The sequence below is a fragment of the Candidatus Krumholzibacteriia bacterium genome (genome assembly GCA_035649275.1).
Lineage (GTDB): Bacteria > Krumholzibacteriota > Krumholzibacteriia.
Map to the genome: position 1 here is coordinate 1 of DASRJW010000134.1, position 115,343 is coordinate 115,343.

Genomic DNA, 115,343 nt, shown 5'->3' on the forward strand with positions numbered 1-115,343 from the left:
TGCCTCCATCCACATCTATCCGAGTCGGGCTTCGACCACGCTCACCGCCGATGCAGTAGGCACGAGCCGCGTGAGGCGCAGCTTCGCCTTCGCGAGAAGCGTGACGTACTCTTGTTCGGTCCGCTCCTGGCCTCCTGGTCCGACGAGCATCATCATGTCGAGCATTTTCCCCGGATGGAAAGTGTCGCCCGTGGGAAGCACCATCTCGATGATCAAGAGCCGGCTGTCCGAACGCATCGCGCGCCTGCAGCTGCCCAGGATTGTGAGGCACTGCTCCTCTGACCAATCGTGAATGACGTGTGAAAGAAGATACGCATCACCATCGGCGGGAACGCTCTCGAAGAAACTGCCCGCTTCGATCGTGACGCGGCCCGTGAGACCGCGTGCTGCAATGAAGGCGGGGGCATCGCGCACCACATGCGGCAGGTCGTAAAGAATCCCGCGTGAATGGGGAAAACGGCCGAGGATTGTGGTCAACAGATTGCCGGTGGCTCCACCCACGTCCACGATCGTTTTCAACGCGGAAAAATCATAGGCGGCGGCGACTGCGGCGGGTTCCTCTCCATGAACGCCAACCATGGTTTCGCTGAACAACGAAGCCGCCTCGGGATGCTTCGCCAACCAGTCGAAAACGGGCATGCCCAGAAGTTTTTCGAAGCCGCTCTTCCCGGTCCGCACCGAATACAGCAACTGAGCGACACCCTGTACCCACGTCTCGTTCGCGAGGGTCAGGATGGTGGCACGCGCCGAACCCGGTGCACCGGTCCTGAGCGCGTCCCCCAAGGACGTCAAAGCGAAGCGATGGGACCCGTCTTCGGTCATGATGCCGAGGCTCGCGAGCGTCCGCATGAGCCGATAGAGGGAGGGGGCATGAGTTTCCGTGGGTCCTGCGAGGTTGTCGGCGCTCTGCGGGCCTTGGGCCAGATGATCGGCGAGATTCAGTTTGGCGGCTGCATACACCACGTGAGACATCCAGTGCGCCGTACCCATCTGCACCAGTTGCACGTGAGGAGGCAAGGTCTGATTCGTGCTGTCTTGGGTCTCTGCCATGCTCAGGGACTCCTGGTTGAGGTGTATTTCGCTGCGATTCGATACTTCCTCGCAGCGGAACTGCCCGACTGGCGGCGTGAAATCCTTGGGTAGGCTGCACCTTACAGGAGAAGCACTTGCCCGGCAACGTCCTGCGTGGCCGACAGAGAATCGTTACGGGCACGTCGGGGGGGGCTTCCCGGATCCGCCTCTCGGCCGCGTGCTCGAGAGGCGGCGCGTCAGCCGCTGGGGCTCGTGAGGCCAGCATGTTCGTGGGCGATGCGAACAATCTCTTGCGGGGTACGAGCTGCCTCGAAGCGCCGAAGAAGCGTGTCCGGGGATTCTGGAAGATGCTCGCAAAACTCGTTCTCGCCGAGCAGCACTTGAGCGAGAGAGGAGACGACCTCCTGCACGTTTGCTTCGCGTCGCGGCCCCAGTGTGAGTTCAATGGGGACCCAGCGTGTTACGGCGATGCGCTCGAGAAACGAGAGGGGTCGTTTGAGTCGCGCCTCGTCAATGGGCCACAGACCGCCCGTGGCGTCGAAGCAGAAGGCGTCGCGATAGCAGCCCTCACGAAAAGCTTGAAGCCTCGCCGAACAATCGGCGGGAGCGTCACTCTCGAGCCAGAACGCGATGCCTCTTCGGATGACCAGGTACGGAGACGTGGGCTGGTTCGTCATGCCGCGTTCTCCGACTCACTCTTCCCGCAGCTTGGCGAACTCTTTCAGGCCCAGGTGCACCTTGAAGCGCGAGGCGCGGCTGTCCCAGCCGGCCTCGGGATGGGTGTAGTGGAAGGCCCAGGTGCTGCCGCCGTAGCCGCTCCGCCGTTCGTAGCCGATGACCGAGAAGCGATACAACGATTCCAGCGCCTCGTCGGCACCGACGGAGTTCTCCGCCGAACGCCGCCGTTCGTACTCCTCGGTGAACTGCTCGCGCTGGAAGGTGATGGTGCTGATCGATGAGCACGCCTGCAGCGCCTCTTCCCAGCGCGGCCAGTGGGCCACGATCTCGTCGTCCAGTTCCGCCTTGAGATAGGCCGAGTATTGCTCCCGGGCGTTGATCACGTCGGGATTGCTCAGGAGAAGGGGCTCCTCCTGCCGGCGCCGGGCGTGCTGCAGCGAGGAGTTCAGGAACTTGATCACGTCCCTCGGGCGCAAGAAGGTGCGCCCCAGGATGAAGGCCCACTTGGAAGGCGAGCCGCGCGGCGCGTCCGGCGTCGTGATCGACTCCCAGGTGGCCGTAGGGCCGAGCTTGGCGCGCAGGCGAGTCCCCACCAGGTCGAGTAAGGTATCGCCGTTCCATTCCAGACGCAATGCCAGCGTCTCGCTGATCTTGTTCTTGTCGGAAAACGAGAGCTCGTCCCACAGGTCGGTCCGCAAGTAGACGACCGGGCGGATGGGGACTGGGCTGTGGCGGCAAGCCTGCCGCACCGAGCGGGCGGCGAGCACGAGGCCGGCGAGCATGCGTGCCCGCTCCTTGGTCACCGTCGAGATGCCCTGGTCGAGCTCGTCGAAGTGCAGCATCAGAGCGGGCAAGGACAGCTTCTTGGCCAGAGCGATGGTCGCCGAGAGCATGAGGTCCGAGAGGGCGTTGAGCTCCATGCCGAGCTTCAGATCGGCGCTGCCGCGATTCAGGGCGATGGCTCCCAGTTTGCAGCCGAAGACCTGGGGTTCGAAGGACATGCTCGAAAGGCGCAGCTTCGACGGCCGCAGCACGCTGTCGATCTGCGGTGAACCGGGACCGTAGTTGTCGGCGAGGAACTGCCGGATCGCTTGCGCGCTGCTCTCGCTCGATTGGGGTGCGCGCGACAGGGTCAGCCAGGCGAGCTGTACGGCAATCATGTAACGCCAGGAGGAAACGTAGGCTTCTACATCGGAGGCGCCTCGGTCGATGCGCTGGGCGTGCACGTTCCATGGGTACCCGCCCAAGTTGATCGAGCGCGACACGGTGTTGCCGTTCCCCTCCGCGAAGTGACGGACCAACGCGGTCTTGCCCGAGCCCTTGCGACCGAGGACGAGGAGCGCCTCCTGGTTGCGGATGCGGTCCACTGCGTCGGTGGTGAGGAAGTAGTCGAGAACGGCGTCGTCTTCCGCCGCCACGTCGCCGAACGAGCTCAGGTCCCGGAGCGATAGCGTCCGCGTGCCGCGCATGGCCCCTCCCGTGTGGCTGGGAACGGTCCGCCCTGCTGCAAGTTGCATACCGTCCAGAGGGGAGCGGAGGTGGCTGGAGACAGCGAGAGAACGCGCCATTTTGCTACCATGAGCGCACTTCTCGTTCGCGACGGCGTGCCGGCCCCGCGGCCGCTCGCGAGGAGGCGCGCGTGTCCCACGGACAATCGACGACACCGGAGAACAACGAGGCCATGCAGAGGCGTCTGGCGTCGCTGCGCATGGACCCGGAGGCGCGGGCCAGCCGGTCGCAGCGGCGGGCTCTCGTCGTTGCCGGTGGCGCGGCGGCAGCGGCCGCCGTGCTCGTCGCCCTGGCTCTCGGTCTCGGCGTGCGGCTGCCACAATTCGCTCGCCGCGTCCAGACAGCGCGCGTGCAGGCGGTGACCTCGGCCGAGGCCGCCGCCGTCCTCACCGCCGCGGGTTACACCTACGCGCGCCGCAAGGCGAGCGTCGGCGCCAGGATCGTCGGCCGCATCCTGGAATTGAAGGTGGACGAAGGCGACACCGTGGTGGCCGGTGCAGTCATCGCCCGGCTCGACAGCCGCGACCTCGAAGCGGCAGTGCGGGAGAACGAGGCCCGCCTCGCCGAAGTGCAGGCGAATCTGGCGGACGCCAAGCGGGAGAACGAACGGCAGCGCGCGCTCTTCGACCGCGGCGTGGTTCCGGAGGAAACGCGGGACGCTGCCGCGACGCGGCTCGACATGGCGGCGGCGCAGGTCGGCACCGCGGAGGCGGCGCTGGCGTCGGCGCGGGCTCGGCTCGACGATGCCACCATCCGCTCTCCCCTCGACGGCGTCGTCATCGAGAGGAACGCCGAGCTGGGCGAGATGGTGGCGCCCGGAGGTTTCACCACCCAGCAGAGCACCGGGGCCATCGTCCGCATCGCCGATCCCGCTTCTCTCGAGGTGGAGGCCGACATCAACGAGAGCTACATCGCCAGGCTGCGGCTCGAGCAGCCGGCGCTGGTCCAGGTGGATGCCGTGCCCGATCGCGTCTATCACGGCAGCCTGCGCCAGATCGTCCCCACCGGGGACCGGCAGAAGGCAGTCGTCCAAGTGAAGGTGAGCATCGACGATCGCGACCGCCGGCTGGTGCCGGACATGGGATGCAAGGTCACCTTCCTGGAAGAGAGCGCCCCGGCAACAGCCACGCCGGGGGCGCCCACCGTGCTCGTGCCCGGCGCCGCCGTGGGTCGCGACGGCGCGGCCGCCCATGTCTTCGTGCTCCGCGATGGCAAGGTGCAGAAGACGCCCATCGTCCTCGGTGAAGCGCGCGGCGATGCCTGGGTCGTACAATCGGGACTCCGCGGCGGCGAGACCGTCGTCGTGGGCCGGCTCGACGGGCTCGCCGACGGCCAGCGCGTCCGTGCCGATTGAAAGAGAAGAGAGAAAGGAGGCTCGGTGGGACACCTCGTCGAAATCCAGGGAGTGAGCAAGAGCTACCGGCGCGATCGCTTCGAGATCCCGGTGCTGCAGAACCTCGACCTGAGTGTGGCGGCGGGACAGTTCATCGCGCTGCTCGGCCCCTCGGGCTCGGGCAAGAGCACGCTGCTCAACCTGCTCGCCGGCATCGACCGGCCGTCGTCAGGGCGCATCTTGGTGCAAGGGGAAGACATCGCCGGCTTGAGCGAGAGCGCATTGGCGCCGTGGCGGCAGCGCCACGTGGGTTTCGTCTTCCAGTTCTACAACCTGATCCCGGTGTTCACCGCCTACGAGAACGTGGAGCTGCCACTCAAGCTCTTCCGTCTCGACAAGAGCAAGCGGCGCGAGAAGGTGGAGAATGCGCTGGCCCTCGTCGGCCTCGACGAGCGCATGGATCACTATCCACGCCAGCTCTCGGGCGGCCAGGAGCAACGCGTCGCCATCGCGCGCGCTCTGGTCACCGACCCGACGCTCCTGCTCGCCGACGAGCCCACCGGGGATCTCGACGCCCGTAGCGCCGCCGAGGTTCTCGACCTCCTGGGTCTGCTGAATCGCGAGCACAAGAAGACCATCGTCATGGTGACCCACGACATGCGTGCCGCCGAGCGCGCCACGCACCTCTACCATCTCGACAAGGGGACGCTCACGCCCTGGGAGCGCCCGGCACCGGCGGCCTGAAGGGAGGCGGTCTGTGGGCAAGCTCGTCTGGCGGAATCTGCTGCGGAACAAGCGGCGCACGCTGCTCACCATCGGCAGCGTCGGCGTGGCGCTGCTTCTGCTCTCGCTCTTGCTTTCCGTTCTCGCTGCCATGGGGCGCGCCGAAGGCTCCGCCGACAACCGGCTGGTGGTGCGGCACGCCATCTCTCTCACTTTCGACCTGCCCGAAGCCTACTGGCAGCAGCTCAAGATGCTGCAGCACGTGCAGGCGAGCACGACCCTCGACTGGTTCGGCGGCACTTACAAGGACGACCGGCCACAGAACTTCTTCGCCCAGTTCGCCTGCGATCCCGAGACCTTCCGCAGCGTCTGGCCGGAGTATCAGTTCGACGCGCAGCAGTACGAGACTTTCGCCTCGGAGCGCACTGCGTTCGTCGCCGGCGCGGCGCTGGCGGCGAAGCATGGTTGGAAGATCGGGGACCGCATCGTCCTCAAGGGCACGATCTATCCCACCGATCTGGAGCTCGTCCTCCGCGGCACCTACACCGAGCCCAACGCGCCGGCGGCGGAGAAGCAGATCCTCTTCCACCGCAAGTACCTGCAGGAGTCGCTGGGGAACCCGGGCACGGTGGGCACCTTCTGGCTCCGCCTCGACTCGCCCGAGAGCGTGCCGTCGGTGGTGCAAGCGGCCGAGGCCATGTTCGAGAACTCGTCGGCGCGGGTGCGCGCTGAGACCGAGAAGGCATTCTCGCTTTCCTTCCTCGAGATGCTCGGCAACGTCCGGGTCCTCTTCGGTGCCATCGGCCTCGCTGTCGTCGTTTCCATCCTCTTCATGGTGGGGAACACCCTGGCCATGGCGGCCCGGGAGCGCACGCGCGAGGTGGCCATCCTCAAGACCCTGGGTTGCCGGGCCCACCAGCTGGTGGGGGCGGTCGTCGGTGAGTCCCTGGCCATCGGGCTTGTAGGAGCGTTCCTCGGGCTCCTGCTGGCGGTGGCGTTGCTCGCCACCGTTGGTCGTAGGATGGAAGAATTCTTCCCCGTCTTCGGCACGCTTCGCCTCACCCTCGGTGTCTGTCTGCTCGTGCCGCTCGTCGGCATCGGCATCGGTGTCATCGCCGGCTGGTTCCCGGCCTTCGAGGCGGTGCGCCTGCGCATCGTCGATGGTTTGCGGAGGCCGACATGAAGCTGCCCTTCAAGTACAACGCCAAGAGCCTTTTCGTGCGGCGGGGCAACACTCTGATGACGGTGGGGTCCATCGCCCTCGTGGTCCTCGTTTACATCGGTGTCCTGGGCATGGCCGCCGGACTGTCCAACTCGCTGCGCCAGAGCGGTGACGCGCTCAACGTCATCGTGCTGCGCGAAGGTGCCCGCAGTGAAACCGAGAGCGCCTTCGACCGCGAGCGGCAGCGGCTGGTGGAGAGTCTGCCCGGCGCCGCCACCGGCAGCGACGGGGCGCCGCTCGTTTCCAGCGAGCTCGTCACCTTGCAGATCTTCCCGCGCGCCGACGGCAAGGAGAGCAACGTGGCGCTGCGCGGGATGGGCGTGCAAGGTCCGGCGCTGCGCGCGGGTTTCCGACTCGTGCAAGGCACGATGTTCCACCCCGGTGTCGGCGAGGTGATCGTCGGCGACCGTTTGGCGCAGCGCTTCCCTGGCCTGGCGATGGGGGAGGAGGTCAACTTCGGCAGGCTCCGCTTCCGGGTGGTGGGGACATTCCGCACCGGCGGCAGCTTCGATTCCGAGGTTTGGGGGGCGATGGAGGACTTCGGCAACGCCTTCCGGCGCGAGGATGTGTCGGCGGTGTTGCTCCGCGCCGCCACGCCCGAGGGGGCGGATGCGCTCATCGCCCGGGTGCAAGGCGAGCAGCGCTTGCGCCTGCAGGCGAAGCGCGAAACCGAGTACTACGCCGACCAGACCACCGCGACGGCGACACAGTTCATTGCTCTCGGCACCGCGCTCGCCGTGCTGATGGCGCTCGGGGCCTGCTTCGCGGCGGCGAACACCATGTACGCCCACGTGGCGGCCCGGGCGCAGGAGATCGGCACGCTCCGCGCCCTCGGCTTCCGGCGCCGCAACATCCTCGGTGCCTTCCTCACCGAGGCGGCGCTGCTCGGTCTAGTGGCCGGCGCCGCCGGCGTGTTGTTGGCACTGCCGCTCAACGGTCTCACCACCGGCACCACGAACTTCGTCACCTTCAGCGAGCTCTCCTTCACCCTGCGCACGACGCCCTCGGTGCTCGCCATCGGCGTCCTGTTGGCTCTCGCCACCGCCGTGCTCGGTGGCTTCCCGCCGGCTCTGGCCGCAGCGCGCCGGCCCATCACGGCATTGCTCCGGGAAAGTGGCTGACCCAGGCGCACTCACGCCAAGGTCTTGCGGAAGCGCGAGGCCGCTAGCGACAACAATCCGACACCCAGGACGAAGAGCGTGAGGAGTTGCCGCCAGAGATCGACGACACCGGCATCCTTCAAGAAGATGCCGCGCACGATCTCCAGATAGTGACGCACTGGATTCAACATCGTGAGCCACTGGAAGACGGCGGGCATGCTTTGCACCGGGAAGAGGAAGCCCGAAAGCAGCATGATGGGCATGAAGAAGAGAAAGCTGGCCAGGAAGGCTTCCTGCTGCGTCTTCGACACCGTGGAGAGCAGAAGGCCCAGTCCAAGACCGGAGCCCAAGTAGAGCACGCTGGCGCCGAGCAGCAGCCAGGGGTTGCCGGTAAACGGAACATGGAACCACAAGCGGGCTACGCTGGAGATGACGACGACGTCGATGAGGCCGACGATGCCGAAGGGCAGGCTCTTGCCCACGACGAGCTCGAGCGGCCGCAGCGGGCTCACCATGAGCTGTTCCAGAGTGCCGATCTCCCGCTCGCGCACCACCGCCAAGGCAGTGAGCAGCAGGCACACCAGCATCATGATCACGCCGACGACGGCGGGCACATTGTAGTTGCGACTGGCGAGATCCGGGTTGTACCAGGCACGGGCGCGCAGGTCCACCGGCATCCGACCGGCCGCGCCGGCGGTGCGCACCCCCCAGGCCTGGAGGATGCGCTCCGCATAGCCCTGGGCCACGGTGGCGGTGTTGGAGTTGGTGCCGTCCAGCACCAGCTGCACTTCCGTGCCCTGGGGCGAACGCAGATCCGCCGCGAAACCCACCGGGATCTCGAGGCCGACGGTGACCTTGCCGTGCTCCAGGGCGCGAACGAGGTCCTCCGGATGCGGCGAGCCGCCGACGATGTCGAAGTACCCCGAAGCGGCGAAGACATCCACGAGGGCCCGCGAGGCGGCGCTGCGGTCGTGGTCGACGACGAAGGTGCGCGTGTGGCGCACGTCCGTGGACACGGCATAGCCGAAGACGATGAGCTGCACCACGGGGGCGACGAAGATGACGCGCAGCATGCGGGGATCGCGGAAGACCTGGCGGAACTCTTTCCGCACCAGCACGCCGATGCGTTCCAGGGCGGGTGGCGGTCTCCACCGTTGCGAGAGCCTGACGGTGCCCGTCGTCATTCCAGCTCCTTGCGGTAGTTGTGGACGGCAAGGGTCAGGCCCGCGAGGGCGAAGGCCACCATGAGCAGTGCGTCGTAGTAGAGCACGTGCATGCCCACGCCCTTGAGGAAGATGCCGCGGGTGACGGTGAGGAAGTAGCGGGCCGGGACCAGATAGGTCACGAGTTGCAGGGGCTTCGGCATCACCGCGATGGCGAACATGAAGCCCGAGAGCAGGAAGGCCGGCATGAAGGTGGCGAGCATGGCCAGCTGCGTGGCCAGGAGCTGCGAGCGAGCCACGGCAGAAATGAACATTCCCAGGCCCAGTGCCCCGGCCAGGAAGAAGAAGGAGAGCACCATGAGCAGCACGGGCTCGCCCCGGAAGGGCACGCGGAAGAGCAGGACGCCGAGCACCGAGACCATGACCACGTCGGTCAAGCCGATGGCGAGGTAGGGCAGGAGCTTGCCCAGCACCAGTTCGACCCGTGACACCGGTGTCGAGGCCAGCTGCTCCATCGTGCCCCGCTCCCACTCGCGGGCGATGGTGAGCGACGTCAGCATGGCGGCGATGATCATCATGATCACCGCCACCAGACCGGGCACGATCATGTTGCGGCTCTTGAGCTCCTCGTTGAACCACACCCGCGTCTCAGTACGGAGCGGCAGAACCTGCACGCGCGACGCCATTCGTCTGGCGAAGCTGGCCACGATGGCCTCGGTGTAGCCGAGCGCGATGGTAGCGGTGTTGGCGTCGCTGCCGTCCAGGTTGGCCTGGAGCTTCGCCGTCCGCCCGCCGTCCAGGTCGGCGGCGAAGTCCGGCGGCACCACGAGGACGAGCTGCGCCCGTCCGGCGCGGAGCAGCGCGTCGGTCTCCCGGGGTCGCTCCAAACGCGCCACGATGTCAAAATAACCCGAGCTCTGGAATTCGTCCACCAGCTCCCGGCTCCGAGCGGTGCCGTCCTGATCCAGGATGGCGAGAGCGATGTGGTTCACGTCCCAGGTGATGGCGTAGCCGAAGAGGAGCAGGAGGAGCACCGGCAGCAGGAAGGCGAGGATCAGGCTGCGCGGATCGCGCCGCAACTGCACGATCTCCTTCCGCGCCACCGCCAACAATCGCATCCGGTCCGGCATACGCTGCACCTCAGCCCACGATGGCGCCACCTTCGGCCCGCACCAGGGCGATGAAAACGTCCTCCAGCGAGGGAGCGACTGCGGAGATCTCGCGTAGCTCGATCCCCCGAGCCGCGAGGGCTGCCGGGATGGCCTGGTTCGCCACCTCTCGGTCGCTGACCTGCACATGCACGGTGCGGCCGAAGATCCCAGCGTCCACGACCCCTGGAACATCCTGGAGGACCTGCGTCGCGGCGACGGCGTCAGCGACGCGGAGCTCCAGCAGCGGCTCCCGCAGCCGGTCGCGGACGCGCGAAGGCGAGTCCAGGGCGATCAGGCGGCCGCGATTCATGAGTGCGAGCCTGTGGCAATACTCGGCTTCGTCCATGGCGTGGGTACTCACCAGCACCGTACGCCCAGCGGCGGCCATTTCCTGGATGAGCTCCCAGAAGCGCCGGCGCGATAGCGGGTCGACCCCCGAGGTCGGTTCGTCGAGGAAGAGGAGGGGAGGCTCGTGCAGGACGGCGCAGCCGAGGGCGAGGCGCTGCTTCCAACCGAGGGGCAGCGAGCCCGTGAGTTGCCGCTTCTCGGCCGCGAGACCTGCCATCTCCAGCACCCAGTCGCGCCGCTCCGCCCGCTGCGCCCGCGGCACTCCATAGAGCCCGGCGAAGAACTCGATGTTCTCCTCTACGGTGAGATCACCATAGAGCGAGAAGAGCTGCGACATGTAGCCGATGCGGCGCTTGATCGCCTCCGCTTCCCGCAGTAGGTCGAGGCCGTCCACGCGGCCCTTCCCGGCGCTCGGACGCAACAGCCCCGCGAGCATCTTGATCGTCGTGGTCTTGCCCGCGCCGTTGGGGCCGAGGAAGCCCATGATCTCGCCGCGCTCGACCGTGAAGGAGACGTGGTCCACCGCCGTGAAGGCACCGAACCGCCGCGTCAGTTCTTCGACCTCGATGGCCTTTTCCCCGTTCACGCGGTCCCCGCTCATGTCGTCACCACCGCAGTGATATGCTCGATGAAGGCGTCCTCCATGGATGGCTCGACCGGCCGCACCTCGAGGACGGCGAGACCGGCTGCCTCCAAGGCTTGCTGCAGCGCCTCGGCCCCGGCGCGGACCGGGTCCACGGTGACGTGCAGGGAATCGCCGAAGAGGACGACGCGCCGCACTCCGGAGACCGCCTGCAACACGCCGCGGCCGCGCCTCGCGTCATCGACGCGCACGCCATAGACCGCACCGGCGAGCCGTGCTTGCACGCGCTCGGGCGAATCCAGCGCCACGATGCGGCCCTGGTGCAGCAACGCCACCCGGTCCATGCGCTCCGCTTCGTCCATGTACGAAGTGCTGACCACAACGGTCGTCCCTCGGCTCACCATCTCGTGGACAATGAGCCAGAGCTGCCGGCGCGACACCGGGTCGACGCCGAAGGTCGGCTCGTCCAGGAGCAACAGGCGCGGCTGGTGGATCAGGGCACAGGAAAGGCCGAGCTTCTGCTTCATGCCTCCGGAGAGTTGTCCCGCGAGGCGGCTCTGGAAGGGGCCGAGTCCGGAGAAAGCGAACAGGCGCTCGCGGCGCGCCGGACGCTCGGCTCGCGGTACGCGGTAGAGATCGGCGTAAAAATCCAGGTTCTCTCGCACGGTGAGATCGGCATAGAGACCGAAACGCTGCGACATGTAGGCGAGCTCTCGTTTGACCGCCTCTGGAGCGCGCACGACGCTGTGGCCGAGAATCAAGGCGTCACCGGCCGTGGGCCGGAGCACCGCGGCCAGCAAGCGGAGCGTCGTCGTCTTGCCAGCGCCATCGGGACCGACGAGGCCGAAGAGCTCCCCGGGCGCCACGGTGAAGCTGAGAGCATCTACGGCGACGCGCTCGCCGAAGCGCCGGGTCAGCTCGAGCACTTGGACGGCGCTCTCGCCGCTCATGGCGCCATCTCCAGTCGCACGTCCACCGGCATGCCCGGCTTGAGATCGGAGCGCGGGTCTTCCAGGATGCGCACCTTCACCGCGTACACGAGCTTCACCCGTTCCTCCGTGGTCTGCACGGATTTAGGCGTGAACTCGGCTTCGCTGGCGATGAAGCTCACCTCGCCGCGATAGTCCTTGCCGGGGTAGGTGTCGCAGGTGATGAAGGCCGGGGCGCCCAAGCGCACCGCGGCCAGACGGTGCTCAGGGACGTAAATGCGCACCCAGCGATCGCCCCGATTCAGGACGGTGAGGATCGGCGTCCCGGCGGCGACGATCTCGCCCGGTTCGTGGTGGCGCACGCTGACGACGCCGGCGAAGGGCGCCCGGACCACCATGTGCTCCAGCATGGCGTCGATGACGCGGAGCGCCGCTTCGGCCTGCGCGAGCTGCGCCCGCTGCGCCGCGATCTTCTCTCGCCGCGGCCCGCTTCGCACCAGCTGCCAGTGTTGCTCCGCCTGTTGCTCCAGGCTGCGGGCCACGTCGAGAGCCAGCGCTGCCTTGTCCAGCGACTCCTGGCTCACCGCGCCGCCCTCGCGCAAGCGCCGCGTGCGCTCCAGGTCCCGCTCTGCATCCTCCCGGCGCTGCGCCGCCTCGGTCCGCGCCGCCTCTGCTTGCGTGATCTCCTCGCTGCGCGACCCCCGTTCCAGCTCGCTGAGGACGGCACGGTTGGCCTCGATCTCCGCCTGCGCCTGCTCGTGCCGCGCTTGCATCTCGGCGCGATCGAGACGGCCCAGTTCGTCCCCGACACCGACCGCGTCGCCCTCCCGCGCTCCCACGGTCTCGATACGTCCGGCGGTTTGGAACCCCAACTGCGCTTCCGTGGCCTCCACAGTTCCCGAAGCGACGAAGGAGCCTTGAGGCGATCTGTCGCGCGAAAGCACTGCGTACGTGCCGATGCCGAGGACGAGGACGACAGGAGCCAACATGCGTTTCTTCGGCTTCATGGGCGGTTCTCCAGGTTGCGGCGTAGCCACTCCAGGTCGAGCTGGCCGCTGTGCAGGGCGAGCTCACTACGCGCGGCGATCTCGCGGTGACGCGAGTCGATGAGACGGGCTTGTGCATCGAGGAGGTCCGCTTCGGCATCGAGGTAATCCACCTGCGTTCCCGTCCCCGTCTCCAGAGTGAGCTTGCGGATGCGGACCACCTCGGCGAAGCGACGTACGGCGATGTCCAGGCTGGCACCACGGGCGCGAGCTTCCTCGACGTCGCTCCGCGCCTGGTCGAGGCCGCGGTCGATTTCGAGGGCCGCGGTCTCGGCGTCCGCGCTGGTGGCCTGCGCTTCGGCCCCAGCCGCGGCGATGGCCGCCCGCCGGGCACCGCCGGTGAACAGGGGATAGACGAGCTGCACACCGGCGCTCCACTCCAGGGCGTCGTTGCCTCCGTCGTCGTTCCAGTAATTCTCGCGCGCGAAGATTCCGAGTTCCGGCCAGCGTTCGCCCCGGGCTGCGGCGGCCGCGGCCTCGGACGCTGCCGCGGCAGCGCGCGCCTGTTGCAGGCGCGGGTTGCGTGCCTCGGCAGCGGCGGAGAGAGAGTCCGCCGGCGCCAGGATGGAATCGGCGAGCACGACGGGGACGAGCTCGCTCGCGCGGGTGGCTTCGGCCGGCACGTCGAGCAGGCGAGCCAGCTCTTGCTCGGCCAAGGCGAGCACCGCCACGCGCTCCACTCGGTCCGCTTCTGCCCGTTGTACCTCGGCATCTGCCTGCAGGCGATCCACCTCGGCCGCCCGGCCGGTAGCCAGCAGGTGTTCCACTCGGGTGCGCTCGGCACGCAATGCTTCGAGGCGGCGGTCGTGCGCTGCCAGCAGCTCGCGACGGCCCAGCACCTGCAGGTAGGAGAGGACGACGTTCTGGAGCATTTCCTGGGCCGTGGCGCCGGCGCTGGCGCCAGCAGCGCCGGCTCGGGCGCGCGCCTCGCGCACGCGCCCGCTGCGCGCGCCGTCGAAGACGGTGTACCCGAGCTCCAGCGTGGCGTGATAGAGCGTGCGCGCGAAGGGCGGGACCAGGCTCGGCGTGAAGCCGTGGATCGGATAGACGAGCATTGGCTCCTCGTAACGCGTCGCTGTACCGGACAGAGCTAGACTCGGAAACCAGTCGGCTTTGGCTACGCCGATCGCCTTCTGCGCCTGGTCGCGTCGCGCCGCCGCCGCCTGCACCGACGGGTACTGTGCCAGGGCCCGCTCCGCTGCGGCGTGCAGGGTGAGGGGTTCCGCCATCCCGCGGTCGGTCACGGCAAGTACCGCTGCCGTTGCGAAACCAAGCATTGCAGCCGTTCGCCGTCGCACCGCCCCGGACCTTCCGTTGCGGTCTCGCCTCGCAGGCGTCATCGCTCTTCTCCCTTCGCCGGGGAACTCAGGGCGCGCCGCACGAAACGCACCACGTCGTCCACCAGTTGCGCCCGCACCGTCGAATCTTGCAGACCGAGCCCCAAGACCTCGCGCAGCGGCCGTTGCGCCAGTGCCGTGTAGATCGGCTGCGACACGATGCCAATGGCCAGGTGTCGCACGTCGCCGCTCACGATGGATCCGTCGCGCTGTCCCTCCTCGAGGCAGCCGCGCAGAGCGACAAAGACGCTCCCCATGACCGCACGGACGGGGAGCGGAATAGGACGCTCCAGGGCCAGTTCGCGCAGGATGAGCGCCGGCATGTCGGGGTGCTCCGCCAGGTGTTCGAAAAAAGCCCGGATGATCTGCTCGATGCGCTGGAGCGGCGAGCCCTGCGTGGCAGCGGCGTGCTCGATACGCTCCCGCAGCGGCTGCGTCGCCTGTTGCAGGACCTCGAGGTACAGTTTCTGTTTCGACTCGAAGTAATACGTGACCGCGCCCAGGTTGGCCCTGGCCGCGCGGGTGATGTTCCGCACCGAGGCGGCATCGTAACCATGACGGGCGAACTGGCGTCGAGCCGCTTGGAGCACCTGCCGGCGTGTCTCATTCATACGTTTGTATGATATGGCAGCCCACGGGACGCGTCAAGGGGGCGGCGCAGGCTAGGCCATCGGGTCGACCGGACCCAAGACCCCGGCCAGGCCGCCTCGATGCGGTTCAGCAGACGTTCTTTGACTCCGGGTGGAAGGCTCCCTATTTTTTCCGCCGGAAGGGGATGGAGAATGCGTTCTGCATTGGTTCCGTGGATCTTGACCCTCGGTGTGAGCAGCGTCTTCGCACAGGGTTTTCCGGCACCTCCCTACCTCAGGCACTGGGGAGGGCCGGGCAGCTTGCCGGGGCAGTTTTTCGAACCGGCGGATCTGGCTGTCGCTGGCGACGGAACGGTCTACGTCGTCGACCGCGGCAACCATCGCATCCAGCGCTTTACCGCCGAGGGGGCGTTTCTCCTCGAGTGGAGCCAGAGCACCGAACAGTCGTCATTCAATAACCCGACGGGGATCGACATCGATGCCTCGGGGAATGTCTACGTGGCGGATACCTCGATCCACCTCTTCACCGCCAGCGGAGCGTACACCCGGACGATCCGTGGGCCGACCTACCGCGTCGCCGTAGATGATGGGGAGGTCTATGGGGCCGTCTACGACAGTGTCTTCGTGGAGACTCCCACGGGTCAGGTTCTGCGCGGGTGGACGATCCCCGAGGCATCCATGGGCAATCTCCACGCTGTCTGCCTGTTTGCGGACGGACGCCTGGCGGTGACCTGGCCGATCATGGACCGTATCTTCGTCATGGAACGCCATGGCAGCCAGCAAACGTCCTGGGGCGGCAACTTCGGCGTCCTGAACTCACTGGCAAGCGACGGGAAGCTGGTGTACGTAGCCGACCTCGGGCGCAGCGAGATCGTCGTTCTGACACTCGAGGGTACGGAGATCGGCAGCTTCCCGGTGACGGTGCCACAGCTCGGCGCCCTCCGTCCCGTCTCCATCGCTTTCAGTGACCAAGGCGAACTCTACGTCGTCGCGGATTCGTATGTCGTCGTGTACGCCGCGCCTACGGCGGTGGAATCGACGACCTGGTCGAAGATCAAGTCACTCTTCCGGTGACCGAGACTCTCGAGGAAGCCCTGAAGCTGAGACGTGCAGCCGCCGCTGGAAGCAGCAGGCGGTGCACTTCCTGACCGCCAGGACCGAGCTAGTGTAAGGAGATGGCGGCAGTCGAATCGAAAAGCGCCTCGGCAGGTGTCCGGGCGCGCAGCTCCGTCGCCACTTCCTCGGCCCGCTCCAGGACGCGGAGCAGGTTGAGCCCGGCGAGACGCTGCACGTCGCGGTCGGACCAGCCGCGGCGCAGGAGCTCGGCCAGCAAGGCGGGGAACTTGGACACATCTTCCAAGCCCAGCGTCCTGCCACGCATGCCGTCGAAATCGGAGCCCAGGCCCACGTGGTCGATGCCGGCAACGCGCACGACATGCTCGATGTGGTCGGCCACCTGCTGCAGAGTCGCCTGTGGTGCCGGGTGCTCGGCGCGCCAGTGCTCCAGATGCTCCTGCACCAGCGCCGTCTGTCCAGGGAGCCGGATGCCGAGCCGGGCCTTCTCGGCTTCTTCCTCCGCATCCCAGGCCATGACCTCGGCGGAGACGAACCGCGGCACGAAGGTCACCATGACCACGCCGCCGTTCGACGGCAGCCGGCGCAGCACGTCGTCGGGCACGTTGCGCAGGTGTTCCGTCAGCGCCCTGGTGGAGGAGTGGGAGAAGATCACCGGCGCGGCGCTCACGTCGAGAGCGTCGTGCATCGTCGCAGCCGAGACGTGCGAAAGGTCCACCAGCATGCCGAGACGGTTCATCTCGCGGACGATCTCGACGCCGAAGGGCGACAGACCATCCCGCGCCGGCTTGTCGCTGCAGGCGTCCGCCCAGGCGGTGTCTTTGTTGTGCGTCAGGGTCATGTAGCGGGCGCCGACGGCGTGCAGCTGGCGCAGCACCCCCAGGGAATTGGCGACGCTGTGCCCACCCTCCACACCGATGAGGCAGGCGATGTGTCCGCGCTTGTGGCAGCGCCGCACGTCCGCGGCGCCGCGGGCGAGCTCGAGATCCTCGGGATAGCGCTGCACCAGCCGGTGCACGAGATCGATCTGCTCGAGCACCTCCACCACGGCCTGGGCGGGCGCCTGCTCGGCGGGCACGTAGACAGACCAGAACTGCGCCCCCACGCCGCCGCGTCGCAGGCGTAGCAGGTCGGTTTGCAAGGTCTCCTGCGCCGCCGTGTCCTTGCCCACATCGAGCCGTGCCAGCTGTCCCTGCACCTTCTGGCGCAGTCGCCACGGCAGGTCGTTGTGCCCGTCCACCAGGGGCACGGAGCGGAGCAGCTGGCGCGCGCGCGCCTCCAGGTCCTCGGCCCCGGCGCTTCGCGTGATCAGCGTCACCAGGGCGAATAAACCGAGCATGACGAGGACATGACGCATCGGGGGCCTCCGAGCGCAGGGTGGTGCGATTCGAGAATCGCGCCGAGTCTACTCGATCCACGGCGGAGCGCGAGGGAGCTGGTGGGCGACGACGGGGGAGAGAGCCGCCGCGTCAGGGAAGGAGGATGAGTCGCGTGTCCGGCGGCAGCGAGCGATACAGATGCTGGGCGTCGGCGCGCTCGAGGACCAGTCTCAGGTGCGAGCGGCGCGTGGACAGCGCTTCACGGCATTCGGCGACCTTGTCGCGGACGGCAGCGGAGACACCGCGGAGGCCCGTCGCCGCCGTGCCGCGCGGCGAGGTCACGGTGAGAGTCAATTCGTCGCCGAAGCGCAGTCGATAGCTCGAGGGCACCGGCATCTCGTCGATGCTCGGCGGCGGCTGAAAGACCGGCAGCGTGCTGTCCGGGGCGTTCGGGTCCGGCGGGATGACCTCCAGGCGGATCTCCGGTCGCGGCGGATCCATGCGCACCGCCGGCCACGCAGTCCCGGGAAGGAAGCTGGCGTCGGCGAGGCGGACGAAGGCCACCCGCGGCACGCCTTGCTCGATGGCGAGCAGCGGGTACTCGTGGAGCGCCACCCCTGCGAGCTTGAGTCGCATGACGGCGTGCCCCGGATCGACCTCGAGATAGAAGGAGTCGCTTGCCGCCATCTCGAGTTGGAGAGCGAGGGCGGCTGCCGGATCAGGAGCCGGCGCCGGAGTCGCCGCGCGCGAGGCACTGTCGGGTTTGGCCTTGACCGCGACTGCCGCAGGCGCCAGAAGGAAGAGCGCCGCGAGCAGCCAGGCGGCGCCCAGCCGTTCCTGCTTTCTGCTCCTCGCTCTCTTCATACTCCTGCCCCCGCGCTCGCTGTGACGGCGAGCTTCAATAGATGTAGACGGGTGTGCCCACACGGACCAGCTCGTGCAGTTGCCGCAGGTCCTCGCGACCCAGACGGATGCAGCCGTGCGTCACGCTCCGGCCGAGCAGGCGCTCGTAGAGCGTGCCGTGGATCAGATAGCCGTCGCCGAAATACATGCCGTACTCCCCGAGCACGCCGGCCTCGAAGCGCTCGTTGGGATCCTTGGGGATCGGCTTCCCCTCCTCGACGAAGGCCCAGTCGGGTTTCTTCCAGATGGGGTTGCGCATGATGTTGAGGATGCGGAAATGGCCCCGCGGCGTGTCGAAGACCCAGTGCCTCTCGCCGCCGATGTCCTTGAGGATCATCCCGGAGCCGGAGGAACACATGGCGTCCAGCTTCAGTGCTTCGCCGTCGCGCAGGTACAAACGATTGTGCGCCGCATCGACGACGATGAACGGTTCCCGCGGCACGAAGCGCTGCAGCTTCGCTTGCAGCCGTTTCTCCGCCGCTCCGAGCTTGGCGTTGTCACCCTCACCGCCGAGCGGTATAGGCGTGTCCTCGTAGCCGCTGCCCCAGAGCAGCAGACCCAGGACGATGCCGACAAGGGCGCTCCCGAACACGACGGCGCCCCGCACGCGCCTGGGCGGCGGTGGCCGCCGCCGCGCTGGGGGTCGTTGCCGTGCTTCGGGTGGCGGGGGCAGCGGCGGGCGTGGCGATGGCTGCGGCGAGCGAGGCGGCGGCGGGCCGGGCACCGAGGGGGAAGGCCGAGGCGGTTGCGTCCCCGCCGGACCCGCCGGCGCGGGCCGAGACGAGGGTTGCTGCCCCGAAGTCGGCGGCGACGGCCGAGGCGGTGGCTGCTGTCCCGATGGGGGCTGCGGAGGCCGAGGCGCTGGTTGCTGCCCCGAGGTCGGCGGCGACGGCCGAGGCGGCGGCAACGATGGGGGCGCCGAACCCGCCGCGCCCGACGGCGGTGGTACCGGGCGTCTCGAGCGCCGGTCGCGGCTCATGGGATGACCTCGCTCTTCGCCGCGCGATAGCGCTCCACCAGCTCGAGGAACGGGCCGCCATCACCATGGCTACCGACGATGACGACCGGCGTGCCGATGCTCACGGCGTTGAACAGCTCGTCCATCTCGGGATTGGCAATGGCCACACAGCCCCGGGTCCAATCCTTCTGCCGGCCGCCTTCGCCGTGGATCTCGATCTGCCCGCCCGGAGCGCTCGCGCGGATCTTGCCCGAACGGCGCAGCCGGCGGAAGACCGCCAGGTCCTCGGCGGTGGGATAGTCCAGCAGCAGGGCCCGATGGTAGTGCGATTGCCCCACGTCCTTCTTCGCCACGATCCTGTACTTGCCTTCCGGCGTCGCCTGATCCCCCGAGGCGGTCTTGTCGGCGATGCTGTTGCTGCCGATGTCGGCGCGGTAGCGTTTGTTTGGCATGCCGCCGCGGTAGAGCGTCAGCGAGTGCGCCGCCTTGCTCACCACGATGGCCGTCTGCCCCGTGCGACGCGACCAGGCCACGGTTTCGTCCACCATGTGCCGCCAGCGCTCGACGAGCTGGGTGTCGGCATAGCGGCCGGCGCGCTCGGCGCACGCCTCGCCGACCCGGCTCGCCACCGTTTCGGACTCTGTCGCCAGGGCCTCGGCGTCGGCGTAGTGGCCTTCGCGCCAATGCTGCTTGGCTTCCTGCAGTCGGACCTGGGCCCTCGCGAGCAACGTTCGCTCGTAGAGCGAGAGCGGCATGAGCATGCCGAAGTCGCGCCCGATCGCCACCAGCTCCGTGGCCTGGTGGACCTGCATCTGGGCGCGTTCCTGCGCCGACTTCCGACGGTTCACCGCGCCCCGGGCCGCTTCCCAGGAGCGTTGTTCCGCTTGCGACAAGATCAACCGTGCCACCTCGAAGTTCCGCAGCGGCAGGAAACGGGCCGATTGCCGGCGGTACTCGAAAAGGCCCTGGGCGAGCGCCTTTTTGGCGGCGGCGAGCTGCCGGGGCGCCCAGCGCGCGGCGCCGCGCCGTTCGGCCTGTTCGTAGGCCCGCCACGCCGCTTGCCGGCCGAAGTCAGGAGGGCTCGTGCGTCCGGAAACGATGGGAACCAGGGCCGCGGCCGTGAGCCCCAGGAGGAGACAGGCGGCGCTGGCGAGGAGGAGATTGCGTTTCGCCCGCAAGAGGGCCGGGGGAATCGCCCAGAGCCGCAGCCGCAGCTGGAGCCGCGGGGGGAGCTTCTGGAAGGCGCGCCGGAAGAAGCGGCGCAGCGCGGAAAGTCCGGGCCCGAACCAAGCCGCGAGCCAGGCGCAGAGACAGTCGCTCAGGAAGAGAACGGGAGTGGCGAAATGCCGCAGCATCGCGCCCGCCCGGCGGAGGAATCGGGGGAGCACGAAATGGAAGTGCATGCGCTTCGCGCGCAGCTTTCGGAGCCGGCGGAGGGCTTCCATAATGTCGCAGTCACGGTGTACCCGTTCGGACGGACGGGCCCTCCCGGACGGAGGCACGGACCGTGCCTCCGCCCAGGGGACCCTTCAGAGTAATCGGAAGGATGCCGCGACGCTACTTCTTGGCGGCGGCCTTCATCTGGATGGCTTGCTCGATGCTGGACTTCACCGACGCGATGGTGGAGTTCGCGGCCTGCACCTTGGTGCGGGCCTCCATCAGCTTGTCCTGATCCAGGAGCGCCTGCGCCTCGTCGATGGCGGTCCCGGCCGCGGTCAGGTCGGAACCCATGACCTGCAGGTCCAGCGTGGTGCCCTTGCCCCTGGGAGCTTTCTCCAGCATGCCCTGCGCCTCGGTGAGCATGGTGCGGGACTCGCCGATCATGCTCGTCACTTCCTGGCGGATGCGGTTCTTGTTCTCCACCGCCTGGGTGGCCGCCGTCTGCGCCGCCGTGGTGGCTTCGGCGACCATCGTCTTCGCCTTGTCGTACTTGCGGAAGAGGGCGAACTTGCCTTCTTGGAGCTTCACTTCTTCCTCGTAGGCCGACGTCGCGCTCCGCGCCGACTGCATCGCCTCGGGGGCATACGCCTCCGCCTCCGCCTTGGTGGCTTCCGCCATCGCGGCCTTGGCGGCTTCGATCTCTACGGTCGGAGGTTTCGAACAGCCCGCCAAGGCAAGCACCAGAATCGCCAACAGACTCGACACACGAACGACTTTCCGCATGGCTCCACTCCGTTTGGGGGTCAAACCTGAGCTTCGGTGGACTCGGGATGTCCTGGACGTGGCGCCGCCCTTGCGGAGCCGGCGCGAAGCAGGATTCCGACGACCCGTCGGACTCGCGTTGACCTGGACCACTTGAAGAGCGGCTCCTTACGCAGGCCGCTCCCGGTCGGACGGACGATTCCGCCGCCGGACCAGGGGGTTCGACACCCCCACGACAGCTCTGCGGCTTGATACCCCCCCTCTGCGGGCAGTGTCAAGGGTCGTTTTACCCAGACGCAGCCTGGGCGCGGCCCGCAGCCGCGCTGCCTCTGGCCTGCAGGAAATCCAGCAAGGGAAACCCCGGGGCCCGCCATGGGGCCGGTCCCTAGGCTCGAGGGTCGCGGAGGGGGGCTCCGTTCGTGGCACCGGGTTGTCTGGAGGCGGCAGGAAAGCGCGAGGGCCCGGTGCGGCGCCTTTGGAGGCGGACGCCGCAGCCGGGCCCGATACTGCTCCTCGAGGAGTGGAGCGAACGAGTTCTGGCTACTTGAGCAGGATGAGTTTCTGCTTCACCACCCGGGTGGCCGTCTCGAGGCGCACGAAGTGGACGCCGCTCGAAGTGTCCTGCCCGAGGACGCCCTGACCATCCCAGAGCAGCTCGTGCCGCCCTTTCTCCATAACGCCGTCGGCGAGCACGGCGAGGACCCGGCCGCGCACGTCGTGAATGGTGACCTTCACCGGACCCGTCGCCTCCAGGTCGAAGGCGAGTCGGGTGCGCGGGTTGAACGGGTTGGGCGTGGCCGCGATCTCCTGGATCCGGCGCGGGAGGATCTGCCGCTCGATGGTGCCGTAGGGGAAGTCGATGTCCGCCAGCGTCGCCCCGGCCGTCACCGTCAGGGGCTGTGCCGTGGAAAGTTGGATCGTGCCGCCGTAGTAGCGAGGCGTGAACTCCGGGTACAGCGAGCCCGGATTGGCGCGTACGACGAAGGTGCTCGCCGGGATCGGGCCGATCCGGTAATGGCCGCCGGCATCGGTGTTGGTGTCCAACGAGGGCAGCACCTCACCCGCCGGCGTGTACACGTCGATGCTCACCCCTGCCATGGGATCGCCCATCCGCGTGGCCACGGTGCCGCTGATCCAGCCGCCGGGCCGCAAGGCGAAGTCGATGCTGCCCGCGCTCGAGCCCGCTTGCACGGCGATCGGCGTCGCCTGCGAGGCCAGCATGACACCGGTGTGGTACTGGAAGGCGAGCCCGAGTTCCGGGACCCCGTCGCAGCGCACGATGTAGGCACCGGTCGGCACGGCACCGGCGAGGTAGGTGCCGTCCGCCTCGCTGTGCGTCCGCGCCACCCGGGTGTTCCCGGACCACACGTCGATGCCGACGTTCGCCAGGGGTTGGCCGGTGCTCGCGTCGGTCACGGTGCCGCCGAGGGTACCGCCGAGCGGCAGGCTGATGGAAACACCCGAGGCGGTGGTGCCCCTGGAGACGGCGACGCGAGCGGCAGAAGCGATCTGGCTCGTGTCACCGAAATAGGTATCCAGGCAACCCTGCGCCGCGGTGGGATCGGCCAAGACGTAGTACAGGCCATCGGGCAGCGAGCTGACCCGATAGACGCCGTGGACATCGGTGGTGGCGTCGGCCTCGTCGAGGAAGACGCCGTTCTGATCGAAGACGTCGATGTCCACTCCGGCGAGCGGTGCGCCGGTCGCCCGGTCGGTGACCACGCCGTTCAACGAACCTCCCAGGTCGAGCTTGAACTCGAGGCCCAGCGCGTCGCCGCCGGCGACGTGCACCAGCTGCGAGCCGGAGAGCGCGACGGAGCCGCCGTAGAACTCGGCGAGGTAATCGGAGTTCCCCGAGGGATCGGCGCGGAGATAGAAGTTGCCGTCCGGGACCGGACCCACGGTGAAGAAACCGTCCAAGTCGGTGATGGCGTCGACATGGTCGACGAAGGAGCCGTCGGCACCGTAGAGGTCGAGATCCACGCCGGCGAGGGGCGCGCCGGTGATGGCGTCCACCACGCGGCCGCGGCAGTGATGGCCACGGGAGATATAAAAGTCCAGGTTCACCACGCCGTTGCTGCGCACTTGCACGGAAAAGGCCTGGGACTGCAGGAACACCTCAGGGTAGTACTGCACCGGGTAGCCTTGCGTGAGCGAGGGATCGACGCGCACGTAGTAGCGCCCTGCCGGTAGCGGCTCGAGGAGGAAGCTGCCGTCTTCGGCGGAGTTGTCGTCGTTGGGCATGCCCGGGGTGTCGATCCCCAGCACCTGCTCGAGTTGGATGTTGAAGACATCGAGATCCATACGACCCAGAGGCTGGCCCGTTTGGGCGTCGCGTATGGTACCCGTGATGCTTCCCCCTTGCGCCACCGACCACGGCAGGGCCAGGAGCAGGACGACGAAGAGGAGTTTCCTCGCAGCGAAGATGAAACCAACGGAATTAGACATGGGAGATCGTAATCCCTTGTGTGCCGAAGTGTGCCGAAGGCATGACCAGACCGTCTGGCCGGTGAGAACCCGAGGCGATCCACGGGGAGAGGTGAGAGCAGGGCGCCGCGGCGCGAGCCGTGACGTACTGCATTCATTGTAGAAAGAACCGAAGCGCGGACACAATCGTTGTCCGCGTCGTTTCCCGCTCTGCCTCGCCGGGGAAACGCACGCCGCCTTAGTGCGCCGAATGACGCGATGGGCTAGACTGGTCCGGCGTTTCCCGTCGGTTCCCAGGAGGTCCCATGCGTCCGTTGCGCGCCGCCGTCTGCCTTCTCGTCGTGCCTTGGCTCCTTCCTTCTGCGACGGCCGGCGCCGCCACCTTCCCCCGCGCCGAGGCGACGAAGCGTGCCGTGGCGCGGCTGGTGGAGCTGCACGGGCCGGCGCAGCAGCAACGCATCGAGAGCGGCGTGCAGCAGGCGGCGCGGCTGTGGCGCGCCGAAGACGGCGACGTGAACGCCTTCGTCGACTTCGCCGTCGAGCAGTTCCAGGCCGAGCCTGCGGCGCTGGACGACACCTTCGCCTCCCTGGAGCGGGCGATGGAGATGATCGACGGGCATTTCGTCTCCATGGGGCGGGAGCTCAAGCACCACATGGATGTCGAGGCCGGTCCGATCCGTCCGGTGGATCGTTTGCTCGGCGCCTACGATGCTTCGGCGCACGTGAGCGAGGATCTCTTCGGCGCCAAAGTCGCCTTCGTGGCGCTCCTCAACTTCCCGGGCAGCAGCCTCGAGGAACGTCTCACCGCTGGGCCGCAGTGGTCGCGGCGGCGCTGGGCCGAGGCCCGCTTGCTCGGGCGCTTCGAGCAACGGGTGCCGGCGGCGGCGCAGCAGGCACTGAGCGCCTCGGTGGCCCGGGCCGATGCCTACATCTCCGACTACAACTTGTACCTGCATCACTGGCTGACCGCGGACGGCCAGCGACTCTTTCCCACCGGGCTCCGCCTCATCAGCCACTGGGGTCTGCGTGACGAGCTGAAGGCGCACTACGGCGAGGCGCAGGGAATCGAGAAGCAGCGTCTCATCGCCCAGGTGATGGAAGCCATCGTGCGCCAGGAGATCCCGCAGGCGGTGATCAACAACCCGCGTTTCGACTGGACGCCGGTCACCGGGAAGGTGAGCGTCTCCCCGGTGCAGGACGGCGAGCCGCCGGCGGGCGCGGGCACGAACCCCGATGGGGCCCGCGAGCCCGACACACGTTACCGCCTGCTCCTCGACATCTTCCAGGCCATGCGCCAGGTGGACCCCTACGTGCCCCAGGCGCCCACGGCCATCGCGCGCAGCTTCGACGTGGAACGGGAGATCCCGCTCGCCACCGTGCGCGCCATGTTCGAGGCGCTCTTCCAAAGCCCCGTGGCCGGCGACGTGGCGCACCTGATCGAGACGCGTCTCGGCCGCCCCCTCGAGCCCTTCGACCTCTGGTACGCCGGCTTCAAACCGAGGGTGCAATACGCCGAAGCCGATCTGGACGCCAAGACCCGCAAGCGTTACCCCACCTCGGCGGCGTTCGGCGCCGACATCCCGCGGCTCCTCCGTGACCTCGGCTTCAGCGCCGAGACGGCGGGGATGCTGGCCACGCACATCGTCGTCGACCCGTCCCGCGGCGCCGGTCATGCTCTCGGCGCCGGACGCCGCGACGACAGTGCGCACCTGCGCACTCGGGTCGGCGCCGACGGCATGGACTACAAGGGCTACAACATCGCGGTGCACGAGCTCGGCCACAACGTCGAGCAAGTGTTCTCGCTCAACGGCATCGATCACACCCTGCTGCAGGGCGTGCCGGGAAATGCGTTCACCGAGGCCCTCGCTTTCGTCTTCCAGGAGCGGGACCTGGAGCTCTTGGGGATGGCGCAGAAGAGCGACGACAACCACCACCTGCGCGCGCTGGAAGCGTACTGGGGCGCCTGCGAGATCGGCGCCGTGGCCTTGCTCGACGTGGCGGTATGGGAGTGGATGTACGCACACCGGTCGGCGACGCCGGCGGAGCTGCGCGGCGCCACCGTGCGCCTCGCCGGCGAGGTTTGGGAGCGCACTTTCGGGCCCCTGATGCACGGCCAGCCTTCGGTGCTCCTCGGCATCTACTCGCACATGCTCGCCTATCCGCTCTATCTGGCGAACTACCCCCTGGGACACCTCATCGCCTTCCAGCTGGAACAACATTTCCAGGGCGCCGACTTGGCGGCGGAGTTCGAAAGAGTGTGCAAGCAGGGCCGGGTGACCCCGGATCTGTGGATGCGGGGCGCCGTGGGCGCGCCGCTGCAAGCGGAGCCGCTCCTGCAGGCGGCGGCAGCCGCGGTGGCGGCGCTCCAGCCCCAGGGCGCCGGGGCGCGCTGAAACGGAGCGGCAGCATGAGCACGCGCAGCACCACCACCACCACGGCCGCCGCCAGCGCCGCGGCCCTACAGCCGGAATATGCCGCTGTTCGCGCCGCCACCGTGGCGCTGTGTGCTCCCCTCGCCGTCGAGGATCACGTGGTGCAGACGATGGCCGATGTGAGCCCGCCGAAGTGGCACCTGGCGCACACGACCTGGTTCTTCGAGACCTTCGTGCTCGCCCAGTTCGTCCCCGACTATCGGCCAGTGCACCCGCTCTATCGCACCTTGTTCAATTCGTACTATGAGGCCGTCGGTGCCCGTCATCCGCGCGCCGAGCGCGGCTTGCTGTCACGCCCCACGGTGCGGGAGGTGCTGGATTACCGCCGGCACGTGGACGCCCGCATCCACGATCTGTTGCTGCGACTGCCCGCGGAGCACGAGAACGAGCTCTGCCGCCGCCTCATCCTGGGGTTGCATCACGAGCAGCAGCACCAGGAGCTCCTGCTCGTGGACATCAAGCACATCTTCGCCACCAATCCGCTCCAACCGGTGTACCGCGCCGCCCCGACCGGCGCCACTCAGCCCGTGGCGCCGCTCCGCTGGCACCCCTTCGCCGGTGGCCTGCTCGAGTTCGGCCACGCCGGCCCGGGCTTCGCTTTCGACAACGAGTCGCCGCGGCACCGAGTGTTCCTCGCGCCCTTCGCCCTCGCCGATCGTTGCGTCAGCAACGGCGAATACCTGGAATTCATCGCCGCGGGCGGCTACGAGCGCCCCGAGCTCTGGCTCGCCGACGGCTGGGCCACGGTGGCGAACGGCGATTGGCGGGCGCCGCTCTACTGGCAGGAGCGCGACGGCGCTTGGTTCGAATTCACCCTGAGCGGGCCGCGACCGCTGCGGCTGGACGAGCCCGTGGTGCACGTGAGCTACTACGAAGCCGATGCCTTCGCCCGCTGGCGCCAGGCGCGCTTGCCCAGCGAGTTCGAGTGGGAGCTCGCGGCGCAGTCATCGCCCCGGGAAGGCAACTTCGTCGAATCCGGCGCTCTGCAACCCCGGCCCGCCCACGCGCCCGCCTTGGCGACCGCGTCGGGACGTGGATCCACCCAAGGTTTGCGCCAAATTTTCGGCGATGTCTGGGAGCTGACGCGCAGCGATTACGCGCCCTATCCGGGCTATCACGCGCAGCGCGGAGCGCTCGGCGAGTACAACGGCAAGTTCATGAGCGGACAGGTGGTGTTGCGCGGGGGCTCGTGCGCCACGCCGCGGTCGCACATCCGCGCCACCTACCGCAACTTCTTCTATCCCCACCAGCGCTGGAACTTCCAGGGGCTGCGCCTGGCGCAGGACGCCTGAAGCACGGCGCGACGGCGCTCAGTCGAAGGGCGAGTGGCCGCTCTTCGCCGGCTGGTAGAACGGATTCTGTCCCGCCGCGTGATCCGTCGTGTCCAGGACTTCGGCGATCTCGGGCACGGCGCCGACGATGGACTTCTCGATCCCCTGCTTCAGCGTCACGCTCACCATGCCGCAGCCCTGGCAGCCGCCGCCGAGGCGGATGTAGGCCTTGCCGTCCCGCACGTCGAGGAGTGCCACGTAGCCGCCGTGGGTGGCGACTCCAGGATTGATCTCTGTGTCGATGACGCGCTGCACCTTGAGCGCCACGGGATCGCGCCACAGCGGATTGGGATTGTCGATCTTGAAGCCTTGCCCGCCGGCCTGCAGGACGAAGTCGAGGGTGGCGCCCTTCAGGTCTTCCTGGCTCGGTCCGTCCACGAGGACGGTGAGAGCGCCGCTCGACACCACCACGTCGGTGGCGGACTTCTCGTCCAGGCGCAAGAGGGTGAGCTCGTACTCGAAACCCTGGGCGCCGCGCCCGCTGATCGCCAGACGCAGGCAGTGATCCTTGCCTTCCTGAGACTCCAGGATCTCGCTCAGCTGTTTGCTCGCCGCCTCGGTGATCGTGATCATCGCCCTCTCCTCGTGCTCATCGCCCTTCCCTCCGTGACGGGGTTGCCGTCGAGCCGTGCGGCGGCGCCGCGGCGTCTTCGATCTCCAGCACCAGGCGCGCGTGACTGCGGCGCAGCGCTGCCTCCACTGCTTCGGGCGTCGCGGCGCGGGCGAAGAGAAAGCCGAGGTAGCGCCCGCCTTCCGGGGGTGGCAGCACCGGCTGTCCGCTGGCGACGGTAAGGCGCACGTCCTCCACGTGCTCCACCTCCCGAGCCGCCTCCACGCCACCGACCCGCCTCAGGATACCAGCCCGGGGGATGGGAATCATCATCACTCCAGCGGCGCGCGGCTCGCGCTCGAGGGCAGCGGTGTCGCGGCCCAGGGCCTGGCGCAAGACCAGCTCTTCCAGGGACACCTCCCCGGCGCCGAAGCGGAGCGCCCGGGCGCAGAGGCCGCCGATGGAACGCGGCGCCGCTTCCAAGAGAGTGGTCCCCGCGGCGTTGCAACGCACTTCGGCGTGCAGCGGCCCGGTGCGGAGACCGAGCGCCCGCGCGGCAGCGCGCACCGTGTCCACCACCTCGGACTGCAACGCCCGCGGCTGGCGGGACGGCGTGACGTAGATCGTCTCCTGGAAGAACGGACCCTCCAGGGGGTCGGGCTTGTCGAAGAGGGCGAGTGTCCGGAGCTCGCCGTCTTGCAGCAGACCTTCGAGCGCCATCTCCAGGCCGGGAATGTAGTCCTCCACCAGAATCTGCTGGGTGTGCTCGGCGTCGCGCAGATCCGGGCCGGAGAGGATAGCGGCGAGACGGGAAAAGGCGGCGACGAACTCCGCCGCCCCGTTGGCGCGGATGACGCCACGGCTGCCGGAGAGGGCGAGGGGCTTGACGACGCAGGGGTAGTCGACTCGAGCGGCGAGGCGCTCGGGATCGGAGTCGCGCGGCACAGCGCGGAAGCCCGGCACCAGCAGACCCGCCGCCTGCAGCGCTCGACGAGTGGACAACTTGTCGCGCGCCGTCCGTACCGCGTCCACGCTGTTGTGAGCGAGGCCGAGAGACTGGGCCAGGTGCGCTGCCAGGACCACGCCCTCGTCGTCCGCGGCGACGATCGCCGTGAGCGGTGTCGACGCGGCGAAGGTCAGCACCTGGCGCACTGCCGTTTCGAGGTCCGCGAAGGGGAGCGCCAGGTGACCTTGGGGATGCAGGGAAGCGAGTGCCTGGGGCCGGTCGCTGCCGACGACGACTTCGACAGCCAAAGTACGGGCGGCGGCGAGAAAGGCCTCCGCCTTGTAGGTCGTGGTCGTCATCAGGAGGAGGAGTCGATCCACGAGCGCTCCCGGCGGCTTGGCGTCGTGCGCTCGCATTCTAGCATCGGCTGGATGCGTGCGGCGGGCCGGGTCGCCTCGTCCCGCCCCGTGTCCGTGGCGAGCCCGACACCGCACGCTTGCCCGTTCGTTCGCTGCCACCGGCATGAGAATGCCGGGCGGTCGCGCGAGGGGAGGGGAGGGGACGGTGCCTCCGCCGGAGCACCGTCCCCATCGGACCGTCGGTGGCCGTCGCCGCCGCCGGTGTTGCCGGATCGAACGCGGTATCGCGCCCGCGCGTCGTCGTCGTCGCTCTCTGCCGGGCGATCCGTCGCCGCTGCAGCAAAGGCGCTTCACGTCGATGGCGACACTGCGGCGGCGGAAAGCCAGCGGGATGCCAACGCCACGCTGGCCCGCAGCGACATCTGGGTGTCGCATCGAAGTCCGTATATGTACTCGGATTACGGCGGGCGACCTGCGGTGGAGGCGTGGAGCGCCACGAGCCGCCGCGGGCCGCCTGCGACAGAATGATCCGCGCGGCACGGCGAGAACGCCGGAGGCATGACAGGATGTCGCCGGAAACAGCGCGCCGTCGCACCCGCAGGGCTTCCGCCCCCTGCATCGAGCCGCTATCATCCGCTCCGCGAGGCGCGCGTGGGCGCGCCGGACGACGGGAGCGCACCATCTCCGCCGCCAAGACAGAGCCGCGATCGACGCCGCTCGAGGCGCAGCACCGGCAGTGCGGCGCCCGCATGGTGGAGTTCGCCGGCTGGTCGATGCCCATCCAGTACGACGGCCTGATCAAGGAGCACGAGCGCGTGCGCCGCGCCGCCGGGCTCTTCGACGTCAGCCACATGGGCGAGCTCTTCTTCAGCGGTCCCGGCGCCCTGACCACGCTCGACCGGCTGGCGACCAACGACGTCGCCGCGCTCGTCGATGGCCAGGTGCTCTACACGCCGCTCTGCAATCCTCGTGGCGGCGTGCGCGACGATGTCCTCGTCTACCGCATGGATGGCAACCGTTTCATGATGGTGGTCAACGCCGCCAACACGGCGAAGATCCTCGCCTGGTCCCGGGAGCACCTGCAGCCACAGACGGAGCTCCAGGACCGCAGCGACGAGGTGGCTCTCCTCGCCTTGCAAGGCCCGCGCAGCCCGGATATCCTGCGCCGCTCGCGCCTCCTCGGCGACCTGGGTGAGCGTGCGGCGACGCTGCCCTACTATCGTTTCCTCGCTGGAGCGGGAGAGGTGCTGGCGGTGTCGCGCACCGGCTATACCGGCGAAAGGGGCTACGAGATCTACGTGCAGGCCTCCCGCGCCCCGGCTCTCTGGGAGGATCTCCTGGCCCAGGGTGGCGAGCTGGGCCTGGGGCCGGCGGGGCTCGGAGCCCGGGACACTTTGCGCTTCGAGGTGGCGTACTGCCTCTACGGGCACGAGCTGGAGGAGGACACTTCGCCTCTGGAAGCCGGGCTCGGCTGGACGGTGAAGCTGAAGAAGCCGGACTTCATCGGCCGGGAGGCGCTCGTACGTCAAAAAGAGCAGGGCGTGCCGCGACGGCTTCTCGGCCTCGAGCTGGCCGATCGAGTCATCGCCCGCGCCGGCTTCGCAGTCCGCGGCCAGGGTCGAGAGGTGGGGAAGGTGACCAGCGGCACCTTCGCACCCAGCCTCGGCCGTAGTCTGGCACTGGCGCTGGTGCAGAGCGACGCCGCCGAGGCGCCGCTCGCCGTGGTCGTGCGCGGCCGCGAGGTGGGGGCGCGCCGCGTGGCGCTACCGTTCCACGCTCCGAGCGCGCAGGCGTGAGGTCCGTGGACCGGGGCTCGCGAATCCAGGAGGAAAGAAGGACATGCCGTACATCCCCCGGCAGCTCAGGTACACGCAGGAACACGAGTGGGTGAGTCTCGAGGAGGACGGCACCGCCACCATCGGCATCAGCGACTTCGCCCAGTCCGAGCTCGGAGACATCGTCTTCGTCGAGCTGCCCGAAGAAGGGGACAAGCTGGTGCAGATGGAATCCTTCGGTACCATCGAAGCGGTGAAGACCGTGAGCGACCTCTATTCCCCCGTCTCCGGCGAGGTCGTGGCGGTCAACAAGCAGCTCGTGGACCTGCCCACGCTGATCAACGAAAGCCCCTACGACGACGGCTGGCTCGTGAAGGTGCGCCTCGACGATCCACGCGAGCTCGAACGCCTGCTCACCGCGGAGCAGTACAACGAGCAGATCGGCCAGGCGGACTGATTCCGCTCTCGACGACGCACCGCCGCGAAGCCCCGGTTCTTCTCCTGCTCTTGCTCGCTGCCGCCCTGCTCGCCCCCGGTTGCGAACACAAGGCGGCCCCTGTGCCGGTGACGCCGGAGCCGGGCGGCAGCTTGGCGATCGCCATCCTGGAACCCTTCGATTTCTTGACCCCGGTGCGCGCCGTGCGCCCGGCCACCGAGGAATTCATGGTGCACGTGACGCCGCCGCTCGGCCGGGTCACGGAGCAGGGAGACATCCAGTGGCTCATGGCGCGGGCGCCGCGCCCGCTGCAGCCGGGTCTCCTCTTTCGCCTGCGCCCCGCTTTCTGGGAGGACGGCGTGCCGGTGACCGCCGCCGACTTCGCCCTCACCGTTCACGTCATGCTGCATCCCGGAGCGCCGGGTCACGAACGTTCGCGCTACGGTCTCGTTCGCGACGTGGTGGCGCTGGACGACTCGACGCTCTACTTCGACCTGCTGGAGTTTTCCCGCGAGCGCTTCCGGGACGCTCTGATCGCGCCGCTCCCGGCCCACGTCCTCGGGCCCGATCCCGACCCGCGCCATCTCTATGAATGGCCGGTGAGCCGCAAGCCCCTTTCCTGCGGCCCCTTCCGCGTCGTCGAGAGCAGCACCGATACTCTGGTCCTCGAGCGCCGCGAGGATTCGGGCTGGCCGCCACCGCGGCTCGACCGCGTCATCGTGCGCTCCCTCGAGCCGGAAATCGCCGTGCAGCAGTTCCGTGACGGCGCCGTCGACGTCGTCGATGCCTTGCCGGCGGCGCAAGCGGAGGCGCTGCGCGGCGTGCGCGAGGCGCGGCTCCTCGCCTTCGTCGGCGCTTCCTATCTCTATGTGGGCTGGAACCTGCGCGACGCGCGCTTCGGCGACCTCACGGTGCGCCGCGCCGCCGCCATGGCGGTGGACGTCGAGCGGTTGTGCCGGGATCTCACCTTGGGTCAAGGTGATGTGGCGCGAGGGCCGCTGGTGCCGGTGCTCGGCCTTCCGGATACGTCGAGCGTCCTGCCGCACGACCTGAAGCAGGCGCGCGCCCTCCTCGACGCCGCGGGGTGGCAGGACCACGACCGGGACGGCATCCGCGACCGCGGCGGCGCTAGGCTCGCCTTCAACCTTCTCGTCCCGGAAAACGACGCGCTGCGCGAGCAGAGCGCCGCCGCCGTGGCTCGCGCGCTCCGGGATCTCGAGATCGAGGTGAGCGTGCGCGTCTTGGTGGTGGAAGAGTTCTACGCCCGCTTGCAGCGCGGCGCCTTCGAAGCTTACCTGGGCCAATGGTTCCCGCGCCGCGGCCAGCCTCTGGAGGACGTCTGGCACTCCGAAGCCACCGACCGTTTCAACTACGGCGGCTTCAACGACCCCGGCGTGGACAGCCTTCTCGTCCGCTTGCGCTTGGAGCAACCAGGACCGAGCGAAGAGGAGTTGCTGGCGGCGTTGCAGCGGCGCGTCTACGCCCAGCAGCCCTATCTCTTCCTCTTCCAGGAGCCGCGCTTCACCGTCTTCGCGGCCCGGGTGCAAGGGGTCCGCCCCACCGTGCTCTCCACCTTCTGGAACCTGCCGGAGTGGTGGGTTCCGCGCGCCCAGCGCTCTCCTGAGCCCTGAGGAGTTGGCGGGCGCCTTCCGCACTTGCGACGCCGCCTGGAGCCTCGCATAGTGGGCGTATGCTCGCGTTCGTCGCCCGCCGGCTCCTCGTTTCCGTCTTCCTGATCCTCGGGCTCCTGACCCTGGTTTTCTTCGTCAGCCACCTGGCCCCGGGCGATCCCCTGCAGCGCTACGCCGTCGGCGAGGTCGACGCCGCGACGCTGGCGCACCTGGAGCGCCAGTTCGGTCTGGACCAGCCGCTCCCGGTGCAGTACGGCCGCTGGCTGCGTTCCTTCCTTTTCGATTTCGACTTCGGCGTCAGCATCGGCCAGCGCCGCGCCGTGCGCGACATCGTGCTCGAAGCCCTGCCGTACACCTTGCGCCTCGCGGCGGCGGCCCTCGCCGTGCGTTTGCTTCTCGGCGTCACCCTGGGGGTGGTGGCAGCGCTGCGCCGGGGCCGGCGCACCGATCTCGGTCTCGGCCTGGGGGCGTTGCTCGTGTATTCCATCCCCTCCTTCTGGCTCGGCTTGATGCTGCTGCTCCTCTTCTCCTGGCAGCTGCAATGGTTGCCCTCGGGGCAAGCGCATCGCCTCGACGCCGCCAGCCTTTCCTGGGCGGCACGCGTCGCGGACTCGCTCCTCCATCTATTGCTGCCGGTCTTCGTTCTCGGCGTCGGCGGCGCCGCCTCGATCTTCCGCTTCGCCCGCGCCGGCATGATCGAGGTCCTGAGCCAGGACTACGTCCGCGCCGCCCGCGCCCGGGGCTTGCGCGAACGCACCATCGTCCTGCACCACGCGCTGCGCAACGCGCTCCTCCCGGTGGTCACGCTGGTGGGTTTGTCCATCCCGGCCCTCGTGGGCGGCACCGTGGTGATCGAGAGCCTGTTCTCCTGGCCCGGGCTCGGGCGGTTGACCGTGGATGCCATCGGCCAGCGCGACTACCCGGTGATCATGGCGACGACCTTTCTCGCCGGCGTCACCGCGGTGGCCGGCTCCCTCCTCGCCGATCTGCTCGCCTCCTGGCTCGACCCGCGCATCCGGATGGAAAGTTGAGCATGTCGTTCCGCCGCTTCACCGCCCATCGTGCCGCCGTGGCTGGCGCCGTCGTCGTCGGCCTGCTGTGGCTCCTGGCGCTCCTCGCCCCCTGGCTCGCTCCTTACGATCCCGCCGGCTTCACCCGGATGGGGCTCGTTCCTCCCGGCAGCGAGCACTGGCTCGGCACCGACGCGATCGGACGCGACGTGTTTTCCCGCCTCCTCTTCGGCGCCCGCCTTTCTCTCGGCGTCGCCATGCTGGCCGTCCTGGTGGCGGTCTCCATCGGCACCGCCGTGGGTCTGGTGGCGGGTTTCGCCGGTGGCGCTATGGACACGGCGCTGATGCGCGGCGTCGATCTGTTGCTGGCCTTCCCGCGTCTGTTCCTGGCGCTCCTCGCCATCGCGCTCTGGGGGCCGTCGATCTGGTTGTTGACCTTGGTTCTCGGCCTCACCGGCTGGATGTCCACGGCGCGACTCGTCCGCACCCAGGTGCTCTCCTTGCGTGAGCAGGACTTCGTCACCGCCGGGCGCGCCCTCGGAGTGCCGACGCCGCGCCTTCTCCTTCGCCACGTGCTGCCGCACTGCACCGCCCCGCTTCTCGTCGCCGCCACCTTGATGGTGGGGAACACCATCCTGGCGGAAAGCGCGCTCTCCTTCCTGGGCCTCGGTGTGCAGGTGCCGGGGGCGAGCTGGGGGGCGATGCTGAACGAAGCCCGCGGCGAATGGCGGAGCGCCTGGTGGCTCGCCACCTTCCCGGGGCTCCTGATCACGCTCACCGTTCTCGCCCACAATCTGGTCGGTGACGGTTTGCGCGATCTCCTCGACCCGCGCCTGCCGGTGGGGCCGGAGCGGAGCACGAGCCCATGAGCGCCGCCCGTCCTCTGCGAGCAGAGCCCGAACCGCTCCTCTCGGTCGAGGACCTGCGCACCTGCTTCGAGACCGAAGCCGGGACCTCCCAGGTTCTCGCCGGGGTGAACCTGCGTCTCGGGCGGGGTGAGGTCTTGGGTCTCGTCGGGGAGTCGGGGAGCGGCAAGACGATGACGGCGCTCTCCATCCTCGGCCTGGTGCCCGAGCCAGGTCGCATCGTCTCCGGGGAGGTCCGCTTCGACGGCCAGGACTTGCGCCGGCTCGACCGGGAGGCCTTACGGCAGGTACGCGGTCGCGGCATCGCCATGGTCTTCCAGGAACCGCAAAGCACGCTCAACCCGGTGCGGACCTGCGGCGACCAGATCGGCGAGTTGCTGCGGGAACACCTGAGGATGGGTCGGGCGGCTTCCCGAGCCCAGACTCTCGAGCTCCTCCGTTCCGTCCACCTCCCGGATCCGGAGCGTGTGGCGCGCCAGTATCCCCATGAGCTCTCGGGTGGGATGTGTCGTCGCGTCGCCGTCGCCCTGGCGCTTTCTTGCCAACCCCAGCTTCTCATCGCCGACGAGGCCACGAGCGGCCTGGATCGCACCATCCAGGCCCAGATCCTCGCCCTCCTGGCGGAGCTCCAGGCGGCGCACGACCTGGCGGTTCTGCACATCACTCATGACCTGGCGGTGGTAGCGGAGACGGCGGCACGCGTGGCGGTGATGTATGCCGGGCGGATCGTCGAGACCGGGCCCACCTCGAAGGTGTTCGCGGCACCGGCACATCCTTATACACGGGCGCTCCTCCGGGCCCGGCCGGGGCTCCTGCTTGCGCCACGACGGCTCGAGCCCATCCCAGGTGTGGCGCCCGATCCCCGCAACCTGCCCTCCCACTGTCCCTTCCAGGCGCGCTGCCCGTTCCGGGTGGAACGCTGCCTGCAACAGGATCCGGAACCCCGGTGGCTCGGTCCGGAGCACTGGAGCCGCTGTTTCGTCGACTTGCCCGGAGCGGTTGGATGAAACCCGACCGCCGCTCGGCGGAGATCTTCGCTGGGTCCGGAAGCCGTCCTGCCTGGACTCTCGTAACCTGCATCGGCACCAAGCGATTGACACCACCCGAGGGGGGACCTATATTGCTGGGGCCCACGCGAGGCTCCCGGCATTTCCGATAGGCCCAATGCCTTCGTGGCTGAGGCTAAGAGAGTTCGATCGCCGACCCCCACCGGCAGACCGAGCCCGGAGGTCTTCATCGACTCTCTTTCTTTGTTTCTGAAAGCAAGTGAAGGCGGCTCGGCGCTGGGGTCGCAGTCGAGCCTCTCGCACGGCATGGTGAGCAAGTCGCTTTTTCCCCCGCGGCCCGCAGGAATCGATGCATCTGCCGGAGTCACGAGAGGGGAGTGAGCGAGTGATGGCCAGACTGCTCCGCACCGTGGCGCTGCGGTGTGCGTCTGTCCTTGGTGCGGTGGTGCTCGCAAGTCTGCCGGCGCAGGCGCAGCAGGCCGCGGTGGGTTCCATCAAGGGCACCATCGTCGACCGCGAGACCAACAAGCCTCTCGATTTCAGCAACATCATCATCCTCGGCACCACCATGGGTGCCATGGCGCGCAACGGCGGGCAATTCACCATCAATCTCGTCCCCGTCGGCACCTATCAGGTGAAGGCCAGCTTCGTCGGCTACGATCCGATGACGATGAGCGACGTGCGGGTGGATGCCAACAAGGCCACGCTGATCGACTTCCACCTGAAGAAGGGCGTGGCCGGTGTGGTGCAGACGATCACCGTCACCAGCGAAGCCCACAAGGTGGACGTCAAGGCCTCCGACACCTCCCATGTGACCACGGACAAAGAGATCCTCTCGCTCCCCGTCGACGAGTGGGCGGAGGGGGCGGCGCTCAACACCGGCGTCGTCGTCCAGGGCGGCGAGCTGCACGTGCGCGGCGGCCGCTCCGGCGAGTTGTCCGTACGGATCGACGGCGTCCCGGTGGACGACCCGCTCTCCGGCGGCAGCGTCGACCTGGGCCTGCTCTCGGTGGCGCAGCAGGAGCTGATCACGGGCGGCATGGACGCCGAGTACGGCAACGCCTCGTCGGGGGTCCTCAATTTCACCACCCGTTCCGGGGGCCGCAACTTCGAGGGCAACTTCCGCTTCACCACCGACGACTACGGCCGCGCCGACAAGACCTTCCAGAACTACGACCGCTACTCTCTCGGCTTCGGCGGGCCGACACCGTTCCGGGACCTGACCTACTACGTGTCCGGCGAAGCGACCTTCGTGGACGGGGAGTTCTTGAGCACCAAGAGGTACCCCGAGCACGAGTGGATGGGGATCACCTTCAAGGAGCGGGTGGATTCGGACTTCCGCACCCAGGGCCGCCTGGATTGGAAGCTGCCCAAGGGCGTGAAGATGTCCGGCGAGATGACCCTCTCCCAGTCCAAGAATGATCCCTACTTCCACAACTGGACCACCGAGGGCTACCCGGCGAAGGTCCTCACCTACCAGTCGCTGCGGCCGAATCGTTTCAAGCGCGGCTACTTCCTCCCCTCGGGCAACGTCACGGTGTTCGACGGTCCCTGGCGCCAGACCGCGGCGACCGCCAGCTTCGTGCCCATCGAGGAGGATGGGAACTGTGTCTACTGTCTGGTGCCGACGGCAGAGAACGCCACCATCCGTGCCGTGCGCGTCCTCGACACCCAGGGCAGGATCAACTACGCCGTCATCGACTTCCTCATGTTCGAGGGCTGGCAGAATCCCTCCAGCACCTGGGTCCCGGATCTGGAAGGGGCGGTGGGAGACACCAACAAGGCCTACTACAACTCCGCCGAGCACAGCTCGACGACGGAGAACAACAGCCAGCAGCTCAAGTGGACGTTGACCCACACGCTGTCGCCCAAGACCTTCTACGAGGTCAAGCTCTCCCGCCTCGCCTTCGACGTCACCAGCACGGTCAACGGTCAGGCGCCGGCGGACTTCGCCAGCGCCCGCCAGTTCATCTGGGTGCCGGGCCGGGGCCCGCAGCGTCTGGGGAACGTGGACTTCTACACCGACCCGAAGGTGCCTTTCTTCGTCACCGCCTACGATCGGCCCTTCTACAGCCGGCGCAACACCGTGACCTATCTCATGCGCAGCGACATCACCTCGCAGCATTGGCGGGGGCACCGGCTCAAGGGCGGCCTGCTGGTGGAGTACAACGACCTGGATCAGTCGCAGCTGAACTCGCCGGCCCTGCAGCAGCAGTATCTCGACCCCCCGGGCCTGGGGCGGAATGTCTTCCACAACTTCAACCCCGAGGGCTCCTTCTACGTCCAGGACCGCTGGGAGTACGAAGGCATGGTGGTGAACGGCGGCGTCCGCTTCGACTTCTTCTCCCCCGGCTCGGGGATCGGCGTCCAGATCCACAGCGACGAGATCCCCCGCGACGTGCAGCGCTGGCAGACGCAGTGGAGCCCCCGGCTCGGGCTCGCCTTCCCGATCACCGACCGGGACGTGTTCAACTTCCACTACGGGCGCTTCATCCAGTTCCCGGAGAAGAACTTCATCTTCGCCTCCCAGGACGTGAACCAAGCGCTGGGAACGCTGGGGAACCCGAACCTGGAGCCGGAGACCTCTATCGCCTACCAGGCGGGGATCCACCACCAGTTCACCAACAACGTCTCGGCGCAGTTCGCCCTGTTCAACAAGGATTACTATGGTCTGGTGTCGTCCATCGAGATCACTGACGACTCCACCGGGACGCAGAACTTCCGCTATGTGAACCGGGCCTTCGCCAGCAGCCGCGGCGTCGAGCTCGGGGTGCGGCGCGCCTTCGCCAACAACTTCGCCCTCGAGGTGTCCTACACCTTCTCCTACGCCGATGGCGTCTCCTCCAACCCGGACTTCGGCCGCCAGGCGGCGGGGTTCTCCTACATCCCCACCGGCGAGCTGCCCCTGGACTGGGACCAGCGCCACACGGTGAACACGACGCTCACCCTGGCCAAGGCCGGCGACTGGTCCACCAGCTTCGTCTACTCCTATGGCAGCGGCCTGCCGTGGACGCCGTTCTTCCGCTTCGAGAAGAAGCAGGATCCGACGCTGGAGAACTCGCGGCGCTACCCGGCCACCAACATCATCAACTTCCGGGGCGAGAAGTTCTTCCGCGTCTACGGGCAGAACCTGCGCATCTTCCTCGACGGGCGCAACTTGCTCGACGACCGCGTGGTCGTGAGCCTCCAGGGCAACGGCGTGACACCGGGGCTCCGGGACGCCACCTCGGCCTACGTGCCCTATGCCACCGAGATCGGCCAGTTCGGCGGCGCTTATCTGCAGGACACCGACCAGGATGGCAGCGACGAGTTCTACCCGGTGAACGACCCCACCGTGTTCGGACAACGCCGATACTTCCGCCTCGGCCTGGGCTTCGAGTTCTAGAAGATGCGGCGCCGCGTGACGGCGGCGACTTCGGAAAGGCGAGAACGATGAGGCTAGACACACGCAAAGGGTTCCAGGCCGCAGCGGCGCTCGTCCTGTTCCTCGGCGTCGCCTCGCGCGCCTCCGCACGCGGGAACTTCGAACTGCCCGCGGATCTCCTCGACACCAACCGCTATCCGGGGATGCGGGGGATCATAGAGCTGGACGGCAAGAACGTGCACAACTGCGGCAACGTGCTCGTGCACGTCGCCAACTTCGGCATCATCGGTTCGGCCCCGGGTTCGCGCAACGCCTTCGAGAGCGCCCCCTCGGCGCAATGGCCCGCGGGCAGCGAAACCGAGTACCTCTATATCGCCGGTCTGTGGATCGGGGCCGAGAAGAATGCCGAGAAGGCGGTGACCACCGCCGCCTTCCAGATCGAGTTCCGCCCCGGCCTCTCGGAGCTCGACCACATCTACCAGACCCGCGAGCTGGCCCCCGGCGGGGCGCGCAAGCCCGCCCCCAACGCCGACGACGACGGCGACAAGAAGATCGACGAGGACTGGCTCGACAGCCGGGACAACGACGGCGACGGGCGCATCGACGAGGACTTCGCCGGCATCTCCAACCAGATGTTCTTCTGCGAGTACAGCGACATCGATCCCAACATCAAGCAGCGCTGGCCGGAGCACGTGCCCCTGGAGTTCAAGGTGCAGCAGTCGTCGTTGTGCTGGGAAGACAAGCTCATCGACGATTTCATCGCCTTCGACTACAAGCTCATCAACAACACCGCGAACGAGACGCCCATCTACAACGTTTACATCGGCTTCTTCGCCGACTGCGACATCGGTCCGCGCAACCGCGAGCAGGTCTCGGACGACGACTATGCCGGCTTCTGGGAGGGCATCGAGAGCGCCCGCCTGGGTCTGGCGACGAAAAACGTCAAGATCTCCATTGGCTACATGTTCGACGACGACGGCGACGAGGGCGTGTCGGAGGGCTACGTGGGCATCATGTTCCTCGGCGCCCAGGATCCGAGCGCCGAGGCCGCGGGCGCCACCATCAGCCTGCGCAACTTCCGCTTCTTCTCCGGCTCGGCGGGCTTCGAGCAGGGCGGCGACCCGAACAACGACGACGAACGCTACCGCGTCCTCGACGGCACGGCGCCGAAGTCGCTGCCGCCGGCCGACGCGGTCACCGGCCTCAGGCCCGAACAGATCGCCAAGAAGAAGGACGACTACCGCATGCTCGTCTCCGCCGGGCCTTTCGCCGAGGTGGGGCCGGGCGAGACCCTGGGCTTCCAGGCGGCGCTGGTGATCGGCCGCTTCTTCGACGGCATGATCGAGAACGCCAAGCAGGCGCAGCTCACCTACGACGGTGTCTACCTCGACTGCGACGAGGACCCGAGCACCGGCATGCTCGGCCGCGAGACCCCGGTGTGTGGGCCGGCTCTCCTGGGCCACCCGCCGTTCCGCATCAATCCCTGCGACAGTCTCTGCGACTTCGCGCCGCCGTCGGACGAGAGGTGCTACGTCACCGTCCCGGCGGAAGGCTGCGAGTGGATCAACGGCGACTGCGAGCTCGAACGGCAGACGAACTTGCCCACCGGGGTGGACGGCCGGGAGTGCCTCATCCACTGGCTGGTGAGCACGGCGCCGCCGCCGCCGCGCATGCGCCTGGTGGGGAGCGAGAACCGCACCGACGTGCTCTGGGACAACTTCAGCGAAACGACCCCGGATCTACGGCTCAACGTCCTGGACTTCGAGTCCTTCCGCATCTGGCGCGCCGACAACTGGACGCGCCCGCTGGGCACGGACGTCAACACCGGCCCCGGGTCGAGCCTGTGGATGCTGCTGGCGGAGTACGATCTGCCGCGGAACATCGTCGGTTCCAACACCGGCCTCGACAACATCCGCTACGCGCCGAACATCCCGGACGCGGCGGTGGAGTTCTACCGCGAGTGGTTCGCGGCCCATCCCTTCCTCGATGCGCCGGACCTGCCCGGGTTTTCACCGGACCAGCGGGACACGGCGAAGGCGCTCGCCAAGGGCACGCGGTACTACCGCTACTCCGATCCGCCCTTCAAGACCACGGGGTGCATCAACAACGCCTCGAACCCCAACGACTGCGTCACCATCGCCTGTCCCGCCGACGGCAAGTGCCCCCCGGTGGTGACCGGCAGCGCCCAGGTGCTGACGCGCTGCAATACCGAAGGCATGTGCCAGGAGGTGGCGCCGCCGCCGCACAGCGGAGCCCACTACTTCTATAGCGTCACCGCCACGGACCACAAGCTGGACGACACCAACGGGGACGGGGTGTACGAGGTGGTCGGGCCCGGTCTGGCGGGGGATCCGAACTCGAGCTTCGTCTACATCAATCCGCCGACCAACGCCCTGGAATCGGCGCAGTTCGATCAGGCCAGCGACGAGATCTACGTCGTGCCCAACCCGGCCACGGCGAAGTCGCTCTCCGACTGGCAACTGCAGCCCAACAACGACGATCCCACCGGGCTCAAGGTCGAGTTCCATCACCTGCCGGCCAAGCGGGGTACGGTCACCGTCTACACCCTGGCGGGCGACATGGTGATCGAGTTGCCTTTCGATGGCTCGGCAGGGGACGGGTCGCTGGCCTGGGACCTCCTGTCGCGCAACGGGCAGGAAGTGACCAGCGGCGTTTATCTCTTCTCCGTGGAAGCCGACGGCTTCGACCGTTTCGTCGGCAAGTTCGTGGTGATCCGATAGGGCTGGCAACGGTTCAGTCGGTGGCAGGTGGTGGCCACCCGGTCTGGAGGTCGAAGGTGAAACGAGTCCTGGCGCTGGCCCTCGTCGGAGCCGTGTTGCCGCAGGCCGCGGCGGCTTCGGATGTCTTCGAGAAGGTCGGCACCTATGCAGCCCAGTTCCTGAAGATCGGCGTCAGCGCCCGTGCCACCGGCATGGGCAGCGCCTTCACGGCGGTGGCCGACGACGCCTCGGCTGCCTTTTGGAACCCCGCCGGACTGGTGGACGTGCAGGGCACGGTGATCGCCCTGCACCATTCCGAATGGCCGGCGGACATCAACCTGGACTATGCGAACTACACCTTCGCTCCGGCCTTCGTCCGCGGCAAGGTGTCGCTCCATGCCCGCGGTCTGACCATGGATCCCCAGGTGGTGCGCACCGTCTTCCGTCAAGACGGCACCGGCGAGATGTTCGACTCCGGCGACATGTCGTTCGGGCTCTCCTACGCCCGCTACTTCACCGACAAGTTCTCCGCCGGAGTCACCGTCTCCTGGGTGCACATGGGTCTCGCCGACCGCTCGGTGAACCAGGTGGTGGGGGATTTCGGTCTGCAGTACCGCATCGGGATCCGCGGCATGAAGCTGGGGATGATGGTGCAGAGCATCGGCTCCGAGGTGGACTTCGATAATCGCCCTTCGAAGCTCCCCACGGTCTTCAAGGTCGGTCTGTCAGTGGACGCTTACCGGGCGGGCCCGCACGCCATCATCGGCGTCGGCGAGTTCTCCCATCCGTCGGACAACCAGGAGCACGAGAACTTCGGCATCGAGTACTCGTACAACAAGTTCTTGTTCCTGCGCTCGGGCTACAACGTGAACTTCGACGCCGAGAGCTTTGCCGCCGGCGCTGGCATCGCGCTGCAGACCAGCCAGTCCACCAGCGTCGACGTCGACTACTCGTTCGTGGACATGGCGGCGCTGGGCAGTGTGCACCGCGTTTCCCTCGGGTTCCGTTACTGAGGCGCGCCGCGGCACGGACTCGTTTCGGGACCCGCCTGACCATCCGGGCGGGTCCTTTGTTTCCACCCTCGCCGGCCAGGCGCAGAGAGGGGCGGTGTATGCCACCGGAGCGGGCCCGTGCCGGTTTCCTCCTCGCCCTGGTGGCGGCAGCCGGAACGGTCGCGGTGCGCGCCTGGGTGGCGCCGGCGCCCGCCGCTGCAGCCGAGCCTGCGACCGCCGCGGACCCGACGACCCCGGCGCCGGAGGCGGTGCTGGCGTCGGCGCTGCACCCCGCCGTGGGTGGCGGCGATTTCGAGTTCTATGTCGATGCCGCTGCCATGGCGCCGGCCGACAACGGCTTGGTGCGGACCCGGCTGCTGCTGCAATTCCCCTTGCGCGAATTCCTGGAGCAGACCGGCGAGAACAGCGCCGAGCTCCACCTCCTGGCCCTGGCCTACGAAGCCGGCGGCGCTCTCGCGGCGCTGCAGTCGAAGTCGCCGGCTCCGGCCTCCGACCCGGAGGCGCCGCGCCAGGAAGCAGAGCGCTCCGACCGCGCCGTGCACGAGCTCCTCGAAGACTTCGGCGGCATCACCCCGCAGGCACGGGCCGAGGCGATCTCGCGGCTCGAGGCGCCGGCGCTGCAACAGCTGCGCGCTACGGATTACCAGCTGGCGGAGATCTACCTCGATCTCGCCCCGGGTGAGCACGTCCTCGAGGTGCAGGTGGAAAACCTCTCGCGGCTCAAGAAGGGTCTCCTGGACAAACTGCGGAAGCGGCATCTCACCGGCACCGCCCGCTTGCTCTTGCAGGTGCCGGATTTCGGCGCCCGTCCGGCGCTCTCGGATCCGGTCTTCCTGGCGGGACACGGGAAACTGCAGCACTACGCGGCGCGGGTCTACGGCTTGCTCAACGACTCGCTGCACGTGCGCAGCGTCTTGTGGACCGACGCTCCGGCCCGTATCGACATCGTGGCTCACGATCGCGACGGCGCCGTGCACTGGCGCGACTCGCTCCTGGTACAGCAAGCCGGCCGCCAGGAGCTCCACTTCGGTGCCAGCATCCAAACCTTGCCGGCCGGGCAATATGTCCTCACGCTCAGCGCCCAGACCGCCGCGGCGCAAGTGACGACGCGGCGCAGCTTCGATGTCGCCTGGTCCCTGTCGTCGTGGCGGAAGTCGCGCCGCGACCTCGAGTTCGAGGCCGAGACGATCCTCACCGAAGAGGAATTCCGGGCCTACGACAGCCTGCCGCTCGGGGAGAAGGAGCGCTACCTCGACGCCTTCTGGCAGCGTCACGATCCCACCCCCGACACCGCCTTGAACGAGCTGCAGGCGGAGTTCCAGCGCCGCGTCGCCTTCGCCGACGCGCAGTTCTCCGAGACTGTCCGCGGCGCCCGCACCCATCGCGGCAAGGTGTACATCCGCTTCGGCCCGCCCAACGAGGTGCAAGCCGAAGCGGTGCCCAGCCATCTCGCCGGCGAGGGCGCCGAGGACCTGGTGGCGAAGGTGGACGATCCCTACACCCCGGCGTCGGAGGAAGTGCTGGGGGTGCCGGCGCCGACCCAGTCCCGCGACTTCCGCAGCAGCGCCGAGCAGGCGCAGCTCAAGAGCGAAGCGCGCCGGGTCGTCGGTCCGGCGCGAGAGCTGATCAGCTACGAGCTCTGGGTCTACCTCGGACACGGACAGCCACTCATGCCGCGCGACGTCGTTGGCATCGACGCAGGCTTCCGTCTGCTCTTCATGGACACCCAGGGATTCGGCCAGTTCCTGCTGCGCAAATCCTCGGTGACCCTGGACATCCCGGGACTGCACTCCACCTACTAAAGGCCTGCTTCTGCACGCTAGAGGCTCGGCTGTGCACGAGGCGAGGGCGCCAGCGGCAACGTTTTCTGCCTTCGCCCGGCTCTCCTGGGGTGGTTGACAGCGCTGGGGGGAGCCGCTATATTTCCCGCGCTTCACCGCTAATTGCGATATCCCCAAGGGTTTATCGAGATCCGCGGGAATCCGGACGGAGTCGAGGACCGCCTCGCGAGCGGCGAAGAGGGAACACCGTGCAGCCGGAAAGGGGACGCCGCCGTGGCGCCGCGCGCCCGGAGTGCCAGCCGATCATGAAGAAGAATCGACCTCTCGTTCTGCTCAGTGTGCTCGCGTTCATTCTCGCCGCCGGCGTCCTGGCGGTCCGTCCCGTCCTGTCGCAACAGGACCGTCCCATGAGCGAGGAAACCGCGCTGCCCCAACCGGTGGATACCACCGCCAGCGCCGTGGTGCCTCCCACGACCCCGCCGGCGCCAGCGGTCGCCACGCCGCCGCCGGTGGAGCGCTCCGGCGTCTGGCTCGTCCTCGACTGGTTCAATCGCGGCGGCCTCTTCATGTGGCCCATCCTTTTTTGCTCCGTCGTCGCCGTCACCTTCATCATCGAGCGCAGCATCACCTTGCTGCGCGCCCGCACCAACACGCGGAATTTCATGTCCGATGTCTTGAACGCGGTGCGGCGCGACGGCGTCCCCGCCGCCGAGCGTGTCTGCGAGCAGACCCGCGGCCCCATCGCCGCCATCGTCTTCTCCGGGCTGAAGCACGCCAACCGCGGCTCCGAGGCGGTAGAAAAAGCCATCGAGACCGCCGGGGCGGTGGAGCTCTCCTTCCTCGAACGGGGTCTCGTCTGGCTCGCCACGGTGTCCACCATCGCGCCGTTGCTCGGCTTCCTCGGTACGGTGTCCGGCATGATCCACGCCTTCGACGCCATTGCCGCCGCCGATCAGGTGAGCGCCAAGTTGGTGGCGAGCGGGATCTCCGAGGCCCTCATCACCACCGAAGCCGGGCTCATCGTCGCCATTCCTGCCAGCCTCTGTCACAACTTCTTCCTCCAGCAGATCGACCGCTTCGTCATCGAGATGGAGGAAAGCTCCAGCGAGCTGGTCAACACCATCGACGAACTGCGCTCCTGAGCCACGGCCGGGCGCGGCCGCCGCGGCCGCACCGGGCCGCCGGGGAGGCCGATGAGGCGACGCAGGCGGCGACTCGCGACGGAGGAGATCCCGCAAGCGTCGCTCCCGGACATCGCCTTCCTCTTGATGATTTTCTTCATCGCCGCCACGGTGTTCGGCGTCGAACACGGTTTGCCCGTGGTGCTGCCGAGCGCGCAGAAGAGCCCGCGCCTCGCCGTGCAGCAGAGCGAGGTCTTCCGCCTCGAAGTCCGCGCCGACGGCTCCGTGCTGGCGGAACGCCGCCCGGTGCGGGTGGAGCAGATCGGACCGCTGCTGGTGGAAAGGCAGCGGCAACGGCAGGCGCAAGGCAAGGCCGAGCTCGTCGTCATCCTCGAGACCCATCCCGACGCCGCCTACGAGCTCTGGGTGGCGGTGCTGGATCAGGTGCGTTTCGCTGGCTGCCGCCGCGTTGCCCTCGCCACCACGCCGGGGAAGTGAGCGGCGATGCGACGCGCACCGGGCCGCTTCCACGCCAGGCACAAACCGCTGGCGCGCATTCCCACCGAATCCTTGGCCGACATCGCCTTCCTGCTCCTCATTTTCTACCTCACCTCGGCGCTCATCCGCCCCGAGCAGGGCCTGCACCTGGACCTGCCCTGGGCCACGAACACCATGCGCCAGCCCCGCGAGCAGATCGCGCACATCTGGATCGACGCCGACGGGCGTGTCATGATCAACGACCTTTACGTGGCCGTGGCAGAGATCGCCCCGATCCTGGGGCGCAAACTGCGGGAGAGTCCGAATCTCATCGTCGCGCTCAACAGCGACCGGCGCACGCACTACCGGTATGTGCAGCGGGTCCTGGATGAGATGAAGAAGGCCGAGGCGGTGCGGGTGTCGTTCACGGCGCGCCCCCGCGGACCGGGCTCCTGAGGGGCATGCCCTGTAACCCCTTGGGAGCATGCACGTACTAGGAGGAGGCCGCGGCTGGCGGCCAGGATTGGAAACCCGTCGGGCGGGGGTCCCCGCCCGCTCCCACACTGGAAGAGGTGATCCGCCGATGACTGGGTGCAAGATGCGCCGCCGCGTGGCTGTCGCAACCTCTCTCCTGGCTGTCTGCCTGGCGGTGTCCGGCGCCGGCCGGCCGGCCGGGGCGCAGACCCCGCCGCTCCCTGCGCCGGTGCCGCGGCCGGGGCCGGCGACGGAAGAGGTCGAGGTGCCGTCCTTCCTCCGTCTCTCCGATGCCATCCGCATCGCCATGGCGGGCAGCACCCAGCTGGGTAGCCGGCAGGCCCAGTTGGCGGCGTCGCGCAAGGCCCGGACCGCCTCGATCTTCGCCCTGGGACCGGACCTCAATGCGCAGGCTGTCCTGCAGCGGGCGACACGCACGGACTTCGACGTCACCCAGACGACGTCGGTGCCGACCAACATCGAGAGCGTCGTCACCACCGATGGCGACACCCTCACCTTCGGAACCAACCCGGTGGATCAGACCGTCGACCTCGGCGACGTCGACGAGACTTCGAAGTTCAAGCAGGTGCAGATCTCCTCGTCGATCCGTCTGTTCGACGGCTTCGCCAACTACTACCGCATCGGCGCCGCGAACAACGCCGTTCGCTCCGACGAATTCGATGCCATGTACACCTCCACCGTCGTGCAAGCCACGGTCATCGAGTCCTACTACAATCTGCTCCGCGCCCAGCTCCTGCTCGACGTCGCCGAGGACGCCGTGAAGGTGTCGCAGGAACAGCTCGATCGCACCCAGGCGCTGTACGAGCTGGGATCGGCGGCGCGCAGCGACGTCCTCAAGTCCCAGGTGCAGCTCGGGCAGACGCGGTTGACCCTGGTGCAGGCACGCAACGGCGAGCGCCAGGGGCGGGCCAATCTGGTGCACAGCATGAACCTGTTCCACCAACCGGATTTCGGCATCGATACCACACTGGCGACGATCCCAGAAGAGACCGTCGACTTCGACGCGGAGGTGCAGTTCGCCCGCAACAACCGCCTGGATGTGCAATCGTTGCGCGAGGTCGAGAAAGCCCAGGGCAAGCGCGTCGTCGTCGCCCGCGGACCGCTCTTGCCCTCGCTGGATTTCTCCTACGACGTGGCCTATACGGACCAGGAGTCGCAGTTCCGCTTCGGCGCCCAGAAGACGCGCAATCGTTCTTGGGCCTTCTTCGCCAACTGGAACGTCTTCGACCGTTACCAGGTGTACGCGAACATCAGCCAGGCCAAGGCGAACCAGCGGGTGGCGGAGTACAATCGCCGCCAGGTGGAGCTGGATGCAGTGCGGGAGATTCGCGAGTTCGTCAACGAGATGCAAGAAGCACGGGAGCGCTACACCGTGGCGCGGGAGAACGTGGAACGTTCCCGCGAGGACCTGCGTCTGGCGCAGGAGAAGTTCCGCGTCGGCGCCGGGACCATCCTGGACGTCACCACGGCGGAGTCCGATCTGACCACGACGCGCGCCTCGGAAGTGCAGGCCATCGTGGACTACCGCATCTCCCGCGCCCGGCTGAATCGGGCCACGGGAAGGCCGCTCGCCGAATTGTGAGCCGGCGGTGGGCGACGGGTAAGGGCGCCTGGACCCGGCGTGGCGACCACGGGCTCGCGGCCCTGGCCGTGCTCGCCGTGGCCGGTTGCGCCGGCACGGCGCGGCTCTCCGAGCCTTCGCCTTTCTCCACCCTCCTCGCCGCGCAGCTGGCGTGGACGGAAAGCGACCGCCCGCTCTACCGCATCAGCGCCTCCCTGCCGCGCCGCGAGCTGGCGGCGCTAGGAGGGGGCGACGGCGTGGTGCGCTTGGTCCTGAGCGGCATCATCCGCAGCCGCTCGGGGAAGCGGCTGGGTGACGGAGCCTGGGCGCGCCAGCTCGCCGTCACCGACCTCGCCGGCCCCGGCGAGCTGCGCTGGTGCGTGGATCTCGCCACCGGGCCCGGAGCCCAGGACCTGGAGCTCAGCGTCCTGGTGCAGGGGCGACCCTGGGGGGCGCCATGGCACCGGCGGTTCACCGTTCCCACCCCCACCCCGGCAGCGCTGTTCTTGGGCGAACCCATCCTCCTGGCGCGACCCGCCGGCGGGGAGCCTGCGGCCGATTCTCCTTGCCAGCGCCTCCTCCTGGGTGGCACGTACGATGCGAGCAGCGCCCCAGTGCAGGTGCAGGGCGCGATCTACGATTTCGCCCCCGCCGGAGCGGGGGAGTACGAGCTTTCCTGGAGCGTCCGCGCCCTGGAGGCCCCGACGAACGTGCCGGCGCCCGCGGCGGTTCCGGAAACACGGAAGCTGTCGCGAGAGGGTCTGGTGACGCCGTTCGCCCTCGACCTCCCCATGGCAGACCTGGGGGAGCACGAGCTCGCTCTGCAGGTGCGAAGCGGGGAGCGGACCGCCGCGGCGACGCAGTCCTTCGCCCTCACCCTGTACGACTTGGCAGGCCTCGGGCCGGGCTCCGGAGAGCTGGCGCTGCTCCGTCTGCTGCTGTCGCCGGGCGCCGCCGACTCGCTCGCCGCGTCGCCGCCGGAGCGGCGCGAGTCACTCTGGCAGGAACTCTGGCGCCGCCGCGATCCGGATCCGAGCACGCCGGCGAACGAAGTGCGCGAGCAAGCCCTGGCCCGGGTGCGCCAGGCCAACCTCCGCTTCGGCGTCACGGCGCCGGGCTGGAACACCGACCGCGGCCGGGTCTTCATTGCCCGCGGCGCTCCGGATCGGGTGGACAGCATGGCGAATCCGGAGGGTTTCGACCGCATCGAACGCTGGACCTACGCGGCGAGCAACACCGTCTACGTCTTCGTCGATCGCGACGGGCGCGGCGAGTACACCTTGCAGCGCACTAACGCCGCGGACGACTAGGAGAGCGATGCAAGACCTGGCTCCGTTCGAAGCGAGCATCCGCGCCGCCCTGGCGGCGGAAGGCCTGGATCCACGCGGCCATTTCTGGCGCTTGCGTCCCGCCGCCGGCGGCGTCCAGCTGGAGGCGACGGAGGCGAGCTTCGCCCGCCGCGGACAGGAAGCACTGCGGCAGCAGTTCCCAGGCAGCCGCGTCGAGGTGGTGCTCCTTCCCGCCCCGGAGCTGCAAGCGCAGCGCGCCTGGGTGAAGGCGAGCGTCGCCGAGGTGCGCGCCGAACCCAAGCACGAAGCAGCGCAGACCACCCAGGCGTTGCAAGGAGAGGTGTTGGAGCCGCTGCTACACGAGGAAGGCTGGCTGCTGGCGCGCCTGCCCGATGGCTATCTCGGTTGGGTGCGGGACTGGCACCTGCGCTGGACCGACGCCGCGGTGCCGTCGGCCTTCGCCGCCCGGACGGACGCGCGCATCGCCTCGCCCCTGGTGCGCCTGCGCGAGACTCCCGGGCCCGGCGCGGCGCCGGTAGCCGAGAGCCCGCTCGGCACCGCTGTCGTCCGCCGGCAGGAGCGGGACGACTGGGTGGAGATCGAGCTTCCCGGCGGGGCCGTGGGCTGGGTGCGGCGGCAAGCGCTGCGCCCGGGCAGCGGGCTCTGGGAGACGGCGGCGCCGTCGTTGTTGGACATGCTGCAAGGTTTTCTCGGCGTGCCCTATCTCTGGGGCGGGAAGAGTCCGAAGGGTTTCGACTGCTCCGGCCTGGTGCAGTTCGCCTTCGCGCTCCACGGCGTGCCGCTGCCGAGGGATTCGGATCAGCAGTTCGGTTGCGGCGTCCCGGTGCAGCAGTTCACCGCCGGCGATCTGCTCTTCTTCGGGCGGGAGCGCATCGGCCACGTCGGCGTTGCTCTCGACGCGCACCGCTTCATCCATGCCCGCGGCGAGGTGCGGCGCGACTCGCTCGCGCCGGACAGTCCGCTCCACGCGCCGGAGCTCGCTGCCATCCTGCGCGGCGGCCGCCGGCTCTTGCCCCCGCCGCGGTGACGCGGCGGGGTCCTTGCCCCAGGGGCGCGAAAGCCTGCGCTGCGAGAGCGCGCACCGCGGCATCCCGCGCCCTGCTGCCACACTTCCCGAAGGGTCCCCGCCTTGCACCGGCGGCAACCCGAAGGGAGTGCCGCGGGTGTTCTACTTTTTCTTCTACTATCCGCTCGGCCTCGACGTCCGCCCCACCCGGCCGGTGTGGCTGACCTGGAGCTTGGCGGGAACGGCGCTCCTCCTCTTCGCCGTCACTCTCTTGGACCCCGCTTGGTTCTTGGCCCACCAAGAGAGCCTCATCTACGTTCCCGCCCACCCCACGCTCGCCGCCTTGCTGTCGAGCGCCTTCATGCACGGTGACTGGCTGCACCTCTCCTCCAACTTGCTCGCTCTCGGAGTCTTCGGTCCGGCGCTGGAGGCGCGGCTCGGCGCCTGGCGTTTCGCCGCCGTTTTCGCCGTGTGTCACGTGGCCGGGAATCTGGTGCAGGGAGCGATGGCGCTTCTCTGGTTCCCCGACACCGCCGGTTGGGGTGTGCTCGGAGCCTCCGGTGCACTCTCCGGGCTCCTGGGGGTATTCCTCGTGCGCTTGCACTGGGCGAGGTTGCGCGTCGGTTACTGGGCTTTTCTGCCACTGCAGGCCTACACCCAAGCGGGTACGCGCACGCTGCCGGTGCTCGCCGCTGTGGGGTTGTGGTTCCTGCTGCAGCTCGGTCTGGCGGCGGCGCAGCTCCAGGGTGCGGCGGCTTCGGTGGCGGTGGGCTCACACCTCGGTGGTTTGATGGCGGGAATCGGCATGGGCTGGCTCCTCGGCCTGCGCGGCGAAGGGGCCGCGGAACAGCACCTGCAGCAGGGGCGGCGACATTTCGGCAGTGCCGCCTGGTACCCGGCGCAGGGGGAGTTCCTCGCCTATGTACGCCGCTGTCCCGAGGATCCCGAAGGGCATCTGGAGCTGGCGCGCAGCTTTCGTCTCACCGCCCGGCACGGGGAGGCGGAGACGCATTTCCGCCGCGCTTGCGCCGGCTTCGCCTTGCAGAAGCGCCTCGATCGGCTGGAAGAAGCGCACCGCGAAGCGGCGCGCGGCAATCCGGACTTCGTCCTGGCGGCGCCGCTGCAGCTGCAGCTGGGAAGAGTCCTCGAACGGGGCTGCAAGGACGAAGCGGCGGCCCGGGTCTATGGGCACTATCTCCGCGCCTATCCAGGCGAGCCCGCCGTGCCCTTCGCCCTCTTCCGCCTGGCGCGCCTGACCCAGGCGCGCTCCGGCCTGGCGCAGGCCCGGCCGCACTATGTCGAGCTCCTCCTCCAGCATCCCGCCGCACCGGAAGCGGAGATGGCACGGTGGGCTCTGGCGGCCCAGCGCCCCACGCGCAGCCGCGGGACGCGTACCTGAGCGAGCTGCAGCGACGGGGCCACCGCCGCCGCTTCAGGCTAGGGAGCGTCGAGGCCGAGCCGGGTGTGCAGTGCCCGCGCCGCCCGGCGCGCATCCCGCTGCGGCACCACGCAGATCATCGCCAGCGCCGAGCTCGACACCAGGGCGACGGGAACGTTTTCCGCCGCCAGCGCACTCAGGATCCCGGCCGTCGTCCCCGGGTGGCTCTGGATCCCTTCACCCACCACGGCGAGGCTCGCCACCTCGTGGTCCTGCACCAGTCGCGCCGACGGCAGCTGGCGCAAGCGTGTCTGCAGCACCGCCGCGGCGCGCACCGCATCGTCGCGCTGCAGCAGACAGACCAGCTCCCCGCTGTCGCCGTGCCCGGTCTGCACCACCACGCGGGTGGCGATGCCTTGGCTGCCGAGCGCCTCGAGCAAGGCGGCGCACTGCCCCGAGGGCACGCCGGCCACCGTCAGCGTCGCCACCTCCTCGTCGCAGGCGATGCCGCGGATCACCACCTTCTCGATGCTCTCCATCGCTCCGATCACCGTCCCCTTCGCTTGGGTGAAGGACGAGCGCACGTGCACCGTGACCCCGAAGCGCCGGGCGATCTCGACGCAACGCGGGTGCAGGACGCGCGCTCCCTGCGCCGCCAGCTCCATCATCTCGTCGTGCCCCAGGGCATCGAGCTTGGCCGCTCGCGGCACCAGACGCGGGTCGGCGCTGTAGACCCCTTCCACGTCGGTGAAGATCTCGCAGCGCACCGCACCGAGGGCCGCGGCCAGCGCCACCGCCGTCGTATCGCTGCCACCCCGCCCGAGGGTGGTGATTTCCTTTTCCAGGCTCATGCCCTGGAAACCCGCCACAATGGCGATGCGCCCGGCGGCGAGGGCCTGCTCCAGCCGCTGCGGCCGCACCTCCAGGATGTGGGCGTCCGCATGCCGGGTGTCGGTGATGATGCCGCTCTGGGAGCCGGTGAACGACACGGCGTCGTGGCCTTGCACCTGGAGCGCCATGCTGAGCAGCGACATGGAGATGCGCTCCCCGGCAGTGAGCAGCATGTCGAGCTCCCGGGGCGGTGGCGCCGACGCCACCTGCCGGGCGAGGCGCAAGAGCTCGTCGGTGTGGTGCCCCATGGCGGAGACCACCACCAGCACCTGGAACCCTTCGCGTTTGGCGTCGGCGATGCGGCGCGCGACGTGCACGATGCGATCCGTCGTGGCCACCGACGTGCCACCGTATTTCTGCACCAGGAGCTGCACGGGCCGATTCTGGCGACTCGCCCCATGCCAGCGTCAAGCGCTTTGCGGCGGCGCCGCGCTACGCCGCCGCCCCCGGCGCGATGCGGGCAGCGCGGGCTCGCCGCGCTTCCGCAAGCCGACAAGAGCGGCAGCATCCGGCCGTCACCGTGGTTGCCGGCGCCGCCTCGCGCCATGTCGCTTTCTCCGCCGGCGGCAGCACGCTTCTTGCTGTTCCCCGCCGGCGCGCCGCCGCGGCTCGAAAAGCGCTTGCGGTCCAGGCGCTTCCATGGTAGCGTCCGCAGGAACGTAGATGCTTTGAAGACAAGCGGTTACATGATCGCGAGAGGGGTTGCGTGAAGCCCTCCGTGCGCCTCCCGACGAGCCTGCACGAGGGCAGCCAGGGTCGGCCGCCGGCAGTGTCTGCAGCGCGCCATCTCTCGAACCGTGAGCTCCTGACGTGGGTGCTGGAAGGGTGCGGCGGGGGCGGAGCACAGCTTGCCGAGCGATTCCTGCGTCATTTCGGAAACCTCCGCACCCTGGCCCAGGCGACGCGCGCCGAGCTGGGCCGCGTTCCTGGCGCTCGCAGCGAGCACGCTCTGATTCTGGAAGCGTGCCTGGAGCTCGGGCGGCGCACGGTGTACGGACGGCCGTTGCGGCGGCGCGCGGTGGACGGTCCCGCAGCGGTGGCGCGCCTGCTGCAGCCGGCGCTGCGTGATCTGGACCGCGAGCATTTCGTCGCGGTGTTGCTGACGACGAAGAATCAGGTGATCGACATGGTGACGGTGGCGATCGGCTCCCTGGCGGCTTCACTGGTGCACCCGCGCGAGGTGCTGAAGCCGGCGATCCAGGCCAGCGCTGCGGCGCTCGTGGTGGCCCACAACCATCCCACCGGCAACCCAGAGCCGAGCCGCGAGGACATCGAGTTCACCCGGCGCTTGCAGAGCTGCTGTGATCTCGTGGGGATCCGCTTGCTCGACCACGTGATCATCGGGGACGGCACGTTCGAGAGCTTGAAGGCGAGCGGGCACTGCTGATGGCCCCTCCCGGGCCGGCGGAGGAACGGGGACGATGATGAAGAAAATGACGAGCTGGTTCTCCAACGACGTGGCGATCGACCTGGGGACGGCGAACACCGTCGTGCACGTGAAGGGCCAGGGGATCGTCCTCAACGAACCCTCCGTCGTCGCCGTGGACAACCACACCCACAAGGTCGTGGCGGTGGGCAACGATGCGAAAGCCATGCTCGGCAAGACCCCGGATCACATCACCGCGGTGCGGCCGCTCAAGGACGGCGTCATCGCCGACTTCGAGATCACCGAGATCATGCTACGCGAGTTCATCAAAAAGGCGCAGAACAAGCGGCGCTTCGTCAAACCCCGCATCGTCATCTGCGTGCCTTCGGGGATCACCGAGGTGGAGAAGCGCGCGGTGCGCGACTCGGCGCAGCACGCCGGCGCCCGCGAGGTCTACCTGGTGGCCGAGCCCATCGCCGCCGCCATCGGCGTCGGCCTGCCGGTGAGCCGCCCGAGCGGCAACATGATCATCGACATCGGCGGCGGCACCACCGAGATCGCCGTCATCGCTCTGGACGGCATCGTCTGCGACACTTCCATCCGCGTCGGCGGCGACGAGATGGACGAGGCCATCGTCCAGCACATCAAGAAGACCTACAACCTCCTGGTCGGGGACCTGACGGCGGAGAACGTCAAGAAGACCATCGGCTCCGCGGCGCCCCTGCCGGAGGAGTTGGAGATGGAGATCAAGGGCCGCGATCTCGTCGCCGGCATCCCCAAGACCCTGCGCATTTCCTCGGTGGAGATCCGCGAGGCCTTGCGCGAACCGGTCATGCAGATCGTGGAGGCGCTGAAGCTGGCGCTGGAGCGCTGCCCGCCGGAACTGGCCGCCGACATCGTCGACCGAGGTATCGTCATCACCGGTGGCGGCTCGCTGCTGCGCGAGCTCGAGACGCTGCTGAAGGAGGAGACGAACCTCCCCATCAACACGGTGGACGATCCGTTGTCCTGTGTGGTGCTGGGGACGGGCAAGATCCTCGACAACCTCGAGTACTACGACAAGGTGCTGATCCCGGCGGGACGCGACTGACGCCGAGGTGACGCCAGGGAAGGGTGGGGGCGGTGCTCCGATCTCTCTTCGGTCGCCACCGTGACCGCACGCTGCTGGCCGTGGCGGTGCTGCTCTCCTGCTTGTGCCTCGGTTTGGACCAGGGCACGCAGGCAGATCTGGCGCGCCTCCTCGGCCTCAGCCTCTATGCCCCGGTGCAAGCGGTGGCGCGGGGCACCGAAGACGCCCTGCTGCTGCGGCGGGAGAACGAGCAGCTGCGGCGGCTGGTGGCCAGTCTCAATCTCGAGCGCCAGCGTCTCCTGCAGCTGCGCGACGAAGCCGCCGAGCTGCGCCGCGTCGCCCGCTTCTCCCGCGATCGTTTCCCTTACCTCAAGCCCTGCGAAATCGTCGGGCGCACCACCGACTCCTTCCAGACCGCCCTGCAGCTCGGCTGCGGCTCCAAGGATTCCCTCTACGCCGGCATGCCCGTCGCCGCCTACGCCGGCTTGGTGGGGCGGGTGCGGCAGGTGACCGGGACACGCTCGCTGCTGGAAACCTTGGCCAGCCCGGACATGGCGATCAGCGTCACCGATCAGCGTAGCGGCGTCGTCGGCATCCTGCGCTGGGCGCGGGGCAACCAGTTCACCCTGGACCGGGTCGACGCCGTCGAGGACGTCCTGGTGGGGGATCCGCTCCTCACCTCCGGACTCGGCGACTACCCGCGCGGCATCCCGGTGGGGGTGGTGACCCGCGTGGGCATCTCCCTCGACGGCTTGTTCAAGCAGATCGACGTGCGCACCCATGTGGATTTCGGCAGCCTGCGCGATGTCTTCGTCGTCACACGCGACGTGGACTGGGAGGAACGAGCGCTCTATCGGCGCGAAGACCAGCCGCTGTTGCAGGGGTCGGCGGGAAGTGCGACGGAAGCGCAGCAGGCCAGCGGGGCCCGCCCGGGGAGCGTGCCATGAGCGCTTTCGCTTCCATCCTCTTTGCGTATCTGGCGCTGGCCCTGCAGGGCACCGTGGTGCCCTATCTCGGCATCGGCGACGTGCGCCCGGATCTGCCCCTCATCGCCGTGACGCTCATCGCCCTCTCCCGCGGCGCCGCCACCGGCACGGTGGCGGGGTTCCTCATCGGCCTGGCGCAAGACCTGACCAATCCAGGCTTCCTCGGCCTCAACGCCCTCGCCAAGAGTCTGGTCGGTCACGGCGTCGGCGCCATGCGCGGCCGCTTCGACGCCGGCACCGCGCCATCCTGCGCTCTGGTGCTCGGGGTCGCGGCGGTGGCGCACGACGTGGTCTACCTCACCATCCATCGCCGTCTGGTGCTCTCGGAGATCTTCCTCGCTCTCGCCACCCACACCGTGCCGTCGGCTCTCTACACCGCCGGCGTGGGCGCGCTGCTGGCGCTGCTCCTGGGCGCGATGCCGGGAAGGAGGTTGCACCGTTTTGGCCGTTCACAACTCCCGAACCGCTGAGCGGCGCACCATCCAGTCGGCCTACGTCATCGTCGTCGCCGCCTTCCTCCTGGTCCTGGTGCGGCTCTTCCAGATCCAGGTGCTCGAGCATCGCACCTACGAACGCCTGGCCCGGGAGAACCAGTTCCGGGTCAAGCGCGTCATCGCCCCGCGCGGCGTGCTGCGCGACCGCACCGGCAAGAGCCTGGTGGACAACGTGGCGGAGTACCAGCTCTTCGTCCCCGCCGAATCCATGGAACACGGGGAGCTGTTGCATTCCCTGGTGCGGGACTTCGGGGTGGACACCACGGCGGCGCGCAGCCGCTGGCAGACGCAGCGCCGCCGGCGCGGCCACGAACCGATCAAAGTCCTGGGTAACTTGAGCAAGGCGCAGGTGTCGCGCTTCGAGGAGAACCGGCAGCAGTATCCCGGGGCCTTCCTCGAGGCGCGCGGCCGCCGGCGGTACCTCTTCGGCGATTTCGCCACCCACGTGCTCGGCTATGTCGGCGAGGTCACGCAGGCGCAGGTGGACAGCTCCACCGGGCCGCGGGCCTATCGTTTGGGCGACGTGGCCGGCAAGTCTGGCGTCGAAGCCCTGAGCGAGGACGATCTGCGCGGCACCGACGGCAAGCGCTGGGTGCAGGTGAACGCTTCAGGCCAGGAGCTCTTCGAGCTGGTGGAACGGGCCGAGCCCCCGCTGCCGGGGAACGACGTCTACATGAGCATCGATTTCGAGCTGCAGCACGCCATCGAAAGCCGCTTCTGGCCGCCGGACAAGGCCGGCGCGGCGGTGGTGCTGGACGTACACACCGGCGAAGTCCTGGCGGCGGTGAGCAAGCCCGGGTACGACCTGAACCGCTTCGCCGTCGGCATCTCCACCGCAGACTACGAGGTGCTGCGCAACGATCCGCTGACGCCGCTCTTCAACCGCTACGCCATGGCGGCGTATCCGCCGGGCTCCACCTTCAAGATCATCTCCGCGGCGTCGTTGCTCGACAACCATGTCGTCAGCGTGAACCAGTACCGCCCCGGTTGCCCCGGCTGGTACCAGGTGGGCAACCGCACCTTCCGCTGCCACAAGGAATCGGGGCACGGCAGCTTGAACCTGCTGGGAGGCTTCGAGCAGTCCTGCGACGTCTACTTCTACCAGCATGCCCGGATCCTCGGCATCGACCATCTGGCGGCGACGGCACGCCAGCTCGGCCTCGGCGCCCGCACTGGCTTCGCCCTCCCCGAGGACGATGGCCTCATTCCCGACAGCGCCTATTACAACCGCGTCTTCGGCCCGCGGGGCTGGACGACGACGCTGGCGGTGAACTGCATCATCGGTCAGGGCGAGGTCCTGGTCACGCCGCTGCAGCTCGCCCGGGTGGCGGCCGCGGTGGCCAACGGCGGCGATCTCGTCGTGCCGCAGATCATCGATCGCGTCGTCGATGCGCGCGGCCGCGTGCTGCGCACCACCACACCCCGGGTGGCGCAGCACGACGTCCTGAGCACCCAGGCGCTGCGCTTCCTCCAGCGCGCCATGCTCCAGGTCGTGGTGGGGGAGCACGGCACCGGCCATGCAGCGCTGCCGGAGTCGCTCCTCGTCTGCGGCAAGACGGGCACGGCGGAAACACCGGGGAAGAAAGAGGATCACGCCTGGTTCGTCTTCTATGCGCCCCAGGACCACCCGGTCATCGCCGGTGTGGTCATCGTCGAGCGTGCGGGCCACGGCGGCGCGGTGGCCGCCCCCATCGTGCGGCAGATCGTTTCCCACTGGTTCGGCTTCGAGGACGATGGCAACGCCTACTGGCGGCGCCTGCCGGAGCTGCGCAAGCTGGGGTTGGTGCGGGAGGCGACGCTGTGAGCATGGGCGAAGGCGTCCTCGGGCACCGGCGCTTCGCGGAGCGCGTCGATCGTCCCGCCCTGGTGGCGATCCTGGCGCTCCTCGGCATCTCGCTGGTGACGCTGTACAGTGTCACCCACGCGCGGGTGCACGGCGACTGGCACCAGACTCTCGTGGTCGGGCCCAGCATCTTCTACCGGCAGATCGCGTGGATCGTCCTCGGTCTCGGCGCCCTCTACCTGGGCTTCTGGACGCCCTACCGGCTCCTGGAGGCCTCGGCCTGGCTGCAGTACGGCGGCTCTTTCCTGCTCCTCGTGCTGGTGTTGTTCGTCCATCCCGGCGTCGAGGTGGAGCGCTGGATCCGCCTCGGGCCGGTCCAGTTCCAGCCTTCGGAGTTCGCCAAGGTGGCGCTCATCTTCGTGCTCGCCCGCTACCTCGCGGCGCGGGAGGGGAACGGCAACCGTCTGAGCAGCCTCATCGTGCCCTTCTTCATCGTACTGCCGCCGGTAGCGCTCATCCTCAAGCAGCCCGATCTGGGCACGGCGCTGGTGTTCTTCGCCATCCTGATCCCCATGCTCTTCTGGCGCGGTCTGCGGCCGGGGCACATCATCCTCCTCGGTTCCCCGGCGGTGGGTTTCCTCATGCATCTCTACCTGCGCACGCAGGAGCACCTCTGGTGGCCCTGGCTGGTGTTCGTTGTCGTCATCTTCGCCTTCAACCTGTGGCAACGGACCTACCTCTGGGAGAACTTGAGCCTCTTCGTCGTCAACCTCTCGATCCACCTGCTCGAACCGTGGTTGTGGGGGCATCTGCGGCCCTACCAGCAGCAGCGCATCGAGTCGTTCTTCAATCCCGCCATGGACATGCTGGGGCAGGGCTACCACGTGGCGCAGTCGAAGATCGCCGTCGGCGCCGGCGGCTTCCTCGGCCAGGGTTTCATGGCAGGGACGCAGAAGGAGCTGGCGTTCCTGCCCGCCCGGCACACGGACTTCATCTTCTCCGTCGTCGGCGAGGAGTTCGGTTTCATCGGCGGCATCATCGTCGTCGGCCTCTTTGCCGTGATCGTGTTGCGCGGGCTCGCCTTCGCCGCTCGGGCGCGGAACGCTTTCGTCCGCCAGACCGCCTTCGGCATCGCTGCCTACCTCATGTTCCACGTCATGCAGAACGTGGGGATGACCGTCGGTCTCATTCCGGTGGCGGGGATCCCCCTGCCTCTCGTCAGCTACGGTGGCAGCTCCTTGCTCGTGACCCTGTTCCTCCTCGGCGTCCTCCTCAACCTGGGGGCCCGTTGGAGGGAATACTGAGAAGATAACTGATTGTGTGGCAAAAGATTGCAGCCTCGTCCGGGTCCTGACAGGGGGCTCCGAGGCAGCGGGGTTGCGCCGCCAGGCGGCGCCGGCTTTAGGATGGTCGCATGCACCCGACCTTGGTGAAGATCGGACCGCTCGAACTGCACTCCTACGGCTTCCTGCTGGCGGTCTCCTTTTTCTGCGGCATCTGGCTGGCGGCGCGGCGGGCACCGCGGCGCGGGCTGAGCCCCGAAGCGGTGTACGACACCTCCCTCGTCATCGTCTTCGCCGCCATTCTCGGGGCGCGCTTCATGTACGTGCTCTTCCATCTGGCGGAGATGCGCTCCTTCATCGACGTCATCGCGGTGTGGCGCGGCGGCTTGACGATGTACGGCGGTGTTCTCGCCGCCATGGTCGCGTCGTGGTTGTACGCGCGCCGGCGCGATCTGTCGTTCCTGCGCTTGGCCGACGTCGTCGCTCCCAGTCTGGGCCTCGGTCTCATGCTGACCCGAGTGGGTTGCTTCCTGAACGGCTGCTGCTACGGCAAGCCGACCACTTTGCCCTGGGGCGTGGTCTTCCCGCAAGCGACCTTCGGCGGCCGGCTCTTCGGCGAGACGCCGTTGCATCCGACGCAGCTCTACTCCTCCCTCGAGGGCCTCCTCACCTTGGGCGTGTTGCTCCTCTACGATCGCCGCCCGCGGCGCGAAGGTCAGGTCTTCGCCCTCTACCTCGTCCTCGCCGGCGTCGGCCGCTTCGTCCTCGATTTCTTCCGCCATTACGAGGCGAATGTCTACGTGGCGGGGCCGCTCACGGTGAACCAGATCCTCAGCATCGGTTCCTGCCTCGTCGGGGTGCTGCTCTTCGCCGCCATCCGCGGTCACAAGGTGCCCCAGGCCGGCGGCGTCGCGGCCCCGGCAGCGGAGGAAGCCGCCCGCGCCGGCGGCAGTCGGTGATGCAGCGCTTACAGCTCGGACCGCGGTCGCTGCGCTACGCCGGCGGGCCGAGCACGCGCGTCTTCGTCCTCCTCGGCCATCCGGTGGCACACTCGCTCTCTCCCGTGTTTCAAACCGCGGCGTTGCGCGCTCTCGACCTGGACGCGGTGTACCTCGCCGCCGACCTGGAAGCCGAGCACCTGCCGCAGGCCCTGGAGGCGCTGCGCCGCGCGGCAGCGGCAGGCCGTGTCGGCGGTGCCAACGTCACCTTGCCGCACAAGCGGGCGGTGCTCTCCCATCTGCAGGCACTGGACGAGACCGCGCGGCTCGCCGGGGCGGTGAACACGCTGGTCCTCATGCCCTCGCTCGGTCCGGGCGGGGAAGCCGGCTGGCGTGGCCACAACACCGACATCCCGGGACTGCGGCAGAGCCTCGAGGAGGCAGGCGTCTCTCTCGCCGGCGTGCCGGTCCTCGTCCTCGGTGCAGGTGGCATGGCGCGCGCCGCCGTCGTCGCCGCTCTCGGCGCCGGAGCCGCGTCGATCCGTGTCCTGGCGCGGCGCCCCGAGCGGGGCCGCGAACTGCTCGAGGCGGTCGGGGCAGTGTGGCCCGGGAAGCTGCCGCCGTGCACGCACGGCCCGCTCGATCCGGCGCCCGCGGATGTCTTCGACGCGGTGGCGGTGCTGCTGCAGTGCACGAGCTTGGGACTCCGCGCCGCGGATCCGAGCCCGCTGTCGCTCCGTGGCGCCCCGCCGGAGCTCTTCGTCTTCGACGCCGTCTACGCGCCGCACCCCACGGCGCTGCTGCGGGAAGCGCAGCGAACCGGCCTGCGCCACAGCGACGGTCTCGGGATGCTGCTGCACCAGGGGGCGCGGTCCTTGCAGCTCTGGACCGGCCTCGCGCCTCCTCTCGACGTCATGCGCCGCAGCCTCGGCCTCTCGTGATTCGCTCGGGGCCAGCGGTGCACGAAGGGTTGCGGCGGACGCTCCTCGCGCGCGCTCCTGCGCGCTCGTCGCTCGACACGTGCCCTGCTCGCGCCTCCATGCGCTCGCCACGGGCAGGTGACGCCGCCGCAACCCTTCGTGCACCGCTGGCCCCCAGGGAGAACATCCTGTGACCGATCGCGTCGCCGAGCGTGCGCAGCGTCGACGCCGGGCCCTGCTGGAGCGCTGGTGCCAAGCGATCCAGCGCCCGGTGCAAAGCGTTGTCGACGATCTGGTCGCGGCGCTCTTGCCCGCTGCCTGCCTGCACTGCCGCCGCAATCTAGAGACCGAGGACCACGCGCCGCCGGGTGTTCCGCCCTCACGGCTGTGCAACGGCGGCTTGCGCCGCCCTCTCGCCGGACCTTTCACCGTGCCGCTCCGCTTGCTCTGCCCGGGTTGTGCGCGCGGGCTGCGGCCGCCGGCCCCCGGCGGGGCGGGAGAGGCGGTGCCGGTGTGGAGCGCTTTCGCCCCCACGCCGGAACTCTTCGCCCTGGTGCACGCTTTCAAGTACGGCGGCGCGGTGGAGCTAGCGGCATGGTTCGGACCCCGCCTGGCGCGCGCCGCGCCTGCCGCCCGTGCCCCCGACGCTCTCCTCGTCCCGGTGCCTCTGCATGCGCAGCGACGACGCGAACGCGGCTTCGATCAGAGCGCTCTTCTGGCTCGGGAGGTGGGGCAGAGGCTCGGGATGCCGGTGCACGAACACCTGCTCGTGCGCCGCCGCGCCACGCCGCCGCTCGCCGCGCTGGCGCACGCCGAGCGAGCTGCGGCGGTGCAAGGCGCCTTCGCCCGTGTGGCGCCGGTGCCCGCCGGGGCCGGTCTGGTCGTGCTCGTGGACGACGTGGTGACGACGGGCGCCACCACCACCGCCGCCTTTGCCGCCCTGGGTGTGCCGGCGGCGCGCACCGCCGTGCTCTGTGTGTGCAGCGCGCGCGTCGCTTGGTCCCAGGGAAGCAGGCCTGGGATCGGCGCAGAATTTGTGCTAGAAGAAGCAAGGCGCGAGGGCAACGGGTGATGGACGGCTCGAGGCGCCGCGCCGGGACGCGTACGCCCAGGACTTCTGCGGCTCACGACATCGCGGCGCGGCCGCGAGCGGAGGGAATTCATGGCACTCAAGGTCGGAATCAATGGTTTCGGCCGCATCGGGCGGCTCGTCTTCCGCCATCTCCACGGCAACCCGCGGGTGGAGATCGTCGCCATCAACGACATCACCGATGCGCCGACGCTGGCCCACCTCCTGGCGCGCGATTCGGTGCACGGAGCCTTCCGGGGCAAAGTCCAAGCCGCCGACGGCGCCTTGCTCGTGGACGGCAAATCGGTGCGCGTGCTGGCCGAGAAGGATCCCGCCAAGCTGCCGTGGCGCGAGCTCGGCGTGACAGTGGTGATCGAGTCGACCGGTCTCTTCACCAAGCGCGAGGCGGCTGCCAAGCACCTCGAGGCGGGAGCGCAGAAGGTGATGATCTCGGCGCCGGCGAAAGGCGAGGACCTCACCATCGTCAAGGGCGTGAACGACCACCTCTACGACAAGAGCAAGCACCACATCGTTTCCACCGCCTCCTGCACCACCAACTGCTTGGCGCCGGTGGTGAAGGTGTTGCACGACGCCTTCGGGGTCGAGCGCGGCCTCATGACCACGGTGCACGCCTACACCAACGACCAGCGCATCCTCGACCTGCCGCACAAGGATCTGCGCCGCGCCCGTGCCGCGCAGGTGAACATCATCCCCACCACCACGGGGGCCGCGGTGGCGGTCACCAAGGTGCTGCCCGAGCTGGAGGGCAGGCTGGACGGCATGGCCATGCGCGTGCCGGTGAGCGATGGCTCCGTCGTCGATCTGGTGGCGATGCTGCGCCGGCCGGTCACCAAGGAACAGGTGAACCAAGCGGTGCGGGAAGCGGCGGGGAAACCGCCGCTCGCCGGCATCCTCGAATATTCCGAGGAGCCGCTGGTGTCGAGCGACGTCATCGGCAACCCCCATTCGTCGGTGTTCGACGCCCTCTCCACCACGGTCCTGGACAAGACCATGGTGAAGGTCGTGGCCTGGTACGACAACGAGTTCGCCTATGCCAAGCGCATGGCGGAGCTCCTCGAGATCTTGCTCTGAAGCGGCCCCGGAGCCGCGCCGGCGGCTCCTGGTGTTGGGGGGGAATCGAGCGTGGCGAAGCTGGGTGTGGCCGATCTGGAGGTGCGCGGCAAGCGCGTCCTGGTGCGGGTGGATTTCAATGTCCCCATGGACCCCCAGGGGACGATCACCGACGACCGCCGCATCCAGAGCAGTCTGCCGACCCTGCGCTTGCTGTTGCAAAAGGGCGGCAGCCCCGTTCTCATCAGCCACCTGGGGCGACCGAAGGGCAAGCCGGATCCCCGTTACGGCCTGCGCCCCGTGGCCGACCGGCTCTGTCTCGATCTCGAGGCGCCGATCAAGTTCGCCAAGGATTGCGCCGGCCCCGAAGCCCGCATGCTGGTGGACAATCTCAAACCCGGTGAAGTGCTGCTCCTCGAGAACCTCCGTTTCCATCCCGGCGAAGAGGCCAACGACCCGCAGTTCGCCAAGACGCTGGCGAGCTACGCCGACGACGTCTACGTCAACGATGCCTTCGGCTCCGCGCACCGCGCCCATGCCTCGACGGTGGGGGTGACACGCTATCTGCAACAATGCGCCGCCGGTCTGCTGCTGCAGCGGGAGCTCACCTATCTCGGCGAGGCCCTGGAGAAACCGCAGCGGCCCTTCATCGCCGTCATGGGGGGCGCCAAGATCCAGGGCAAGATCGAAGTCATCCAGCGTCTCTTCCAGAAAGTGGATGCGCTCCTTGTCGGCGGCGGCATGACCTACACCTTCTTCCGCGCCCTGGGGTACGAAGTCGGCGGCAGCCTGGTGGACACGGAGATGCTGGACACGGCGAAGTCCCTGCTGCGCGAGGCCAAGGGACGGGGCTTCAAGCTCCTCCTGCCGCAGGACACGCTGGTGGCGCAGCAGCTCGCCGCCGGCAGTCCGACCCGTACGGTCCTGGTCACCGACATCCCCGAGGGCTGGATCGGCGTCGACATCGGCCGCAAGACGATGGAGGACTACGGCAAGCGCATCCAGGAGGCGCGCACGGTGTTCTGGAACGGCCCCATGGGCGTGTTCGAGATCGCTCCCTTCGCCGCCGGCACCGAGTCCATCGCCCGCGCCATGGTGCGGGCCACCGAGGCCGGTGCGGTCACCGTCGTCGGCGGCGGCGACAGCGCCGCCGCCATCGCCCGTCTCGGCCTCGACGGCCGCGTGAGCCACGTTTCCACCGGCGGCGGCGCCTCGTTGGAGTTCCTCGAAGGCAAGGAGCTCCCCGGCGTGGTCGCGCTCACGGACGTCTGAGATGCGCCGACCGCTGGTCGCCGGCAACTGGAAGCTGCACTGCGGGCCGCAGGCGGCGGCCAAGCTCGCGCTCGACATCCGCAACGGTCTCCTCGGCGGTCGCGAGGCCGCGAGCGTCGTGCTGTGCCCGCCGTTCGTCAGCCTCGCCGCGGTGCGCGAGATCCTGCAAGGCACGGCGATCGGCCTGGGGGCACAGAACCTCTTCTGGGAGAACTCCGGCGCCTGGACCGGCGAAGTGTCGGGCCCCATGCTGCGCGACGCCGGTTGCACCCACGTGATCGTCGGACACTCGGAGCGCCGGCAGCACTTCGGCGAAACCGATGCGAGCGTGAGCAAGCGCGTCCGCGCCGCCCTCGACGCCGCACTCTGTCCCATCGTTTGCGTCGGTGAGAACTTGGCGGAGCGCGAGTCGGGCCGCACCGAGGCGGTGGTGGCGGCGCAGATGCGCAACGGTCTGGAGGGCTTCGACGCCGCCGCGTGGACGCAGCTCGTGCTCGCCTACGAACCCGTCTGGGCCATCGGTACCGGACGCACCGCCACCCCTGCCCAAGCCCAGGAGGTGCACGCCCTTCTCCGCTCTCTGGTGCGCGCGCGCCTCGGTGACGCGGTGGCGGATTCCTTGCGCATTCTCTACGGCGGCAGTGTCAAGAGGGAGAACGTCGCCATGCTCCTCGCCGAGCCCGACGTGGACGGGGCGCTGGTGGGCGGCGCCAGCCTGGACGCGAAGGACTTCCTCACCATCGTCGAGCTGGCGGGCCGGGGGAGCGGAGCGCATTGACCGGCCCGGCCGGCGATGCTACCTTGGGCCGGCTCGACCCCCTTGGCGCCGCGTACGCGGGCCGAAGTCCCTGGAGAGAAGCGTGTTTCCTTTCTTCGTGGTCGTCCACATCCTGGTTTGCGTCGCCCTCGTCTTCGTCGTCCTCCTGCAGTCGGGTCGCGGCGGCGGCTTGGCCGGGGTGTTCGGCGGCGGCGCGGCGCAGACGCTCTTCGGCGGGCGCGGTGCCGCGACGTTTCTGAGCAAAGCCACCGCTTGGCTCGCCATCGCCTTCATGATCATGTCGATCCTGCTGGCGGTGCTCTCCAGCCGCCGCGGCGGTCACGCCGAGGGGCTCCTGCAGCAGCGGGCGCGCGCCCGGGCGGCGCAGACGCAGCTGCCCCCGTCGAGCACGCAGCTCGACCCGCGCGCCGTCCTGGACAGCATTGGCTTGCAGCCGGCCACGGGAACGGGAACGGCGCCGGCGGACAGCGCCGCGCGCGGGAACTGAGCAGCGTTGCGGAGTCGTGCCGGGATGGTGGAATTGGCAGACACACTACCTTGAGGGGGTAGCGGGGGAAACCCCGTGCGGGTTCGAATCCCGCTTCCGGCACCACCGCACCGCGAGGACCGCTGCGCGCGGTCCTCGCCGTTTAGCAGGGAGAGGCGCCATGACGCTTCCGGAAGTCACGATCGCCGGCGTCGAGGTGACGCCTCTCGGCTTCCATCAGGATCGGCGCGGCTGGCTGGCGGAGATCTATCGGAACGACGAGATCTCCGTGCGTCCCGTCATGGCCTACGTCTCGCAGACCCATCCCGGCGTCGCCCGCGGTCCGCACGAGCACCGCGACCAGGCCGACGTCTTCGTCTTCATGGGACCCTCGGACTTCCGCATCTATCTTTGGGACCGGCGCCCCGCTTCACCCACCCACGGCCAGCGGATGCGTTTCGAGGCCGGCGAATCGCAGCCGGCCCGCGTCGTCGTTCCTGCCGGTGTGGTGCATGCCTACAAGAACGTGGGAACGAAAGAAGGTCTGGTCATCAACTGTCCCGATCGTCTCTATGCCGGCCCCGGGCGGCGCGAACCGGTGGACGAGATCCGCTGGGAAGACGATCCGGAGGGACGCTTCGCCCTCGACTGAACACGGTGGCGGCAGCGCCCGGCAAGAGCGGGCAACGCCCGCGGTGCACGGCGGCGGGCAGTGCGCGGACCGCATGCTATACTGCGCGAATGTCGAGTCTTTGATGCGGACGGTGTCATGGCGATCCAGAGCCTCGAAGCCCTCGGTCTCAGCCGCGAGCAGCTCCTCGCCATGTTCCGCACCATGCTTCTCTCCCGCCGGCTCGACGACGAGGAGATCAAGCTCAAGCGGCGCAACCAGATCTACTTCCAGATCAGTGGCGCGGGACACGAGGGCATCCTGGTGGCCATGGGCGCCTGCTTGCGTCCCGCCTACGACTGGTTCTACCCCTACTATCGCGACCGCGCCTTGTGTCTGGCCCTCGGCGTCACGCCCTACGAGATGCTCCTCGAAGCCACCGGCGCCGCCGACGATCCCGCCAGCGGCGGCCGGCAGATGCCGAGCCACTGGGGGCACCGCAGTCTGCACGTGGTGTCGCAGTCGAGCCCCACGGGGACGCAGGTGCTGCAGGCGGTGGGCTGCGCCGAGGCCGGCATGTACTTGGCCGGCGAGGGCGGGCGGCTCGGGATCAAGGCGCGCTTCGAACGCGACGAGGTGGTCTACGTCTCCCTGGGCGATGGCACCACCAGCGAGGGCGAGTTCTGGGAAGGCCTGAACAGCGCCAGCTGCATGCGCCTGCCCGTGGTGTTCCTCATCGAGGACAACGGCTATGCCATCTCGGTGCCGGTGGCGAAACAGACTGCCGGCGGCGACATCTCCCGCCTGGTGCGCGGCTATCCCGATCTCCTCGTCCTCGATGTGGACGGCGGCGATCCCCTGGCGAGCTATCGCGTCTGCAAGGAAGCGGTGACCTATTGTCGCGAACGCCGCGGCCCGGCGCTCGTCCACGCCCACGTCACCCGTCCCTACGCCCACTCCATGTCCGATGACCATGCCATGTACCGTTCCCGTGCGGAGCTCGAAGAGGAAAAGGCCCGCGACGTCATCCCGCGCTTCGCCGCCACCCTGGTGCGCGAAGGCCTGGCCACCGAGGCGGAGCTGGAGGAGTTCCAGAGCGGCGTCGACGCGGAGCTGCGCGAAGCCGCCGACCGCGCGGTGGAGGCGCCGAAACCGCGCCCCGAGGACGCGTTGCTGCACGTCTACTCCAGTGTCGATCCCACCGGCCCCGAGTTCGATCGTCCTGCCGCTCCGGAGGGCGCGGCGGATTCCATGGTGGGGCTCATCAACCGCTGCCTGCACGCCGAGATGGAGCGCGACCCGCGGGTCCTCGTCTTCGGCGAGGACGTGGCCGACTGCGGCAAGGAAGAGCAACTGGACGAGGTGCCGGGCAAGGGCGGCGTCTTCAAGGTGACCCACAAGCTGCAGCGGCGCTTCGGCTCGCGCCGGGTGTTCAATACGCCGCTCGCCGAGGCCAACATCGTCGGCCGGGCGGTGGGCATGGCGACGCGGGGCCTCAAGCCGGTGGTGGAGATCCAATTCTTCGACTACATCTGGCCGGCGATGATGCAGATCCGCAACGAGCTCAGCATGATGCGCTGGCGCTCCAACAACCACTGGTCGTGTCCGATCGTGATGCGCGTTCCCATCGGCGGCTACTTGCAAGGCGGCGCCGTCTACCACAGCCAGTCGGGGGAGACGATCTTCGCCCACTGCCCGGGCTTGCGCGTCGTCATGCCGTCGAACGCGCTGGATGCGAACGGCCTGCTCCGCACCGCCATCCGCTGCGACGACCCAGTGCTCTTCCTCGAGCACAAGCACCTCTATCGCCAGCCCCACGCCAAGGGCCCCGACCCGGGCCCGGACTACTGCATTCCCTTCGGCAAGGCGGCCACGGTGCGGCCGGGCCGCGACCTCACCGTCGTCACCTATGGAGCGGTGGTGCGGCGGGCGGCGCTGGCCGCGGAGAAGCTGGCCGAGACCGAGGGCATCGAGGCGGAGATCCTCGACCTGCGCTCGCTCTCGCCCTGGGACCGCGAGGCCGTGGCGGCGTCGGTGCGCCGCACCTCGCGCCTGCTCGTCGCCTACGAAGACCACCTGAGCTTCGGATATGGCGCCGAGGTGGCGGCCTGGGCGGCGGAGGAGCTCTTCGAGTGGCTGGACGCGCCGATCCTCCGCGTCGCCGGAGCGGACACGCCGGTGGGCTATTCGCCCCCGCTGGAGGATTTCATCCTGCCCCAGCAGGCGCACCTCGAAGAGGCCTTGCGCCGCTTGCATTCTTACTGAGGTGCGCGCATGGCCCAGTACAAGGCACGCGTTCGTCAGGAAGCCGACGGTTCCTGGGTGGCGTCGGCCGTAGCCCTCCCCAACTGTTGGAGTCGAGCAGCTGGGCGCGACGAGGCCCTCGCCAAGCTGCGCGACGAGATCCGCTACCGCATCGAGTACTGCCCGTGCACCGGCGTGGACGACGAGTACGTCCGCGTCGAGGTGATCGCCGCTGAGGAAAAAGACGCAGCGGTGCGCAGTGCCGTCCTTGCTGCTCCCGCTGCCGGCGGCACCGCGGCCCGCGCGCACGCTGCCGGCGCCCCGCCGGTGCTTGCCTCCCCTTGGTCGTCGGCACGTCCGGCGACGCCAGCCTCGCTTTCCGGTGCGGCAGGCTGCCCGAGCGAGCCCGCCCGCAGCGAAGGTGCCGCGTCTTCACACCGCTCTGCCTCCGACCCGCCGCGCCGAGGCTGGCGCCGGTGGGACGATTGACAAGCGCAGCGTCGCGCCCCTAAGCTTGTGTCGCCTACGCCCCCCGTCAGGTCCTGGATTGGTTGGCATGCGACTGCGTCCCGTCGCGTCTTTCCTGCCGTGTTTCGGCGCGGCTGCGCTGCTCTCACTTGCCCTGGGAGCCGGCTCCACGCCTGCTTTCGCCCAGGTCACCTCGGCTTTCGACCTCTCCCGCTCCACTTCGGCCCAGGCCGATGCAGTGCAGCGCAATGCGGCAGTCGCCGGCTTCGGCAACTGGACGAGCAGCTTGCAGGTGGCATCGCTGCCCGAACCGGCCCATGCGGACGGCGCTGCCAGCCAGAGCTCGGGCCTCTACGACGACTATGCCTCGGCGGCTGGGGAAGCGCACGCGAAGGCGTCCGGCGGCGGCCATGGGGCGTACGGGGAGTCCAACTACGAGGTGCATTTCCTCGTCCGCGCGCGCAGCGGTTACACGCTCACAGGCCACGTGGAAGTATCCACGCTCGCGGTGGGTGCACCGCCGCTCGACGCACCGAGCATCGAGGAAATCGTCAACGAGGGTCAAGCGACGGGGAGCATCGCCTTCTCCGGCCCCGGTGGCGAGGTGGGCTCGTTGCGGCTCGATTGCCGCACAAACCCGGAGCAACCGGACGCCTGCACGCAGGCAGACGATCTCCTCGCTTCCGGAGTTCTGGAACCGGGAGTCTACGTCCTGCAAGCTCGCGCTTACGCCCGCGGCCAAGGCAGCGGCGCCGAGCCCGTGGGTGGCGTGGGGCTGGCGCGCTACAGCTTCGAGATCCGCTTCGACGGCCCGATCGTGAACACCGAGGCCGTCACTTGGGGCGGGTTGAAGTCGCTGTATCGCTGATCGGGCCGCTTCGTCTGCGGCTCTCGATGGGTGGGCGGGTTCGGGTCCGAGGCGCGACGCACGTCGCGCCGCTCGGCAATCTCAACGAAACAGCTGCTTGAGCTGGCTCCACGTGGTGCCTTCGACGCCCACCAGCGCATCGTCGAAGGTCGCATCGAAGCGGAAGGAACCGGCTTCACCGGACTGGGCCGCGGCACGCGCTTCCAGCACGTACTCCCCGGGAGTGAGCAAGGCTTCCAGATCGATGTCCTCGTTGCCGCCGTTGCCTTCGGTGACCAACGTCACCCCGGGACCATCGATGGCGACGCGTAGCGGCGGCGCCCCGGCCTCGCTCTCCACGCGACCGAGCAAGTGCAGCATCGTCGCCTCGCGCACCAGAAACCGAATGGAGAACTCCGAGACCGCTGCAGCGATGCCGCACGCTGACGGCACCGTACTGCAGCCGCCGCTCGCCGCGGCGCGGCCTTCTGCATGCACTTGCTTGCCCACGATGGTGGAGGTCTGGCTGGCGGTTCCGGTGGCGAGAGGCGGCCCGCCGGCGCCCAGGTTCGCGCCGACGCTGGCGTCGAAGGTTTCGAACGCCGGTGCTTCCTGCGCTTCGCTGACCGTTTCTTCCGGTGCGGGCGGTTCTGGCGTCACCGTGGCGCTCGCCGAGACGTGGCGCACCTGCGTCAACAAGCTCAAGACCTGACTGGCGTCGGCAATCGCGAAGGGCCACGAGACGGCGAGACCCAAAAGGCCCGTGACCATGAACATCTGGGCTTTCAAGTGTACCTCGGGCTGGACATGTGGGGGCTCGCACAATGATAGGCGTCGGCGCCGTGGCCTGCAAGACGGGGGCAAGAGAACGCGAGAGCCGCACCGCCGCCTGCAAGGGCGAGAGGGTGGGCTGGTGGGGGATTTGGCTCGTATTGGTTCGACGCGAAGGACCTTGGTCAGGGGTCCACGAAGGCCGAGGCAACCGCCAGTGCAGGGTCGCCGAGGTAGGTGTACTGGATGTGGCGGAACATCGAACGCGCCGCCTCCTGCACGTCTGCCGGTGTCAGCGCCTCGAGGCGGCTCACGAACTGCTCCGATTTTTCCCAGCCGCCGCCGAGCAGCTCGTAGCGGGCCAGGAAGCCTGCCTGCGCCTGGTTCGTCTCGTTTTGCAAATGGTAGCGGGTGACGTAGACCTGCACCTTGTCGTGCAGCTCCTTCGCTTCCAGGGGTTCGTCGCGCAGCCGGCGCATCTCGTCCAACATCACCGCCAGGGTCCGCACCGGCTCCACCGCGGTGACATAGATCCACCCCAGATTGGCCGCCAGGCTGCCGAGACCGGCGCCGGGGGCATAGCTCAGGTTGCGCTTGGTGCGCACTTCCTCGAAGAGGCGGTCGCGCAGCACCGAGAGCGTCAGCAGGGCGGCGGGATGGGCGGCGTCCGCGAGGGAAGGCGCCGCGAACTGTCCCAGGATGTAGTGGGTGGGCAACTCCCGCGCCGCCACCCGGAGACGGCTGCCGGCGAAGCGCAGCGCCGCCGGCGACGGCAGCGGTCCATCGCCGGCAGGCAGAGCCGCGAAAGCGGCGTGGCTCCGCGACACGAGGGTCGACTCCTCGACGTCGCCCACCACGACGAGGAGCATGCGGGCGCGCAGCAGGCGGCCCCGAAAGTGGCCCCGGAGCGCCGCCGCGTCGAGAGCCCCGACGCTCGCCTCAGTGCCCTCGGGATGGGGCGCGTAAGGGTGCCCGGTGTAGACCAGCTCTCGCGCCAGATCTCCCAGATGACCGTCGGGATCGTCCTGGCGTTGGCGGATGCCGAGCAACATCTGTCGGCGCACCACCTCGAGCTCTTCGGGTTGGAGCAGGGGCCGCAGGACCAGGTCGGCGAAGATCTCCCAGGAAGGTTCGAAGTGCATGCGCAGGCAGCGCAGATGGAAGACCGTGAGATCTTCGTCGGTGCGACAGCCGATCTCGGTGCCCAAGCGGGCGAGCTCGGCGTTCAAGGTCTCCTTGGGAAAGCGTTCGGTGCCGCGCCGCGCGGCGCGGGCGCGCAGCAGATCGGCGCCCGCCGCCTCCGGGCCGATGCTCGCTGAACCACCGCGCAGATAGAGACGGAGCGCCACCACCGGATGCGCCGCGTGCTGCCGCAGCAGCACCGGGATGCCCGCGCCCTCGAGACGGCACACCGCGACGCCCATGGTCAGGATTCCCCCGGCAAGGGTCCGAGGGCGGCGCGCATCTCCGGCGCCAGCAGCACGCCCGTCACCGCGGGACGGTCGACGAGATAGCGGCGGGCGGTGCGCAGGATGTCCTCCCGCGTCACCTGTCGTACGCGCTCCACATAGGTCTGGTGGTAGTCGAGATCCGCCACCGCCCACCAGTAACCGACGGTGTGCACGTGCTCCGAGGCGCGTTCGCGCTCGTAGATGTGTCCCACCTCCAGCTGATTCTTGGCGCTCTGCAGCTCCTCGTCGGTGAAGGCGTCGGGCGCGCCGAGGTGCTGCAGCTCGTCGAGGAGCGCTGCGTGCGCCGCCTGGAAGCGTTCGGGCTCGGTGCGCAGCTGCACCTGCAGCGGACCGGTATAGCGCAAGGTGTGATAGCCGAGTGCGGCGCTGGCGCACAGGCCGGTGTCCACCAGCCGGCGGTAGAATCTGGAGTTGCGTTGCCCGGTGATGGCGGAGAGCACGTCCGCCGCGTAGGTCGCGACGCGGTCTTCGTCCACGCTGGGACCGTGCTGGGCCCGGAGCAGCGTCACCGCTTGCACCGGCTTCTCCACCACGACGGTGGACGGTACCTCGAGCGGCGGGTGCGCCGGGATGGGATGGGCGACAAAGGGATCCGGTCCCTGCGTCCAATCGCCGAACACCACCTCCGCCTGGGCGCAGACGTCGTCGAACTCCACGTCCCCCGCCACCAGCAGGGCGCTGTTGTTGGGCAGGTAATAGCGCAACTGGATGGTGCGCATCTTCTCCGGCGTCGCGGTGGCAATCACCTCGCGGCTGCCGATGACGTTCTTGCGTGTATAGTGGTGGTGCCAGAGCCGCTTGTGCACCGCCACGTGCAGGTGGAACTCCGGATCCGCTTCGGCCCGGTCGTATTCCCCGAGGACGACGACCCGCTCCCGCTCCATCTCGTCGGCGCGGAAGAGCGGGGTGCGGATGGCGTCGTTCATGAACTCCAGACCGGCGCGCAGATTGCGCCGGTGCAGGGTGAAGAAGTAGTTCACCCGCTCCTCGCTGGTGGTGCCGTTCCACTCCATGCCGAGCTCCCGCGCCCGGCGCAGGTAGGCTTCCTGGTCCGGGATGCGGGCGTTGGCCTTGAAGAACATGTGCTCGTACAGGTGCGACAGGCCGTCGAACTCCTCCGTCTCGGTATAGGCGCCGTTCTTCACGTCCATCTCGATGGTGACGAGGGGTACGGCGGGGTTGCGCAGCACCAGCACGGTGAGACCGTTGCCCAGGCGGGCGCGTTGCAGACCGTCCCCCGCCGCCGTGCCGTGCCCGCCTCCCGGCGCACTGCCGCGCGGCACGCCTGCGCCTCGGGACAGGGGTTGCAAGAGCACCTCCAGGCTGAGCCGCTCTCGGCGTTCGGCGCCGGGTCTCGGGCGTCCGGCGCTTGCGTTCGGTGCCGGCACGCGGTCATCATGCCGGCGCCTGGCGGACGGCTAGAACAAGATGTGAGCACCGAGCTGGGCGGTGAGGAAACGCGTCACCGTGTCGTCGCCGCCGAACTCGAACACCAGGGGAAAGATGTGGACCTCGAAGTTGAGGTGGTCCGTCAGCGGGTGCGAGGCGCCGAAGAGCAGGCCCACGGTGGACAACGAGGTCAACTCCCCAGCCTCGACCGCCGAGTTCGTGTGCAGGGAGTATTCGGCCCCGACGTGCAGGATGGTGTTGCCCGCCATCGCCGGGCGCAGGGCGCCGCGGATGAGCCAGCTGAACTGGGTCTCGCCGTCGGCTTTCAGACCGACGCCCGTTTCCACCAGGTAATCGTCCCCCTGCATCAGCAAGGTCACCATGTCGAACCCCCCGGCACCCGGCCGGGTGTAGCCCACTCCGACTTCGAAGGCCGTCTGGTACTGGCTCTGCGCCTGCGCCGCACCAGCGAGCATCACCACCGCGATCACGATCCACTTCTTCATCGCTCTCGTCCTTTCGTCGGGTCACGGCGTCGTCCGCCGCCGCACAGGTTAGTGGAACCCCCGTGCTCCTGGGAACCACGAACATGCCGCGCCACTCCGGCGCCCCACGGGCGGTGAGGCGGTGCAGTTCGAGCGCCACTGGCGGCAGGTGTCCTGGGCCGTGCTCGACAAGAGCTTGCCGCTCGTCTTCGGCGTTGGCTTCATGCTCCTCGTGGTGCGCGTGCTGCCGGCCGGCGAGCTCGGCTTGCAGGCGATCGCCAGCACTCTCCTCCTCACCGCTTCGCAGCTGCTGCGCTTCCTCTTTCTCGTGCCCCTGACCAAGGTGGTGGCCGAGGGCACCGAACCGGTGCGCGTCGCCGCCACCGGGGCGTCGCTCTACGTCCTGGCCAGCGCTGGCGTGGCGCTCGGTCTCGTCGCCGGGCGTGAACTCTGGGCGGGGCTCTTCGCCAAACCGGCTCTGGCCGCGGTGCTGCTGCCGAGCGCGGTGCTCCTCGCCGTCGGCAGCGCCCGGGACGCGGTGAGCGCGACGCTGGAAGGGGAGAGGCGCCTGCAGCGGCTGTTCTGGCTCGATGCGGCCTACTACGCCGTGGCCCTCGGCGCTCTCGGGTTCTGGCGCTGGTCCGGCGTGGCGCGGACGGCGACCATGATCCAGTGGACCCAGGCCGCCGCCGCCAGCGCCGGCTCGCTCCTGTCTGTCGTCTGCGCCTGGCGTGCCCTCGCCGCGCGGCCCGGCCGCGCCCAGGTGGCGCGGCTCGCCGGTTTCGGGCGCTACTCGTTCGCCACCGGTCTCGGCACCACGGTGGGCCAGCAGGCCGATGCCCTCCTCGCCGGCGCCCTCATGGAGCCCAGCGCGGTGGCCTCGTATCACGTGGCGAAGCTCTTCTTCCGCGTCTTCAACATGCTGGCCCAGGCGATCAGCCAGGTGCTCATGTCGCTGGTGTCGAAGCTGCACGCCGCGGGGCGTGCCCGCGACCTGCGCGTGCTCTACGAAAAGAGCGTCTGCTTCCTGCACCTGGCTCTGCTGCCGGTGCTGGTCTTGTTGCTCCTGCTGGCGCCGCAGGTGTATGCCCTCTTCTACGGCCCGCGCTACACCGACAGCATCCCGGTGTTCCGGATCCTCACCGCGAGCGCGCTCTGCTTGCCCTTCGCCAGCGTGGGCAGTCCGTTTCTGTTGGGGTTGGGACGGCTGCGGAGCCTGCTCGCGATCACCTGGATGGGCACGATCCTCGGCATCGCGCTGGCATGGCTCTGGATCCCGCACTACGGGCCGAGCGGCGCCGCCCTGGCGGTGCTGGTCGCCGCCGTCTTCGGCATGGTGGCGCGCACCGTGGCGCTGCAGCGCCAGCTGGGTTTCACCCTGCGCGATGTGGCCTGGCGCACCCGGGATGCGGTGGCGTTCGTACGGCGCCATCTGCGTTTCTCGTGAAGCGAGCCGGCAGCTTGAAGGAACGCCTGCCGGTGGTTACCATCGACCCCGTCCGCATTCCACTCGGCCCGCCGCCTTTCCGTGGAGACAGCGTGAAGCCCCCGGCCATTCTCATCGACGACCCCGACGCCAACGAGCACTACGATCTCCGCGGCACCCTCGCCGGCTGGGCGCCCGGCCTCATCGCCGTGGTCGAGCCGCTGGCCGCCGCTTCCGGGGCCGACGCTGGGCCCGAGAGTGGCGCCCCCGCTGCTCCCGCCGGAAAGAGCGACTCCGACACCACCCGCGCCCTCAAGAGCGCTCGGGTCCGCTATCGCATGGAAGCGAAGGCGACCGCAGCGCGAGAGTTCGACGTCGCCGAAGGGCCGGTCGTGCTCCGCGCCCTCGCCTCGCCCCTGCTGATCGTGGCCTTCGTTTCGCCCCGCACCTTCCCGCTGCTGGTGGCGCTGGGACAGCACCAGGCCAGCCGCGCCTGGCTCCGGGTCGGGATCACCGGCGTGGCCATGGACCATCCGTACAACCTGGCGCGCAAGCTGATCATGGAGGGCGCCATCGCCTATCACGAGCACACGCGCACGCTGGAGAAGGTGCTCTGCCGCCGGTTGCAGCTCATGGTCGCGTCCCATGCCGAGCGCCAGCACACCTCCTGAGCCGAGGCAGAGGGAGCCCGCATGACCTTCCAGAACATCGCGCCGGACGTGAAGCTGGGCCGGGACGTGAAGATCTTCTCCTTCGTCAACCTCTACGGTTGCAGCATCGGTGACGGCACCAAGGTCGGCTCCTTCGTGGAGATCCAGAAGAACGCGAGCATCGGTCGCAACTGCAAGATCTCGAGCCACACCTTCATCTGCGAAGGCGTCACCATCGAGGACGACGTCTTCATCGGCCACAACGTCTCCTTCATCAACGACAAGTATCCCCGCGCCACCGCCAGCGGCCGTCTGCAGACCGAGGCGGACTGGTCGGTGCAGCCCACCCGGGTGTGCGCCGGCGCCTCCATCGGCACCAGTTGCACCATCCTCTCCAACGTGACCATCGGCCGGAACACCATCATCGGCGCCGGCAGCGTCGTCACCCGCGACATCCCCGACGGCGTCGTCGCCGCCGGCAACCCTTGCCGGGTGCTCCGTCCCTTGACCGCCAGCGAGTAAGGGTCTTGCGGCGCCGGCGCCGCCCCGGCTAGAGTGAAGGCGATCCCCCGGCTGCTGCGCTTCCGCGCGCGTTTCCGACGTCGCTGCGGCGGCGCGATCGCCGTCTCCACCCTCGAGGTGAAACCATGCCGCGGCTCGGTGGCCCGAGGCGCGCTGCCTGTCTGGCGCTCGGCCTGCTCGCGCTCTGGGGCGCTGCTGCGGCCGCCTTCGAGGATCGCACTCCACGCGTCCACGCCCTGGTGGGGGCCCGGGTCGTGACGGGCCCGGGGAAGGTGCTCCCGAAAGCCACGGTGGTCGTTCGGGACGGTGTCATCAGCGCCGTGGGCGACGTCCAGCCTCCCGCCGACGCCCGCCTCTGGGATCTGCGCGGGCGGACGGTGTACGCCGGTCTCGTCGAACCCTTCTTCGATCCCGAGGCGGGCAAGAAAGACAGCCCGCCGCCGCGCGGCCGCCGCGGCGCCGACGAACCCGCCCGCCCCGCTCCGACCGACGCGAGCGGCGTGCGGCATCCGAACCCCAAGGTGCGCGCCGAAGAGCGGATGGCGGAGAAGCTCAGTCTCGACACGAAGACGCTAGAGGACTTGCGCCGGGCCGGCTTCGTCACCGCCCACCTCGTCCCCAGCCAGGGAATCTTCCGCGGTCAGAGCGCCGTGGTGGCGCTCCGGCCAGGGGTGCCGCGCGAGCAGATCCTGCGCGCCGATGCGGCGCAGATCGTGGCTTTCGCTACGGGCGGTTGGGAGGAACGCAACCGCACCGAGTATCCCGCTTCGCTCATGGGCGCCGTGGCCCTGGTGCGCCAGACTTTCCTCGATGCCCGCTGGGCGCGGGAAGCGCGGAAGCAGTACGACGCGGCCCAGGCCGGCATGGAGCGACCGCAGACGAACCTCGCCATCGATGCCCTGGAGGCGGCGCTGCCTCCTTCCGGCTCCATGCCGGTGTGGATGCTCACTGCCGACGTGCTCGGCACGCTGCGCTGCGCCGCCCTCGCCCAGGAGTTCGACCTCCACGCCGTCCTGGTGGGGAACGGCGAGGAGTACCAGCAGCTCGAGCAGGTGCGCGCCACCGGACTCCCGGTGGTGTTGCCGCTCCAGTACCCTGCGCCACCCGCTTTCGCCGACGCCGACGAGGCACTGGACGTGGAGCTGGACGTGCTCCGGCATTGGAATGCCGCCCCCAGCAACGCGGCGCGGCTGCACGCTGCCGGCATCCCCTTCGCGTTCACCTCCCATGACCTGGAGAAACGCAGCGATTTCCGCGCCCGCGTCGCTCGCGCCATCGAGAACGGTCTGCCGGAGCCGGCAGCATTGGCCGCTTGTACCACCGTCCCGGCGCGCTTCGTCGGCATGGAGGACCAGCTCGGCAGCATCGAGCGCGGCAAGCTCGCCAGCTTCACCATCACCGATGGCGACCTCTTCGCCGAGAAGACCCATGTACTCGAGGTCTGGGTGAACGGCGATCGCTACGAGGTGCAGGAGGAGAAGCCCACCGACTTCGCGGACCTGGCCGGGAACTGGCGGGTGCTCGCCGGCAGCGGCGAGAAGCCGGTCAAGGAATGGCGTCTCGAGCTCGTGGGCAACGAGTGGACCTTGCGCGGCAAGCTCCTGGATGCGGACGGCCGCGAGGTGCCGCTGCAGACCCTCCGCTGGCAGCAGGGGGAACTGCTGCTGCAGTCGAGCGCCGGCGAGACCTTACGCCTGCGTCCGGAGAAGAAAGTGCTGCGCGGTACCTGGAAGCAGCCGGATGGACAGGAAAACGCGCTGGAGGCCAAGCGCCCCGAGCCGTCGCAGGAAGGAGGCTTCTGATGGGCCTGTCGCTTCGTGGGCGCCCGTCGCCTCGCGTCGGTGTCGGCGTCCTGGCGCTCGCAGCGCTTGCGGCTGTCGCCGCCGTGGCCTCCATGGCGGTCGACGCCACGGCCGCCGAGAACGCCTGGCCGCCGCTGCCTGAACCGGCCCCGCGTGCCGTCCTCATCCGCGGCGCCACCGTCTGGACCTGCAGCCCGCAAGGCATCCTGGAGAACACCGACCTTCTCGCCGTGGGCGGCAAGATCGTGCGCCTCGGCAAGAACCTGCAGGCTCCGGCGGATGCCGTCGTGCTCGAGGCGAGCGCGAAACACCTCACCCCTGGCCTCATCGACTGCCACAGCCACTCCGACATCGTGGGCGACGTGAACGAGTTCACCAACTCCTGCACGGCGGAGGTGCGCGTCGCCGACGTGGTCAACAGCCGTTCCATCGCCCTCTACCGCGAGCTGGCCGGCGGTCTCACCTGCGCCAACCAGCTCCACGGTTCGGCCAACGCCATCGGCGGACAGAACGCCGTCATCAAGCTGCGCTGGGGGGAGCCGCCGCAAGGCTTGCTCTTCGCCGACGCGCCGCAGGGGATCAAGTTCGCCTTGGGCGAGAATCCGAAGCGCGCCAACTGGTCGACGGCGACCGATCGTTATCCCAAGACGCGCATGGGGGTGGAGCAGGTCATCCGCGAGCGTTTCCTGGCGGCGCTGGATTACGAGCGCGCCTGGCAGGAGTACGAGGCGAACAAGAGCCGGAAGGGCGTGGTGCCGCCGCGCCGCGACCTGCAGCTCGATGCCCTCGTCGAGATCCTGCGCGGCCGCCGTCTGGTGCACGCCCACTCCTACCGGCAAGACGAGATCCTGATGCTGCTCCGCCTAGCGGAGGAGTTCGGCTTCCGCGTCGCCACCTTCCAGCACGTGCTCGAGGGCTACAAAGTGGCCGACGAGCTGGCTCTCGCCGGTTCCGGTGCCTCTTCCTTCAGCGATTGGTGGGCCTACAAGTTCGAGGTCTACGATGCCATCCCCTACAACGGCTCTCTCATGGCCGAACGCGGCGTGGTGGTGTCCTTCAACTCCGACAGCTCCGAGCTGGCGCGCCGCTTGAACTGGGAGGCGGCGAAGGCCGTGAAGTACGGGGGGACGTCCGAAGCGGACGCGCTCGGCTTCGTCACCGTGAATCCGGCGAAGCAGCTTGGGGTCGACGCCCGCGTCGGTTCCCTCGAGGTGGGGAAGGACGCCGATTTCGTCCTCTGGAACGGCAATCCGCTCTCCACCTACTCGCTCTGCGAGCAGACCTGGATCGACGGCCGGCGCTACTTCGACCGCGCCCGGGATCTGCAGGCCCGGGAAGCGATGCTGCAGGAGCGTGAAACCCTGCTCACCAAGGCCGAAGCAGCGCGGAAGAAGGACGAAGCCAAGGGCAAGGGTGACTGGAGACCTTCCTACCTGGAATCCCAGGAGCACGACCATTCTTGTGCCGCCGAGGAGGTGCGACCATGAAGAGAGCCTTCCTCTCAGGTCTTTCCGTGGCTGCGCTACTCGCCGCCTCGGCGGTTCCTCTTCCCGCCGCCGATCTCGTTCTGCTCGGCGCCACCGTGCATCCGGTGAGCGGGCCCGAGATCCCCGACTGCACTCTCATCGTAGAGGGGACGACGATCACCGCCCTCGGCCGCGGCCTGGCGGCGCCGCCCGGCGCCCCCGTCCTGGACGTGGCCGGCCTGCACGTCTACCCGGCCCTCCTCGATGCCAACACCGTCCTCGGTCTGGTCGAGGTGAGCAGCGTTCCCGGTACGGTGGACATCAGCGAGATGGGGGACATCAATCCCAACGTGCGCGCCGAGGTGGCCATCAATCCGGAGTCGGAGATCCTGCCTGTCACCATGGCGAACGGCATCCTGAGCGCGATGATCGCGCCGCGAGGCGGCACCATCGCCGGCACGGCGGCGGTCATCCGGCTCTCGGGCTGGACGTGGGAGGACATGACCATCGCTTCGCCCGTGGGGCTCGTGATCAACTGGCCCGACATGCGCGTGCAGCGAGGACCCAACGCGCGCCCGGAGGAAGAGCAGATCGAGCAGCGCGACGGGCGCCTGCGGGAGCTGCGCGCCGCCTTCGCCGACGCCCGAGCTTACGTGCAGGCGGTGGGCGCCGAGGGCACCCGGGGGATTCCGGTGCACGACCGGGACCCGCGCTGGGAAGCCATGCGGCCCGTGCTGGACGGGAAGATCCCGGTGCTGGTGGCAGCGGACGACATCCTGCAGATCCGCGCCGCTCTCAAATTCACCGAAGAGGAGAAGCTGCGCCTGGTGCTGCTGGCGAATGGCGATGTCTGGCGTGTGGCACCCGAGCTCGCGGCGCGGCACATTCCGGTCATCCTCGGGCCGACGCACGAGCTGCCGTCGCGCCGCTGGGAGCCCTACGACGAACCCTTCACCGTCGCCAAGAAACTGCACGAGGCGGGGGTGCGCTTCTGCTTCTCCTACGGCGCCAGCGCCTTCAGCGCCGCCCACGCCCGCAACTTGCCCTATCAAGCGGCGATGGCAGCGGCCTACGGCCTGCCCAAGGAAGAAGCGTTGCGAGGCGTGACGCAGTACGCCGCCGAGATCCTCGGCGTCTCCGATCGACTGGGGACGCTGGAGCCAGGGAAAGAAGCCACCTTCATCGTCACCGACGGCGACCCCCTGGAGATCCGCACCCAGGTGAAGCGAGCCTTCATGGCTGGTCGCGAGATCGATCTGCACACGCGGCACACGCGCTTGTACGAGAAGTACCACGCCCGGCCGCGCCCGGCGGCGAACCTGGAGCCCGCCGCGGCGCAGCGCTGAGCGACCCCCGCTCAAATCTCCAGCAGGATTTTTCCCATCGAGGCCCGGCTCTCGAGCCGGCGATGTGCCTCGGCGGCGGCCTCGAGGCGGAAGCGCGCGTCGAGGCGCAACTGCAGGGCGCCGCTCCGGATCCAGCCGAAGAGGTCGGTCACGCGGCCGCGCCGTTCCGCTTCGTCCATGTGATGGGCGAGGGTGGGTCGGGTGAGGAAGAGTGAACCCATGACGTTGAGGGTTTGCGGGTCCACGGGCGGCACGGCGCCGCTCGCTTGTCCGTACAAGACCAGCAGGCCGCGACGGCAGAGACACTGGAGGCTGCGCTCGAAGGTGGCGCGGCCGACCGCATCGTAGACGACATCCGCGCCTCTCCCGCCGGTGAAGTCACGCACGGCAGCGACGAAGTCGTCGTGCTCGTACTGCACCACCCGGTCGGCCCCGGTGGCGATGGCGAGCGCGGCTTTCCCGGGACTCGACACGGTGGCGAGGACGCGAGAGCCACGCAGCTTCGCCATCTGCACCAGCAGTCCACCGACACCCCCGGCAGCGGCATGCACCACCGCCGTGTGCTCCGGGCCGAGCGCGAAGGTGGAGTGGGAGAGGAAGTGCGCCGTCAGTCCCTGCAACAGGGCGGTGGCCGCGGTGGCGGCGTCGATGTCCGCGGGCAGCGGTACCAGCTTCGCCACCGGGACGACGGCGTACTCGGCGTAGGCGCCGCGCTCCATGCAGTAGGCCACCCGTTGCTCCGGTTGCACGGCTGCGACGCCGTCGCCCACGGCGGTCACCACGCCCGCGGCCTCCACACCCGCCGTGAAGGGAACTTCGCCGCCGTAGGCACCGGATCGATGGTAGATGTCGATGAAGTTGACCCCGGCGCATTCGATGCGGACGAGGACCTGTCCCGGTGCGGGAGTGGGCGCCGGGATCTCTTCGAGCTGGAGAACTTCGGGCCCGCCATGGGTCTTGACGCGGATGGCTCGCATCTCGCCTCCCGTCCACGCCACACCGGGCGCGATGCCTCGAAGGAGTCGCGGTCAGCGCCGGCCGGCGCGGATGGGGAGCATACACGGGCCCCAGCCCGAGCGGCGGGAGTTCCGCGCTGGGGAGCCCTAGGTGGCGGCAGACCGCTGTGGCTGCGAGCCGTGCTGCCTGCGATCCGCGGTGACGCCACCCAGGGTGCGGGTTACAATGCCCGCCAACCACGAGCCCCAAGGAGGCCCGATGTCCGCCCTGCAGCACCGGCCGCTCCTGCGGCTCGTGCCCATCGGGAACATCCAGTTCCACGAGCATCCGGAACGCCACCGGACCTTGCGGCTCCTCGAGCGCATCCGCAAGGAGAAGCTGCTCCGCAACCCGCCCATCGTGGCGCCCCTCGATGGACAGCGTTACCTCCTCCTCGATGGCGCCAATCGCGTCGGCAGTTTCCAAGAGCTGGGCTACACCCAGTGTCCGGTGCAGGTCATCGATTACGGCGATCCGGCGGTGCAACTCAAGGGCTGGCACCACATGCTGCTGCAGGGGCAGCCGCTGGATCTGACCACGGCGTACCGCGCCCTCCCCGGCGTCGAATTGCGGCAGGTGACGCAAGCGGAGGTCGGGACGTTGCTCGAGCTGCGCCGCGTCTTCGCCGTTCTCGTCGACGCCGAGGCGCGCTGCTGGGCTTTCTTCCCGCGTCTCGGCGGGAGCGGCTTCTCGGTGGGCGATTGGATTCACATCCTGGAGCAAGTGGTGGCGGCTTACGAGGGCAAGACGGCGCTCGAACGCATCAAGCTGGCGGAGTACTCGCGCCTGCCCGCCATCTTCGACAGCCTGGAGCACCAGCTCGTGCTCTTCCCCGTGCTCAGCAAGAGCGAACTGATGGAGCTCGCCACGCGGCGCATCCTCATCCCCACCGGGATCACGCGGCACCTGGTTCCTGGCCGCGCCCTCGCCATGAATCTCGGGCTCGCCTTCTTGACCGAGCTCGGGAGCGAGGCGGAGCGCAGCGCCCATTTCGCCCGCTTCCTCGACCAGCTCGAGGTGGAAGGGCGCATCCGCTACTACGAAGAAGCGGTCTTCATCCTCAACGAGTAGCGGCCCACCTTCGCTGCAAGAAGTCCCGGACCAGGCGGGTCCAGCTCGAGTACGAGGTCTCCGTCGGGTCGAGGTCGGACTCCACGCCGGCGCCGGCGAAGCCCACGGCAGCGGTGCCTGCCCGCCGTCCGGCTTCGAGATCCCTGGCCGCATTGCCCACCATGAGGCTCGCGCCCAGATCGATGCCATGCTCCCGGGCGGCGCGGAGCAGCATGCCGGGCTCTGGCTTGCGGCAGTCGCAGGGGCCGGTGTGCTCGGGATGGTGCGGGCAGTAGTACATTCCTTGCACCTCCGCGCCCGCGGCGCGCAGCAAAGTGCGCAGCCGCTCGTTCACCGCGCGCACCTCGTCCTCGCTCTGCAACCCCTGTGCGATGCCGGATTGATTGCTCACCACGAACACCGGGATCCCGGCTTCACGCAGCCAGGGCAAGGCGCGCGCCGCGCCGGGGACGAGGTCCACCGTGTTCGGGTCGGTGTTGTAAGGGACGTTGCGAATGAGGGTATCGTCCCGGTCGACGAAGAAGGCCGCCCGCGACCGCCCTCCCTGCTGTCGCAGCAGGTGCGCAAAGACGAGACTCTCCAGGTCGTCGAGCATCGACTCCAGGTTCCAGCCGTCGCAGACGCTTTCCCAACCGCGCCGCGCCAGAGCCGCGGCCAGCTCCGGCTGTTCCAGGAGGCGCAGCATCGCGGCCGCCAGCGCCTCCGGATCCTCCGGCGGCACGAGCAGGACGTTGTCGCCGTCCCGCAGCAGCTCCTTGCCGCCCTCGGTGGCGGTGGCGATGAGCGGAACCCGCTGCGCCATCGCTTCGAGGAGCGTCCAGGAAAGCCCCTCGTCGTGGGTGGGCACGATGGCGAGTTCGGCGGCAGCGAGATAGCTACTCACGTTGGTACGGAAGCCGACCCATTCGACGTGCGGGCGCACGCCGAGCTGGTGGCAGAGATCGTGGAGCCTTGCCTCCTCCGGACCCGTGCCAATGAACGCCACGGTGGGCACGGCCCCGGAGCGCGAAGCGCGCAAGGCCGCCAGGGCGCGCAGCGTTGTCTCCTGACCCTTGCCGGGCTCGAGCATTCCCAGGTGCAGGACAAGCTTCGGCTTGCGCGGCAGCTTGAGCTGGCGCCGCAGCACGGCTCGATCCTCGCTCGGCATGCTCACATCCAAGCTGACACCGTCGCGGACGACACGCACCGTGTCGGCAGCGAAGCCCGCCTGCGACGCGAGCCAGGCGCGGGCGTACTCCGTGCTGGTCAACGTCCGTGTCAGGCGCCGCGCCAGGAACGAGCGATGCAAGTGCGGGAGGTGCGCCCGGTGCGCGCCCCGCTTCTGGAAGAGGAGTGGTTTCCAGCCGCCCCAGGCGCCGACGACGACGGAGGCCAGCTCGCGATCGAGCTGCACGAAGACCGCGTGGGGACGGAAGCTCACGAGCAGCCGGCGCATGGCGAAGAGCGTCCGCGGGTGCAGAGCCCGGTCGGTGTGCACCGGCCGGGCCCGCAGACCGGCTTCGGCGGCACGGGCCAGCACCTTGCTGCCTGGACGCGCCACCACCTGCACCTCGTGACCGCGGGCCACGAGACCGCTGGCGGCCTGCAGGATCCAACGCTCGCGGCCGCCCCAGCGGGGAAGCGAGCTCACGAAGAGCAGGCGCAGTGCCGCCTGGGTTTCCGGCATGCCGCGCAAGGTAGCACAGGCGGCGCAGTAAGGCATGCAGTCGGGGCGCTGTCGTCGTCGGCGTGCGACCTGCCGACTCCGGCGCGCGAAGGAATGGTTGCAGCTCGATGCCGCGGGCGGCGACACTCGGCGAGGGCGGTGGTGCATGCAGTGGTTTGAGGCGGAGCGGCCGCTGTCCGCGGCGGCGGCAGAGTTCGTGCAGGAGGCTTTCCTGCAGCACACGGCGCACTTCCGCCGGTTGACGCTGCAGGCCCGCGACCACTTCGAGCGGCGCGAGGCGCTGGCCGGGCGGCGCGACGCCGTGGCCCGACTCGACCTCTACCGCGCCGCGGTCACCGTCGCCGCCGCCGGGTTGCACCGCCGCCTGGGTCCGAAGTTCCTCGATCGCTCTACCTGGCGCGCGATCAAGAGCGAGTACGCCGATCGTGTCGGCGGCCGCGGCGACGCGGAAATCGCCCGCACCTTCTTCAACTCCGTCACCCGGCGCCTCTTCACCACCGTGGGCGTGGATTCGGAAGTGGAGTTCACCGAAGAGCCTGCCGCGGCGGGCGGCAACCCTGGCGTCGTCGAAACCCAGGTCTTCGTGCGCCAGGGCAGCATCGCCGCCCTGGTGGGCGAGATCCTGGAGCGCTACCGCTTCGGCGTCGCCTACGAGGATGCGGCGCGGGATGCGGAGCTGGTGGCGCGCCGGATCGAGTCCTTCGCTCCCCGCGTCGGCGTCGATGCCATCGAGCTGGCGAAGCCGGTGTTCTATCGCAACAAAGGCGCTTACCTCGTGGGTCGCTTGCGGAGCCCGACGGGTGACCTGCCGCTGGTGCTGGCTCTGCTCAACACGAACGGCCAGGTCAGCGTGGACGCGGTGCTGCTCGCGGAGCAGGAGGTGAGCATCGTCTTCAGCTTCACCCACTCCTACTTCCTGGTGGACACCGAGTGCCCGAGAGTGCTGGTGCTCTTCCTGCGCGAGCTCATGCCTCTCAAGCCGGTGGACGAGCTCTACAGCTCCATTGGCTATAGCAAGCACGGCAAGACCGTGCTCTTCACCGCCCTGCAGCAGCATCTCGGGCGCTCCGAGGCACGCTTCGACTTCGCCCCCGGGGCGCGGGGCATGGTGATGCTCGTCTTCGCCATGCCCGACTTCGACGTGGTCTTCAAGGTCATCCGCGACCGCTTCCTGCCGCCGAAGACGACGACGCGCCGGCAAGTGATGGAGAAGTACCACCTCGTGTTCCATCACGATCGCGCCGGGCGCCTGGTGGGCGCCCAGGAGTTCGAGCACCTGCAGTTCGAGAGCCGTCGTTTCGCCCCGGACCTCCTGGAGGAGCTGCGCACCCAGGCCCGGGACACGGTGGAGGTGGACGGGGATCGAGTCGTCATCCATCACCTGTACACCGAGCGCCGGGTGACGCCCCTCGATCTCTACCTGCGCGGAGCGCCGCCGGCCGACGCGGTGGAAGCGGTGCTCGACTACGGCGAGGCGCTCCGCGATCTGGCGGCGACGAACATCTTTCCCGGCGACCTGTTGCTCAAGAACTTCGGCGTCACCCGGCAGCGGCGCATCGTCTTCTACGATTACGACGAGCTCTGCTTGCTCACGGACTGCAACATCCGCCACCTGCCCTCGCCCCCGGGCGAGGAAGAGGAATGGGCCGGCGAGCCGTGGTTCTACGCCAGCGACCGCGATGTCTTTCCCGAGGAGTTCGGCAGTTTCCTGGAGCTCCGGGGCGCGCTCCGCGACGCCTTCGTGGCGCAGCACGGCGAGCTCCTCGCCGTGCCCTTCTGGGACCGCATGCAGTCAGCGCACCGGCAGGGTCTGATTCTCGACCTCTTTCCCTACGTCCAGGAGCGCCGGCTGCGGGCTGCGGGCCCTGCAGGTTGAGGCAGCGCCTGCGGTCCTCGGTGGTTGCTGCACCCAGCATGCGGCCGCGTGCGGCCATGCCGGCGCGACTGTGCATCGCGCAGTCACCGTGCTATCCTGTCGCCGGATTCGGAGCCCCGGATCCAGCGATTCCCACCAGGACCGAGTCCGGAAGGAGCGAGTCGATGGCGCAGAAGTTCGCCGTGCCCCCGGCGGGGGGCCTCTCGATCAGCATGCACGACGGAGTTCTGCAGGTACCGGAGCAGCCGATCCTCCCCTTCATCGAAGGCGATGGCACGGGTCCGGACATCTGGCGCGCCTCGGTGCGTGTCTTCGACGCCGCCGTGGCCAAGGCCTACGGCGGCAAGCGGCGCATCCACTGGATGGAGGTGCTGGCGGGGCAGAAGGCTTACGACTACCAGAGCAGCTGGTTACCCGACGAGACCGTGGCGGCTTTCCGCGACTACCTGGTGGGGATCAAGGGGCCGCTCACTACTCCCATCGGCGGTGGCATCCGCTCGCTCAACGTGGCGCTGCGCCAGCTTCTGGATCTCTACGTCTGCCTGCGCCCGGTGCGCTGGTTCCAAGGCGTGCCGTCGCCGGTGCGCCATCCCGAGCTCGTCGACATGGTGATCTTCCGGGAGAACACCGAGGACATCTACGCCGGCATCGAGTTCGCCAGCGGTTCTCCCGAAGCACGGAAGCTGCTGGGTTTCTTGCAGGAGAACTTCCCCGAGATGGCGCGGAAGGTGCGCTTTCCGGGCAGCACCGCCCTGGGCGTCAAGCCGGTGTCGGTCGAGGGCACCGAGCGCCTGGTGCGCGCCGCTCTGGACTACGCCGTTCGCAACCGGCGCAAGAGCCTGACCCTGGTGCACAAGGGCAACATCATGAAGTTCACCGAGGGCGGCTTCCGCAACTGGGGCTACGCGCTGGCGGAGCGCGAGTTCGGTGACAAGACCTACACCTGGGAACAATGGGAGCGCACCCGCAAGGCGAAGAACGAAGAGGCGGCGAACCGCGAGCAGGCGGAAGCGCTGGCCGCGGGACGCATCCTGGTGAAGGACGCCATCGCCGACATCACCCTGCAGCAGGTGCTGACCCGGCCGAAGGAGTTCGACGTCATCGCCACGCTCAATCTGAACGGCGATTACCTGTCGGATGCGCTGGCGGCGCAGGTAGGGGGCATCGGCATTGCCCCTGGGGGAAACATCAACTACGCCACCGGACACGCCGTCTTCGAGGCCACCCACGGCACGGCACCGAAGTACGCCAACTTGGACAAGGTGAACCCGGGTTCGGTGATCCTGTCCGGGGAGATGATGCTGCGCTACATGGGCTGGACCGAGGCGGCGGATCTCGTCCTCCGCGGCATGGACGGCGCCATCGGCAAGCGCAAGGTGACTTACGACTTCGCGCGCCTCATGGAGGGGGCCACGGAGATCAAGTGCAGCGAGTTCGGCGACGCCGTGATCGCCGCCATGTGACCGTAGCGCCTGCTGGACGGAGCCTCACCCTCGGGATCGAAGGCTGAGAGGAAAGCGCCCGTACTCGTCACTTTCTCAGGAGCGCTCGATGAACTCGTCGGTGCGGGTGTCGATCTTCACCTTGTCGCCCACGTTGATGTAGGCAGGCACCCTGATCTCGAGCCCGGTCTCCAGCGTCGCCGGCTTGGGGGAGGCGGAGGCCGTGGCGCCGCGCATGTGCGGCGGCGTCGCCGTCACCTTGAGCTCGACGAACATCGGCACATCGACGCCCACCACGCGGCCGTCGAAGAAGAGGGCCTCGATGACGGTGCCCTCCACCAGGTAATGCGTGGCGTCGCCGAGCACGTCCGAGTGCAGCGAGGTCATCTCGTACGTCTCCGTGTTCATGAAGTGATAGTCGTCGCCCGCCCCGTAGCTGAACTGCAGCGAGTGGCGCTCCAGGCTGGCCTGGTCGATTCGATCCTCCGAACGGAAGCGGTGCTCCGTGTTGGTGCCGCTTTCGATGTTGACCAGACGGGTCTGGACCATGCCGCGCCAGTTGCCGGGGGTGACGTGCAGGACGTTGGTGACCCGGTGCGGCTTGGCATTGTGCATGATGACCATGCCCACCTTGAGCTGGGTGGCCTGAATGCTCACGGACGACTCCTCGGGCGAAAACGGTGACGAACCGAGCGGGATGCCGGGCCCCCGACAGGGGAACTCCGGCCCGTGCGAGCGTAGCAGGTTACATGCCGCCCCCGAGGCTCGCAAGCACCCTGAAGTGCGCAGGAGGAGCAGGCTGGGCGCGGTCGGGCGACGCCGCTACTTGAGGACCGCGAGTTTTTGCGACAGGGCTCGGCCTTCCGACTGCAGGCGCAGCAGGTAGACGCCCGAAGGCACGCGCTCGCCGCGCCCGTCCCTGCCGTCCCAGAGGATGCCGTGCGCCCCGGCCCCCTGGGTGCCCTGGAGCAGCGTCCGCACCAGGCGCCCGGTCAAGTCGAAGATCTCGAGGCGCACCGGAGCGACGTGTTCCAGCTCGAAGCGGATCGTCGTCGTCGGGTTGAAAGGATTCGGCACGCTCGGTTGCAGGCGGAAGCGCCAGGCGACCGGGAGGGGAGAATCCGTCGGTGGCGACAGCTGAGCCTTGGCGGCGTAGCCGCTGGCGTAGCCGTCCGTGTCGACGGCGGACACGGTGTAGTTGTCGCAGGTCCCCGGCGGTCCCAGATCCACCGTCGTGTCCGGACTGGCGACCGAGGTGACGAAGTTCGCCGCCGAGGGCGCGAAGCCGCTGCTGCTGTCGCAGTACACCGCATAGAAGGCGACGTCCGCTTCGGGGTTGCGCCTCCAGCGCAGGACGATATGGCCGCCCTGCGTCTGGGCCGTCAGGTTCTTGGGATACGAGGGCTGTGCCATGACGAAGGCGTGGGAGCCGTAACGCCCCAGATCACCGCGGGAGCCGTCGGGATCCTCGAAGCCCGCGTCGGTCCGACCGGCATCGATGGCGGGGGAATGCACCTGCAGGCGGTAGTTCACCAGGGTGGTGTCGGCGAAGCGCGGATCGCCGCCGATGGAGCCGGCGCCGGGACTGCAACCGCTGTAGTTCGCCGTGCTGTTGTTCCAGGCCAAGTTGTAGGCGAGCAAGGTGGGCTGCGCACCCGTGCATCCGACCCCGGTGCCGGTGGTGTTGACGACGATGTTGTTGCTCACCGGGATCGCCGCGGCATTCAGCCCCAGGCTGCCGGCGCCGTTGCCGGCGCTGTTGCGGTCGAAGGTGTTGCCCGTCACCGCGCCACTCGTCACGTTCTCCAGCATCAATCCGGCACCGCCGACGAGGGAGGAGTTGCCCACGAAGAGCGAGTGGCGCACGTGCGCGGTGGGCCCGGTGGCGTGCACGCCGGCGTAGAGGAAGGCCGAGCTGTTCCACAAGACCTCGCAACCATCCAGGAGCAAGGCGCTGCTGTTCACGGCAGCGAGGGCGCCCTCCGAAAAACTGGAGGCGTTGTGCGCCAGACGGACGTCCTGAAAGTCGACCTGCGACGCCTCCAGTCGCACGCCACCACCGCTGCTCGTCACCGTGTGGTGCGCGATCGAGCCGCCTTGGACGGACACCGTGGAGGAGTTGATCACATAGAGCCCGCCGCCGCTCTCGGCACCGGTGTTGCCGTCGATGACGTTGTTCCCCAAGGTCAGATTGCTGCAGGTGTCGAGCACGATGCCGGCGCCCCGCGCCGTCTGCGGGCCGGCGCTCACCACGTTGGCGTTGATCGTGTTGCCCGTCACCGTGCCGGACGAGCCATAGAGATAGATCCCGCCACCACGAGTGGCGGTGTTGTCGTGGATGGTGTTGCCCGTGAGGGTCACCGTGCTGTTGCTGGCGAAAAGGCCGCCGCCGCCGCCGAAATCGGCGAAGGTCGTGGCGTGGTTGGAGTGGATGTCACAGTTCGCCACCAGACCGGTCGAGCTGACGATGCTCACGGCCCCGCCGTAGTGACCGCTCACCGGGGTGTTCCACGCCCCGCCGCTGCCGTTGCGGAGCTCGAAGCCGTCGAGGCCACCGGTGCCGCTGCCGGTCACGGCGATATAGACGTTCCCGGTGAGATCGATGACGGTTTTACCTGTCGCCAGGTTGCGGGCGGTGAAGCCGGTGTTCCAGGCGCCGGAGAGGAGCACACCCTTGTTGAGGACGAGGGAGCCGAAGGGCAGCGTGCCGCTGCGGAGGAGCACGGTGTCTCCCGGCGCCGCGGCGTCGATCGCGGCGCCGAGCGTCGTGGCCGCCGTCGCCGGTGTGTGGTAAGGGAAGACGTTGCTGCCGGAGGAGGCGTAGTAGTGCCGCGTCGTGGTGCGGATCTGGAAGGCGTTCACCAGCATGCTCGATTGCAGGTCCCGGTTCTTCACCACCACGTTGCGCAAGCCCGGAGTCGCATCGTTGCCGATCTGCAGGTTCAGCTTCAGGGAGTCGTCGCCCACGACGCTGGAGCTCACCAGCGCGACGCCGTCGCCGAACTCGGCGAAGGCGCCGTAGAGGAGGTTGTTGCCGGCGATGGTCACCTGCAGTGTCGTGCCCTGATAGGCGAAGGCCGGCAGGACCGCCGTGGCCGTGGGCGGCGTGAGCGGCGGCGGCGCGCAGGGCACCGCGTCTTGCCAGCCCACTTGGTCATCGGTGTAGGTGCACAGGGTGAAGGTGTTCGCGCGCATCATGCAGGAGACGCCGCCGCCGCAGGCCTCGCAGTTGCCGTTGGGCTGGTCGATGCAGAGGGTGCCGCAGGTGCAGCCGCTGGCGTACTCGTCGCAGGCCCCGAAGATGTGTCCCGATTCATGGGTGAAAACCTCGTCCGGGCGCCAGCCGTAACTGCGGAAGAGCAGGAAGCTGTATGGACCCAGCAGGTAGGCGAAGGCCGAACGCCCATCGGTGAGCTGCCCCGCCGCCGGCTCGGGGTTGTAGGCCACGAAGGAGGTGTAAGCCCAGTTGGTGCCGTAGGTGGCTCGCTGGGCGGTGTTGAAGGCGGTGACACGGGTCGTGTGGGTCCCGGAGTTGTAGCCGAATTTGGCCATGACGTCGCTGGCCATGGCGGCCACGTCGCCGGAAGGGTGCAGCACCATCTCGCGCCACTGCCGGCAGCGTGCGTCCGTCGGTTCCACCCAGCGCACGAAGAAGGCCACCCAGCAGTTGTTGTTCTGCTGCGCCTGGGCGCTCCACCAGGCGAGGCCGACGTTGACGCCGTTCACGTAGTTCTGCACGTCCGCCGGCGTCCAGGTGTACTGGTTCGGGTCCGCGCCGGTGCCGTCGCTCTCCACGAAGAGGATGGTCACCGTCACCGTGCCGGTCATCCGGTCGCTGTTGCCCTCGATGCTGGCGTCCGGACCGGCCTTGCCCACCAGCAGGCCACGTGCAGCGAGCTGGCCGGGGTCGAGGCCGTTCGCCTGCAGGTTCTGCAGATAGGCCCAGGGTTCCAAGGGTTCCGGCGGGAGCGCGTCGCTCGTCCCCTGGGGCCAAGCGCCAGGTTTCTGCAGCTCCGCCGGCCGGCGGAGGTCGCCGCGCACGGCGGCGTTGAAGAACTCCACCATGCGCTGCGAGGAAGCGTCCTCGATTCCCAAGCCGGAGCTGGAAACGGGACGCCGATGGATGGCACGAATGTGCGCCCTTCCCAGGAGTGCCGCGTTTTTCTCCGGTGGAATCCAGCCGATGAGGAGAGAAGGCGGCGACAAGAGCGCGATCGTCCCACCCTGGGAGCGGATCAAGGCATGCGCCGCGTGCAGTGAGCCCACGTCGTCGCTGTCGAGAACCACCAGGGTGAGGCCTGCGAGCCACTCGGGCCCGCCGCCAGGGGTGGCCTGGTCGGCGCCGCGGGCGACGGAGACGGCGCCGCCGAGCAGAGCGACGACCGCGAGAACCAGGAGGGGGGAGCGCATGCGACCTCCAGGACGTCGGGCGAAGCAAAATTCGTTACAAGTGTACCAGAGCCGCAACGCCTTCTGGGTCGGCACCTTCCAGCCCGAGAGCGGGGCGCCGCAGGAACATCCGGGTACGCCGCGGAGGCTGGTGTGGCAAGTGGCGCAAACGCGGTGTCCGGCGCCTCTCGCCTTTCGCAGCGCCGGGCTTGCGCCAGGACTCGGCCTCGCCTAGCTTCGGGAGCTCCAGTGGTGGGAAGACGTTGTGGCGCTTCGTCGCGCCTCGAAGCGCTCTCCCTTCTGCGCCCTGACCACACCGAGGGGAGGAAGGTGGAGGCATGTCCGACCCAACGCAGCGCGACGAGGAAGAGTGGCGCCGCCGGCTGACGCCGCTGCAGTTCCATGTCACCCGCGAGGCCGGAACGGAGCCGCCCTTCTCCGGCGAGTACGTCCATGCCAAGGACGACGGCACCTACCACTGCGTCTGCTGCGGCGCGGAGCTCTTCGGCTCGGAAACCAAGTTCGACTCCGGCAGCGGCTGGCCGAGCTTCACCGCCGCCCTCGAGCCGCAGAAGGTGACGCTGCACGAGGACCGCAGCCACGGCATGCGTCGCGTCGAGGTGCGCTGCGCTCGCTGCGATGCGCACCTGGGCCACGTCTTCGAGGACGGCCCGCGCCCCACGGGCAAGCGCTTCTGCATCAATTCCGTGGCGTTGGATCTGGAGCGGAAGGCTGAAGGCGACGCCGGCACCTAGGACTGGCGCTGCACGATGTCCAAGCCGCGCCGGCGCAGCTGCTCGATCATCTCGTCCTCGGGCAAACAGCGCTCCGGCGGGATCACCCCGTGGCGGCCGATCTTCCCCGCGGCGAGGTGTTGCACCACGGCGCTGGCGGTGAAAGCGGTGCAGCGCATCGTGGCGGAGAGCCCGGCCTCCGTATCGGCGATGTCGATCAGCTCGTACTCCAGCCGTCGCCTGCCGCCGTACTTGGACCCCACCACGGTGACCCGCAGCAGCACCGCATCCTCCCCGTCCGCGGGCAGCATTTTTTCCAGCAGCCGCGCCGTCACCTCGCGGGGTCGCACTTCCAGGTCGCCGATCGTTTCCATCTCCTGGCGCAGGAAGCCGAGCACGAAGAGCGGGCGCACCAGCGCGCAGTGACCCGGATAACGGACGGATTTGAAGTCCATGTGGCGCACCTTGCCGGCGAAGGTGCTGGGCAAGGTCGAAAGGCCGCCGGCGGTGTTGAAGGCTTCCAGCGTCCCGTAGGGCTCGGGGAACTCGATCTCTTCCACCTCCGTCAGCGGTTCGACGGAAAGGCGCACGCCGTCGCGAATCAGCACCGCCCGCTCGCTGTAGCGCTCGAGCAACGTCTCCACCGGGAAGGCCAGACCGAACTGCAACGGCCCCACGGGGCGGCGCGGCAGCTCCCCGACCCGGATGTGCACGGACTGGGTTTCATCGAGCCTGCGGATGCCGTGCGCCGCCAGCAGTGTCGCGAGTCCGGGGGCCAGGCCGCAGCCTGGCACGACGGTGACGCCGCGCTCGAAGGCCAAGGTGTCCAGCTCGAGTTGCCGCGACAGGACCTCGCTGCTGCCACCGAGGTCGCAGAGATGGGTGTGTGCGGCGATGGCGGCGCGGGTGATGTCGAGACCGTGGACGGCGCTCGCGGCGTTGAGGCAAGCGTCGAAGGGCTGCAGCGTTTCGACCAGCGTCTCCGCTTCGAGGGCGTCCACCTGCTGCGGGCTCACGCGCCGGTCGCCGAGAAAGGCGCGCGTCGATTCGAGGGCTTCGGCGTCTGCATCGGCGATGCCGATTTCCTCGACCTCGGGATTGCGCAACAGGTCGTAGGCGGCGGCACGGCCTTGCTTGCCGGCGCCGAGGACGAGGATCTTCATCGCCGCACTCCTCGGACGAAATGAGGCAACGCTCTCAGTGCGCGCATCTTGCGACGCTGCGGTGGACCGCTGGCGGCGCGGTTGCTATAATAGCCCCGGAACCCGCGACGGCTCGAACCTTCTGTGACTGTCTGGCCAGACTCCCAGCTGCAGTCGTGGTTTCCGGGCTTCCACGTGTGTTGGATTTGACAACCCGGGAACCACGGGCTGTCGGGGACTCCGGGAGTCTTGGCCAGATAGTTCGCCCGCCGCTTCTCCCGATCAGAAGACCGGTTTCTCCTGTACCAGCGCTGCCAAAGGGACGCCGGCGAGAGCGCGGTAGATCTCCGCGTCCTCTCCGGGAGCGAACACGGCGGCGGCTCGCCAGGCATCGAAGTCGAGGGCCCTGCCGGCCTCCACCAAGGCTTGGCGCACCCCGGCGCCGGCCAGATTCCGTTCCTCCACCCAGAGCAGGAAGTTCACCAGCAGAGGGGCGCGCTGGGGCACGCCGGTACCAGGCTCTCCCCAGGTGCCATCGGGGTGCTGCTGGCGCAGGATCCACTCCACGTGCCGGCGCAGGGCGGCATCGAACGCACCGGCCTCGCTCGCATCGAGGAGAGCCATCGCCGGCAGCACTCCTTCGCCCATGTATGCCGCCGCGATCAGCGCCTCTTCTTTGGCGAGGCCGGGCACGCTGCCGTCGGGGCGGATCTGCGCCACGAGCCAGCGGAGCGAGGCCAGGCTGCTGCGCCGCCACGCTTCCTCGCCGGTCTGCTCGAAGAGCCAGGCGCGAGCCGCGGCGCCGGCGAGGGCGGTGGCCACGACATACGGCGAGCGATCGAACGGCATGCCGCCGCTCCGGCCGACACCGACGGCGCCGTTCGGGAGCAACAGAGCATCGTGCTCCAGGGCCTGGAGGAACCGCGTCGCCGCCGTCGTGTAGCGCTGGCGTCGTTCTGCATCCACGTGCGGGGCGAGATCACGGAAGAGCTCGATACACACCGCCATGTCGGCGACGAAGCGACTCTTGTAACCGATGGACCAGGTGCCGGAAGTCTGCTGGGTTTGCACCAGCTGATCGGCGTACTCCTTGGCCAGTGCGACACCGCGGCTCGTGTCCAGCCAGTCCTCATGCTCCGGCACGAAGGGAGCGAGGGCCGTGTGTGCCGCCACCAGGCTGCGCATGAAGTAGCACTCGACGAAGAGAAAAGGAGCGCGCTCGCTGCGCTGCAGCGTGTGCGCCACCAGCGTTCGCAGGTTGTCGCGCAAGCGGCGCCTGTCGACCGCATCGTCTTCCCCGCGCAGCGCTGCGAGGGGTAACGTCAGCAGGACGGTCTGGCGTTGCTCGCCTTGCGACGGTTCCAGCGCCACGTGGAGAGAGCCCGCACCGGCCGCGAGCGACGGCGCCCGCGGCACCCAGCCCGGGCGCGCGGCGAACGTGCGCGGCGGCGTCCAGCTCCGTCCCGCGTCGGCGGAGAGAGACCAGCGCAGCGCCCGGATGCTCGGCGCCACCTCGCGCTTGTGTGGCTGCGATTCCGTCCACGCCAGCAGGAGGTCCGTCCCGTCGGCCGCACGGTAGAGCGCGTGGGGGCTTTCCTGCGCCGGGATCCCGAGCTTTTCGAGGGGGCTCCAGCTCGCGCCACCATCCGTCGACACGGTGCGGTGCAAGAGGCCGAGGCTGTTGACCACGAGAACTAGGGAGCCATCGGGTGCGGCAGCGAGCGCCGGCGCCAGCGCGGCGCGGCCGAGCGACACCGGGCGTCGCGTCCAGTGGGCCCCACCGTCGGTGGAAGCGTAGAGAACCACCGTGGCGGTGGATGGCACGCCCGGCTGGGCGAACTCGACGGCGGGGAAGAGGAGGCCGGAGTCCGTGCGCAACAGCCGGCCGTTGGCGGCGACGGGCGCCGCCGCGCCGCTCACCCCCACGAGGCTCGGCCGTTTCCAGGCTGCGGTGCGGATCTCGAAACGGCGGAACAGCAAACGGCAGCCATCCCGCCCGGCGGAGCGGTACAGGAGGCCGAGCTCGCCGGCGTCGAGACGCACGAGCGACGGGCTCGTTCCCACCAACGTGGCGACGGCAGGCAGCGCGAGCAGGTCTGCTCCCGAGGCGCCGTGGCGCAGCGAGAGGCGCGGCACCGCCGCGGCCGGTGAGTCGACGCTCGCGATCCACACCTCCTCGCCGTCCGCGAGGAGGGAGGCGCCGTCGTAAGCGGCGATGGGATCGGCCTGGCGGCACGCTTTCCAGTCTGCCGGGGATTCGGACTCGCGGCCCCCGCCGCAGCCCGAGATCACGGCGCCGGAAAACGCGATCGCCACGAGGTGCTGGAGGATGGGGGCGCGAGCGGCGCGGCGGCCGCTCATGACTTGCGTGGGAGCAATCCGGCTGCCGCGAAAGCGGCGCGCAGGCGAGCGCGGGTGACGGGAATGCGGTCGAAGCGAATACCGCAATCGCGCAGGGCGTCGTTGATCGCCGCCACGATGGCCGGAGCCGGCGCGATGGTCGGCGGTTCGCCGATGCCCTTGGCGCCGTTCGGGCCGAAGGCGGGATCGCCGTCCAGCTCTGGATCTTCCACCAGGATGACCTGCATGTCCGGGAGATCCGTGGCCCGTGGCAGCTCGTAGTCGTCGAAGTTGTCGCTCACCACGCGGCCTTCCTCGAGGTGCAGATCTTCGGTGAGCGCGTACCCCACCCCCATGGCGGCGCCGCCGATCACCTGACCGCGGCAGGACTGCGGGTTGATCACCTTGCCCACGTCGTGGGCCGCCACGTATTCCACCAGCTTTACCTGTCCGGTCTTCAAGTGCACGCCGGCGGTGACGATGTGGGTGGCGAAGGAGTAAGGCCAGTAGGCCTTGCCCTCGCCGGTCGCGGGATCCATGGGCGAGGTGAACTGCTGGTTCAACTTCGCCACCTGGCGCACCAGCGGTTCGCTCAGGCCCGTGGCCAGGGCGGCGAAGGTGATGCGGCGCTCGGGTTCCTGGCGCACCCAGATCACGCCGCCTTCTGCCTCCAGCTCCGCCGCGGCGGCGCCGAGCTTCGGCGCCGCTGCCGCCAGCAGATCCTCCCGCAGCGCCCGCGCGGTCAAATCCACCGCCTTGCCGACCACGACGGTGACCCGGCTCGCCACGGTGGAACCGCAGTTCGGGGTGCGATCGGTGTCGGCGCTGTGCACGACGACTTGCTCCGGCCGCAGGCCGAGGACATCGGCAGCGACCTGGGTGAACACGGTGTTGGATCCCTGACCGTAGTCCACCGAGGAAGCCCAGACGTGCAGCTTGCCGTCGCGGGACACTTCCAGGATGGGATGGCCCTCGTCGCGGATGCCGCGCCCGAAGCCGTTGCCGTACCAGATAGACGCGATGCCCGTGCCGTAGACCCAGTCGCCTTCGCGCCGCCGGCGCGAGCGCCCCCAGTCGTAAGCCCGCACCGCTGCTTCCAGCGCCTCCAGATTGCGCACACCCTTCTCGAACAGGTGCCGCGTCGAGGTCGTGGTGCCCTTGCGCAGCGAGTTCAGCCGGCGGAACTCCACCTTGTCGAGACCGCAGGTGTCGCACACCAAGTCCCAGAAGGTCTCGGTGGCGAAGATGGTGTTCGCCGTACCGAAACCGCGGGCGGCACCGCAGAGTGGATTGTTCGTGTACAGGCCATACGTATCGATCCACACCCGCGGGATCGTGTACGGACCGCTGCACATGACGGCGGACTTGGTGGTGATCTCCTTCGTCCAGCTGCGGTAGGCGCCGCCGTCGAGGAAGATGCGAGCCTGGAAGACCTGGATGCGCCCCTCGGCGTCCACCGCGGCGCGGTAGTGGGCATCGACGGCGTGCCGCTTCTGGGTGTATTGCAGCGTTTCTTCCCGCGTCCACAGCATGCGCGTCGGTTTCCGCGTCAACGCCGTGGCCATGGCGACGTACGGATAGGCGTAGGGATCCTCGCGCTTGCCGTAGGCGCCGCCGACGGTGGTGCCGATGACGCGCACGTTGCGGTTCTCGAGGCCCAGCGCCTCTCTAATGTTGCGCCGGGCGAAGAACACGTGCTGCACCGGGGCCAGCACGATGACCTTTTCCTCTTTCTCGTCCCACCGGGCGAGGGCCACCTCGGGCTCGAGCGGCGCGTGGTCCTGAAAGTTGGCACCGAAGTCGCCTTCCACCACGCGCCAGCCGCGCTCGGCGGCGGTGGTGAACACCTGCTCGATGTCGGCCTGCGAGTGGATGCCGTCGCCCTTGTGAATGTGCTGGTGGTGGATCAGATTCGGGCGCCGCGCATCGACAGCGGCGGGAATCTCGGGATGCACCACCGGAGCTTCGGGGGCGTAGGCCGAGAACGCATCGAAGACGCCGGGGAGGACGCGGTAAGTGACGCGCACCGCCGCCGCCGCTTCCCGGGCCCGTTCCTGCGTGTCGGCCGCCACCAGAGCCACGGCGTCGCCGACGGCCTTCACGGTCTCGCCGACTGGGACGAGCAAGCGCTGGTCGCGGTTGATCAAGCCCACGTAGTTGTCGCCGCCTTGGATGTCGGCGGCGGTCCATACGTGGTGCACGCCCTCCATGCCGAGCGCGGGCCGCGGGTCGAGCGCTTCGAGCATGGCGTGGGCGTGCGGGCTCCGCACTGCCGCCAGGTGCAACGTGCCCGCCTCGATGGCGTAGTCGTCGGCGTAGCGGGCTCGCCCCGTCACCTTGTCGACGGCGCCCACGAGGGGCACGAACTGCCCGACCACCGGGCGCGGTGCCGCCGTCTCGGCGCCGATGACGCTGCAACGCTTGGCGAACTCCGCCCGCGCCGTGGTGAGACCGGCGGCTTCCTGGACCGCGTCCACCATCTGCTCGTAGCCGGTGCAGCGGCAGAAGCTCTTGCGCAAGAAGGTGCGAATTCGGTCGCGGTCGGTGGGCTGCGGGTTCTTCTGCAGGTACGAATGACAGGCGACGATGAACCCCGTGGTGCACATGCCGCACTGGGAGGCCGTGTTGTCCACGAAGGCCTGCTGGATGGGGAGGAGCGCCTCGGGAGAACCCAGGCCCTCGATGGTGACGATGCTCCGGCCCTGCATGTTTTCCATCATCTCGACGCAGGCCTTCTTGGGCACGTCGTCCACCAGCACCGTGCAGGTGCCGCAGATGCCGATGTCGCAGCCGTTCTTGGCGCCCGTGAGGCCGAGGTCGAGCCGCAGCACGTCGAGGAGCGTGCGCGACCGGCGCGTCTCCACGTCCACGGCGGCGCCGTTCACCGTCATCTGCGTCCGGATCGTCTCCGGTGCCGCAATCGGGTTCATCCGAACCTCGCCTTGCCTGGGCGTCTCGCTCGAACGGGCGGGTGATCCTACCGGCGGTCGCGGGCCGCCTGCCGCCCGCGTCCGTGGTACCCACCATTGTACCCGAGCGCAAGCCTTGGGATGAAGCCAGGTTCCACCGCCGCGCCGGGCCATCTCCGAGGCTGCATAAAGCATTCCCGACCGCCGCTGCAGCTTACCTTCTTGGTCCTGCAGAGCGAAGCTTGGGCCCCCTACGCTCGCTTCTCTGCCGCCTTGACGAAGGGCATGATCATATCGATGGGCACGGGGAAGATGGTGGTCGAGTTGCGCTCCGTGGCCACCTCAGTGAGCGTCTGCAGGAAACGAAGCTGCAGCGCCATCGGATGGTCGCCGATGATGCCGGCCGCGTCGGCCAGGCGCTGCGCCGCCTGGAACTCGCCCTCGGCGTTGATGACCTTGGCGCGGCGCTCGCGCTCCGCCTCGGCCTGCCGCGCCATGGCGCGTTTCATCTCCGGCGGCAAGTCCACGTCCTTCACCTCGACGGAGGTGACCTTGATGCCCCACGGGTCGGTCTGGTGGTCGATGACCTCTTGGAGGGCCCGGTTGATCTTGTCCCGTTCGGCGAGCAGGTCGTCCATTTCGGCGGAGCCGACAATGCTCCGCAGCGTGGTCTGGGCGATTTGCGAAGTGGCGTACAAGAAGTTCTCCACTTCCAGGATGGCTTTGTCCGGTTCGAAGACCCGGAAGTAGACCACCGCGTTCACCTTCACCGAGACGTTGTCCTTGGTGATGACATCCTGGGGGGGCACGTCGAGCACCACCGTGCGCAAACTCACCTTCACCATGCGGTCGATGATCGGGATGAGCAGGAAGAGCCCGGGACCCCGCAGGCCGACATAGCGCCCGAGGCGGAAGACGACGGCGCGCTCGTACTCGCGCAGCACACGGATGGCGCTGCCGAGCACCATGACCACGAAGAAGACGATGATTCCAAAGGGCAATTGCTGCATCGCGTCGCCTCCGATCCTTGGAGCCCAGGGCGTCCGCGCCGGTCAGCGCGGCCGCACCACGAGTCGCAGTCCTTCCACTCCCACCACCTCGACGGCGGCGCCGGCGGACACCGGCGCCTCGGCGCGAGCATTCCAGTACTCGCCGCGGACGAACACGCGCCCTTCGGGCGCGAGCGCCGAGTCGGCCCTCCCGATCCGACCGAGCATGCCATGGCTGCCGGTGACGGGCCTGTGCTTCTGTGCCAGGAGACCCTTGCCGACGACGAAGAGGAAGAAGAACGTGACCGCGATCACCGTGGGCACGATCACCGTCCAGGAGACGCGGACGAGGGTTTCCTTCGACTCGAACAGGAAGATGGAGCCGAGGGTGAGTGCCACGATGCCTCCGATGGTGAGGGCGCCATAGCTGGTGACCTTCACCTCCAGCAGCAGCAGGATGATGCCGAGCAGCAGGAGCAGCAGCCCCACCGAGTTGACCGGCAGCACCTGGAGGGCGAAGAAAGCCAGCAGTATCGAGATGGCGCCGACGACGCCCGGCAGGATGGCGCCGGGATTCCACAGCTCCATCATCAATCCCGCGCTCCCCAGCATGAGCAGCAGGTAGGCGATGTTGGGATTGGCGATGGCCGAGAGCACCCGGTCGCGCCAGCCCATGTGCAGCATCCGTACAGCCGCCGCCTTGGTCTGCAGGGTCCGCGGGCCCGACAGCAGCTCGACCTTGCGGCCGTCGAGGCGGACGAGCAACGCTTGCAAGCTGGGTTCGATGACGTCGACGACGCCGAGCTCGAGGGCCTCTTTGTCCGAGACCGAGACGCTGGCGCGCACGGCGCGCTCGGCCCACTCGGCGTTCCGCCCGCGCTTCTGCGCCAGAGAGCGGATGAAGCTCGCGGCGTCGTTCTCCACCTTCTCGGACATCACCGAGTCGATGGTGCCACCGCCCATCTGCACCGGGTGCGCGGCTCCGGTGTTCGTGCCCGGCGCCATGGCGGCCACATGCGCGGCGAGCAGAAGGAACAGGCCTGCGGAAGCGGCGCGGGAGCCGCTGGGTGCCACGTAGACCACGACGGGCACGTCGGCGGCGAGGATGCGCTTCACGATGTCGCGCATGGCGGAGTCCAATCCGCCGGGCGTGTCGAGCTCGATGATCAAGCAGGCCGCTCGTTCTTTCTCGGCGCGCTCGATGCCCTCGATGAGGAAGCGGGCGCTCGCCGGGCCGATGGCATCGACGAGCGAGGCGACCAGGACCTCGGCGGCGGCCGGCGATCCCTTCTCCGGTTCGCCCCCGCCGCGGCTGGAATCAGCGGCTGTGGTGGTGCCGGCGGCGGCCTCGGCGGCCAGGAGAAGGGCGACCGACACGAGCCCACCGAGTGTTCCACGGCTCGAGCCGGCGGAGAAGCAACGCAGCCGCGCACCGCGGCGGGCGAGGGGGGCCGCCGGCAGGGGATGCCGGATGCCGCGCATGTGCAACCTCCTGGACCACCGCAGGCTAGGAAAGAACGTCAACCCTGTCAAGGAGTTACGGTGCAGTGCTAAGATCCGTACGTGCACATCGAGGTCTTGTTCTTCGCTGCAGCACGCGATGCAGCCCGGAAACCGAGCGCGAGTCTCACGCTGCCGGCGGGAACCACGGCGGGGAGCGCCCTCGGCCTGTTGCTCGAACAGGAGCCGGCTTTGCGCGGGCTGCAAGCCAGCCTGCGACTCGCGGTGAACGAGGAATTCGTCGACAGCGCTCGGGTGCTGCGCGAAGGGGACTGCCTGGCACTCATCCCGCCGGTGAGCGGCGGCTGAGGGAACCTGCGCCGCATCATTGCCTGGACATCGTGGGGTTCGTGGATTTGCTGGGCAGCCCGTCGCGTCCGCAGGTCTGCGCTAGAAACGAGGCACGATCGTGTCGCCAGCGGAAACCGACGACCGGCTTCGCGTCGCCTTGGTGCACGAACGCATCGATCTCGGTGCCCTCTACGCCGCCATGGGTGATCCTGGCGCCGGCGCCGTTCTCGCCTTCGCCGGCGTCGTCCGCGACTCCAAGAACGGGCGCCGCGTGCTCCGCCTCGAGTACGAGGCCTACGAGTCCATGGCCGCCAAGGCGCTGGAGCGCATCGGCAAGGAAGTCCTGGCGCGCTGGCCCGTCCGGCGCGTCGTCCTCGTGCACCGCGTCGGCATGCTGCAGGTGGGCGAAACGAGCGTGGCGATCCTGGTGGCGACCGCACACCGAGCTCCGGGCTTCGAGGCGCTGCGGCACGCCATCGAGGTGCTGAAGAAGGACGTGCCGATCTGGAAGAAGGAACACTTCGAGGATGGCGAGGTCTGGGTACAGGAAGGCTCGTGAAGAACCCGACGCGGCAGACTGCGGGCCTGCTCTGCGGTGCGCTCCTGGCGCTCTACGCTCTCCTCGCTCTTCCGGCTCTCCTCCTCGACTCCTCCGTCGCCGATGAGCACCCGCACATCTTGAGCGGCTGGCTCTACTGGGAAAGCGGGCGCTTCTCCGGCGGCCTCGACAACCCGCCGCTCGGCCAGCTCCTCGTCGCGGCACCGCTGCGCTTGCTCGGCGTCGACTACCAATTCCCCTCGGATGCGAAGCTCTGGGCGGCCCGAGTTCCGGTGTTGCTGCTGGCTCTCGCCCTCGCCGCCCTCGTCGGGCACTGGGCCCGTCGAATGGGCGGCATGGGGACGGCTTGCGTGGCGCTCTTGGCTCTGTGTCTCGAACCGAATCTTCTCGCCCACGGTCACCTGGCGACGTTGGATCTGCCCGTCACCTTCCTCTGGTGGTGCGGGTTGTGGCTCTGGCGCGGGGTCCTGGAGGCCGAGTGGGCCGCGGCGTCCCCGCCTGCAACGCCCAACGCGAGCGCCGCGGTGCCCGAGAACGCCGGCGCGCGGCGCACACCTTGGGGAAAAGTCGCTGGCTTCGCCATGGTTGCCGCGCTGGCAGTTTTCACCAAGTTCACCGGCTTCCTCCTTCTGCCCGCCTGCTGGCTCGCCTCGCTCGTGCTGCTGCGCCGCCGGCGCGCTTGGTTGCGGGTGACGGCATACGTGGCCCTGGCGCTGCTCGGCGTGGGTGTCTTGTCGTACGCGGTCTATGCCTTCGGGCCGACGCGACACGGCGTGCCCGAGCAGCTGCTCAACGCCCTGACCGGTAAGCTGGCGCACCGGGAAGAAGGGCACTTCGCCTACCTGGTGGGCCGGCGTTCGCTGCACGGCTTCCTCGAGTACTACCTCGCCGCGCTCCTGTTCAAGACGCCTCTACCGCTTCTCCTCTTCGCTGCCCTCGGCCTCGTTTTCGGCTGGCGCCGTTTGTCGCCGCCGGATCGCACGCTGCTCACGGTGCCCGCCGCATTGCTCCTCGTGGTTTTTTCGCTGACTCGTGTCGACATCGGTGTTCGCCACATCCTGCCGCTCGTTCCCGCTCTCGTGCTCTTGGCGGCGGTCGCCGTCGTGCACCTGTGGCAGAAGGGCCGCGTGGCTCGTGTCGCGGTCAGCATCCTGATCCTGGCCTGGGCTCTCGGCTTCGCCCGGGCAGCGCCCCAGTACCTGACCTACTTCAACGTCTTGGCCGGGGGGCCTGCCGGCGGCCATCGCTTCCTTCTCGATTCGAACCTGGCGTGGGGACAGGACGACGGGCGTCTCACGCGCTTCTTGGCCCAGGCAGAAGCGCGCGGTGAAACGTGGGAGGTCAACCCACCCGGGGCGACGGCGCGAGCGGGGCGTTTGGCAGTCGATGCGAACACGCTGCATCAGTTGTTGCGCGCCGATCCGGCCGTCTACGACTGGCTGTTGCCGCTCCGGCCCGTGGGCTACGCGGGCTATTCCTGGCGGCTGTACGACCTGCAGCTGGAGACCTACGAGCAACGCGCGGCACAGCGCCCGGACGATGTGAGGGCGCAAATCGCGCTCGCCGAAGCACTGAGCGCCGCCGGGCAGCTCGATGCGGCAAGTGAGGTGTACGAGCGCGCCGCCCGCACCCTGCCCACGGCGAGCGTGTTTCACAGCGCGGCTTTCGTGGCGCTCGAGCGCGCCGACTATGCCGGCGCCGAGGCGTGGATCCGGCGCGGTCTCGAACGGCAGCCGACGGACCGCAGTCTCGCCGGATTGCTGCAGCGCTTGCGCCTGGAGCGGCGCTTCTCCGGCACCCGGCCCGGCGCTTCTGGGCGCGATGCCCTCGAGCTCGGTCTCTGGTGGGCGGAGCGCGGCGACATCGACAAGGCCCTGCCCTGGCTGCGTCGCGCCGCCACCGACCGCCCTCGGGATGTCGAATCCCAGCGCGCTCTCGCCATCGCACTCGCCCAGCTCGGTCGATTCGACGAGGCAGCGCGGGCGCTCGAGCAATCACCCCCGTCCTTAGGCGCCGAAGCAGCCCCGTTGCGGCGATTGGCCCGCGCCGACGCTGCTTTTGCCCAGCGTTCCGCCGCCGAAGCCAGCGCCCCCGGCGCCGCGGCCGACACAGCGAGCAGCTTCGCCGCACCCCTGTGGATGGAGCTGGCGACAGCGCTGTTTCACGTCCGGCACTACGATCGCGCTGCAGCGGTGCTGATGGACATCCTGCGCGCCGATCCTGCGGAGGGTGCGGCTCTTGCTTTGCTCTGCGAGATGCACGTCCGCGCCAAGCTGCGCCTCGTTCCCGAACCGCTGACGCCGCGTCCAGCGCCGGGGGTGCCCGTGGTCACCGCCCCCGGCACCCCGGAAGCAGCCACGAAGGGCCTCCACCCGGATGGATGAAAAACGCCGACAGGAGAGAGCCAGGCCCCGGCGCCCACTCCCGTTCGTCCGGACCCTGCTGGGGATCGTCGCCATCGCTTTGGCCCTGCGGTTGGTGCAATGGGCGGAGCTGAGAGACTACGTTCTCGTCCGCGTGCCCTTGGTGGATGCGGGGGAAAACGTCGAGTGGGCGGCGCGCCTGGCCCAGGGCACCCCGGAACCGCAGGATGTCTTCTACAAGCCACCGTTCTATCCCCATGCGCTCTCTTGGGCCATGCGCCTGTTGGGTCCAGGAGTCGGAACGGCCTACGCGTTCAATACGGTTCTCGGCGGTGTGAACGTGGCCGCGATCGCTTTCTGGGTGCGTTCCTTCGCTTCCCCTCCCGTGGCTCTTGCCGCTGCCGCACTGGCCGCAATCTATCGGCCGTTCCTCTACTTCGAGATCCAAGCCCTGCCCACGACATTGGGAGTCACGTTGTCCCTGGCTTCGCTGTTGTTGCTGGGAGGCGCGATGCGCGCCGGGGGGCGCCGCAAGCTACCCTGGCGGCTCGGTGCGGCCGGTCTCACCTTGGGTTTGCTCGCGCTCACGCGCCCCAGTTTTCTTCTCTGGACCGGGACGGCATGTCTCTGGCTCGCGCTCGGCCTCCGGCGCTGGCGATCGGCAGTGGTCGTGGCCGTGACGGCGGCGCTCACGATCCTGCCCGTCACGCTGATGAATCGCCAAAGAGGCGGGGAGTGGGTTCTGGTTTCGGCAAACGGCGGCATCAACTTCTACCTCGGGAACAATCCCGATTGGCAGCGCACATGGCTCCTGCGTCCAGGGTTGGCGTGGGAGGACCTGGTGCGTCGCATTCCCGAGTCGGAGCGCCAGGGACAAGCGCGCTGGGATCGGTATTTCATGCGACAAGCCATCCACTGGGCGCGGACGGAGCCATTCGACTTCGCCGCTGCCCTCGGGCGCCGGACGCTCCAGTACCTGAGCAGCGCAGAACTGGACCGCAACCTGGACCCGCGTGGATTCAGCCGCCGCAGCTGGGTCCTGCGCTCGACCCCGCGCTACGCTTGTCTGGCGCCCTGGCTTCTGCTCGGTCTCGTGCTCGCCTGGCGACGCCGCGGCAGCGCCCGTCTGACCGTGCTCTTTTGGGGCTGCGGCTTCGTCTCCACGGTGCTCGTTTTCGTCAGCGAACGGTATCGCGTCGATGCGGCACCGGCGAGCATCGCCTGCACCGCCCTGGCGATCGGCGAAGTTCTCTCTCTCTTGCGCCGGCGCCCGATCGGTCGAAGCATGGGGCCGGTCGCCGGGCTCGTCGTCGTGAGCGCCGCTCTCGCCTACAGTGACCTGGGAGGCCTGGGACGCGTGAAGGGACCCCAGGCCGCAGCGCTGGAGGGAGTCGCATACTACAAGGAAGGGGACCTGGCACACGCTGTCGAGTCCTTGCAGCTCGGCGTGGCGACGGATCCTTTCGATGCCGATGCCCACTACCAGCTGGGCACGGCCTTGCAGAAGCAGCGCCGCACTGCCGTGGCTCTCGCATCCTATGAAGCGGCGGAACAACTTGTGCCCACGAATCCCAAACCACCGATGGCTGCCGGTTGGCTTTTGAAGAGTATGGGGCGGCGGGATGAAGCGCTGCAGCGCTACGAGAAGGCGGCGCGTCTCGACCCGACCAACTCCATGGTGCTCCTGGAAACGGCGCATCTGCTCGAGGAGATGGGTCGCCGCGATCCTGCCCGGGGTTACTACGAATCAGCGCTGGAGCACGCGACAGATGCCGGCACCCGCGACGACGCCCGCCGCGCTCTCGATCGACTCCACTGAATCGTGCCCTCCTCACGCCGCGCCACGCTCCGAGGGCTCCCCTCAGAACGATGTACCCTTCGCTTCCCATCCGCCGTACTACCTGGAGCACCCATTTCGTCCCACCTCTTTCTCCGGAGGTCAGTCGTGCTGCGCCCGAACTCTGGATCTCCGCCATCGCGCCCGCACCGACGCCCTTTGCACCTGGGACGCTTCGCCTCGGGCACGGCAGCCGTGGTATCGTTGCTGCTCGCCTCGCCCGTACTCGCCAATGGCTGGCACCGCCACGACCACGGCGGGAAGGGCTATTTCGCGATCGGCTGGAGTGCGCTCGATCTCGGTCCGCTGAACGACTTTCTTGCCGCGAGCGGGTACCGCCGCTTCTCCGAGGATTTCCTGACGCTCGGCGGAGGTGGCTACGCTGTGCTCGGCCGGTTCGTCATCGGCGGTCAAGGGCATGGCTATCTCGGGGAAGGGCAAGACGTCCCGCTCGGGATCGAGAACTTTAGGACCGACCTGTCGGCCGCCATGGGCTTCGTCGACCTGGGCTGGGTGCTCTGGTCCCACGGCGGGTGTTCGTTGACGCCCATGGTGGGCCTCGGTGGCGGCGGCTTGACTCTCCAGATCGACGCCCTTACCGCTCCGACGTTCGGCGAGGTGCTGGCGCAACCTGGCCATCGCTCGACCCTCTCAACCGGCGGCTTCCTCCTGGATCTGGGCGCGAGCTTCGACTTCTTGCTGCAAGGTGAGGATGGCGGTGGGCCCCTCTTCGGCGTGCGTGTCGGCTGGGTCCTGGCGCCGATCGAGGGCGGGTGGGAGCTCGAAGACCGCGAAATCGCCGGCGGCCCGGAACTCGGTGTCACCGGACCGTACGTTCGCATCCTTCTAGGGGGCGGCCGCTTGCCCTAACATGGCTCCATCGATCGGACGCCCTAAAAACGCCGCTGCTCCAACTCCAAAGAAACGACGTCGGCATGGCGCACCACCGTGGGCCACTTCGTGCGCGTTTTCACAAAGTGCGCTTCACGATGAAACACCCGTGACGCGACAGCGAACTTATCCACTGAGTTGGCACGCCGGCTTGCATCTCTGTGGATAACTTGAGATAAAGACCGTCAAAGATTCTTACGCTGTCCACTTCGTGTACAGCTACAGAGCCTCTTCGAGATCCGTTGGCACATCTCTCCGGCGGAGAGAATGTTTGACAAAGTTTCGGTCTTCCTCTATATTCCCAGTACTCTCAATACTCCGTTCTCCAGGGTGCAGGTACCGTGGGAACTCAAAGAGCGATGCGCACGCCGGCAAGAACCGGCGAGCGGGGGCATTTGTCCTTGCGGGCCCCTGGACTCTCGTCGCTCCGTGCCCGGGGAGCTCGCGCCCAGGCGGCGAGCAGCATCCGGGGCGAACGCTGGGCGGGTTCCCGTGACCGAGCGCTCACCGTTCTCCAACGATGGGAACGAAGGTAGAGCGTGCCAGAGCTCTCGATGTTTTCCGCTGGGGGAGCGTGCCAGAGCTCTCGATGTTTTCCGCTGGGGCAGAGCGTGCCAGAGCTCTCGATGTTTTCCGCTGGGGGAGCGTGCCAGAGCTCTCGACATTTTCCGCTGGGGCAGAGCGTGCCAGAGCTCTCGACGTTTTCCGCTGGGGGAGCGTGCCAGAACTCTCGACGTTTTCCGCTGGGCACGAAGGGGGTGTGGGGTCGTTGAGACTGAAACAGCGACGCACACACTACGCGTGTGCCCGCGGAGGGTAGTGGGTTCGGGGTCCGAGTGATCTGGCTCAGGAAGTCGTGAGGCGCAGCCGTCGCTGCAGCATCTTCCGCGCGAGGATCGACAGCTTGGAGGCGTCGCCACCCTTACCGCGGAGGAACTCCCGCACCTTGTGCTTGGCGGTCCGGCGCTTGCGGCGGTGCTTGCGTGCCGCTCCCAAGGTCTTGGAATTGCCCACGTGCTTCCCTTCGTGCAGGTGATTGCCCCCGAATCTCCTCGGGAGCCGGGCGGAAGATAGCACGAAACGAGGCCTTCCCGCCTAGGCGCCAGGCGGTGATCAGCCGTGCACGGACGCGGCCGCGGTTCCTCGTTGCGCTGTGGGCTTTGCCGCTGCATTACTGTGGGACCCGCCTGGGAGCGCGGGAAGGAGTTTCGGGGCGCCTCACCTCGTATGGAGCCATGAACTCGTACCCGAGTTCGAGTTTCGCCGTCCCGCCGGGGAGCGTGGATGCGGTGGCGCTGGCGCGCTCCGTGTCCGCCGCCGAGATGCTGAGCGCTTTCGGGCGTTACGTGCCTCCCCGCGACCAGACCACCTGGGAAGCCTGCGAGCTGGCGCGGGTTCGCTACATTCCCGGGAAGGCGTGGCATGTGCTGTACCGACTCTGGCGCACGGGCCAGACTCGGGCCGACGAGCCCACCTACATCCACGCCGAATTCCTGCCGCCCTCGCTCGCACTGCGCCGCTTCCTCGAACTCCGCGGCCAAGGGGGCAGCACCGCGCCGAGCGGCTTCGTCGCCGAGCTCGACATGGTCTATTGGCGCTTCCCCTCGGATCCCCAACTGGAGCAGCTGGCCACCTTCTACAAGGAGGGGCAGTGGCGGGTGGTCTCCTACATTCCCGGCACCACCTGCGTGCTCTCCGGGGAGCAGGCTGGTGAGCCGCGCATCCTCAAGCTCTACCGGGATGATCGGGTGGAACGTGTGGGGCAGGTGATCGAGGCCCTGCGCGAGGCCGGGGTCACCGCACCCAGGGTTCTCGAGGCCGACGTCGTCCGCCGGCTCCTCGTGCTGGAGCACGTCCCGGGAGTCTTGTTCTGGTCCAACCCCGAGGCGCACCTGGAGCGGGAGGTCGTCGGCGCCATGGCGCGAGAGCTGGCCCGCCTGCACGCCACCCAGCCGCCGGAACGCACCCTGGGCATCCTGCCGCGAATCGGCCATGCGGCGCTGGAATGGCAGCGCTTCCAGCACGCCAAGGACGAGCTCACGCAAGTATTCCCCACCCTCGAACCCCGCCTGCAGCGGCTCGAGACCATGCTCGGCCCCCTGGAGTCGGAATCGCCCGTCGTGCTCCTCCATGGCTCCTTCCATCCGGCCCAGTTCCTGATCCATCAGGGTGCCCCGCGGCTCATGGACTTCGATGCCGTTTGCCTCGGCGATCCGATGTACGACCTGGCGCGCTTCGCGAGCCACCTGTACGACATGGGGCAAGTGAACGGTCAGGACATCGGTCGCATCGAGAAGGCCGTCTCCGCCTTCCGCTCGGCCTACGTGAGTAGCCCCGGCTCGCGCTTCGACGCCACCCGCTGGTTCTGGTTCCTGTCGGTGGCGCTGGTCTCCAAGCGCGCCAGGCAGGTGCTGAAGCGCCTCGAGGTGGACGCGGAGAAGCTGGTCATGCACCTGCTCAACATCGCCGAGCAGAACGCCGTCTCCATCATTCGCCGCTGAGAGCCGGGCTGCCGCTCTCGGCGCCGGGGTGGCACCGAGTGGGCCGGGCTGTCGCCCTCGGCGTCGGGGTTCGCACCGAGAGTGCCGGACTGACGCTCTGGGCGCCGGGGTCGCACCGAGTGTGCCGGGTTGGCGCTCTGGGCTGCGGGGCCGCATTGAGTGTGCCAGTCTACCGCTCTGGGCGCCGGCATCGCACCGAGTGGGCCTGGTCGCCGCTCCGAAAGCTGGGTCGCCGCAGAGTGCGCCGGCTGGCCTCCGATCATGACGATGGTCGCCGACCTTCCTGCGGCGCCTCCGGAATTCTCCCACTTCGCTTTCCAGGGATTCCCCGATGGTCTGGGAGCGGTTTCCTGGATTCTCATAGTAGAGATTCCTCGATTCTCATAGTAGAGTTTTCCATGGCGAGGGACGGGGACGTACCCCTCGATCCTCGCTGGGTGCGGTCTCGGAACCGAATTGATCCGAGGAGGGGGAGAATTGACGATGCAGAAGCTGCGTAACCACGGCAGCGTCCTTGAGGTCGCGAGCGAGAGCACGGCCGTGCTCCTGCGGGAGCTGGTGGCTCACCTACGGCAGAATCGCACTCAGCTCCGCGAGGAATGGGCGCGGCGCATCACCGAAGCCAAGCTCCTCACAGCGATGAGCAAGGAAGAAGTGTTCGCCGAAGCCACCTCTGTGTACGACAACTACGTGGAGGCCCTGGAAACCGGGACCTTCGAGGCCCTGCAAGCCTACTCGCGCAATCTCTCCGAGCGCATCATCCCCCGGGGCGTACAGACCGACGAAGTCGTGGGCATCGTGCTGCTGCTGCGCGACGTCTTGGCCCGCTCCCTCTTCGGCCGCTACCACGCCGATTTCGAGAAGCTGAACCGCATTCTCGACGCCTACGAGCCCGCCGCCAACCGGATCGCCATCACCGTGGCGGTGGGCTTCGTGCAGGAACGCGAGCGCACCATCCGCGAGCAGCAGGAGGCCATCCGAGAGCTCTCCACGCCGGTGTTGCAGGTGCGCGAACGTCTCCTGATCCTGCCGATCATCGGGGTTATCGATCCACAGCGGGCGCGGCAGCTCACCGAACAGCTGCTGCGCGGTATCCGCACCAATCGCGCCCGCGTCGTGGTCATCGATATCACCGGTGTCGCCGCCATGGACTCCAACGTTGCCAACCACTTGGTCCTCACCGTGGAAGCGTCGCGCCTCCTGGGCGCCACGGTGATCGTGACCGGATTGTCCCCCGAGATCGCCCAGACCCTGGTGAACATCGGCGTCGACCTGACGAAGATGAACACCGTGGGCGACCTGCAGGGAGGGATCGAGGAGGCCGAACGTCTCCTGGGCTACAAGGTGCTGCCGGTGGAGAAGGCCGAGAAGGCGGAGTTGGCGAACTAGGCACGGAACTCCGCGAAGCAAGTCGAGGCGGCCTTGGAAGTACCCATTCTCAAGCAGGGGCCCTACCTGATCGGCAGCGTGCAGTCGGCGCTCACCGATGCCGACCTCTTGCAGCTGCGCGACACGCTGGTCGAGAAGGTGGGTCGCTTCCGCTCCCTGGGCGTCATCGTGGACGTCACGGCCATGGACGTCATGGATTCGTTCGCCTCCCGGACACTCAGCGACATCGCCCACATGATCCGCCTGCGCGGGGCGGAAACGGTCATCGTCGGCATCCAGCCGGAGGTGGCCTTCGCCATGGTGCAACTCGGCCTCACGCTCCAGGGGGTTACCACCGCCCTGGACCTCGAGGAAGGTCTGACCTTCCTGGACCGCAGGACCAAGAAGCACGGGGCTCACAGCGTTCCCCGGCCGCGATGATGCCGATTTTGGAATCGGACGCGGGCTCGAAACCTGGCGCGTCGGAGCGGCTTGTGGAGCAGCCCAGAGCTCAGGTGAAGAAGGCGGCCTCGGTGAACATCCAATCGGACCGCGACATCCTTTCGGCCCGGCAGCAAGGCCGGGCGCTGGCCCAACAGGTCGGCCTCACCAGCAGCGACCAGACAGTGGTCGCCACGGTGATTTCCGAGCTGGCCAGGAACATCCTTCTCTACGCCCGACCTGGCGCGCTCACCCTGGGGGTGGTCGAGTCCAACGGTCGCCGGGGCATCCAGGTGGAGGCGCGGGACCACGGCCCCGGCATCCCCGACATCGAGCGAGCCCTGCGCGTGGGCTATTCAACCTCGAAAAGCCTCGGCCTCGGTCTGCCCGGCGTGCGGCGGCTGGTGGACGAGTTCGAGATCGTCTCCAAGCCCGGCAAGGGGACGGTCGTGAAAGTGAAGAAATGGAAGTGAGCCGCCCGCGGGACAAGGAGAGCGGGAGGGGTTGAACGCGCGCCCACTCAGGGGAGGGTGGAGAAGCTGGAAGAACCGAAGACTCCGCACCTGGAGTGGTGGGTGGCGCAGTATGCACTCCCTGGGCAGACGAAGTCGGGCGATCACCATCTGGTCCAGGAGTTCCCGCACGGCATGCTCCTCGCCGCCGTGGACGGTCTCGGCCACGGGTGCGAGGCGGCGGCGGCAGCGGAGGTGGCCGTCCAGGTCCTGCGGGGCTACGCCCACGAGCCGGTTCTCGCCCTGGTGAATCGGTGCCACGAAGCGCTGCGGGGCACGCGAGGTGTGGTGATGAGCCTGGCGCAATACGATGCCCGGGAAGGCACGGTCACCTGGACCGGGGTCGGCAATGTGGAAGGCGTGGCGCTCCGGCCGCAAGCCGGGAATGGCGCCGTGCCGACGCGGCTGATGCAGCGCCGCGGCGTCGTCGGCGCCCGCCTGCCCTCCCTGCATGTTTCGACTTTCCCGGTCCAGCCTCGTGATCTGCTCATCCTCACCACCGACGGCATCGCCGGCGATTTCGACCGGGCGTTGAATCCCGACTCCCCGTTGCAGGTGCTGGCCGAAGGCATTCTCGCTCGTCACGGCCGGAACAACGACGATGCCTTGATCCTGATCGCTCGCATCGTGGAGGCACGCGCGTGAAAACAGCCGTCCCGACTCTGGCGCAAGAGTACGCCGACGCCCTGGCGGAGCATCTCGAGGGCGCCGAGGAAGTGACGCTGCATCGGGCCTGGGCCCTGGGACGCCGGGCTGTCACCGAGGGTCACGATCTCCTCGATCTCGTCTCCTTGCACCACGACGCCTTGCGGCAATGGTTGGGGAGGCCCCAGGGCATTCCCATGCCGCCCGATCTGGCTTCGGCCCAGACCTTCCTCGCCGAAGCGCTCTCTCCCTTCGAAATGGCCCACCGCCAGTTCCAAGAGGCCGTGGTGGCGCTCCGCGGTCTGAACCAGATGCTCGAGGAGGAGGCGCGGCGCATCGCCCAGGGGTTGCACGACGATGCCGCCCAACTGCTGGTGACCGTGTACCTGGCCCTCGACGCGGTGATGCAGGAGGAGCCGCGCCTGCGCCCGCGCCTGCGCGAGGTGCGCTCTTTGCTCGACGGAGTGGAACAGCATCTGCGCCGGCTGTCGCACGAATTGCACCCGTCGATCCTGGACGGCCTCGGCTTGGTCCCGGCGCTCGAGTTCCTCGTCGAAGGGGTATCGCAACGCACCGGGATTCCCATCGAGGTGGAAGGGCCGCTGGAGAATCGCTTGCCCATCCCGGTGGAGACCGCACTCTATCGGGTAGTGCAGGAGGCGGTGACCAACGCGACCCGTCACGCCCAGCCGCAGCGAGTGCAGATCTCCATCGCCCGAGAGGCGAGTGCAGTGACTTGCTCGGTGCGCGACGACGGGGCCGGGTTCGACACGGGAGCGGTCCAGGGCGCGAACCGGGGTCTCGGTTTGGTCAGCATGCGCGAGCGCATCCACGCGGTCGGAGGGCGACTACAGCTCCATT

General features: G+C 68.5%; 95 protein-coding genes and 1 tRNA gene (1 of these 96 running past the window's edge). 63 read left to right on the forward strand and 33 right to left on the reverse strand.

Annotated features, from left to right (window positions below; genetic code table 11):
• Window positions 1–15 precede the first annotated feature (15 nt).
• The 3 genes from VFE28_14365 to VFE28_14375 form a co-directional block, all read right to left on the reverse strand.
• Window positions 16–1,050, reverse strand: a complete 1,035-nt coding sequence (locus VFE28_14365; GenBank protein ID HZM17182.1) for a methyltransferase — start codon at window positions 1,048–1,050, stop codon at window positions 16–18.
• Between the two features lie 218 nt (window positions 1,051–1,268).
• On the reverse strand, window positions 1,269–1,709 hold the full coding sequence (locus VFE28_14370; GenBank protein HZM17183.1) for a hypothetical protein: 441 nt from the start codon (window positions 1,707–1,709) through the stop codon (window positions 1,269–1,271).
• 15 nt (window positions 1,710–1,724) lie between these two features.
• Window positions 1,725–3,179, reverse strand: coding sequence for a hypothetical protein (locus VFE28_14375; protein HZM17184.1), 1,455 nt, complete (start codon window positions 3,177–3,179; stop codon window positions 1,725–1,727).
• Between the two features lie 170 nt (window positions 3,180–3,349).
• Here VFE28_14375 and VFE28_14380 point away from each other — a divergent pair, with 170 nt between their 5' ends.
• The 4 genes from VFE28_14380 to VFE28_14395 are packed head-to-tail and all read left to right on the forward strand — an operon-like array spanning window position 3,350 to window position 7,618.
• Complete coding sequence (locus tag VFE28_14380; GenBank protein HZM17185.1) at window positions 3,350–4,573, forward strand: efflux RND transporter periplasmic adaptor subunit; 1,224 nt, start codon at window positions 3,350–3,352, stop codon at window positions 4,571–4,573.
• Window positions 4,574–4,597: 24 nt separating this feature from the next.
• Window positions 4,598–5,296: an ABC transporter ATP-binding protein gene (locus VFE28_14385; protein ID HZM17186.1), complete on the forward strand. Its 699-nt coding sequence runs from the start codon at window positions 4,598–4,600 to the stop codon at window positions 5,294–5,296.
• Window positions 5,297–5,309: 13 nt separating this feature from the next.
• The gene (locus VFE28_14390; GenBank protein ID HZM17187.1) at window positions 5,310–6,458 is read left to right on the forward strand and encodes an FtsX-like permease family protein; all 1,149 of its coding nucleotides are present in this window, start codon (window positions 5,310–5,312) and stop codon (window positions 6,456–6,458) included.
• On the forward strand, window positions 6,455–7,618 hold the full coding sequence (locus tag VFE28_14395; protein ID HZM17188.1) for an FtsX-like permease family protein: 1,164 nt from the start codon (window positions 6,455–6,457) through the stop codon (window positions 7,616–7,618). The genes VFE28_14390 and VFE28_14395 overlap by 4 nt, the downstream gene beginning before the upstream one ends.
• An 11-nt stretch (window positions 7,619–7,629) precedes the next feature.
• Here VFE28_14395 and VFE28_14400 read toward each other — a convergent pair whose 3' ends face one another.
• From VFE28_14400 to VFE28_14430, 7 genes are read right to left on the reverse strand one after another with little or no spacing between them, the layout of a single operon-like run.
• A complete protein-coding gene (locus VFE28_14400; GenBank protein ID HZM17189.1) occupies window positions 7,630–8,781 on the reverse strand; it encodes an ABC transporter permease in 1,152 nt (383 codons plus the stop codon).
• On the reverse strand, window positions 8,778–9,890 hold the full coding sequence (locus VFE28_14405; GenBank protein HZM17190.1) for an ABC transporter permease: 1,113 nt from the start codon (window positions 9,888–9,890) through the stop codon (window positions 8,778–8,780). The genes VFE28_14400 and VFE28_14405 overlap by 4 nt, the downstream gene beginning before the upstream one ends.
• Window positions 9,891–9,900: 10 nt before the next feature.
• Window positions 9,901–10,860, reverse strand: a complete 960-nt coding sequence (locus tag VFE28_14410) for an ABC transporter ATP-binding protein (GenBank protein HZM17191.1) — start codon at window positions 10,858–10,860, stop codon at window positions 9,901–9,903.
• Window positions 10,857–11,792 (reverse strand): ABC transporter ATP-binding protein, encoded by a 936-nt coding sequence (locus tag VFE28_14415; protein HZM17192.1) that lies wholly within the window; start codon window positions 11,790–11,792, stop codon window positions 10,857–10,859. The genes VFE28_14410 and VFE28_14415 overlap by 4 nt, the downstream gene beginning before the upstream one ends.
• Window positions 11,789–12,778, reverse strand: coding sequence for an HlyD family efflux transporter periplasmic adaptor subunit (locus tag VFE28_14420; GenBank protein HZM17193.1), 990 nt, complete (start codon window positions 12,776–12,778; stop codon window positions 11,789–11,791). Before VFE28_14420 ends, VFE28_14415 begins: the two co-directional genes overlap by 4 nt.
• Window positions 12,775–14,094 (reverse strand): TolC family protein, encoded by a 1,320-nt coding sequence (locus VFE28_14425; GenBank protein HZM17194.1) that lies wholly within the window; start codon window positions 14,092–14,094, stop codon window positions 12,775–12,777. The genes VFE28_14420 and VFE28_14425 overlap by 4 nt, the downstream gene beginning before the upstream one ends.
• A gap of 59 nt (window positions 14,095–14,153) precedes the next feature.
• Window positions 14,154–14,765 carry a TetR family transcriptional regulator gene (locus tag VFE28_14430; GenBank protein ID HZM17195.1) on the reverse strand — a complete coding sequence of 204 codons (612 nt, stop codon included), beginning with the start codon at window positions 14,763–14,765 and terminating at the stop codon, window positions 14,154–14,156.
• 279 nt (window positions 14,766–15,044) lie between these two features.
• Between VFE28_14430 and VFE28_14435 the strand changes: the two genes are divergently transcribed.
• On the forward strand, window positions 15,045–15,818 hold the full coding sequence (locus VFE28_14435) for an NHL repeat-containing protein (protein HZM17196.1): 774 nt from the start codon (window positions 15,045–15,047) through the stop codon (window positions 15,816–15,818).
• 88 nt (window positions 15,819–15,906) lie between these two features.
• Here the strand turns inward: VFE28_14435 and VFE28_14440 are convergent, their stop codons facing one another.
• From VFE28_14440 to VFE28_14465, 6 genes are all read right to left on the reverse strand, one after another.
• On the reverse strand, window positions 15,907–17,175 hold the full coding sequence (locus VFE28_14440; GenBank protein ID HZM17197.1) for a dipeptidase: 1,269 nt from the start codon (window positions 17,173–17,175) through the stop codon (window positions 15,907–15,909).
• Between the two features lie 112 nt (window positions 17,176–17,287).
• Window positions 17,288–18,001, reverse strand: a complete 714-nt coding sequence (locus VFE28_14445) for a hypothetical protein (protein ID HZM17198.1) — start codon at window positions 17,999–18,001, stop codon at window positions 17,288–17,290.
• Between the two features lie 34 nt (window positions 18,002–18,035).
• A complete protein-coding gene (locus tag VFE28_14450) occupies window positions 18,036–18,632 on the reverse strand; it encodes a L,D-transpeptidase (GenBank protein ID HZM17199.1) in 597 nt (198 codons plus the stop codon).
• Between the two features lie 383 nt (window positions 18,633–19,015).
• Window positions 19,016–20,353, reverse strand: a complete 1,338-nt coding sequence (locus VFE28_14455; protein ID HZM17200.1) for a L,D-transpeptidase — start codon at window positions 20,351–20,353, stop codon at window positions 19,016–19,018.
• Between the two features lie 202 nt (window positions 20,354–20,555).
• Window positions 20,556–21,161 carry a hypothetical protein gene (locus VFE28_14460; protein HZM17201.1) on the reverse strand — a complete coding sequence of 202 codons (606 nt, stop codon included), beginning with the start codon at window positions 21,159–21,161 and terminating at the stop codon, window positions 20,556–20,558.
• 519 nt (window positions 21,162–21,680) lie between these two features.
• Window positions 21,681–23,588 (reverse strand): T9SS type A sorting domain-containing protein, encoded by a 1,908-nt coding sequence (locus VFE28_14465; protein ID HZM17202.1) that lies wholly within the window; start codon window positions 23,586–23,588, stop codon window positions 21,681–21,683.
• Between the two features lie 284 nt (window positions 23,589–23,872).
• Here VFE28_14465 and VFE28_14470 point away from each other — a divergent pair, with 284 nt between their 5' ends.
• Both VFE28_14470 and egtB read left to right on the forward strand, forming a co-directional pair.
• Window positions 23,873–25,960 (forward strand): hypothetical protein, encoded by a 2,088-nt coding sequence (locus VFE28_14470; GenBank protein ID HZM17203.1) that lies wholly within the window; start codon window positions 23,873–23,875, stop codon window positions 25,958–25,960.
• Between the two features lie 14 nt (window positions 25,961–25,974).
• Window positions 25,975–27,291 (forward strand): ergothioneine biosynthesis protein EgtB, encoded by a 1,317-nt coding sequence (gene egtB / locus VFE28_14475; protein HZM17204.1) that lies wholly within the window; start codon window positions 25,975–25,977, stop codon window positions 27,289–27,291.
• 18 nt (window positions 27,292–27,309) lie between these two features.
• Here egtB and VFE28_14480 read toward each other — a convergent pair whose 3' ends face one another.
• On the reverse strand, window positions 27,310–27,903 hold the full coding sequence (locus VFE28_14480) for an iron-sulfur cluster assembly accessory protein (GenBank protein ID HZM17205.1): 594 nt from the start codon (window positions 27,901–27,903) through the stop codon (window positions 27,310–27,312).
• A 16-nt stretch (window positions 27,904–27,919) separates the two neighbouring features.
• A complete protein-coding gene (locus VFE28_14485; protein ID HZM17206.1) occupies window positions 27,920–29,242 on the reverse strand; it encodes an ATP-grasp domain-containing protein in 1,323 nt (440 codons plus the stop codon).
• A 623-nt stretch (window positions 29,243–29,865) separates the two neighbouring features.
• Between VFE28_14485 and gcvT the strand changes: the two genes are divergently transcribed.
• The 17 genes from gcvT to VFE28_14570 all read left to right on the forward strand — a co-directional run bounded on the left by gcvT (window position 29,866) and on the right by VFE28_14570 (window position 52,157).
• Window positions 29,866–30,981: a glycine cleavage system aminomethyltransferase GcvT gene (gene gcvT, locus VFE28_14490; GenBank protein HZM17207.1), complete on the forward strand. Its 1,116-nt coding sequence runs from the start codon at window positions 29,866–29,868 to the stop codon at window positions 30,979–30,981.
• Window positions 30,982–31,024: 43 nt separating this feature from the next.
• On the forward strand, window positions 31,025–31,417 hold the full coding sequence (gene gcvH / locus VFE28_14495) for a glycine cleavage system protein GcvH (protein HZM17208.1): 393 nt from the start codon (window positions 31,025–31,027) through the stop codon (window positions 31,415–31,417).
• Between the two features lie 101 nt (window positions 31,418–31,518).
• Window positions 31,519–33,027 (forward strand): ABC transporter substrate-binding protein, encoded by a 1,509-nt coding sequence (locus VFE28_14500; GenBank protein ID HZM17209.1) that lies wholly within the window; start codon window positions 31,519–31,521, stop codon window positions 33,025–33,027.
• Between the two features lie 59 nt (window positions 33,028–33,086).
• Window positions 33,087–34,058, forward strand: coding sequence for an ABC transporter permease (locus VFE28_14505; protein HZM17210.1), 972 nt, complete (start codon window positions 33,087–33,089; stop codon window positions 34,056–34,058).
• 2 nt (window positions 34,059–34,060) lie between these two features.
• The gene (locus VFE28_14510) at window positions 34,061–34,906 is read left to right on the forward strand and encodes an ABC transporter permease (protein ID HZM17211.1); all 846 of its coding nucleotides are present in this window, start codon (window positions 34,061–34,063) and stop codon (window positions 34,904–34,906) included.
• Window positions 34,903–35,910 (forward strand): ABC transporter ATP-binding protein, encoded by a 1,008-nt coding sequence (locus tag VFE28_14515; protein HZM17212.1) that lies wholly within the window; start codon window positions 34,903–34,905, stop codon window positions 35,908–35,910. Before VFE28_14510 ends, VFE28_14515 begins: the two co-directional genes overlap by 4 nt.
• 388 nt (window positions 35,911–36,298) lie before the next feature.
• Entirely contained in the window at window positions 36,299–39,295 is a 2,997-nt protein-coding gene (locus tag VFE28_14520; GenBank protein HZM17213.1) for a TonB-dependent receptor, read from the forward strand.
• 47 nt (window positions 39,296–39,342) lie between these two features.
• Window positions 39,343–42,015 (forward strand): hypothetical protein, encoded by a 2,673-nt coding sequence (locus VFE28_14525; protein ID HZM17214.1) that lies wholly within the window; start codon window positions 39,343–39,345, stop codon window positions 42,013–42,015.
• A gap of 56 nt (window positions 42,016–42,071) precedes the next feature.
• The gene (locus VFE28_14530) at window positions 42,072–43,007 is read left to right on the forward strand and encodes a PorV/PorQ family protein (GenBank protein ID HZM17215.1); all 936 of its coding nucleotides are present in this window, start codon (window positions 42,072–42,074) and stop codon (window positions 43,005–43,007) included.
• 98 nt (window positions 43,008–43,105) lie between these two features.
• Window positions 43,106–44,809: a GWxTD domain-containing protein gene (locus VFE28_14535; GenBank protein HZM17216.1), complete on the forward strand. Its 1,704-nt coding sequence runs from the start codon at window positions 43,106–43,108 to the stop codon at window positions 44,807–44,809.
• Window positions 44,810–45,093: 284 nt separating this feature from the next.
• Entirely contained in the window at window positions 45,094–45,930 is an 837-nt protein-coding gene (locus VFE28_14540; protein HZM17217.1) for a MotA/TolQ/ExbB proton channel family protein, read from the forward strand.
• Window positions 45,931–45,981: 51 nt separating this feature from the next.
• Window positions 45,982–46,407 carry a biopolymer transporter ExbD gene (locus VFE28_14545; GenBank protein HZM17218.1) on the forward strand — a complete coding sequence of 142 codons (426 nt, stop codon included), beginning with the start codon at window positions 45,982–45,984 and terminating at the stop codon, window positions 46,405–46,407.
• Between the two features lie 6 nt (window positions 46,408–46,413).
• Window positions 46,414–46,842, forward strand: a complete 429-nt coding sequence (locus VFE28_14550; protein HZM17219.1) for a biopolymer transporter ExbD — start codon at window positions 46,414–46,416, stop codon at window positions 46,840–46,842.
• Window positions 46,843–46,969: 127 nt separating this feature from the next.
• Window positions 46,970–48,463, forward strand: coding sequence for a TolC family protein (locus tag VFE28_14555; protein HZM17220.1), 1,494 nt, complete (start codon window positions 46,970–46,972; stop codon window positions 48,461–48,463).
• Complete coding sequence (locus VFE28_14560; protein ID HZM17221.1) at window positions 48,460–49,752, forward strand: GWxTD domain-containing protein; 1,293 nt, start codon at window positions 48,460–48,462, stop codon at window positions 49,750–49,752. Before VFE28_14555 ends, VFE28_14560 begins: the two co-directional genes overlap by 4 nt.
• Before the next feature lie 7 nt (window positions 49,753–49,759).
• Window positions 49,760–50,779, forward strand: a complete 1,020-nt coding sequence (locus tag VFE28_14565) for an NlpC/P60 family protein (protein ID HZM17222.1) — start codon at window positions 49,760–49,762, stop codon at window positions 50,777–50,779.
• Between the two features lie 136 nt (window positions 50,780–50,915).
• Entirely contained in the window at window positions 50,916–52,157 is a 1,242-nt protein-coding gene (locus tag VFE28_14570) for a rhomboid family intramembrane serine protease (GenBank protein ID HZM17223.1), read from the forward strand.
• Window positions 52,158–52,195: 38 nt separating this feature from the next.
• Here VFE28_14570 and VFE28_14575 read toward each other — a convergent pair whose 3' ends face one another.
• Window positions 52,196–53,401, reverse strand: a complete 1,206-nt coding sequence (locus tag VFE28_14575; GenBank protein HZM17224.1) for an aspartate kinase — start codon at window positions 53,399–53,401, stop codon at window positions 52,196–52,198.
• 332 nt (window positions 53,402–53,733) lie between these two features.
• Here VFE28_14575 and radC point away from each other — a divergent pair, with 332 nt between their 5' ends.
• The 18 genes from radC (at window position 53,734) to VFE28_14665 (ending at window position 70,712) form a co-directional block, all read left to right on the forward strand.
• Complete coding sequence (gene radC / locus VFE28_14580) at window positions 53,734–54,414, forward strand: DNA repair protein RadC (GenBank protein HZM17225.1); 681 nt, start codon at window positions 53,734–53,736, stop codon at window positions 54,412–54,414.
• Window positions 54,415–54,448: 34 nt separating this feature from the next.
• The gene (locus VFE28_14585) at window positions 54,449–55,483 is read left to right on the forward strand and encodes a rod shape-determining protein (protein ID HZM17226.1); all 1,035 of its coding nucleotides are present in this window, start codon (window positions 54,449–54,451) and stop codon (window positions 55,481–55,483) included.
• A gap of 32 nt (window positions 55,484–55,515) precedes the next feature.
• A complete protein-coding gene (gene mreC, locus VFE28_14590) occupies window positions 55,516–56,409 on the forward strand; it encodes a rod shape-determining protein MreC (protein HZM17227.1) in 894 nt (297 codons plus the stop codon).
• Window positions 56,406–56,918 carry a rod shape-determining protein MreD gene (gene mreD, locus VFE28_14595; protein ID HZM17228.1) on the forward strand — a complete coding sequence of 171 codons (513 nt, stop codon included), beginning with the start codon at window positions 56,406–56,408 and terminating at the stop codon, window positions 56,916–56,918. The genes mreC and mreD overlap by 4 nt, the downstream gene beginning before the upstream one ends.
• Window positions 56,890–58,746, forward strand: coding sequence for a penicillin-binding protein 2 (gene mrdA / locus VFE28_14600; GenBank protein HZM17229.1), 1,857 nt, complete (start codon window positions 56,890–56,892; stop codon window positions 58,744–58,746). The genes mreD and mrdA overlap by 29 nt, the downstream gene beginning before the upstream one ends.
• Before the next feature lie 2 nt (window positions 58,747–58,748).
• Window positions 58,749–60,029, forward strand: coding sequence for a rod shape-determining protein RodA (gene rodA / locus VFE28_14605; GenBank protein ID HZM17230.1), 1,281 nt, complete (start codon window positions 58,749–58,751; stop codon window positions 60,027–60,029).
• A 110-nt stretch (window positions 60,030–60,139) separates the two neighbouring features.
• Entirely contained in the window at window positions 60,140–60,967 is an 828-nt protein-coding gene (lgt, locus tag VFE28_14610; GenBank protein ID HZM17231.1) for a prolipoprotein diacylglyceryl transferase, read from the forward strand.
• The gene (locus VFE28_14615; protein ID HZM17232.1) at window positions 60,967–61,887 is read left to right on the forward strand and encodes a shikimate dehydrogenase; all 921 of its coding nucleotides are present in this window, start codon (window positions 60,967–60,969) and stop codon (window positions 61,885–61,887) included. The genes lgt and VFE28_14615 overlap by 1 nt, the downstream gene beginning before the upstream one ends.
• A 169-nt stretch (window positions 61,888–62,056) precedes the next feature.
• A complete protein-coding gene (locus VFE28_14620) occupies window positions 62,057–62,938 on the forward strand; it encodes a hypothetical protein (GenBank protein HZM17233.1) in 882 nt (293 codons plus the stop codon).
• Window positions 62,939–63,028: 90 nt separating this feature from the next.
• Window positions 63,029–64,027 carry a type I glyceraldehyde-3-phosphate dehydrogenase gene (gene gap, locus VFE28_14625; GenBank protein ID HZM17234.1) on the forward strand — a complete coding sequence of 333 codons (999 nt, stop codon included), beginning with the start codon at window positions 63,029–63,031 and terminating at the stop codon, window positions 64,025–64,027.
• A 51-nt stretch (window positions 64,028–64,078) separates the two neighbouring features.
• Window positions 64,079–65,278 carry a phosphoglycerate kinase gene (locus tag VFE28_14630; GenBank protein ID HZM17235.1) on the forward strand — a complete coding sequence of 400 codons (1,200 nt, stop codon included), beginning with the start codon at window positions 64,079–64,081 and terminating at the stop codon, window positions 65,276–65,278.
• 1 nt (window position 65,279) lies between these two features.
• Entirely contained in the window at window positions 65,280–66,056 is a 777-nt protein-coding gene (gene tpiA, locus VFE28_14635) for a triose-phosphate isomerase (GenBank protein HZM17236.1), read from the forward strand.
• An 82-nt stretch (window positions 66,057–66,138) separates the two neighbouring features.
• On the forward strand, window positions 66,139–66,543 hold the full coding sequence (secG, locus tag VFE28_14640) for a preprotein translocase subunit SecG (GenBank protein HZM17237.1): 405 nt from the start codon (window positions 66,139–66,141) through the stop codon (window positions 66,541–66,543).
• 18 nt (window positions 66,544–66,561) lie between these two features.
• Window positions 66,562–66,648, forward strand: a tRNA-Leu gene (locus VFE28_14645).
• Window positions 66,649–66,703: 55 nt separating this feature from the next.
• Window positions 66,704–67,174, forward strand: a complete 471-nt coding sequence (locus VFE28_14650; GenBank protein ID HZM17238.1) for a dTDP-4-dehydrorhamnose 3,5-epimerase family protein — start codon at window positions 66,704–66,706, stop codon at window positions 67,172–67,174.
• Between the two features lie 117 nt (window positions 67,175–67,291).
• Window positions 67,292–69,397, forward strand: a complete 2,106-nt coding sequence (locus tag VFE28_14655) for a dehydrogenase E1 component subunit alpha/beta (GenBank protein ID HZM17239.1) — start codon at window positions 67,292–67,294, stop codon at window positions 69,395–69,397.
• Between the two features lie 9 nt (window positions 69,398–69,406).
• Window positions 69,407–69,865, forward strand: a complete 459-nt coding sequence (locus tag VFE28_14660) for a type II toxin-antitoxin system HicB family antitoxin (GenBank protein ID HZM17240.1) — start codon at window positions 69,407–69,409, stop codon at window positions 69,863–69,865.
• A gap of 67 nt (window positions 69,866–69,932) precedes the next feature.
• Window positions 69,933–70,712: a hypothetical protein gene (locus VFE28_14665; protein ID HZM17241.1), complete on the forward strand. Its 780-nt coding sequence runs from the start codon at window positions 69,933–69,935 to the stop codon at window positions 70,710–70,712.
• Window positions 70,713–70,793: 81 nt separating this feature from the next.
• Here VFE28_14665 and VFE28_14670 read toward each other — a convergent pair whose 3' ends face one another.
• The 4 genes from VFE28_14670 to VFE28_14685 form a co-directional block, all read right to left on the reverse strand.
• The gene (locus VFE28_14670) at window positions 70,794–71,480 is read right to left on the reverse strand and encodes a hypothetical protein (GenBank protein ID HZM17242.1); all 687 of its coding nucleotides are present in this window, start codon (window positions 71,478–71,480) and stop codon (window positions 70,794–70,796) included.
• A 167-nt stretch (window positions 71,481–71,647) separates the two neighbouring features.
• Complete coding sequence (locus VFE28_14675) at window positions 71,648–72,886, reverse strand: pitrilysin family protein (protein HZM17243.1); 1,239 nt, start codon at window positions 72,884–72,886, stop codon at window positions 71,648–71,650.
• 2 nt (window positions 72,887–72,888) lie between these two features.
• Window positions 72,889–74,244 (reverse strand): pitrilysin family protein, encoded by a 1,356-nt coding sequence (locus VFE28_14680; GenBank protein ID HZM17244.1) that lies wholly within the window; start codon window positions 74,242–74,244, stop codon window positions 72,889–72,891.
• Window positions 74,245–74,352: 108 nt separating this feature from the next.
• Window positions 74,353–74,829 (reverse strand): hypothetical protein, encoded by a 477-nt coding sequence (locus VFE28_14685; protein ID HZM17245.1) that lies wholly within the window; start codon window positions 74,827–74,829, stop codon window positions 74,353–74,355.
• 121 nt (window positions 74,830–74,950) lie between these two features.
• Between VFE28_14685 and VFE28_14690 the strand changes: the two genes are divergently transcribed.
• From VFE28_14690 to VFE28_14715, 6 genes are all read left to right on the forward strand, one after another.
• The gene (locus tag VFE28_14690) at window positions 74,951–76,255 is read left to right on the forward strand and encodes a lipopolysaccharide biosynthesis protein (protein ID HZM17246.1); all 1,305 of its coding nucleotides are present in this window, start codon (window positions 74,951–74,953) and stop codon (window positions 76,253–76,255) included.
• A 92-nt stretch (window positions 76,256–76,347) separates the two neighbouring features.
• Window positions 76,348–76,905 carry a hypothetical protein gene (locus VFE28_14695; GenBank protein HZM17247.1) on the forward strand — a complete coding sequence of 186 codons (558 nt, stop codon included), beginning with the start codon at window positions 76,348–76,350 and terminating at the stop codon, window positions 76,903–76,905.
• Between the two features lie 21 nt (window positions 76,906–76,926).
• Window positions 76,927–77,406 carry an acyltransferase gene (locus VFE28_14700; GenBank protein HZM17248.1) on the forward strand — a complete coding sequence of 160 codons (480 nt, stop codon included), beginning with the start codon at window positions 76,927–76,929 and terminating at the stop codon, window positions 77,404–77,406.
• Window positions 77,407–77,531: 125 nt separating this feature from the next.
• Complete coding sequence (locus VFE28_14705; GenBank protein HZM17249.1) at window positions 77,532–79,208, forward strand: amidohydrolase family protein; 1,677 nt, start codon at window positions 77,532–77,534, stop codon at window positions 79,206–79,208.
• Entirely contained in the window at window positions 79,208–80,695 is a 1,488-nt protein-coding gene (locus tag VFE28_14710; GenBank protein ID HZM17250.1) for an amidohydrolase, read from the forward strand. The genes VFE28_14705 and VFE28_14710 overlap by 1 nt, the downstream gene beginning before the upstream one ends.
• Window positions 80,692–82,020, forward strand: a complete 1,329-nt coding sequence (locus tag VFE28_14715; GenBank protein HZM17251.1) for an amidohydrolase family protein — start codon at window positions 80,692–80,694, stop codon at window positions 82,018–82,020. The genes VFE28_14710 and VFE28_14715 overlap by 4 nt, the downstream gene beginning before the upstream one ends.
• Window positions 82,021–82,031: 11 nt before the next feature.
• On the opposite strand, the gene VFE28_14720 is transcribed toward VFE28_14715, so the two are convergent.
• Window positions 82,032–82,997 carry a quinone oxidoreductase gene (locus VFE28_14720; protein ID HZM17252.1) on the reverse strand — a complete coding sequence of 322 codons (966 nt, stop codon included), beginning with the start codon at window positions 82,995–82,997 and terminating at the stop codon, window positions 82,032–82,034.
• A gap of 238 nt (window positions 82,998–83,235) precedes the next feature.
• Here VFE28_14720 and VFE28_14725 point away from each other — a divergent pair, with 238 nt between their 5' ends.
• Window positions 83,236–84,087 (forward strand): ParB N-terminal domain-containing protein, encoded by an 852-nt coding sequence (locus VFE28_14725; GenBank protein HZM17253.1) that lies wholly within the window; start codon window positions 83,236–83,238, stop codon window positions 84,085–84,087.
• Here the strand turns inward: VFE28_14725 and VFE28_14730 are convergent.
• Entirely contained in the window at window positions 84,077–85,789 is a 1,713-nt protein-coding gene (locus tag VFE28_14730; protein ID HZM17254.1) for an HAD-IIIA family hydrolase, read from the reverse strand. The two genes, VFE28_14725 and VFE28_14730, sit on opposite strands and share 11 nt — an antisense overlap.
• Before the next feature lie 109 nt (window positions 85,790–85,898).
• Here VFE28_14730 and aceK point away from each other — a divergent pair, with 109 nt between their 5' ends.
• Window positions 85,899–87,629 (forward strand): bifunctional isocitrate dehydrogenase kinase/phosphatase, encoded by a 1,731-nt coding sequence (gene aceK, locus VFE28_14735; protein ID HZM17255.1) that lies wholly within the window; start codon window positions 85,899–85,901, stop codon window positions 87,627–87,629.
• A 164-nt stretch (window positions 87,630–87,793) separates the two neighbouring features.
• Window positions 87,794–89,092, forward strand: a complete 1,299-nt coding sequence (icd, locus tag VFE28_14740) for an NADP-dependent isocitrate dehydrogenase (GenBank protein ID HZM17256.1) — start codon at window positions 87,794–87,796, stop codon at window positions 89,090–89,092.
• Window positions 89,093–89,167: 75 nt separating this feature from the next.
• Here the strand turns inward: icd and efp are convergent, their stop codons facing one another.
• Both efp and VFE28_14750 read right to left on the reverse strand, forming a co-directional pair.
• The gene (gene efp / locus VFE28_14745; protein HZM17257.1) at window positions 89,168–89,728 is read right to left on the reverse strand and encodes an elongation factor P; all 561 of its coding nucleotides are present in this window, start codon (window positions 89,726–89,728) and stop codon (window positions 89,168–89,170) included.
• Between the two features lie 165 nt (window positions 89,729–89,893).
• Window positions 89,894–93,481 carry a right-handed parallel beta-helix repeat-containing protein gene (locus VFE28_14750; protein HZM17258.1) on the reverse strand — a complete coding sequence of 1,196 codons (3,588 nt, stop codon included), beginning with the start codon at window positions 93,479–93,481 and terminating at the stop codon, window positions 89,894–89,896.
• 317 nt (window positions 93,482–93,798) lie between these two features.
• Between VFE28_14750 and msrB the strand changes: the two genes are divergently transcribed.
• On the forward strand, window positions 93,799–94,215 hold the full coding sequence (msrB, locus tag VFE28_14755; protein ID HZM17259.1) for a peptide-methionine (R)-S-oxide reductase MsrB: 417 nt from the start codon (window positions 93,799–93,801) through the stop codon (window positions 94,213–94,215).
• Here the strand turns inward: msrB and VFE28_14760 are convergent.
• The 5 genes from VFE28_14760 to VFE28_14780 all read right to left on the reverse strand — a co-directional run bounded on the left by VFE28_14760 (window position 94,212) and on the right by VFE28_14780 (window position 103,056).
• Window positions 94,212–95,357: a saccharopine dehydrogenase C-terminal domain-containing protein gene (locus VFE28_14760; protein HZM17260.1), complete on the reverse strand. Its 1,146-nt coding sequence runs from the start codon at window positions 95,355–95,357 to the stop codon at window positions 94,212–94,214. The two genes, msrB and VFE28_14760, sit on opposite strands and share 4 nt — an antisense overlap.
• 261 nt (window positions 95,358–95,618) lie before the next feature.
• Window positions 95,619–97,697, reverse strand: coding sequence for an exo-alpha-sialidase (locus tag VFE28_14765; GenBank protein ID HZM17261.1), 2,079 nt, complete (start codon window positions 97,695–97,697; stop codon window positions 95,619–95,621).
• On the reverse strand, window positions 97,694–100,606 hold the full coding sequence (locus VFE28_14770) for a molybdopterin cofactor-binding domain-containing protein (protein ID HZM17262.1): 2,913 nt from the start codon (window positions 100,604–100,606) through the stop codon (window positions 97,694–97,696). The genes VFE28_14765 and VFE28_14770 overlap by 4 nt, the downstream gene beginning before the upstream one ends.
• Window positions 100,607–100,836: 230 nt before the next feature.
• Entirely contained in the window at window positions 100,837–101,595 is a 759-nt protein-coding gene (locus tag VFE28_14775; protein ID HZM17263.1) for a slipin family protein, read from the reverse strand.
• 42 nt (window positions 101,596–101,637) lie between these two features.
• Window positions 101,638–103,056, reverse strand: a complete 1,419-nt coding sequence (locus VFE28_14780; protein HZM17264.1) for a nodulation protein NfeD — start codon at window positions 103,054–103,056, stop codon at window positions 101,638–101,640.
• Between the two features lie 81 nt (window positions 103,057–103,137).
• Between VFE28_14780 and moaD the strand changes: the two genes are divergently transcribed.
• The 5 genes from moaD to VFE28_14805 all read left to right on the forward strand — a co-directional run bounded on the left by moaD (window position 103,138) and on the right by VFE28_14805 (window position 108,994).
• Window positions 103,138–103,383, forward strand: a complete 246-nt coding sequence (moaD, locus tag VFE28_14785) for a molybdopterin converting factor subunit 1 (GenBank protein ID HZM17265.1) — start codon at window positions 103,138–103,140, stop codon at window positions 103,381–103,383.
• 100 nt (window positions 103,384–103,483) lie between these two features.
• Window positions 103,484–103,924 carry a molybdenum cofactor biosynthesis protein MoaE gene (locus VFE28_14790; GenBank protein ID HZM17266.1) on the forward strand — a complete coding sequence of 147 codons (441 nt, stop codon included), beginning with the start codon at window positions 103,484–103,486 and terminating at the stop codon, window positions 103,922–103,924.
• On the forward strand, window positions 103,921–106,308 hold the full coding sequence (locus VFE28_14795) for a tetratricopeptide repeat protein (GenBank protein ID HZM17267.1): 2,388 nt from the start codon (window positions 103,921–103,923) through the stop codon (window positions 106,306–106,308). Before VFE28_14790 ends, VFE28_14795 begins: the two co-directional genes overlap by 4 nt.
• Entirely contained in the window at window positions 106,301–108,106 is a 1,806-nt protein-coding gene (locus tag VFE28_14800) for a hypothetical protein (GenBank protein ID HZM17268.1), read from the forward strand. The genes VFE28_14795 and VFE28_14800 overlap by 8 nt, the downstream gene beginning before the upstream one ends.
• A 177-nt stretch (window positions 108,107–108,283) precedes the next feature.
• Complete coding sequence (locus VFE28_14805) at window positions 108,284–108,994, forward strand: hypothetical protein (protein HZM17269.1); 711 nt, start codon at window positions 108,284–108,286, stop codon at window positions 108,992–108,994.
• An 867-nt stretch (window positions 108,995–109,861) separates the two neighbouring features.
• On the opposite strand, the gene VFE28_14810 is transcribed toward VFE28_14805, so the two are convergent.
• Window positions 109,862–110,029: a hypothetical protein gene (locus VFE28_14810; GenBank protein ID HZM17270.1), complete on the reverse strand. Its 168-nt coding sequence runs from the start codon at window positions 110,027–110,029 to the stop codon at window positions 109,862–109,864.
• Between the two features lie 221 nt (window positions 110,030–110,250).
• On the opposite strand from VFE28_14810, the gene VFE28_14815 reads away from it, so the two are divergent.
• The 6 genes from VFE28_14815 to VFE28_14840 form a co-directional block, all read left to right on the forward strand.
• Window positions 110,251–111,516 (forward strand): aminoglycoside phosphotransferase family protein, encoded by a 1,266-nt coding sequence (locus VFE28_14815; protein HZM17271.1) that lies wholly within the window; start codon window positions 110,251–110,253, stop codon window positions 111,514–111,516.
• Between the two features lie 483 nt (window positions 111,517–111,999).
• Entirely contained in the window at window positions 112,000–112,905 is a 906-nt protein-coding gene (locus VFE28_14820; GenBank protein ID HZM17272.1) for an STAS domain-containing protein, read from the forward strand.
• Window positions 112,906–112,938: 33 nt separating this feature from the next.
• Window positions 112,939–113,325, forward strand: a complete 387-nt coding sequence (locus VFE28_14825) for an STAS domain-containing protein (protein HZM17273.1) — start codon at window positions 112,939–112,941, stop codon at window positions 113,323–113,325.
• 53 nt (window positions 113,326–113,378) lie between these two features.
• A complete protein-coding gene (locus VFE28_14830) occupies window positions 113,379–113,798 on the forward strand; it encodes an anti-sigma regulatory factor (GenBank protein HZM17274.1) in 420 nt (139 codons plus the stop codon).
• A 102-nt stretch (window positions 113,799–113,900) separates the two neighbouring features.
• Window positions 113,901–114,482 (forward strand): SpoIIE family protein phosphatase, encoded by a 582-nt coding sequence (locus VFE28_14835; GenBank protein ID HZM17275.1) that lies wholly within the window; start codon window positions 113,901–113,903, stop codon window positions 114,480–114,482.
• Window positions 114,479–115,343: the 5' portion of an ATP-binding protein gene (locus tag VFE28_14840; GenBank protein HZM17276.1), read on the forward strand. Its footprint extends 83 nt past the window's final position; only the first 865 of its 948 coding nucleotides appear in the window; its start codon is at window positions 114,479–114,481; its stop codon lies off the right edge, out of view. Before VFE28_14835 ends, VFE28_14840 begins: the two co-directional genes overlap by 4 nt.

What these genes read in the sequence shown, in the direction of transcription:
- VFE28_14365 (HZM17182.1), bottom strand. Translation starts at nt 1,050, where the DNA reads ATGGCAGAGACCCAAGACAGCACGAATCAGACCTTGCCTCCTCACGTG.
- VFE28_14370 (HZM17183.1), bottom strand. Translation starts at nt 1,709, where the DNA reads ATGACGAACCAGCCCACGTCTCCGTACCTGGTCATCCGAAGAGGCATC.
- VFE28_14375 (HZM17184.1), bottom strand. Translation starts at nt 3,179, where the DNA reads ATGCGCGGCACGCGGACGCTATCGCTCCGGGACCTGAGCTCGTTCGGC.
- VFE28_14395 (HZM17188.1), top strand. Translation starts at nt 6,455, where the DNA reads ATGAAGCTGCCCTTCAAGTACAACGCCAAGAGCCTTTTCGTGCGGCGG.
- VFE28_14400 (HZM17189.1), bottom strand. Translation starts at nt 8,781, where the DNA reads ATGACGACGGGCACCGTCAGGCTCTCGCAACGGTGGAGACCGCCACCC.
- VFE28_14405 (HZM17190.1), bottom strand. Translation starts at nt 9,890, where the DNA reads ATGCCGGACCGGATGCGATTGTTGGCGGTGGCGCGGAAGGAGATCGTG.
- VFE28_14410 (HZM17191.1), bottom strand. Translation starts at nt 10,860, where the DNA reads ATGAGCGGGGACCGCGTGAACGGGGAAAAGGCCATCGAGGTCGAAGAA.
- VFE28_14415 (HZM17192.1), bottom strand. Translation starts at nt 11,792, where the DNA reads ATGAGCGGCGAGAGCGCCGTCCAAGTGCTCGAGCTGACCCGGCGCTTC.
- VFE28_14420 (HZM17193.1), bottom strand. Translation starts at nt 12,778, where the DNA reads ATGAAGCCGAAGAAACGCATGTTGGCTCCTGTCGTCCTCGTCCTCGGC.
- VFE28_14425 (HZM17194.1), bottom strand. Translation starts at nt 14,094, where the DNA reads ATGCTTGGTTTCGCAACGGCAGCGGTACTTGCCGTGACCGACCGCGGG.
- VFE28_14430 (HZM17195.1), bottom strand. Translation starts at nt 14,765, where the DNA reads ATGAATGAGACACGCCGGCAGGTGCTCCAAGCGGCTCGACGCCAGTTC.
- VFE28_14440 (HZM17197.1), bottom strand. Translation starts at nt 17,175, where the DNA reads ATGCGTCATGTCCTCGTCATGCTCGGTTTATTCGCCCTGGTGACGCTG.
- VFE28_14445 (HZM17198.1), bottom strand. Translation starts at nt 18,001, where the DNA reads ATGAAGAGAGCGAGGAGCAGAAAGCAGGAACGGCTGGGCGCCGCCTGG.
- VFE28_14455 (HZM17200.1), bottom strand. Translation starts at nt 20,353, where the DNA reads ATGCTGCGGCATTTCGCCACTCCCGTTCTCTTCCTGAGCGACTGTCTC.
- VFE28_14460 (HZM17201.1), bottom strand. Translation starts at nt 21,161, where the DNA reads ATGCGGAAAGTCGTTCGTGTGTCGAGTCTGTTGGCGATTCTGGTGCTT.
- VFE28_14465 (HZM17202.1), bottom strand. Translation starts at nt 23,588, where the DNA reads ATGTCTAATTCCGTTGGTTTCATCTTCGCTGCGAGGAAACTCCTCTTC.
- VFE28_14470 (HZM17203.1), top strand. Translation starts at nt 23,873, where the DNA reads ATGCGTCCGTTGCGCGCCGCCGTCTGCCTTCTCGTCGTGCCTTGGCTC.
- egtB (HZM17204.1), top strand. Translation starts at nt 25,975, where the DNA reads ATGAGCACGCGCAGCACCACCACCACCACGGCCGCCGCCAGCGCCGCG.
- VFE28_14480 (HZM17205.1), bottom strand. Translation starts at nt 27,903, where the DNA reads ATGATCACGATCACCGAGGCGGCGAGCAAACAGCTGAGCGAGATCCTG.
- VFE28_14485 (HZM17206.1), bottom strand. Translation starts at nt 29,242, where the DNA reads ATGCGAGCGCACGACGCCAAGCCGCCGGGAGCGCTCGTGGATCGACTC.
- gcvH (HZM17208.1), top strand. Translation starts at nt 31,025, where the DNA reads ATGCCGTACATCCCCCGGCAGCTCAGGTACACGCAGGAACACGAGTGG.
- VFE28_14505 (HZM17210.1), top strand. Translation starts at nt 33,087, where the DNA reads ATGCTCGCGTTCGTCGCCCGCCGGCTCCTCGTTTCCGTCTTCCTGATC.
- VFE28_14510 (HZM17211.1), top strand. Translation starts at nt 34,061, where the DNA reads ATGTCGTTCCGCCGCTTCACCGCCCATCGTGCCGCCGTGGCTGGCGCC.
- VFE28_14515 (HZM17212.1), top strand. Translation starts at nt 34,903, where the DNA reads ATGAGCGCCGCCCGTCCTCTGCGAGCAGAGCCCGAACCGCTCCTCTCG.
- VFE28_14520 (HZM17213.1), top strand. Translation starts at nt 36,299, where the DNA reads ATGGCCAGACTGCTCCGCACCGTGGCGCTGCGGTGTGCGTCTGTCCTT.
- VFE28_14525 (HZM17214.1), top strand. Translation starts at nt 39,343, where the DNA reads ATGAGGCTAGACACACGCAAAGGGTTCCAGGCCGCAGCGGCGCTCGTC.
- VFE28_14535 (HZM17216.1), top strand. Translation starts at nt 43,106, where the DNA reads ATGCCACCGGAGCGGGCCCGTGCCGGTTTCCTCCTCGCCCTGGTGGCG.
- VFE28_14540 (HZM17217.1), top strand. Translation starts at nt 45,094, where the DNA reads ATGAAGAAGAATCGACCTCTCGTTCTGCTCAGTGTGCTCGCGTTCATT.
- VFE28_14545 (HZM17218.1), top strand. Translation starts at nt 45,982, where the DNA reads ATGAGGCGACGCAGGCGGCGACTCGCGACGGAGGAGATCCCGCAAGCG.
- VFE28_14550 (HZM17219.1), top strand. Translation starts at nt 46,414, where the DNA reads ATGCGACGCGCACCGGGCCGCTTCCACGCCAGGCACAAACCGCTGGCG.
- VFE28_14555 (HZM17220.1), top strand. Translation starts at nt 46,970, where the DNA reads ATGACTGGGTGCAAGATGCGCCGCCGCGTGGCTGTCGCAACCTCTCTC.
- VFE28_14565 (HZM17222.1), top strand. Translation starts at nt 49,760, where the DNA reads ATGCAAGACCTGGCTCCGTTCGAAGCGAGCATCCGCGCCGCCCTGGCG.
- VFE28_14585 (HZM17226.1), top strand. Translation starts at nt 54,449, where the DNA reads ATGATGAAGAAAATGACGAGCTGGTTCTCCAACGACGTGGCGATCGAC.
- mreD (HZM17228.1), top strand. Translation starts at nt 56,406, where the DNA reads ATGAGCGCTTTCGCTTCCATCCTCTTTGCGTATCTGGCGCTGGCCCTG.
- rodA (HZM17230.1), top strand. Translation starts at nt 58,749, where the DNA reads ATGGGCGAAGGCGTCCTCGGGCACCGGCGCTTCGCGGAGCGCGTCGAT.
- lgt (HZM17231.1), top strand. Translation starts at nt 60,140, where the DNA reads ATGCACCCGACCTTGGTGAAGATCGGACCGCTCGAACTGCACTCCTAC.
- VFE28_14615 (HZM17232.1), top strand. Translation starts at nt 60,967, where the DNA reads ATGCAGCGCTTACAGCTCGGACCGCGGTCGCTGCGCTACGCCGGCGGG.
- gap (HZM17234.1), top strand. Translation starts at nt 63,029, where the DNA reads ATGGCACTCAAGGTCGGAATCAATGGTTTCGGCCGCATCGGGCGGCTC.
- tpiA (HZM17236.1), top strand. Translation starts at nt 65,280, where the DNA reads ATGCGCCGACCGCTGGTCGCCGGCAACTGGAAGCTGCACTGCGGGCCG.
- VFE28_14650 (HZM17238.1), top strand. Translation starts at nt 66,704, where the DNA reads ATGACGCTTCCGGAAGTCACGATCGCCGGCGTCGAGGTGACGCCTCTC.
- VFE28_14655 (HZM17239.1), top strand. Translation starts at nt 67,292, where the DNA reads ATGGCGATCCAGAGCCTCGAAGCCCTCGGTCTCAGCCGCGAGCAGCTC.
- VFE28_14660 (HZM17240.1), top strand. Translation starts at nt 69,407, where the DNA reads ATGGCCCAGTACAAGGCACGCGTTCGTCAGGAAGCCGACGGTTCCTGG.
- VFE28_14665 (HZM17241.1), top strand. Translation starts at nt 69,933, where the DNA reads ATGCGACTGCGTCCCGTCGCGTCTTTCCTGCCGTGTTTCGGCGCGGCT.
- VFE28_14675 (HZM17243.1), bottom strand. Translation starts at nt 72,886, where the DNA reads ATGGGCGTCGCGGTGTGCCGTCTCGAGGGCGCGGGCATCCCGGTGCTG.
- VFE28_14685 (HZM17245.1), bottom strand. Translation starts at nt 74,829, where the DNA reads ATGAAGAAGTGGATCGTGATCGCGGTGGTGATGCTCGCTGGTGCGGCG.
- VFE28_14700 (HZM17248.1), top strand. Translation starts at nt 76,927, where the DNA reads ATGACCTTCCAGAACATCGCGCCGGACGTGAAGCTGGGCCGGGACGTG.
- VFE28_14705 (HZM17249.1), top strand. Translation starts at nt 77,532, where the DNA reads ATGCCGCGGCTCGGTGGCCCGAGGCGCGCTGCCTGTCTGGCGCTCGGC.
- VFE28_14710 (HZM17250.1), top strand. Translation starts at nt 79,208, where the DNA reads ATGGGCCTGTCGCTTCGTGGGCGCCCGTCGCCTCGCGTCGGTGTCGGC.
- VFE28_14715 (HZM17251.1), top strand. Translation starts at nt 80,692, where the DNA reads ATGAAGAGAGCCTTCCTCTCAGGTCTTTCCGTGGCTGCGCTACTCGCC.
- VFE28_14720 (HZM17252.1), bottom strand. Translation starts at nt 82,997, where the DNA reads ATGCGAGCCATCCGCGTCAAGACCCATGGCGGGCCCGAAGTTCTCCAG.
- VFE28_14725 (HZM17253.1), top strand. Translation starts at nt 83,236, where the DNA reads ATGTCCGCCCTGCAGCACCGGCCGCTCCTGCGGCTCGTGCCCATCGGG.
- VFE28_14730 (HZM17254.1), bottom strand. Translation starts at nt 85,789, where the DNA reads ATGCCTTACTGCGCCGCCTGTGCTACCTTGCGCGGCATGCCGGAAACC.
- aceK (HZM17255.1), top strand. Translation starts at nt 85,899, where the DNA reads ATGCAGTGGTTTGAGGCGGAGCGGCCGCTGTCCGCGGCGGCGGCAGAG.
- icd (HZM17256.1), top strand. Translation starts at nt 87,794, where the DNA reads ATGGCGCAGAAGTTCGCCGTGCCCCCGGCGGGGGGCCTCTCGATCAGC.
- VFE28_14750 (HZM17258.1), bottom strand. Translation starts at nt 93,481, where the DNA reads ATGCGCTCCCCCCTCCTGGTTCTCGCGGTCGTCGCTCTGCTCGGCGGC.
- msrB (HZM17259.1), top strand. Translation starts at nt 93,799, where the DNA reads ATGTCCGACCCAACGCAGCGCGACGAGGAAGAGTGGCGCCGCCGGCTG.
- VFE28_14760 (HZM17260.1), bottom strand. Translation starts at nt 95,357, where the DNA reads ATGAAGATCCTCGTCCTCGGCGCCGGCAAGCAAGGCCGTGCCGCCGCC.
- VFE28_14765 (HZM17261.1), bottom strand. Translation starts at nt 97,697, where the DNA reads ATGAGCGGCCGCCGCGCCGCTCGCGCCCCCATCCTCCAGCACCTCGTG.
- VFE28_14770 (HZM17262.1), bottom strand. Translation starts at nt 100,606, where the DNA reads ATGAACCCGATTGCGGCACCGGAGACGATCCGGACGCAGATGACGGTG.
- VFE28_14775 (HZM17263.1), bottom strand. Translation starts at nt 101,595, where the DNA reads ATGCAGCAATTGCCCTTTGGAATCATCGTCTTCTTCGTGGTCATGGTG.
- VFE28_14780 (HZM17264.1), bottom strand. Translation starts at nt 103,056, where the DNA reads ATGCGCGGCATCCGGCATCCCCTGCCGGCGGCCCCCCTCGCCCGCCGC.
- VFE28_14800 (HZM17268.1), top strand. Translation starts at nt 106,301, where the DNA reads ATGGATGAAAAACGCCGACAGGAGAGAGCCAGGCCCCGGCGCCCACTC.
- VFE28_14815 (HZM17271.1), top strand. Translation starts at nt 110,251, where the DNA reads ATGAACTCGTACCCGAGTTCGAGTTTCGCCGTCCCGCCGGGGAGCGTG.
- VFE28_14820 (HZM17272.1), top strand. Translation starts at nt 112,000, where the DNA reads ATGCAGAAGCTGCGTAACCACGGCAGCGTCCTTGAGGTCGCGAGCGAG.